Below are 113,930 nucleotides of genomic sequence, written 5' to 3'. Positions count from 1 at the left end.
AGGTTGGAAGACCCTGTCAGGAACTCATCGATAGACTTAGCTGCCTGACGGCCTTCGCGAATGGCCCAGACCACGAGGGACTGACCTTTACGAACGTCACCCGCTGCGAAGACCTTTTTGATGGAGGTCTTGTAGTCCTCGGTGTTCGCCTTCACGTTGGTGCGTGGGTCCAGCTCCAGTTCGTCGCCAGCTTCCTTGATGTAGGTCTCCATGTTTGGACCGGAGAAGCCGATGGCTGCCAGCACGAGGTCTGCTTTCAGGATGAACTCGGTGCCTTCAATCGGAACACGCTTTTCATCCACGCGAGCACACTTAACACCGGTTACAACGCCGTCTTCATCGCCAACCACAGCCAGAGTAGCTGCGGAGAACTCACGCTCTGCGCCTTCTGCCTGAGAGGTCGACGTGCGGAACTTGGTTGGCCAGTACGGCCAGAACTGGTTCTTGTCTTCCTTCAGCGGAGGCATTGGACGGATGTCCATCTGGGTTACAGAGAGTGCGCCCTGACGGAAGGAGGTGCCCACACAGTCAGATGCGGTGTCACCGCCGCCAACAACAACAACGTGTTTGCCGCCAGCCCAGTATGGATCTTCCTCGGAGATGTCTTCCCCGCCTACGCGGCGGTTCTGCTGCACGAGGAACGGCATTGCGTACATGGCGCCTTTGAGGTCCATGCCCGGGATGCCCGGATCACGCGGACGCTCAGCACCAGTGCACAGAAGTGTTGCATCGTGACGGGTGTAGATTTCCTCGAACTCTACATCCTTGCCGATTTCACAGCCGTAGTGGAAGGTGACGCCTTCTGCTTCCAGCTGCTCGACGCGGCGGTCGATGTAGTGCTTTTCCATCTTGAAGTCAGGAATACCGTAGCGCAGCAGACCGCCAGCTCGTGGTTCACGCTCATAGACGTGTACGGTGTGGCCAGCGCGGGCCAGCTGCTGGGCAGCAGCCATACCAGCAGGGCCGGAGCCGATAACGGCAACGGTTTTACCGGTCTTGGTTGTTGCAGGCTCAGGCTTGATCCAGCCTTCTTTGAAGGCGCGGTCTACAATGGCCTGCTCAACGGTTTTGATCGCAACCGGAATGTCTTCCAGATTGAGCGTACATGCTTCCTCACATGGCGCAGGACAGATGCGTCCTGTGAAATCCGGGAAGTTGTTTGTTGAATGCAGGTTGCGGGATGCCTCTTCCCAGTCGCCGGCAAACACCAGGTCATTCCAATCCGGAATCTGGTTGTTGACCGGACAGCCGGCTGGACCGTGACAGAAAGGAACGCCACAATCCATACAACGCGCTGCCTGACGCTCTACGTCAACTTGTGAGAGCGGAACCGTGAATTCACGGAAGTGGCGAATGCGATCTGATGCTGGCTGGTACTTCTGTTCCTGCCGGTCGATCTCCAAAAAGCCAGTTACCTTACCCATGTCTTCCCCTCTTATTCCGCAGCCGCGAGGCCCATACGCGCAGCTTTCATTTCCTGAAGCGCGCGACGGTATTCAACCGGCATAACTTTCACAAATTTCGGACGCCATTCTTCCCAGTTGGCAAGAATGTCTGCTGCCTTCGTGGACCCAGTATACTTCACGTGGTTTTCAAGAATGAGACGCAGACGTTCGTCGTCGTGGCGTGTCATGTCAGCTGACAGGTCCACACGTCCTTTGTGCTCGATGTCGCCGCCATGGTGGTGCAGCTTTTCAAGCAGATCGTCTTCTTCTTCCACTGGCTGGATTTCAACCATCGCCAGGTTACAGCGAGAGTTGAAGGATCCGTCTTCGTCCAGAACGTAGGCAACACCACCGGACATGCCTGCTGCGAAGTTACGGCCCGTCTGACCGATAACAACAACAACACCGCCGGTCATGTACTCACAGCCGTGATCGCCAACACCTTCGACAACCGCGGTTGCACCGGAGTTGCGAACTGCAAAGCGTTCACCTGCCACACCGCGGAAGTACACTTCACCGCTGGTTGCACCGTAAAGAACGGTGTTGCCGACGATGATGGAGTTTTCAGGCACGATGCGGGTGTTTGCTGGTGGGCGTACGATGATGCGACCACCTGCGAGGCCTTTACCGACGTAGTCGTTCGCGTCGCCTTCCAGATCGATGGTCACACCTTTGGCAACAAATGCGCCGAATGCCTGACCCGCAGTACCGGTCATGGCGATGTGAACGGTGTCGTCCTTGAGGCCTTTTGCGCCATAGCGTTTTGCAATCTCACCGGAGAGCATTGCGCCAACGGAGCGGTCAACAGACTTGATTTGCGCAGGGAAGGAGACCTTCTCTTTGCTTTCAAGTGCTGGTGCTGCATTCCTGATGAGCTCACGGTCAAGGATGTCATTGATCGGATGCTCTTGTAGCATGGACCAGCGGCTCTCTTCCGGAGTTGCATCTGGACGGTAGAAGATCTTGGAGAAATCAAGACCCTGAGACTTCCAGTGGTTGATCGCGGACTCTTTGTCGAGCATGTCGGAGCGACCGATGATGTCGTCCAGCTTTTTGACGCCGAGCTCAGCCAGCAGGCCACGCAGCTCTTCTGCAACGTAGAAGAAGTAGTTGATGACGTGCTCAGGAGTGCCTTTGAAACGCTTGCGCAGGACAGGATCCTGAGTTGCGATACCAACCGGGCAGGTGTTCAGGTGACACTTACGCATCATCAAGCAACCTGCTGCGATCAGCGGTGCAGTTGAGAAGCCGTATTCGTCAGCACCCAGCAGAGCTCCGATGAGAACGTCACGGCCTGTACGCAGACCACCGTCTACCTGCAGCGCAACACGGGAACGCAGACCGTTGAGAACGAGGGTTTGCTGAGTTTCAGCAAGGCCCATTTCCCAAGGAGAACCAGCGTGCTTCAGAGAGGTGAGCGGAGATGCACCAGTACCACCGTCAAAGCCGGAGACAGTGATGTGGTCTGCACGTGCTTTTGCAACACCTGCTGCAACTGTACCAACGCCCACTTCTGACACCAGCTTAACGGAGATGTCTGCAACTGGGTTCACGTTCTTCAGATCGTAGATCAGCTGTGCCAAATCTTCGATGGAGTAGATGTCGTGGTGTGGTGGCGGTGAAATCAGGCCAACACCCGGGGTGGAGTGACGGGTTTTCGCGATCACTGCATCTACTTTGTGGCCTGGCAGCTGTCCGCCTTCACCCGGCTTCGCGCCCTGTGCCACTTTAATCTGGATCATGTCGGAGTTGACCAGATACTCGGTGGTTACACCAAAGCGACCAGAAGCAACCTGCTTGATTGCGGAACGCATCGGGTTTGGAGATCCATCCGGCAGCGGGTTGAAGCGCTCTGCTTCTTCACCACCTTCACCGGTGTTGGACTTGCCGCCGATTTTGTTCATGGCAATCGCAAGTGATGTGTGTGCTTCGCGAGAGATGGAACCGAAGGACATCGCGCCGGTTGAGAAGCGCTTGACGATGTCTTCTGCGGATTCCACTTCGTCGATGTTGATCGGGCGACGACCCAGCTCTTCTGCGGATTTCACGCGGAACATGCCACGGATGGTGAAGCGACCAGAGGTCTCGTTCACTTCCTTCGCAAATTCCAGATACTTTTCTGGCAGGTTGTTGCGAACTGCATGCTGCAGAGTTGCGATGCTGTCTGGAGTCCACATGTGGCTTTCACCACGGGAGCGGTAAGCGTATTCACCGCCAACATCCAGAGAGCGGCGCAGGATTGGGATGTCCTCAAACGCGTCATGATGGCGAACAACAGTTTCAGCAGCGACTTCACCAAGGCCGATGCCTTCGATGGTGGTTGCTGTGCCGAAGAAGTATTTTTCAACGAACTGGGAGTTCAGGCCAACCGCATCAAAGATCTGCGCACCACAGTAGGACTGGTAGGTGGAGATGCCCATCTTGGACATGACTTTGAGCATGCCTTTGTTGATGGCTTTGATGTAACGGGAAACAACTTCGTGCTCATCCACTTCCTCAGGGAAGTATCCCTCAGAGTGCATAGAGCGGATTGTTTCGAACGCGAGGTATGGGTTGATTGCCTCTGCGCCGTAGCCCGCCAGAACGCAGAAGTGATGAACTTCGCGTGCTTCACCGGTTTCGACCACGAGACCAACAGAGGTGCGAAGACCTTTGCGGATCAGGTAGTTGTGGACTGCTGCGGTTGCCAGCAGTGCCGGAATTGCGATGCGGGCCCGTGAGATCACGCGGTCAGACAGGATGATGATGTTGTAACCACCATGCACTGCTTTCTCAGCACGTTCACACAGACGCGCCAGCGCATCTTCCATACCTTCCGGGCCTTTTTCGGCGGAGTAGGTAATGTCGAGGGTCTTGGTCTGGAACTGATTGTCAGCGATATCACCGATTGCGCGGATCTTTTCCAGATCAGCGTTGGTGAGGATCGGCTGACGCACTTCCAGACGCTTCGAGGTTGAAAGACCTTTCAGGTCAAACAGGTTCGGGCGTGGGCCGATGAAGGACACCAGGCTCATCACCAGCTCTTCACGGATCGGGTCGATCGGTGGGTTGGTCACCTGCGCGAAGTTCTGCTTGAAGTAGGTGTACAGCAGCTTGGACTTGTCAGAGAGAACAGACACAGGTGTGTCGGTGCCCATGGAGCCCAGTGCTTCCTGACCAACTGTTGCCATTGGCTGCATGAGAAGCTTGATGTCTTCCTGCGTGTAGCCAAATGCCTGCTGACGATCGAGAAGGGTTTCACCAGCAACCGGTGCACGTTCACGCACAGGTGGGAGCTCTTCCAGAACCATTTGAGTGCGGTGCAGCCAGTCTTTGTATGGGTGCGCAGTAGAAAGCTGACGCTTGATTTCCTCGTCGGAAATGATGCGGCCTTCTTCCAGATCGATCAGCAGCATCTTGCCTGGCTGCAGACGCCATTTCTGGACGATCTTCTCTTCCGGAATGTCCAGAACGCCAACTTCAGAGGACATGATGACGAAATCGTCGTCTGTCACAATGTAGCGGGCAGGGCGCAGGCCGTTACGGTCAAGCGTTGCGCCGATCTGGCGGCCATCTGTGAACGCAACCGCTGCTGGCCCATCCCATGGCTCCATGAGAGCTGCATGGTACTGGTAGAAGGAGCGACGGTTTTCGTCCATCAATGGGTTACCGGCCCATGCTTCTGGAATCAGCATCATTGCTGCATGCGCGAGGGAATAGCCACCAGTGGTGAGGAATTCCAATGCGTTGTCGAAACATGCAGTGTCTGACTGGCCTTCGTAGGAGATTGGCCAGAGTTTGTTGATGTCATCGCCAAATGCCGGAGAAGACACAGATGCCTGACGGGCTGCCATCCAGTTTACGTTGCCGCGCAGGGTGTTGATTTCACCGTTGTGCGCAACCATGCGGTATGGGTGAGCCAAATCCCAGGATGGGAAGGTGTTGGTTGAGAAACGCTGGTGAACCAATGCCAGAGCAGAGACATAGCGCTCATCACGCAGGTCATCGTAGTAGGCGCCAAGCTGGTAGGCGAGGAACATGCCTTTGTAAACGATGGTGCGGCTGGAGAAGGAGACGATGTAGAAGCCTTTATCTACTGCATCACACTTCTCGCGCACAACGTTGGAAATGACTTTGCGCAGGATAAAGAGACGACGCTCCAGAACATCACCATCAGTATTGTCTGGTAGTGTTACAAACAACTGACGGGAGACTGGTTCAGTCGCAGCAATATCCGGTGCTTTCGACAAAGAAGAATTGTCGACTGGAACATCACGCCAGCCAAGAATCTTAAGTCCTTCTTCAGATACACATTCCGCAACGATGCTTTCGCACTGCTCGCGGAGCTTTTTATCTTGTGGAAGAAAGAGGAATGCTACGCCGTATTCGCCTGCTTCTGGCAGTTCGAAGCCGATCTTCGCGCATTCTTCTTTAAATAACTCGTGTGGGACCTGGGTCAGCATACCTGCACCGTCACCCATCAGAGGGTCAGCGCCCACGGCGCCGCGGTGTGTCAGGTTTTCAACGATCTGAAGGCCGCTTTGTACCACATGGTGAGATTTTGCGCCTTTGAGGTTAGCTATAAAGCCGACACCACAGGCGTCGTGCTCCTTGGCTGGATTGTAAAGCCCCTCAGTGGCAGCAGTGCGGAGTTTTTCCGTAACGGTGCCAGTGGTGGTAGCACGGGTTTTCATAGTTTCCCCCCCACTCATATGCATCGTGTTTCCTCCTTTTTCTGCCATTTTTGGCCTCACTTTCGCTCATCTCAATGTGACCGGTTAAGGTCACTTCCTCGTTCGGGTCGCGGGGATGTCTTCCTCGCGGCTCGTTCGAAGCCCCGGCACGGCTTGCCCCGGATCTGTCGAATGAAGCACGGCCTCTTTATATGTAGGGCCGCCCATTCGGAGTTTCCTCCGATCTATCTTACCCCTTTGGCGAGTGCATTGCGATATGTCCGCAGGGCACACATTTGGGGGAGAATGTCGCGGCGTTGGGAACGCGCCTACATTCTTCTCTTTAGCGTTGTGTGGATCTCTTAGGCGGATCGCTTGGAAGGTGTCTTCCAGATTGTCATCAACGCATGCGGGATAATAAGGACAGTACTCCTGTCCTTTTCCGCGTCGCGAACATGCCAGATTTCAGAGGGTAGAGCAAGAGTGTTTCAGAAAGACTTTATTTCTATTCTTTTAATTTTATTAGGCCGATTGTCGCATTGGCACCTAAAACTCAAGTTAGATGCAATAATATTTCAACTATTCACGAACCCGTGAGGAGGATGATCTCATTTTATTGGTTTAATCGCGCGAAAATAACATGTGTTTGATTTCCCATTGATCGAGTTTTTTGCAAGAACTGTCTTCAGAGGCGAACCAAACCTGTTGAACACATCGCCGAATTTCAATTGAGGAGTTTTGAAATGTCCAAAAAAACGTTGTCCGCTGCTGTACTCGCAACCGCTGTTACTGCTGCTGTAGCTGGTGCGAACATTACTGTTGCTGAAGCTGCTTCCAAAGAAAAATGTTACGGCGTTTCTCTTGCTGGTGAGAACGACTGTAAAGCTGGCGCAGGCACCACTTGTGCGGGTACTTCCACTGTAGACTATCAGGGCAATGCTTGGACACTCGTACCAGCTGGCACCTGTGAATCCATCGAAGTTCCAGGTGACCGCAAAGGTTCACTGACTGAACTTTCCCGCGACCTGCCAAAATAATCGCTTTAAATTACAATATACTGCATGGCACCGGGGCGGGTTCTACCCCTCCGGTGTTTCTTTAAGAAGAAGTCATAATAGAGGACGAGGTGCGATATGAGTGCGCAAAGGGTCAATGCAAAACTGCCTGCACGAGGTGGCGTCGGCTTAAAGGCTGATCACTACCGCACCATTCTCAATGAAAAACCTGATATGGGCTTCTTCGAAATCCACGCGGAAAACTACATGGGTGCCGGTGGACCCCCACATGGTTATCTTGAGGCGATCCGCCGGGATTACCCTCTTTCCGTTCATGGTGTTGGCCTTTCCATTGGTGGTGCTGACCCTTTGAACAAAGATCACCTTGCTCGTGTGAAAGACGTTGTTGACCGCTATGATCCAGGCCTCTTCAGTGAACATCTGGCATGGTCAACGCATGACACTGAGTATTTCAATGACCTTCTGCCGCTGCCATACACAGAAGTGACTTTGCAGCAGGTGGTTGATCATATTGATGAGGTGCAGACTTTCCTTGGTCGTCAGATGCTGCTTGAAAACCCAAGCGCGTATGTGATCTTCAAAGAAAGCACCTACGAAGAAACTGATTTTCTTCGTGAAATTGTGAAGCGGACCGGCTGCGGATTGCTGCTGGACGTGAACAATGTGTTTGTTTCTGCAACCAACTCCGGTGGTTCACCTGAAGACTATGTGGACCAGTTCCCGGTTGAACATGTTCAGGAAATCCATCTGGGTGGGCATGCGCCAGAAACAGACGAGCTGGGTTATCCTCTTCTTATCGATGCACACGACCGCAAGGTCGCTGATCCGGTCTGGGCTCTGTATGCTCGCACAATTGATCGGACTGGCCCTCAGCCGACATTGATCGAGTGGGATGCAAACATTCCGACCTGGGAAATTCTGGCTTACGAAGCCGAGCAGGCTGATGTGATGATCCAATCCCACATTGAAGCACACGCAAAAGCTTCTGAAGAGCGGAGTGACCATGTCTCAGGCGCCTGATAACACGAAGGAAAAGATTGCCTTGAAAGGATTTGGCGTTCCTTTGCAAGACTTGCAGACGAACATGCAAGGCTTTGACATGTTTTCTGACGGGTTGATGAATCCAGCTGTTCCAGTTCCCGATGGGGTTGTTGGGCGTGATGGTAATCCATCTGAGAAGCGTTATGGCGTTTACCGCAATAACGTGATGGCGAGCCTGATTGATGCAATGGCTGCCAACTTTCCCGCAGTACATGAACTGGTTGGGCGTGATTATTTTCGGGCCCTTGCTGCAGAGTTTATTCGCAAAAGTCCGCCTGAGCAGCCTGTGCTCAGCGAGTTTGGTGGCAAGTTCTCCGAGTTCATTGGCGCGTTTCCTCCGTTGGCGGACTATCCGTACCTGAAGGATGTGGCGGAGATGGAATGGGCTTGGCTGCGTGTGTACCACGGTGCAGATGCGAGCCCTCTGGCGCCGGATGCATTGACCAAGATTGATCCAGCAAAGCTAGGGGATGCGGTGTTTACGCCGATCCCTGCACACAAACTGATTTACTCCCGTTTTCCGCTGAGCGAGATCTGGAAGCAGAACCGTTCAGAGAACGTGGAGGGTGTTACTCCAGAAGCTGATCAAGCGATTTTGATTTGCCGTCCAGACATGGACGTGACACTGACCGGATTGGCTCAGGACGTAGCGGCATTCGCTGATTTGCTGTTCTTTGGCAAGACATTGGGAGAAGCCGCTGACGTGGTTTCGTCCTCTTTTAAACTCTTTGATCTGTCGCAGGCATTGGGCTGTCTGCTGAGCGCACGCGTGTTCGCGAGCGTCCATATCAAAGCTTAGTAATGATTACGCGGGGCCGGGCGGTATGGCCCCCGAGTGGTGGGAAGCACCTGAGGAGGAATCCGATGAGAATGCTTGTAAATTTATATCAGGGCGTATTTGGTTGGCTGGAACGCGTTACTGAAGGTTGGTTCCTTGGTTTGTCTGCGCGGTTTCTGTTCGCTGGCGTCCTGTTCATGTACTTCTGGAACTCAGCGCTGACCAAGTTGGGTGATGGTTTCTTCGGATTCTTGTCGCCATCAACGGGTGCATATGCGCAGATTCTGCCGCATATCACCGAAGCGGCTGGCTATGACATCTCCCAGATCGCGTTCTTTCCGTATGGCTTGATCGTTCTGCTGGGAACATGGGGTGAAATCATCATCCCAGTGCTAATCGTCGTGGGTTTGTTTACCCGCGCTGCGAGTATCGGCTTCATTGGTTTTGTGGTTGTTATGTCCATCGTGGATGTGGTTGGTCACGGTGTAGACCTGCCGACTATTGGTGCGCTGTTCGACCGTCATCCATCTGCACTGATCTTCGACCAGCGTGCTCTCTGGATCTTCCTGGCAACCGTGCTGGTGATCCGTGGTCCAGGCGTCTTCTCTCTGGACTGGGTGTTGGGCAAGTGGTTCGGTATTCACCATGAGACTGGTTTGTCTGATACCAAGAGCCACGCATAAGGTTCTGATTTACAGCCTTCCTCTCTTGTAGGCTTGAGCACAGATTATGGGCGCATCACTGTTCAGTTGATGCGCCCTTTTTTGTTTGCGTATAAGACTTGAGCTTGCACGACAAAAACAAGGGAGGTGGCGTTGCAGATCATGTCTTTGAATGGTTGGGGTGGAACGCTTTACTCCGACTTGCTGCCTTATCTCTCGCAAGCCCTGCCTGATGTGCTGTGTTTGCAGGAGGTGGTGCATACGCCCGAAAGTGATAAGGACTGGCTGACTTATCGCGACGGTAATCATGTTTTGCCTCAACGTGCTAACCTCTTTCGGGATGTCTGCGAAGCTCTTCCTGAACATGTTGCTGTCTTTTGTCCTGCTGCTCAGGGCGTTCTGTGGGATGATGATAAATCAGTCCCTTCTCAATGGGGGCTGGCAACTTTTGTGCATCGTTCGTTTCCCATCATTGGGCAGGTCCAAGGGTTTGTGCATAAGGGCTATTCAGCGGATGGGTACGGGGAACATCCGCGATCCCGAAGTGCGCATGGGGTTCGCGTGTATGACTATGCCAGTGATCGCGTGGTGAGCATCACTCAGATGCATGGGCTGCGTGACTTAAAGGGTAAGATGGATACGCCAGATCGTCTTGCGCAAGCTAAGAGGCTTCTCAATATCTCACAGGCTGTTTCTGAACCAGATGACCTGCGGGTGGTTTGCGGTGATTTTAATGTGGAGCCTGACAGCGTAACAATAAGACTGCTTGAAGGAGATGGTTTGGTTGAGTTGGTCAAGCACTATGGTGTAGAGACGACCCGAAACTCCTACTACAAGAAGCCGGGAAAGTTTGCTGATTACATGCTGATTGATCAAGTCGATCAGATTTCAAACTTTCAGGTGCTGCAAAAGCCTGAAGTCTCTGACCATTGCCCTCTTGTTTTGACGTTGAAGTCCGGTGTGACTGAGGCTGAACAACAATGTGCTCATTCTAAGATTGAAGCGACTTAAGCTGCTTCTGGTGGAGAGCTTTGCCGTTTAGGTCAATAAATGGCTTGAGTTCCCTCGGTTTGTTGTTATTCAAATCCTATGATTTTTGCGAGTGACAACTGGGCAGGTGCGACGAGTGCAGTAATGACGGCACTCTCGAACCACACAAGCGGCTTTGCCACCGCTTATGGGGTTGATCCATTGAGCCGTTCTATTGAGCAGCAGTTCAATGATCTCTTTGAAAAAGAAGTGGCTGTGTTTCTGGTTTCAACCGGCACGGCAGCCAACTCACTGGCGCTTGCGACGTATGCGAAGCCGGGTGGAGCAGTGTTCTGCCATGAGGATGCGCACATCAACGTGGATGAGTGTCATGCGCCGGAGTTCTTTACCGCTGGCAACAAGCTGATTGGTATTGGCGGTGAGCACGGCAAACTGACGCCAGACGTATTGCGGACTGCGATGGACAAAGTGCCGGATAACAATCCGATGCACGGGCGTCCGGCAGCGGTTTCCATCTCACAAGTGACAGAGTTTGGAACTCTTTATCAGCTGGATGAGATTCAGGCACTGGCGGACGTAGCTCATTCCCGCAATGTTCCTTTGCATATGGATGGCGCACGGTTTGCGAATGCGTTGGTCTCTCTGGATGTTTCGCCAGCGGAGATGACATGGAAAGCCGGTGTGGATGTGCTGTCCTTTGGTGGAACCAAGAACGGCTGCTGGTGTGCGGAAGCTGTGGTCTTCTTCAATCCAGAAGATGCTGAAGGCTTTGAGTATCTGCGTAAACGTGCGGCTCAGGTCTTCTCCAAGGCCCGCTTCATCTCAGCGCAGTTTGAAGGCTATCTGAAAGACGACAGCTGGTTGGCGACTGCTCGTCATGCCAATGCGATGTGTACTCGTCTTGCTGATGGTATGCGTGACATTGAAGGTGTGCGTCTGCCAATCAAGCCTGAGGCAAATGAGCTGTTCCCGGTGTTCACCAAAGAACAAGCTGCTCGTTTGGAAGCTGCTGGCGCGAAGTTCTACGACATCCCGGCGGATTTCACTTCCGAAGACGAAGTGTTCCTCCGCCTGGTCACCTGCTTCGCCACAACGCCTGAAATGGTCGATGAGTTCCTAGCTCATCTGCGCGGCTAACAGTGGCAAAATTTATCATCTTAGGGGAGATCGGAATGCGGCCCCCTAAGGTGCCTGTCTGCGCTTATATGCTTTGCGCAAGAAAAACGCATTAGTGAGTGTTTACGTGCTTTTCGAGCTGTTTTGATTGTGGGCTCCATGCATGTTTATAGGTCGCTAATCGGAGATAATCTTTTGAGATATATAGTGATTGCTGCAGCAGCTTTGCTCACACTGGGCTTAGCTGGATACATGCTGTTTTGGAACGGTGGACCGACTGCAGAGGATGTGATTGCCGCGATACGTGCGGAGCAAAATGAGCCTGATCTTGATATCACACTGCGTGGATGTCAGTTAACTGTCGAGCTGGAGAAGAAGACCAAGGGCTTTAATGACTCTGAGAACTATACCAGCACATATCTCACTGCAGATTTGAGAGGTTTTCAATTCAGAAGAGTTGAGATTTTTCCTCTCCAGCCAAAGGGTGCCTTGCTAAAAGCAGGGTGGGACCAGTTGGCAAGTAAACCGGTTTCGCTTGCTGCCTCTCTCATAAAGTTTTCTGAACTATCGCATAAACGTTTGAAGGGTGGAACGTTAACGCTTCAAAGTGCCTCTGGTCAAACGACCGAGCAGAAGCGTTTTACCAGTGATGAGGCAAGTGCTGTTGATCATAAAGCGCTTTATAAGATATTTGCTCAACCAAACGGTACGTTGACCTTCAATCTCACGAGTGTCTTTAAGTCTGATGAAAATGGTGGTCTAGGGACACCTCAGATTCATGAGGATGCTCCCTTGTTTTACCAGTTTGCTCAAAAGGCAAAGAGACTCGAAAAACCTCGAGCTTTGGTTGTTAACTTGATGTATCTGGGGGATGCCCCGAAAGAAGATCAGTTGCTAACGGGAGCAGTGCAAATTCCCCGGTACCTTCAGTTCAGAGTTGCATCAGTGAAAAAAGCCGAGGAGCTAACTGAACTATTCTACAATTACAAACAACAGAACTGTCAGATGTAAAACCGACGGCAATATGCTTGCCTCGCGGTTGCATCTTGTAGTTGCGGTGTGGGCGGTTGAGACGTAGAATGCTGGCCTGCGGAGGGATATAAGTCCGCAGACCAGCGGGGCACCTGCAAGGGTATAGCAAGGGTGTTAGAGGCTAACCCTCGCGGTGTCGGTCCAGTGGGTTCAAGGCACTGCCTTAAGCTTTGCACTCTACATATGTTTTTTTGCGTGTAACTTACCACTCAGATTTTCTTAAGTAGCTGAGTGAGCATAGGAAACGCGGTTATTCCTGAAAATGATGCTGAGTTTGCGTGTGAAAGCGCAGAAGTATGCAGTGGTGGGCGCATAAAAGAACGCCCCGCTGGGGCAAGCGGGGCGTTAATTGTGTCTGGCCCTTTGGGGGGGAGAGGCAGCCAGACAGATCCGCATGGGAAATGTGCGGAGGAGGAACCTGTTGATTTGAATGAGATTGGCTGACTGGAGGCGGGCCAGCCAATCTTAGAGAGACTGCGTGTTTCTAAATTCGGTTTCGGCTTGAGAAACACGCCTTGGGTTATTCAGAATGTTACCAGGGTGGCCACTCGCGAGGGTGGGAGTTTGGGAGGAAGGTTCCTCGCGAGGGCTTTGCGGTTTTGGGCTGCTTTAGTGAGCTACTGTTTCGCCTTCAATCTGTTTGTGTTCTTTCTTGTCACCAGATGTGATGTTGATTTTGCGCGGTTTCATTGCCTCAGGGATTTCTCTGATGAGGTCAATGTGGAGCAATCCGTGCTCCAGACTTGCGCCAATCACTTTCACATACTCAGCGATCTGGAAGCGGCGTTCAAAAGCGCGGGAGGCGATTCCGCGGTAGAGAACTTCTTTTTCATCGCTTTCAGGCTTTTTCTCGCCGGAAACAGTCAAGACATGTTCTTTAGCTTCAATGGTCAGTTCATCTTCCTTAAAACCGGCGACTGCCATGGAGATGCGGTAGGCGCTCTCTCCTGTGCGCTCAATGTTGTAAGGAGGATATGCTGATCCCTGCTGCTCCGTTCCTGAATCCAGCATGGAGAAAAGACGGTCGAAACCAACTGTGGAACGGTAGAGGGGAGTAAGATCGAAATGACGCATTTTTAGTGTCCTCTTTTATGTGGCTAATCAGCCATCTGAGCAACGTTCACCACTCGCCGCAAAGCGCGCGGACGATGAAATTTTCCTTTTGCTTACAGTGCCTTCCCATCATTGGCGAAGGTTCTAAGCGGTGTCAGACCCACTCTGTGGCGCCTGTGATTTTGAGATGGGAACGGGCTGAATAAGTTTCAAGAGCTTTTTTTCAAAATAGGTGTTTTTGCTCGTTTGGAGCCTGGATTTTGCAGATTAACAGAACCTGAACGAGGGCTTCTGATCCCGTACATCTGGTGCTTGCTAGTGTCTTCTTGTGTTGAGGCAATCCCTACTGCCAACAAGGAGAAAACAGATGAATGCTTTGAAGAAAAAAGTTACCGGACTGGCCGCTGCAGCTGTTGTGGCTTTAGGAGTTTCTGGTGCGGCGGCTCCAGCAAATGCTGCAACCAAGTTTAGTTTTGATGGGCCAAATGTAAGCATTCAGGTGACGCAGGCTCATTATAAGAAGCAGCGTCACTGGGGGCATGGACAGCATCATGCGTTGAACAAGAAGCAGATCAAACGTCGGCTGCGTTCCTGGGGCTATCGTAACTTCAAGAAAGTGAAGCGTAAGGGCGATGTTTACATTGTGAAAGCCAACTGGCAGGGCCATTATCCGGCACGTTTGGTTGTTGACGCTTACAGCGGCTGGATCCTGAAGTACCGCTACCTGGGCTACTAAACGCGACTGCCGACCTTCTTAATCTGTTTATCCGTCTGACCTGCCTTTTTGCGATCAAGGCAGGTCTTTCGGTGTTTGGGCTTAGTAAGCTGTTTCTTTCAGACGAGCTGGGTAAGCTTTGTCGTAGGCTGCACCATCAAACTCAACTTTTGAAAGGGATTGTGCCATTTGGCCGGCAGATGGGATCGATTTGCGATCAACCTTTGCTTCTTCTGTCCAAAGGCCTGAACGGTAGATGGCCTTCTGACATTGGAAGTAGATGGTGTCGACGGTCACCGTGATGATGGACTTGGGTAGTTTGCCTTCCATCATATGTGCTTCCAGACGAGCTGGATCCGTGGAGATGCTGGCTTTACCGTTAATTCGCACAGTTTCACCAATACCCGGAATCATGAAGAGCAAAGAGACGCGTGGATCTCTTACGATGTTGCGCAGGCTGTCGATGCGGTTGTTACCGCGGCGGTCCGCAAACTCGATGGTTTTTTCGTCGATGACCTTTACAAAACCAGCTGGGTCACCACGTGGAGAACAGTCTGTTCCCTCTTCTGCGACAGTCGACAGTGCGAAGAAGGGTGACGCTTCGATAAATGTTTTATAATGCTCTGAAATGTAGCCAACCTCTTTGTCGATAGAGATTTGCTTGGGGCTGCCATAGAGCTCTTCGAGTTGCTCCAGACTGGTAATTTCGTGGGAAACAGATTTCAGGTCTGCGTCTTGCATGAAAAATATCCTTAAGTCCGCGCAATGGAACTGAGAAAACTTCCAGAAATTGCGGTTGCGGCGGGTTACCCGGAGAGGCTATCAAATTGAGTGTGAGAGAACTAGAGGTTACGTGCTGATGCTGCTGGTTGATACGGATTTCAATCGTGTTCCTGAAGGAACCGAGTCTGGCTTTGTGCAGACGGAAGACAATGTGAAAATCCGTTGGGCACGCTGGGCTCCGACAGGGTCTCCCCTGAAGGGAACGGTGACCATTGTTCAGGGGCGGACCGAGTTTATTGAGAAATACTTCGAGGTCGTTGAGGAGCTACGCGCACGTGGCTTTTATGTGGTGGCCTTTGATCTGCGCGGGCAGGGTGGTTCAGAGCGGTTGCTGAAGAATGAGCGACGTGGCCACGTTGAAAGCTTTGATGAATTTGCGCTGGATCTGCACGCTGTTCTCGACAATGTGTCTCTCTCTGATTGTCCCGGTCCACACTTCCTGCTTGGGCACTCGACAGGTGGCGCTGTGGTGATGCATGCGAACCGGCGTCTCAAAACAAAGATTGATCGTGCTGTTTTGACTGCTCCGCTGGTGGGCCTTGCAATGAGCGGGCGGATTCGCAAGTTTGCAGGAGCTTTGGCGAAAAGCCTGGTCTGGGTCGGAATGGGGAATGCGTTTGTTCCCGGTGGCAACGACAAGATCCTCGTTGACTATGATGGCAACACTCTCACTTCTGATCCTGATCGCTTCAAGCGCATGAACGATATTCTTGAAGCTGCACCACAGTTGGGGCTTGGTTCGCCGACCGTGAGCTGGTTCCGTGCGATGGGCATGGCGACTGAGCGCTTTAAAGAGCCGGAGTTTCAGATTGAGTTTGGCGTCCCGTCCTTGGTGATTGGTGCCGGACGGGATGAAATTGTTTCGACGGATGATGCCGAAGAGCTGTGCCGCTCGTGTCCTGGCATGAGCTTTCTTGAAATTCGAGGATCTCGCCACGAGATTTTAATGGAGCGAGATCCTTATCGTGAGCAGTTCTGGGCTGCGTTTGACGCGTTTATTCCCGGAAGCGCTGATTAAACTGCAACGCTTGCCAGTTTGGCGAGGAGTTCATCGTGCAGACGCTTGTCGCCTGTTGCGAGAACCTGACCACCTTCTGCTGCGTTACCGCCTGTCCAGTTGGTGACGAAACCACCAGCGCCTTCGATGATCGGGATAAGAGCCAGAATGTCGTAGGTGTTCATGCCTGTTTCGATGACCGCGTCAAAGCCAGCTGCTGCTACCATGGCGTAGCCGTAGCAATCCGTGCTGTAGCGAGTAAGGCGGGCTTCTGCGCAGATTGCATCCCAAACAGGGCGTTCGGTCTCTGTGAAGAGTGATGGTTCTGTTGTTGTGATGATTGCTTCTGACAGAGAGGCACAGCTGCGTGTTTTCAGCGCTCGCTCGCCCAGAGGGCCGGTCATGAAGGCTTCTTCGCAATTGCCCCAGAAACGTTCGCTGTTGTACGGCTGGCTCATGATGCCTTGAGTAGCCTTGCCGTTGGTTCTGAGGCCGATCAGTGTGCCCCAGAGCGGCGTGCCGCAGATGAAAGAGCGGGTGCCGTCGACAGGATCAAGAACCCAGACGTTTTCTGCGTCGTCACGGGTTCTGCCGTATTCCTCACCGATGATGCCATGGTCTGGTCGTTCAGCTTCCAGAACGGCGCGGATTGCTTCTTCTGCTGAGCGGTCCGCGATGGTGACCGGATCAAAACCTGCGTCCAGCTTGTTGTCGACTTCATAGCCGCTGCGGAAATGCTGCATGGTTTTTGCGTCTGCAGCGTCAGCAAGTTTGTGAAGAAAAGCGTAATCAGGATTGGAAGAGGTCATATCAATTCATCCGGTAGGAGCAGTCAATCGCCTGCGCACCATAGTCAGGATTTTCAAAAGTGCAAATGCGCAGGGACAATAGACCCATTTTTAACGTGCCGGGAGCGTCTACGACTTAGTGCTAGTGCGCTGCATGAAACTCATACCAACGTCCATGATCCCTGAAAAATCAGGGTGTTGTCGCAAGGATACAAACTGGCCAATTCGTCTAGGAAAGGCGCGATTCCGGTGTTGAGTGCTTGACGTTTTTGCGATGCGATGCAAGCCTTGTTGCAGCGCGACATTTGGAGTCTGCGCCGCCCTTCGCGAAAGGGTGTTTCCTCCCTAGACTAGAGGCCGCCTCCCGGATGAGCGCGGCCTTTTTTTTGTTAAGTTGTTAATGCTCCCCATCGTAGGAAGGTTGCAAGGCAGGGGAGGAAAAGGTGCCAAATTATTTTGAGAGCCCGTTTAAGGGTATTCCGCTTCGGGAACAGGTGACCAATCCCAACATCATCGTTGGAAAGCATTCTTATTATTCCGGTTTTTATCACGGCCACAGTTTTGATGAGTGTGCCCGATATCTGAGCGCTGAGGAAGATGAGCAAGACAAGCTCGTCATCGGATCATATTGCTCGATTGGGTCTGGCGCTGTGTTCATGATGACTGGGAACCAAGGCCATCGGGCAGAGTGGGCTTCGACATTCCCGTTCCATTATTTTGATGAGCCTGCGTTTGAAGGGGCGTCGGATGGCTTTAAGCCTTCAGGCTCAACGCGCATCGGCAATGATGTCTGGATAGGATCTGAGGCGATGATCATGCCGGGTGTGCAGATCGGAAATGGGGCCTTGATTGGCAGCCGTGCAGTGGTGACGAAGGATGTTCCTGCTTATGCGGTTGTTGCAGACAATCCAGCCAAGGTTATCCGTTCCCGCTTTTCAGAGGAGCAGGTGCAGATGCTTCAAGAGATGAAGTGGTGGGATTGGAATGATGATACTTTGAAAGGGGCTATGCCGCTGTTGTGCTCTTCAGACATCGAGCGGCTTTACGACTATTGGCTTGGCTTTTAAGGGATGGGCTGCAGTTATTCTGCAGCCAATGTTTCTCTGGTGAAGGTTTCTGTCACCATTTCCACCAGTGCGGTCAGAAACTCCATCAAGTCCTTACGCAGGTCATGGAAACCTGAGTGAGGTTGATGGGCGTGCTCATCCATATAGAGTGCGCGATTGATTTCGACTTGTAGGGCGTGAATGCCACGCTCAGGTCTGCCGTAGTTCTCAGTAATGTAGCCGCCAGCGTAAGGGCGGTTGAGCGCTACGTTGTAGCCCATGTTCTGCAACAGGCCGACTGCGCAGGAGGAGAGCCACGCGGAGCAACTGGTTCCAAAGCGATCTCCAATGACGAAATCGGCTTTGGGGTCGTGGTTCTTGTTGGAGTTGGCCGACGGCATGGAGTGGCAATCCACCAGGACCGCAAGGCCGAACTTGTCCTGTACGTTGTTCAGGAGCCCGCGCAGGGTGTTGTGATAGGGCTTATAGACCCTCTCAATACGATCCAGACCTTCTTCTGCTGGAATGCGGGTGCGGTAGATCTCCCGGCGCTCACCAACGATACGTGCAATGGTGCCGAGGCCGCCTGCAACGCGCAGAGAGCGCGAGTTGATGTGCTTTGGGAGTTTGCCTTCGAACATCTTTGGATCGAGCTCATAGGCTTCTCTGTTCACGTCAATATACGCACGCGGGAAGTTTGCCTTGAGTACCGGAGCACCGAGGTGCTCAACATCTTTGATCAGAAGATCAACAAAGGCGTCTTCACTCTGGCGGATCTGTGTGGTGTCCAAACGAGAGGATTGCAGGAATGACGAAAGGTACGCCCGCCCGGAGTGGGGGCTGTTAAAGACAAAGGGGACAGAATGTTCATCTGGGGAGAGGACCTCAAAAGCGGGGACCTGATCTCCGGTGCCAAGCGTACTGCTGTAGTTCGCAATGGCTTTAATCTGATGATCTTCCAAAACTGTCACAGAGCTTACATTCCTTAATCGCCGCAATCCCGCCCAGTATAGAGGGAGATCGCTCCATGGGCCAGACATTACAAAGTCTGCTTATGAAATAGGCAAGAGATCTCAGAGATTTTACGCAGTTTGCGGGGGCGGTGTGGCTCTGGACCCTCAGTTAACGCAGAAGTCTCTTCAGAAGTGAACCTGTTTCATTTGTCCCTATTGTTTTGACAGGTATTCCCGAGTAGTTTCCTGAACCTAACAGCGTACGTTATTCGGAATCTGTCGGATTGCGAGGGGTGAGTGCGTCTGACATATTCTAATAATTTACGGGGCGGCTCTGAGAGGGGAACCTCGTCGCTGCACCTGGAGTTTTAAGGTTGTCGAACATGTCTCGAATTCTGCTCGCGGAAGACGATAATGACATGCGCCAGTTCTTGTCCAAGGCACTTGAGAAGGCTGGGCACACTGTTGTTTCCTTTGATAACGGAAAGAGCGCATACGAACGCATCTGTGAAGAGCCTTTTGCGCTTTTGCTGACAGACATTGTGATGCCCGAAATGGACGGGATTGAACTGGCTCGCAAAGCTACTCAGCTTGATCCGGATCTGAAGGTCATGTTCATCACTGGATTTGCTGCTGTTGCGCTTAATCCTGATTCCAAAGCACCGCAGGATGCAAAGGTTCTTTCCAAGCCTTTTCACCTAAAGGATCTGGTGCGCGAAGTGGAAAAAATGCTCGTTTAGTCAGTTTTTAGGGGCGAATGTGGAAAGAGACAGCAAATTTCCAATTTTGGACTTGCACGTTCTCCAGATTCCTCTTATACGCCTCTCCACCGCAGCGTTGAAGCGCTGACGGACGAGCTTCTTTGAAAGTTTCGGGCGTGTAGCTCAGCGGGAGAGCACTACGTTGACATCGTAGGGGTCACAAGTTCGATCCTTGTCACGCCCACCATTTTTCGTCGGTTAACATCTTGGATGTATATCCGGCGGAGCGGGTCCTGATCTCAGGTCCAGCGCCGCTTCTTTAAGAACGCAGCGCGGCGAGATCAGAGGCTGTACACTGGAGGCGCTTAGCGCCTCTTTTCACTGGCGGATCGTGGTACTTCAGGATCCCTAAGTATTGTCCCTAACCGGGGGTAGGATAATGAAGATTAAGAACTCTCTTAAGGCACTCATGGGCCGCCATCGTGATAACCGCATGGTACGCCGCAAGGGTCGCGTTTACATCATCAACAAAAAGAACCCACGCTTTAAAGCACGTCAGGGTTAAGTTTGTTGCGCTGATTTGAAATAAAACAGCGCGAAAAACCCTTGGTTCTAAGAGTTGCAAGCCGCGTAGCAAAAGTGAGATGCTTTTGCTATGCGGTTTTTTTCGTTTGAACGCCCAAACAGCTCCGCTTCAGGAGCACTCAGGTTTCTGTTCAATAGACTTTCCGGAGTTTCTGGAAGGGCCTCTTTCTCTCGACATTCTGACTGGTTAAGACGCTCTGCTGCGGCAGCATTGGCATGTCTGATGGTCGCCGGTAGTTCTGTAGCCTCTGAGCGTGGTGGCTCTACAGGGCTCGCTGATCTGCAAGTGGTGCGCGGATTGCCAGATGGGCATCCAAAGCTGAACATGGGGCCAGATGCGGTTCTTGATGGACCTGCTGGTGGGCCTGCTCAGATTGGGCGGTCTGCACCTGGTCACGGGCACTCTGCGCATTATACGCGTCAGCAGTTGCTGGATGCGCTCTTTCTGGAGCTCAGGGATGCTGACACGCTGGGAGACGCTCAGGCGATCTCACGCCGCATCCATAGCCTTTTCATGCAGTCTGGAAGTCACACGCTGGACTTGCTCATGATGCGCTCTGCGAGGGCGATTGAAGGCAAGGAATACGGTCTGGCGTTAGATCTGCTGGATGCGGTGGTTCGTCTTGATCCCGGATATGTTGAGGGATGGAACCGACGAGCGACGGTGCATTTCCTGAAGGAAGATCTGGGACGTTCTCTTGCGGATATTGAACAGGTGCTGCGGATTGAGCCACGGCATTATCCGGCGCTCTCTGGCTTTGCCATGATCCTTAGAAAGACAGGTGAGAATGAAAAGGCGCTGGAGGTGTTCCAGCATGTGCTGAGCATCTATCCGTTGTTGGAGAATGCTCAGGACGCCGTTAAAAGCCTGCGTGAGGAACTGTGGGGGCAGTATCACTAGCAGGTGGGGTTTTAGCCCAGAATGCGATCAGCGGCTCTTGTGATGCCGTCTTTATATTCCGCGTAGCTTGAGACTGTGAGAGACAGCCCTTTGGCGAGGGTGAAGAGGATGAAAGCATCATCTTCCGCTTGATCTTTGGTGCGGTCGTCATAACTCTCAACAATGACATCTGCGATTTTGAGCATGACCTGGGGCATCAGGCCTTTGCCGACGGATGACATGACCTGCTCACCCATCTGAACCAGCTCTGCGCCATGCACAGAGTTCCGCATCAGGTCTACGTGCTGACCAATGATGGTGTCTAATGCGCTCAGGATGCGGGACTTGGTGTCATCTGACTTTTCTTCAAGGATTTCCAGTGCTTGAAGGCCGATCTCTTCAGAGTATTCCTCGATTATGGTCTGGAACAGCTCTTCTTTACTTCCAAACTTTTTATAGAGCGATTGGCGTGAGAGGCCGACCGCGTTTGCAACGTCACCGACTGAAGTCTTCCGAAAGCCGTATTGGGCGAAAACACCCAGTGCCTTCTTTTTGTCAAAGTTTGTTTTCATGTTTACCTAGTTGACAATTATAGTTCATGTTGTCAACTTTGTTATGCAGCAGAGTGAGTGCTGCGTATTGGAGAATGAAATGAGCACAGCGAACAAGAGCAGCGCAGTTTCCGATTGGACTGCGGACCAACTGCCTTCTCTTGAGGGTAAGACTTATATCATAACAGGCGGTAACTCCGGAATTGGGTTTGAGGCAGCTAAAATGCTCGCGGGTGCGGGCGGTGATGTGGTCATTGCCTGCCGGAATGCTGAAAAAGGTTCAGCTGCCCAGCATGCGCTGCAAACTCAAGCGAAAGGAAAAGTTGATCTGGTTCAGTTGGATCTGAGTGATCTGGCGTCCGTTCGCTCTGCAGCAGAAATTGTTGCTACAAGATACACTAAGATCGATGGGCTCATCAATAACGCTGGTATTATGCAAACGCCTGAGTTGAAGAGTGTTGATGGCTACGAGTTGCAGTTCGCGACCAATCATCTTGGCCATTTTCTCTGGTCCGGCTTGCTGAAGCCTAATGTCGAAGCTGCTCAGGGGCGGTTTGTTGTCGTTGCAAGCCTTGTTCACAAGATGGGCAAGATCAACTTTAACGATCTGATGATGCGTGAAACCTATGCGCCGATGAAAGCCTACTCACAAAGCAAACTGGCGAATGTGATGTTTGGTCTGGAGCTTCAGCGGCGTCTGTCAGATACGGGGAGTACGTCTTTTGTCACGATGGGCCATCCGGGTTGGTCTGCTACCAATCTGCAGAGCACGGGGCCGACAGGTCTGATGAGCAAGACCTATAAGTGGATGAACAAGCTGTTTGCTCAGTCTGCTGAACGAGGTGCGCTGCCGACTGTATTGGCAGCAGCTGGCGTGGAAGCTGAGCCGAATGGGTATTACGGCCCTACGAAGCGGATGGAGAGTGTTGGTCCTGTTGGCGTTGCGCGCATCGCCAGCCATGCGTTGAACCCTGAAGTTGCGCGGCGACTATGGGATGAAAGTGAATGGCTCACTGATTTTAAGTGGGCGTTTTACTAATGGAAGTTGGCTAAGCCCTCTTTAGGCTATCAGCGGTTTAATCGATTGAAAGAAAAAAGCCCGTGATACTGGATCACGGGCTTTTTCAGTAGTGTTGGATGTGTTGGTTGACGGCTTATGCGTCTTCGGAACCAACGAACGCGACGCGCAGCATGTTTGTGGAACCTGGGGTGCCGAATGGAACACCAGCAGAAACCAGAACGCGCTGACCTGGCTTTGCAAAACCTTCGTTGTTTGCAAGGCAGCATGCGCGGTTGATGAGGTCTTCCTCAGTTGCTGCATCCTGGTTAGCCACACAGTGCAGGCCCCAACCGATGGTCAGGCGGCGAACTGTAGACATTTCAGGAGAGAACGCGATGATTGGAGTTGCAGGACGCTCGCGGGAAGCGCGCAGTGCAGTTCCACCAGATGCGGTGTAGGTCACGATCGCAGCCAGATCCAGAGTTTCAGCGACCTGGTGAGCTGCTGCAGTGATTGCGTCAGCGCCGGTTGCTTCTGGTTCTGTACGCTGAGCGTGGATGATGGAACGGTAGTTCTCGTCCTGCTCAACTTCGGTTGCGATTTTGTCCATGGTCGCAACAGCTTCAAATGGGAAGTCGCCAGCAGCAGATTCTGCGGAGAGCATCACTGCGTCTGCACCTTCAAACACTGCGTTTGCCACGTCAGAAACTTCTGCGCGGGTTGGCACTGGGGAGGTGATCATGCTTTCCAGCATCTGTGTTGCAACAACAACTGGCTTACCAGCTTTGCGGCATGCGCGGATCATGCGCTTCTGCAGGCCTGGAACCTTCTCGAGAGGCATTTCAACGCCAAGGTCACCACGAGCAACCATGATTGCGTCGGACAGCTCGATGATCTCGGAGAGACGGTCGATTGCCTGAGGCTTCTCGATTTTAGCCAGAACGCCAACGCGGCCCTGAGTGGTGTTGCGCACTTCGATGAGGTCTTCTGGGCGCTGTACGAAGGACAGTGCAATCCAGTCAACTTTTGCATCGAGAGCTGCCAGCAGGTCTGCGCGGTCTTTTTCGGTCAGAGCGCCAACTGGGATTTCTGTATCTGGAACGGAAACGCCTTTACGGTTGGAGATCTTGCCGCCTACTTCAACAGTGGTCACACAACGCTGCGGAGATGCTTCGGTCACGCGCAGGCAGATCTTGCCATCGTCTACGAGGAGACGGTGACCAACTTCGAGGCTGCCGAGAATTTCCGGGTGTGGGAGGTAAACGCGGGATGCGTCACCTGGGGTTTCGTTTGCGTCTACAACAAAGGTTGCGCCATTTTCGAGAACTGGCTTCGCATCATCTGCAAAAGTGCCAACACGCAGTTTAGGGCCCTGCAGGTCAGCGAGAATGCCGATTGGACGGCCTACTTCTGCTTCAACTTCGCGGATGCGACCAACCAGATTGTTGAGGACTTCGTGGGAGGAGTGGCTCATGTTGATGCGGAAAACGTCCGCACCTGCCTGCCATAGCTTTTTGATTGCTTCTTTTTCGGAAGACGCCGGGCCGAGAGTTGCTAGAATTTTGACCCGTCTGTTACGCTTCATCGTCCACCTGTTCCTTGCTCTACCGGCTCCGTCAGCTGGACCGTCCAGCTGCTTTGCTCGCCTGTATCTATTTCAAAGAAACCTGTTCGCTCATAACCACGAGCGACACAGTCTTCTATACCGCGAATGGTGAACTTTTTTTGACGTACACACATATACGCCTTGCCATCCCATTCACCATTTTGATCCGTTTGTACTGCGTACAAGTAATAGTAACGTGACGCCAAATCGCCGGACACCAACGTGTCACAGGCGTTTTTGTCGATGGTCCACCATCCTTCGGTGATCCAATCGGCGCCATCACGGTAGCCTATTGCGATGTTGACTGTGCTTTCGGTCTTATTACATGCGCGAAAGTCGGCTTTTGCAGAGGGGATCTGCTGAAAGCTCAGAACTCCAAAAGCAACACAGGCAAGAGCCAGTGAATTTTTCCGAAAACGGTTTATTACAGCAGATGCGAAGTCGTTTCTGGATGTTCTCATAACAGTCATATGTACAGCTACAAACGGCAGTTTAATGCGTTCAGTTGATGCCCTTGTCAACGTGGTTCGGCCCATGGCCGATGCGTTTCAGAGCACGACTAAAGGGTAATACAGGTTGTTCTGAGTAAAGAACGTTGCCCCAGCTCACCATTGGCCACACAAAAACGGCAGGATGATGAAATGATGAAAACCCGACATGTCATGCTTTGGTTGCCCCGCCCTGACTCTGGATGAGTGTGGACGACCCCCGTCAACACTTGAAATATGATCCAAAAGTCGGATCTTACCTCTAGGAATCTAAGTATCTTTATTGGCCTGAGTTCTGCATGGAATCAAGAGGAAAGCCTGAAAAGCTTATCTCCTCCCACAGTTCCTCTTGCTTATTGCGAATATATTTAGAAAGAGAAGACAAAGAGATAAACACCGTTTCGGACAAATGTCCGGTTTTTACAGTTGGGTTTGAAGCATCTGTTCGGCCGCCTACATGAAAATCCTTAGTGCTGCGGCAAGTTATTTCTTTGTAATGCGACACTTTGTCAGGAAAAGTTTCGTAGCGTTGTTCCATTGAATGGAAATGAAAAAGTTGTCATCTTAAATTTTCAAATGAACACTTCCGTTTAGAGATGGAGTGCTCTGATATATTTAGGGTGTGAATTTGTCGCGCAGATTTATCTTTGGACAATTGTGAGTATGTTTTGATCTATGCAGCAGTGCGTACGTAACGGCACCTATCTTTGCGGCAGGTGGAAGCCATTGAATGGATTGGGACTATCGGATCGGGAGTGTGCGTTGCAACGCTAAGATGAATTTTGTGCCGAGTGTTGCCAGTTGATTGTGCGCCAATTGAGGCGAGTGTTTTATATTCCCATTGAAACTTAGTTCTTCCCCCAGATCCTGTGAAGGTTGCTGAAAACACAACGTGAACGGTTGACCCGTCTGCTCAGTTCTGGCAGCAAGACAACAAGGTTAATGGTGTTTCGCACGAACGTAAGGTGGATTTCATATGTCAGATGCCGGTGGTGTAGCAGCAGATCAGCTGCGCGCATTTATTGAGCGTATTGAACGTCTTGAAGAAGAGAAAAAAGTTATCGCGGACGACATCAAGGATGTTTATGCGGAAGCTAAGGGCAACGGCTTTGACGTGAAGGTTATGCGCAAGATCGTTTCCTTGCGTAAACGTAAGCCGCATGAGCGTGAAGAAGAAGAGGCGATCCTCGACCTTTACCTGCATGCGCTTGGCATGGCTGGCCCTGTTGAGGTTGACGCGTAAGCGCTCATCCAGCAAATTGAGAATACTGAAAGAGGCTCCTTACCGCGGTGAGGGGCCTTTTTTGTTGGTAAATGTGAACTAACGCTCTGGAGGGAATGAGCTGCGACTGGCTGTCTTTGAAGCTAGTATAGAAAACAGTTATCGCGAGGCTGAGTGCTCTCGCGTTGAAGGGCTAGGTTCTCAACTGGAAACGGGGGATGCTTACCGGGAAGAGACCTTGACTGAACCTGTGTAGATGGAATCGAGCCATGCGATCGCTGAGCCGCGGTTGATGTTTTTGCGGATCGGGCGGTATGGCGTTTGGGTCAGAGCATCTTTCAGGACAGATGTGACCGGTGACATCAGAACTGCAAGTTGGTTCTGGTCAGGATGTTCCATCGTGATGGTGCGGCGGTTTCTTGCGGTCCAGGTTGGGTCCAGCATCAGCACTGCGTTTGCTTTTGGTGCAGAGTGGAAGCCTGTCAGCGGTGCTTTTTGGACTGCTTTGGAGATGACAGTCTGCTGCGCCGGTTGTGGTTTGGGCGGCAAGAGGTTTGGCAAGCGCTGCTCAGCAAATGGTGCCTGAGCGGAGAGTGCGGACTTCTTGCTGAACTTGTTCTTAGCCTGCTCGTTTCCAGATGCCGGGGAGGCGTACGCGAGCTGTGAGTTCACGAGCGGGCGAAGGCTATCCGGTGTTTTTTCGCCAGTTGCTGCGATAATTGCCGCGATGCCGTCTTTTGGTGTTTCCACTTTTTGCGGAATAACTGGCGCGCGCTGAGGTGCAGCAGGGGTGGCCGCCGGCAAAGCGGCGACCTGAATGATTTGCTGTGGCTTGATGCGAGGACGAGCGGAAGCGAGCAGATTGAGGTTCTGCTCAGATGCTTCAGGTGCTGCTTCGGTTTCAGCCTTCGGCTTGGCGTAAGGCGTGATAGACGCCAGCGCGAGTGGTGATGCCGCTCCCGGAACCGGGCTTGCTGCTGGCTGTGTTGCCAGCAGTGCCACTTTTGGCTGCGGAATAGCGTTGAACTCGTTTTCTACACGACGGCTTGGATCAGGCTCACGCTCACGTGGTGCCTTGGTTGCCGGTGTAGGAGCTGGTTTGCTTGCTTCATTGCTGTCAGAGTTGCTGAACAGGCGAGAGAAGAAGCCGCCACCGCTGTTGGATGACGTTGCTCTTGCGCTTGCTTTGGATGAAGAGCTGGAGCGGCTTGCAACACTTGTTGAGCGGCCTGAGTCTCTGCGCTTCACTTCAGCAAGGGTCTGCTTGTAGCGTGCCAAAGGCTTGCCATCAGACGGCACGTGAATGGTATCGCCTTTTGGGAACACCTTGACCAGCTGAGAGCGTGTCATACGCGGCCAGTGACGCACGGAGCCCGTGTCCATGTGAACGAACGGTGTGTTTGAGCGTGGGTAGTAGCCGACGCCACCAACATGCTGACGCAAACCAAGAGCGCGCAGCTTTGCTGTGCTTACACCTGGAATGAAGAAATCCATCGCGCGGCCTCTGGTGTGTTGGCTGTTTTTAGCCACACCGCTGGAGCGCTTGCGGAGCATATTGTTGGTTTTGGGAGAGCGGTATGCTGAGACAACATGGATGTACTTGCTTGTCCCGGCCTTCTGGTACACTTCCCAGATCAGGTCAAACAGTTCAGGATCCATTTTGGTTGGCTCATTCTGACGCCAATCCCGCAGGAAGTTGTTGAGCTTGCGAAGGCCTTCTTTGTCATAGCGACCATTGCGCTTGAAGGTAATTTCCGCCCGCTCTTTTGTGTGGGTGAAGTACAGCTTTAGCGTGCGTGTACTCGCACTAGCCGAAGCAATTGAGGTGAGGAAGAACGCACAAAGAACAGCTGCGACCAGCATTGAAATGCCAGGCAGACGTTTACCAAAGTCCGAGCGCCCGAATGCAATCATGTCACGCAATTGAATCTCGCTTTCGCGTTATCGGCTAAAACCTTACCCCAGAGCCCCACCTCTTTCGTTCTAGTGCGGACAAGGTTAATGAGCCTTTACTTTAGTTACAATTAACGCGAACTAGTGACTTACCGGCAACAATCCAAGTTTTTTGCCAAAAACCGCTATTTACATGCGACAAATGCGCGCGAATCCGCACGCATAAGTCGTCATATCACTGTGGATACATGTGGATTGTGACAATTTTAAAGATTTAGAGCGTCGATCACAGCCTGATTGTGTCCGTAAATATCCGGACGTCTTTGTAGCTTTCCGGCCTCATCCACAAATGCAGTGAAGTAAGAGATGTGGACAGGGATATCTTTTTGCAGATTCACCTGCGTCTGCTTCTTACCTACGAGCGAGCGAATGTAGTTGCCGGTGATGGTGTTTTGTGTCGCCATCAGTGCATCTGAGAATTCGAACGGGTTCTGCACGCGAACACAGCCGTGAGAGAATGCACGTTCGGAGCGGTTGAACAGCGACTTGGATGGTGTGTCGTGCAGGTATACGTTGTGCTTGTTCGGGAACATGAACTTGATTTTGCCAAGTGCATTGCCACGGCCCGGACGCTGACGAATACGGATCTGCTTGAAGGTTACTGCATCCCAGTTCACACGGCGTGGATCAACGATCTTGCCGCCATACACGATCTCATAGTTGCCTTTTTGCAGGTAGCTTTGCGGGTTGCTTGCGCGCAGTTCCGGCAGAAGCTCCTTGGATGCGATGGAATATGGGACGTTCCAGTATGGGTTCACGACCACATGCTGCATCTTGTCTGAGAATACCGGTGTCTTGTTGGAGCGTTTGCCAACGACAACGCGGGTCTCATACAGAACGAAGCCTTCCATGTTCAGGCGAACCATAAACTCTGGGATGTTGACGCGCAGGTGGGTTTCACCCAGATCCCGCGGCATCCAGCGCCAGCGTTCCATGTTTGCAATGACGTCCTTGATCGGGTCGCCACTCACGCGGCCATTGAGGGCCAGCAGAGTGCGCGGGCCAACAGCGCCGTCCGGATGCAAACCGTTTGCAGCCTGGAATGCCTCAACAGCGTAAGCCAGATCCTGCGTGTAGACATTCATCTGGGATTCAACGGTTGGAACACTCAGGCGCTCACGCAGCAGGGCAACGCGGGAGCTTTTGCTGCCAACTTTCAGGAGCTTACCGGCTGGAATAACGACCTGTTTTTCCAGGTCGCCATTGTCGGTCTGCTCGCGCAGTTCAGCGAGTTGTTTTTTCAGGGCTTTGTATTCAGCATGCGGTGGGTTGAATGCTGCCAAAACCTGTGCCGGAGCTGCCGAGCGCGCGACGGAGGTCAGCGCTTCAATCGGGTCCGGGCGTTCTGGGCGAAGGGTGATGTCCTCGGAAATCGCATAGGGGCTGACGCGGCCAGCCTGTGCGTCCTCTGCGTATTTGAGGATGGAATGGGTCAGTTCCAGTTCGGCTGCAGCGATCTGGTCAGGTGTTGCTTTGCCATCTGCATTGAAGTCAGCTGCCGGAACCGGGTAGTCAGCGGTGTGCAGGCCTTCTTCATCAGCGGATTGCAGAGTTTCGATGGCGGACAGAGCGCCGGATGAGAGCTTGCCTTTGAGGATCCAGGCTGGTTGGAAGCTTCTGTTTTCGTAGAAGAGTTTTGCAGCAGCTGCCTCACGCTTTGCATGGAAGTTCTGACGGCGATGCTTTTTGCTGAACGCCTTTTGAATTTCCTGCGCAACTGGATTTGACAGAGCAAGGTTTACTTGCTCGAGCTGCGCGTCAAAATTGTCAGGAATTGCGGCTTGCGCAGAGTACACAGTTGATGAAAGCGCAAAAACTGCCCCTGCGAGCAATACTGATGTGCTCGTTCTACCAAACATTTATGACTACCCACCTGATAACTCTTTGATATTTCAAAGCAGAAGACGAATACCTTGAAATCTAAGAGTGTTGTTTTGCCCAAACTTATATTTATTACGCATATACACTAATGCGTTTTGAGATAGCACGTGTGCGTGATGTTTTAAATTCAAGGTTCAGTGATATGAACTTAAACCCACGGTTTTTTGCCACATATTGTGCTAGAAAATGCCTCAAAGTACGCTCAATCAAAATTGATAAGCGAACTTCGTTCTCCTGGCTTGCGCCACGCTTGCGACTTGCGCTTTAGTGCGCTGCTTTGTTTTCTGGAGTTTCTTCCAGACCGTATTCTTTCAGCTTGCGATAAAGCGTTGAGCGCCCGATGCCCAAACGCTTGGCAACCTCGGTCATGCGGCCTCCGTAATGGGATATGGCTGTCCGGATCATCTCTTCTTCGACGCCGGTCAGGGTGCGTACGTGGCCTTCGCCATCGAGTGAACGCATATATCCAAAGGGAGGTTGCTCCGCATCGAAGGCTGATACGGCTTCGACATGAAGAAATTGTTCGTCCTGCTGTTCCTCCCATTTACTCGCTACACTTAGGGATGAAGAATAGACGTCAGCTTGCGGCTCTTTTTTTCCAACAGACGGCGCTGCCGCGTAACTCATTGGCGTATCTGTCGCTTGAGCTATTTGCGGGAAGTCATCGCATGTCAGGCTTGGACCATCGCACAGGACAACGGCGCGGAATACTGCGTTTTCAAGCTGGCGAATGTTGCCAGGCCAGTCATAACTCTTAAGCATATTGACCGTGTCAGAAGTGATGCCCGTAACTTGAGGCTTGCTTTCTTCTGCAGCAAAACGCGCGAGGAAATGGCGTGTGAGCTCGGGAATATCCTCACTACGATCTCGTAGGGGAGGGATCCAGATTGGGAAGACGTTGAGGCGATAATATAGGTCTTCGCGGAATTTACCTTCCTTCACCTGATCGATCAGGCGGCGGTTGGTTGCGGAGATCAGGCGGAAATCCACTTTGACAGGCTTGCGGGCGCCAACTGGGTCCACTTCACCTTCCTGAAGAGCGCGAAGAAGTTTGACCTGTACTTCCAGAGGCAGTTCGCCGACCTCATCCAGAAACAGCGTGCCGCCGTTTGCTTCCTGAAATTTACCGATATGCCTGTCGACAGCGCCGGTGAATGCTCCTTTTTCGTGACCGAAGAGGATGGACTCCACCAGATGATCGGGAATGGCACCGCAGTTTACTGTAACAAATGGCTTGGACCTGCGTTCGCTGGAGCCCTGAATGGCACGTGCAATCAGCTCCTTACCGACACCGGACTCGCCTTCAATCAGGATCGGGATGTTAGAGGATGCTGCCCGTTCGCCCAGTCGCAGTACACGGTCCATTGGCTCTGACCGCGTGACGATGTTGTCAAAGGTAAGCGTGCCTTCTGAATGCTTGCGGATGCGGGTGAGTTCGCCTTCTAGCGTAGCGACTTTCAGCAGGTTGGTGATGGAAACCTGAAGACGTTCTGGACGGCTTGGTTTGACGACAAAATCCTGAGCGCCTGCACGCATGGCCTCAATGACGGTTTCAATGCTGCCATTGGCGGTTTGCACGATAACAGGAACAGCGTTTTTAGCTTCCCGGGTTTCTTTAAGAACCTGAAATCCATCAACTTCCGGCATCATCAGATCCAGAATGACCAGGTCGATTTCGGATTGGGCACTTCCTGTCAGGATTTCCAGCGCTTCACGGCCATCAACACAGCTTTTTGAGCGGTATCCGAACCGCTTTACTGCTTCTTCTAGCAGGCGGCGTTGGACCGGATCGTCATCTACGATCAAAATGCGCTGTGCCATGGGAAATCCCTTCAAATCGATTGGGCAGTAATGCATAGTGTGCCAATTCAGGTCATCCTGCACTCAATTTGGTAAACAAATTGCCCACTTCATTTTGGGGATCTTGTGAAAACACGCCATTGCATGTGCACGGATTGGACGCATATTTAAACAGTGTGCTACGGAACTTGTTCTGCGCACCTCAGATTTCTTTTTTGGTTACATGCCAACCCACAATCGGACGCTCAAATGACACTTAAGCACGCCACTCCTTTCCCTATCGCTTATCAAAGTGCTGAGGCTGCAATGACAGCCGGAAGCCTTGGTGACTTACCGGAGTGGGATCTTTCTGTATTTTACAGCTCTATCGAAGATCCTACGATTGATCAGGATATGGAGCGTGCGAAAGAACTGGCAGAGCAGTTCGAGGCAGATTGCAAAGGCAAACTTGCTGAGATCGCTGGTCGTTCCGGTGATGAGATGGCCGAGATCGTTCGCCGTTATGAAGAACTAGAAGACCTGATGGGTCGCATCGGTTCCTATGCTGGTCTCTCTTACGCCGGTGACACGACTGATCCGGCACGCCAGAAGTTTTACGGCGATGTTCAGGAAAAGCTGACGACCGCCAGTCTTCACATGCTGTTCTTCTCTCTGGAGATGAACAAGATTGATGAAGCGGTTCTGGAAGAGGCTCTGAAGTCAGAGAAACTGGCTTACTATCGCCCTTGGCTGGAAGACCTTCGCAAAGAGCGCCCTCATGAACGTAGTGAGGAAATTGAGCAGCTCTTCCATGAAAAGCATGTGACAGGTGCTGCTGCGTGGAACCGTCTGTTTGATGAAACCATTTCTGGTTCCCGTTATGAGATTGATGGTGAAGAGCTCTCCATCGAACAGACGCTGAACCTGCTGCAGGGTGCTGATGCAGAGCTGCGTAAGAAGGCGGCTGGTGCGCTTTCCAAAACCTTTGCCAAGAACCTGAGCATCTTTACTCTGATCACCAATACGCTGGCGAAAGACAAAGACACTTACGATCGCTGGCATAACTTTGAAGACATTGCTGACAGTCGTCACCTTTCCAACCGTGTTGAGCGGGAAGTGGTTGATGCGCTGGTAGATTCTGTTCGTGCTGCTTACCCGCGCCTGTCTCACCGCTACTATGCGATGAAAGCCAAGTGGCTTGGTGTTGAGAAGATGCACTTCTGGGATCGCAATGCGCCTCTGCCGCAGGCGGATACGCGTGACATTCCGTGGGATGAGGCAAAGACCACTGTTCTGGATGCCTATTCCAAGTTCTCACCAGAGCTTTCAAGCATTGCAGAAGAGTTCTTTGACAAGAACTGGATTGATGGGGCGGCTCGTCCGGGCAAGTCTCCGGGTGCGTTTTCTCACCCAACTGTCCCAAGTGCGCATCCGTTTGTGTTGATCAACTATCAGGGCAAAATCCGCGATGTGATGACACTTGCGCATGAGCTAGGCCATGGTGTGCACCAGGTGCTGGCGGCTCCTAATGGCGCGCTGATGGCACCAACACCGCTGACATTGGCTGAGACTGCTTCTGTGTTTGGCGAGATGCTGACTTTCAAGGATCTGCTTGCAAAAGCGGAAACACCTGAGAAGCGTCAGATCATGCTGGCGGGCAAAGTGGAAGACATGCTGAATACAGTGGTTCGCCAGATTGCGTTTTACACGTTTGAGCGTCAGGTGCATGAGCTGCGCAAAGAAGGTGAGCTGACCTCTGAACAGATCTCAGCGATCTGGATGAGCGTTCAGGAAGAGAGCCTCGGTGAGGCGATTGACCTTGAGGGCGGCTATGAGAACTACTGGACCTACATCCCGCACTTTATCCATTCACCATTCTACGTTTACGCCTATGCCTTTGGCGACTGCCTCGTGAACTCGCTTTATGCGGTTTATGAAGAAGCTGAGGAAGGCTTCCAGCAGAAGTACTTCGACCTGCTGAAAGCAGGCGGCACCAAACACCACAGCGAACTTCTCGCCCCATTCGGCCTCGACGCCACCGACCCAGCCTTCTGGCAAAAAGGCCTGGCTGTAATCGAGCGGTTCATTGATGAGCTGGAAGAGATGGATAAGGCGTAAGCCAAACCGAGTTGGATTTCTTCAGAAGGCGAGGGCAACTGCTCTCGCCTTTTTTGCGTATACCCCTACAACTTTTCCCACGCTTACTTAAGTTTTCAGTTAGATCTGAAGGGCGCTGGTCCTCGAGGTTTGGTTCTAGACTGATGCTCTAAATCGTATGAGCGGAGCGGGATCATGCGCAATCTTCTGGCGATGTTGGCTATGGCATTTACGATCAGTGCATGTGGGTCGTACAAGCCCACCAGCAATCAATCGCATTTAGCCACGTTTCCGATAGACAAGACTAAAAATTACCTGATTTGGCGCTATGGAAGCGTTCAGCCAGATCTATCTTCGATTTTCTGCAAGGTGAATGCTTCGGGTGCAATTGAAGATTGTAAAGACGAAGAAGAAAGCAATAAAAACAAGCTTACCTTCAAAGTGTTTGACGGGCTTTTTGGATCATATCGAGTGACTTTCAAGCACGATGATGACTACTTCCTGATGTCTTATTCGGAGCCTGCGCGGTCTGGTAAATATGCATTTGTTTCTGGAAAATCCGGGCAAGGAAGGCACACTTTCAAGATCGGTGATGCAACATTTGTAAGTGACTTCAAACCGGGAACGGTGACAGTTATTCCCTATGGATGGGAGCACCGGCGCAGTGAAGCGGATCTAAAACGTACCGTTGAAGCAAGTCTGAAACAGGCGTTCGGAGATCGGGCGAACGTACTTACTGTGCGGGTTGCCCGCAAAGTTCCGATCGACTGCACCAAAGAAAGTCATGGTTTCTTGAAGGGGACAGAGACCAAGTGCAAGCTGAGATGAAATCTTCCAGTAGATAAATCGTTGCGATAGGAGCTCTCATGAGTGTCAAAAACAAACTGTTGCTTTTATCGATGGCTGTTCTTCTCGGCGCGTGTGGAGGTGGCCTTCAAACGACTAATGTGCCTTCAGAAGCGGACCTCCAGACTTGGGAGGTATTTGAAAAAGCCTGTATTTCGTCAAGCACAAAAGTGCGAGATAGATATCTAAAATCGGCAGGCTGGAAAGTGGTTTCTTCTGCAAGTCATGACCTCCCATTGGTTTCGATCGCAGAGAGCCGAAATTTTGATAGAAAGACGACCAAGGCTTATCGCGCCCCAAACAATGATAGCGTGATTGTTCTGGGTGAGTACAAGTCACCGGATGCGACAGAAGCATCACCTGCATGCTACTTGGCAACTAGCATGAAGTATGGATCTATCAGGTTCTTCGATGACAAAGTGAAAAGCTATGTCTTTGATGACTATACAAAAGATGTGGGTTCTTTCTCAAAGAATGTAAGGATTTCCGGAGGTGTGAATCGCACGAGTTGGATTAACGAAGTAGAGACTGACACTGGGAGTAAACGCTCGGTTGATGTGGCTGGGGTGAGCTTCATTTCTGGAGAGCACAGCAGATCAACACCTTCGCTAGTTCTACGAGTAAATAAGTAACTCAGCACTTTTGAAAGCTGCCGGCGAGAGATGTTTTCTCTCGCCTTTTACGCCTACTGCTGAATGTCTGCTCTGCCGCGGACGGCCATCATGGTGCCGGAGAGGGTGGCGACTTTTTTCTCTACACCCTCTTTGATGGCGTAGGCTGCGGCGTTGACGAAGGTGATGGTGCGGCCGGGTTTTTCTACTTTTGCCCGGAACACGAAGTGCTCGCCTGCGGCAGGGTTCATCAGGTTGGTTTTCAGCTCGATGGTTAGTACCGCAGCGTCTTCATCCATAAGGGAGAAAGCGGCGTACCCGGCAGCGCTGTCCAAGGCAGTGGTGATGATACCAGCGTGAAGGAAGCCGTGTTGCTGGGTGAAGTCCTTGTTGTACGGCATGGTCAGCTCGACGATGCCTGGTTCCACTTTGGCGATCTCGATGCCCAGTGAAGCCATTGCCGGTTGGCGGGCGAAGCTGTCTCTTACTTTTTTCTCATAACCTGCAAAGCGCGGCGTGAATTCTGTCATGCTGTCTGCGAGCATTCTTAATGTCCTATGGGTTTAATCTATCACTATGCCTAGTCTTAATGCCGGGCTTTCCTGATGGTCTTGAAGAAAACGGACAGAGTTGCTTTCTGACCAGACTTCTCTGAACTGTGCAGGGGAATGGCCGGTTTTCTCTCTGAAATCACGGCTCATATGCGCCTGATCTGCGAAGGCATGTTCGTAGGCGATGTCACTAAGTGGTGAGTTGCTCTGCGAAATGTCTGATAGCGCGCTCTGAAATCGGTTGAGTGCTGCAAAAGGTTTGGGCGAGATGCCCATACGCGACTTGAACTGCCGACGGTGTGTGCGTGCTGATTGTGCAGTTGTCAGTTGGTGTGAGGTCTCATCGCCCGGTGCGAGAGACATCAGGGTTGTGCAGGTTTCAGTGAGAGCCTGACGGATGGCTTCCAGCTCTCCCGAGTTTTGCTCACAGTGTGTGTGGATCGAATTGATCTGATCAATTGCTGCCATGGGCGGCTGTTGGATCGCCAATGGTGGCAGCTCTTTGAACTTTACGCCCCAGATCACACCGAATATCTGGCGGGTCTTGGGAGATATTGTCGGCTTGGGCGGAACGTACCTGAGCTTTGGCGGACCTTCTGCACGGTCGTTGGAGTACTCAAATCGCAAGGAGGCGTAAGGAGAGGCGAAGTTTCCTTTGCTTTGTGCTGAGAGAGTGCCATTGTCGCGGAGGTAGAATGTGCTTTCAATGAAATGAGCTTGCCAATCCGGAGCTTCAAACTCCAGATAGCAGGACTTGGTATCGGCAAATTCAACTGAAGACACAGTCACTCACGCACCTCATTGGATTTATGAGGGGAGTGTAGAGGGATTTGAGAGGCTTACTAAAGCTCAACGTTTGTCGTAGCTGGCTGATGAGCTTTCTCTTCGGCTATCTATGCTGATCAATCAGAATTGGGTTTCCGTCGGGATCAACCACAGTGAAGCTTGCTGGCCCTGACGTGGTTTCGTCGGCTTCCGTTCCATGGATTTCGATGCCATCTGCTTTCAGGCGTTTCTGAAGCTCTCTCACATCCATGAACTCATCCAGCGCCTGAGCTTCCTGATCCCAACCGGGATTGAAGGTGAGCATGTTCTTTTCAAACATACCCTGAAACAGCCCGATGACAGTCTCACCATTCTTCATGATCGCCCACCCGTTCGAGCCATCGCAACTGGGATCGCAGGCAAAGCCGAGCTTCTTGTAGAACGCGATTGATGCGTTGATATCTTTAACTGTGAGACTGATTGAGAACGCGCCCAGTTGCATGTGATATCCCCCTTCCAAGAACCAGTATGAAATGTTCAGGTGAGGTAGCATAGAGGAAGTTCTGTCGGGCTCAAACTGGGTAGATTTTGCGATGTCCTTGTGGTGTGTTTGATTGAGAAAAATTTGATCAAAAACTGCAGGTTCTTTTTTCATGGAATGAAGAAATCTTCAGCTGCACGTAGCAACGCAAAATTCTCCAAAAAAACGCGTTTTTTCGGTCTTCCTGCTGCTTTCTGGCATTGTTCTAGGGAGCCTGTGCTGCTACATCCTGCGACAGAATTGTAACGCATACGAGGACTGGCATGATCCCGCGCTATTCGCGTCCTGACATGGTCGCTATTTGGTCTCCTGAAACAAAGTTCCGCATCTGGTTTGAGATTGAAGCTCATGCTTGTGATGCTTTGGCAGAGCTGGGTGTGATCCCAAAAGAATCTGCTGCGAAGATCTGGGAGAAGGGTGGTCCGGCTACCTTCGACATTGCGCGGATTGATGAGATCGAGCGTGAAACCAAGCACGACGTGATTGCGTTCCTGACGCATCTTGCTGAGATCGTTGGTCCGGATGCGCGCTTCGTGCATCAGGGCATGACCTCTTCTGACGTTCTAGACACGTGCTTCAACGTTCAGCTGGTTCGCGCGGCGGATATTCTTCTGGCCGATATGGACAAGCTGCTGGCAGCTCTGAAGCGCCGCGCGTATGAGCACAAAGACACCGTAACTATCGGTCGTTCCCACGGTATTCATGCTGAGCCAGTGACCTTCGGTCTGAAGATGGCGCAGGCTTATGCTGAGTTTGATCGCTGTAAGAAGCGTTTGGAACTGGCCCGTGAAGAGATTGCGACCTGTGCGATTTCTGGCGCGGTTGGTACTTTCGCAAACATCGATCCTCGCGTTGAAGAACACGTTGCTGAAAAGCTGGGTCTGGGTGCTGAGCCTGTTTCTACTCAGGTGATCCCGCGTGATCGTCATGCGATGTTCTTCGCGGTTCTGGGCGTGATTGCATCTTCCATCGAGCGTCTGGCGACTGAAGTTCGTCACCTGCAGCGCACCGAAGTTCTGGAAGCTGAGGAGTTTTTCTCCAAAGGCCAGAAGGGTTCTTCCGCGATGCCGCACAAGCGTAACCCAGTGCTGACCGAGAACCTGACCGGTCTGGCGCGCATGGTTCGCTCTTATGCAATGCCTGCAATGGAAAACGTTGCGCTGTGGCACGAGCGTGACATCTCTCACTCTTCTGTTGAGCGTATGATTGGTCCTGATGCGACTGTGACTCTGGATTTTGCGCTGGCTCGTCTGACCAACGTGATGGAAAATCTGGTGGTTTACCCAGAGCGCATGATGGGTAACATGGACCGTCTTGGTGGTCTGGTACACTCTCAGCGTATTCTGCTTGCTCTGACACAGGCTGGAGCTTCCCGCGAGGACAGCTACCGTCTGGTACAGCGCAACGCGATGAAGGTTTGGGACAGCTATCAGGTTTCCGGTAGTGCAGATGTGGACTTCCTGAGCGAGCTGCTGAACGATGAAGATGTTCGCAAGCACCTGTCTGAAGAGCAGATCCGCGAACGCTTTGACCTTGGCTACCACACCAAGAACGTTGACGTGATCTTTAAGCGGGTGTTTGGCGAAGCCTAAATTGCCCCGTTGATAGCAGTGGAGGGGAAGATGAAGCTTTATGGTCTGCGGATTTTCGTGAATGATATCGGAAAGGCCAAGGAGTTTTATGCGGAAACGCTGGGTCTTCCTCTCAGCTGGGATATGCCTGAGCTTGGCGCGTTTGGTGCCAAGCTCGACAACGCTGAGCTTATTATTGAGCAGGCGCATAACGAAGAAGACCGCGAATACATTGGTCGCTTTCTTGGTGCTTCTTTGCAGGTGGACGATATCGTCGATACCTATGAACGCCTTTCAGAAAAAGGCGTTGCTTTTTCCAGCCCACCTGAAAAGCAGGTATGGGGCGGAGTTCTTGCACATTTTCATGATCCGTTTGGCAATGTTTTGACACTGCTGGGCGAACCTCGCTGACAACTTGGCCTGTTTAAGGTTTTAATCACGCCAGTGCTGGCAAAGCTTGCTGCCTGATGCAGTGGCTTTGCCAACTGTTTTGCCAATGTTGTTGTGCGTATTCTTTTTTCGCAAATGAGTTGCTCGTCAGGAATACGCTTTTGGAGTTTTTGCTATGAGATTTGCGGTTATCTCCGACATTCACGGTAACCTGCCTGCTCTGGAAGCTGTTCATCGTGACATCAAACGGAAGTCGCCGGATCTGGTTTTCAATCTGGGCGATTGTGTTTCCGGGCCGTTATGGCCGGAAGAGACCGCTCAGTATCTCATTGCTGAAAACTGGCTCACGGTGCGAGGCAATCATGACCGGCATCTGGTGGACCATGCCCAGTCCAATATGGGGCCAAGCGATGCGCATGCCTATTCTCTGCTTTCTGATGAATCAAAGGCCTGGCTGAAGCAGTTGCCGACGCAAATGGAGCACGTGGAGAACGTGTTTTTGTGTCATGGCACCCCATCTGCGGATAATGTTTATCTGACTGAAGAGCTCAGTGGTGACCGTACCAAGCTTGCGTCCCCTGAGTATGTGCTTGAGCACATTGGCAATGTGACGTCACCGCTGATCGTGTGTGGGCACACCCATATTCCGCGGGTGATCTGGCTGGAGACAACGGGGCAAATCATTATGAATGCAGGCAGTGTGGGGCTTCCGGCGTATGATGATGACAAGCCGCATTCGCACGTAATGGAAGTTGGAAGCCCGCATGCGCGGTATATGATTGTGACTCGTGTTGGCACGCGTTGGTCCTTTGAAGAGCGCATGGTGAACTATGATTGGGACCATGCGAGCAGAAAAGCTGCGCGTAATCAGCGTGGAGATTGGGCTGGAGCTTTGAAAACCGGCTATTTTCGTCCTATTAAGCTGCCAGACTTTTTAGCACGACCACGTATTGAGGAACCCTATGAAGATTTCTGAGGCGGACATTCTGATTGTCCCCGGCCTGCATGGCTCCGACGCAAATCACTGGCAAAGCCGCTGGCAGGCTAAGTTCTCCACTGGTCGGCGCATTGAGCAGAAAGACTGGAGCAAGCCAGATCTTGAGGAGTGGGTGAACAATGTTGTGAAGGCGGTTGAGGAAGCGACACGTCCGGTGGTGCTTGTTGCGCACTCTGCTGGTGTTGCAACCGTTGTACATGCAGCCCCTCGCATCAAGAACTGGGTGAAAGGCGCTTATCTGGTTGCCCCAGCAGATGTTGATGACAGCTCCTGTGTGCCAGCTGAACTGCATGGCTTTGGTCCGTTCCCAACGTCCCCGCTGCCATTCCACGCCAAGGTTGTTGCCAGCCGCAATGATCCTTACTGCACCTACGAGCGTGCGGAGCAGCTTGCGAAGTTGTGGAACGCGCGTTTGCAGGATGCTGGTGAGAGTGGTCACATTAACTCTGAAAGCGGACAGGGACCGTGGCCAGAAGGCATCATCTCTTTTGCGCACTTCATGAAAGAGCTCGGGTAATCCGTCTAGGTTGCTGAATGCCCTCCTTCCGGTGCATGGTTTGCATGGGGAGGGCGTTTAATGTCGCGATTTGCTCATACACCTTATGATGGCTCCAAGAAGCCGTTTACCGTTGGGCTTGAACCTCTTGATTTGAAAGAGTGGATTGAGCCCGATGAGTTTTTGATTGCGCATTTGGATGAGAAAGAGCGGCTCATAGCTGACCCAAACGCGTTTGTGTTTACTGCTGAAGCAGATACAGAAGCAGCTCAGCGTGAGGTGGCTGAGTTGATCTCATCGCACCTGCTAGCCCAGTTTTCGGAGCTTTATGCGTGTGACGCTTATGGGGCTCTGGCTTTGCAGGGAACTGATAAAAGCATTAAGCTTTCTGCTGGTGCTGAAGCTCCGCTTCTGTCGATCTCCCGATTGGTGCAGGAAGATCTGGTGCTGATGCGCAAAGGAGAGGACGGGTATCGGCTTGTGGCGGCGAGCCTGTGCTTTCCCTCCAGTTGGTCTTTGGCAGAGAAGTTCGGTGGTTCAATGACTGCCATCCATGAGGGAGTGCCGGATTTCAATGGTCACCGCATGGGGCAGATGGTTCAGCGGATCTTTGAGCGGCTGGAAGCTGACAAGCCCGTCTGGCGCCTGAACTGGTCGCTCTATACGGATGGTGATCTGCATCATCCTGTTTCCCGTTTGCGGCATGAGGTCTTTTCTCAGCCAGAACAGGCTCTTGAGCAGCTTTATGTGCGTGTTGAGAAGCAAACACTGCGACGATTGCCAGAGAGCGGAGACATCCTCTTCACAATCCGCGTGCATCACGATCCCATCCGAAACCTATTGGAACACCCTGATGGTAATCAGTTGGCGCAAGACCTGAAAACCCAAGTTCTCGGGCTGACTGAGGATCAACTGGTTTACAAAGGTATCAGAGCGCATGCACACGTAATCGGGCAAGCGCTTGATGCTGTTGTGAAAGAAACGGCTTAGGCCGGTTCGGCTTCTGGCAGGTAATGGCTCGGTGTGTGGCCTGTTAGTTTTTTGAAAGCTCTGCTGAAATGGGCGTGGTCGAAGTAGCCGAGGGAATGTGCCAAGTCGGTCAGGCTTAGGTTCTGGCCCTGATTAATTGCGTCAACCGCAGCCAGCATACGGTATCGTTCAATCACCCACTTGGGATTTACGCCAACGTGGCTTTGGAACAGGCGCTGGATTGTTCTTGGTCGGGTGCCAGAGATCTTGGAGAGGTCTGTCAGGTTGTTGATCTCATCTGATTGAGCAATAAGCTCGACTAGTGCACGGGCATTTCGTGCTTTTGACGTGAGCGGTTGTTGGTGCTTGAGCAAGCGCTCATCCATCTGCTCGGCGAAAGCCTTGGGGAGAGTTGCTTCTCTGAGATCAGAGATAAGCTGTTGCTCTGAAATGTTGAGGAACGGCTCAATGCTCTCGTGGGTGTTGAGGAGCTGTGAAGGATTGTAGCGGAAGAAGTCTGCGAAGGCTCCAGGGCGAAACTTGACGCCAAAGACGCGGCCCGTCTGCTGCAGCGTATAATGAAAGACACCCGTGTTAATGCCAAAAACACCTGTCGTTTGGGTGGTGTCTATGACGATGTGTTGGGATGGGTGCGGAAGATTGGCTTGCTCGTAAGGTGGCTTATCTCGCAGATCCCATGTGATCAGCCAGTAAAACTCAATCGCTTCCTGTAACGGTTCGGCAGGCTCGAGCCAGTCCAGATTGAAATGCTGGAGGCTGCATTGCTGGTTTAGTAGGCCGCTGATCTGGTTTGAGGTGGCATCCTGATTTGGCATGAGCATAAAAGATAGCAGCTGTCGCGCTTTTACAAGCCCTTCTCTTGGGAGCGCATTAGATCTTCAGTTCGTTCAATCGAGGAGTTGAAGATGGCAAAACTCAAGTGCACCTACAAAGTTGAAGAATGGCAAGAAGAGACTTCCGAGACACTTTCCAGTACGAGTAAGATTGCAGCTGTTCGTGCTTTTGGTCCCGTTGGAGGGGATATTGTTGGGCAGGTCAACACGTTTTATCAGTTGGCGTATGTGACTGAAAAGCTGGGCAATTATAACGGCTACACGCAGGTGTCCGGTCGGTGTGGGCCGCGTGAAGGCACGTTTCTCGTTGAGGAGACAGGTGTTTTTGATGCTGAGGGTGTTCGGTCGGAAATGACTGTGGTGCCAGGTTCTGGGACGGGGGATTTTGAAGGTGTCTCCGGTGCCGGCAAGTTTGTGACGTCTCATGGCAATGCGGTTGAGAGTGAGTTTGAGCTGGAGTTTGTAGAGAGGGTTGAGCAAGCCTGAACAAAGATGTGATTAGGTAAATCTTAAAAGTGCCCTTGGGTTCTCTGCGTTTTCTGCTAGGTTTTGCAGTGCACTATACATTGCATTAAGAGTGTGAGACGCAGGAACCCCATATGCCTTCATCTCGAGATCGCGAAGCAAACCGAATGACTGCCCGCATTGGTCGCTATGCCAAGGTTGGCGGAAATATGAGCGGCATTGCAGCCAAGCTTGCTGCTGGCAGGTTGTTCGGCTGGGATCAAGATCCCGCAAAGAATGCCGCTGCTATTGCAGAATCTCTTGGTGAGCTGAAAGGGCCGCTGATGAAAGTGGCGCAGCTGCTTTCGACGATCCCGGACGCGGTGCCGCCAGAGTATGCAGCAGAGCTGGCCAGCTTGCAGGCGAATGCTCCGCCGATGGGATGGGCATTCGTTAAGCGACGTATGCGCGCTGAGCTTGGGCCGGGGTGGCAAGGCAAGTTCGATAAGTTTGAGAAGGAGCCAGCCGCTGCGGCTTCTCTTGGTCAGGTGCACCGCGCGTTTAATCAAGACGGATCGATGCTGGCGTGCAAGCTGCAATATCCTGATATGGATAGTGCGGTAGAGGCCGATTTGAACCAGTTTGATATGCTGCTGGCGTTGCACCGGCGGTTTCGGCCAGCGATCGAGACATCCGAGATTGCGAAGGAAGTCGGCGCCCGTCTGCGCGAAGAGCTGGATTATCGACGTGAGGCGAGACACTCGAAGCTTTATGCCAATGTGTTTGCAGAGGATGCAGAGATCCAGATTCCTGAGGTGGTTGAAGATCTTTCAACGCGACGTTTGCTTTCCATGAGCTGGTTGGAAGGGCGTCCGCTGCTTGCGTATAGGCAGGAGAAGCTGGAGGCCCGCAATAAGATCGCGCAGGTTATGTTCAAAGCCTGGTGGCACCCTTTTGCTCATTACGGAGTGATCCATGGAGATCCTCATCTTGGCAACTACACGATCTTTGAGGATGGCAAAGAGCCTGCGGGTGTGAATCTGCTGGATTATGGATGTGTGCGGATCTTTCCGCCCGACTTTGTTCAGGGGGTTGTTGATCTGTACCACGGGCTGCTTGAGGATGATCAGGCGCGGGTGGTTTCAGCCTATGAGACCTGGGGTTTTGAAGGGCTGACGAAGGAGCTCATCGAGACGCTGAATATATGGGCGAACTTCATTTTTGGTCCGTTGCTTAGCGACAGGACGCGTTCCATTGCGGATGGCGTGTCTCCAGCGACCTATGGCCGGAAAGAAGCGTTCCGGGTGCATCAGTCTTTGAAAGAGTTGGGACCGGTAAAGATCCCTCGCTATTTCGTTTTCATGGACCGTGCAGCCATTGGGCTTGGGTCTGTGTTCCTGCATTTGCGGGCTGAGTTGAACTTTCACCAGTTGTTCAACGAGCAGATTGATGGGTTTGAACGAGATGTGCTGACTGCCCATCAAAAGCAGCAACTGGACTTATGTGGTTTGACTGCTGCTGATTGAAGCTCATACTTTGCCAGCTGGAATTATCCCCGACACCTCGGTTATTTCCTGAGCGGTTCTTAACGGAAGTTGCGTCACATGACATTGTGATGTTAAAGACTCGTATCAGGAAAACTACTTGTTTCGAGGGGGAATCATGGCTGACGGGAGCGCGTCTGTTATGGATTATGAGGAACACGAGAAGACCTACAAGAACTTCATCAACTTCTCAAAAGTTGGCGTTCTTGCAGTTCTTACGTTCGTATTGGTGATTGCAATGGTTGGATTTGGTGGTACTGCCGGGACGGTATGGGCAAGTATCATCACAGTCGCCAATGTGATTGCAGCAGGTGTTGGTATGGCATCTGGCGACAGAGCCCACGTTGTGCCGGGAATCGTCTTCCTGATTGCATGTGCGGTGACGGTTGCATTGACAATCTAGGAAACCCTCAGGTTCCAAACGGTTTTGAGGATCGCAGGAGCTGTGTGCTTCTGCGATTTTTCGTTTCAACCCCGAGATTCAGCGGAGGCGCTGCCCTTTTCTGATCATTATTGAAGGATAGGGCCTTAGTAATAGTTGTTCTGAGTTCGGGTATCTTATGTCTACTGCGCAAACTGTTCGCGTACTTCTGCGCTGTTCTTTATTGCTTGCCATCTTCATTGTGGTCGCGATTGCTTCATCGCCGTCTCACTCTGCCTCTTCAGATTTGGGTTTCTCTCAGATCCTGAAGGAAGAGGGAGTTGCCGTGCGTGGCAGCAATTATGAGATTTTACCGCCCGTCCTTCGGAATGGGACGCTGCTTCAATACAGCCTTCGGGTTCAGGGCAAGACCTACAAAGTGCGCGGTACTGCGACGCTGAAAAAGCGGATTAATGAGCTCCAAGCTCTGCGCGGTATTGAGCAGATGGATACGGTTTCGCAGGCGGGTGAGGGCGTTGTAAGTGCTGTTGCCAAGCCACTGACTTTCTTAGGAAGCCTTGTCACTGATCCAAAAGAAACGCTCAGCTCCACGGCTGATGGGGTTGGGCTGCTGCTGAACGGGACAGTCAACACAATTACTGGCAACTCTGGTGCGACTGCGCCTTCCAAAGGTGGTGCCAAGAAAACCTCTGCTGTTGAGAGTGTTGCTGCTGCTGTGGTCGGGCGAGATAAAGCACGCCGTTACATTGCTGTGGCTGCGAATGTAGATCCCTATACAACCTTTCCTCCGCTATCAGATGAACTTGATAAAGCCGCCTGGGCTTATGCCACTTCTAACCGCCTGACCAATCTAGCGACTGTGTTTATTCCGGGTGGTGCGGGCACCGCTGTGAGTGGTGTGCTGGCAACGACGAACTTTAGTGAAGCGTTGAAGGCAAGCCCAACGGTTGCGGATGAGAAGATGCGTGAGATGCTGGGTGAGATGGCTGTTCCGCAGCGGACCACGCAGTCCTTCCTCAGTGCTACATCCATGACACGCGGCGAAAAGATTGTGTTTGTTGCGAGCCTGAATGCGTTGAAAGGTGTTCGTGGCAAAGCTGCGTTAATTGATCAGGCGAGCCGTCGAGGCTTGTCTCAGGAAGCCGGTTATTATTATCTGATTGGCCTGATGATGATTGCTGACTACCACATTGATACGGAGCGCCTTGCTTCTGTGGAATTGGTTGAGGGCGTTGCAATCGGGACCACGCGTACAGGGCGGAAAGTTGCGTTTGTAGCAGGTGATCGAATTGGGTGGAGTGTTGATCAGTCCACCACCACGCTCAACATTGCCAGCCGTGTAAATCAGAGTAGCTCTGGGACTGGCGCAAGTGAGCTTCGCATGTTTGGACTGGTTCATCCGACGCTGAAAACAGAGCTCGGTGCGTTGAACTGAGTTATCCGCGAAAAAGCGCCGGTTGCGACCTTCAAGGAAATCGACGTAACCAGCTGATTGAAAAAGTGTTTGGGGTGAGCTCTGAAAGTGTCACCCCAAAACCCAAGGAGCAACATCTAAAATATCGGTGCTTATGCTGAGAGCGCGCTGGCTGGTGATTTGGCTGCGCATCACACCCTTTCATGATCGAGGTGGTCCATGAAAATTGCCGATATTCTTGAACAGGCTTCCATGCCGATTGCTTCTCCTGCTTATCCCAAGGGGCCTTACAGGTTTATCGACCGCGAGTTCTTTGTGGTCTCTTACGAGAGTGATCCCGACGCTATTCGCGAAGCCTTACCAGAACCGCTGGAGCCAGATGGCTCCAACAAGGTGATGTTTGAGGTGATCCGAATGCCAGATTCTGCTGGCTTTGGAGACTACACTGAATCCGGCATCGTGATCCCTGCCAAATTTGGCGACCATCCAGTCAACTTCACTCAGCAGATGTTTCTTGATGATACACCGCCGATCTTTGGCGGGCGTGAGATTTGGGGATTCCCTAAGAAACTGGGACATCCGGAGTTGAGCGTAACAGGGGCAACGCTAACCGGGCACCTGGAGTTTGATGGGGTGACGATCGCGATCGCGACGATGGGCTATAAGTACCAGCACCTTCTTTACGATGTGGAGCATGGCACGCAGTGTCATCCGGATGCGATCCTGAAGAAACTGCAGAAAACGCAAGTGAATCTGAAGCTTATTCCTGATGTTGATGGCTCATTGGCGATTGCTCAGCTGGTTGCTTATGAAGTCGCCGATGTGACCGTGAAGGGGGCCTGGTCTGGCCCTGCGAGCTTACAGCTGTTTCATCATGCCAATGCGCCGGTTGCAGACCTGCCAATGCTCAAGTCGCTGGGGGGAGTTCACTTTATCACCGATCTCACATTGCCGTATGGCCGGGTTATACATGATTACTTGAAACCATAGGAAGGCTGCTGGCCATGCGTGGGCTCCTGCAAAGCTGCTTCAGGATGATCGTCGGTCTGATGATGGTGGGGTTATCGCTCTCTCAGGCTGCTGGCTTTGAGCTGAAACCCTATAAGGATGAACTCTTTGCTTATCCGCTTGTGTTGGAGCAGGGGCAGGGCGGTGCGTTTTTGAGGCTCGATTACCAGATACAACGTGATTTACGGGACCGGGATGAAGTTCCTGAGCGACGCGTTGACGGGCAGTATGTTTCCAGCAGACCGTCCTGGTATGTGCGGGAGCGCTCGGCAGTTTTAGCAGGCAGCAAGCGAAAGCACATTCGTGTTGGCTCTCCTGATGCCAACACGAAACTGTTGGTGCTCTATCTGCACGGTAAAGGCGGTAATCGGAAGCAGGGCAATGCGGATTGGACGTTCGGAGGGAACTTCAATCGTCTCAAGAACCTGATGGTGCGAAATGACGGGGTCTATCTGTCGCCGGATGTGAAGCTTGAAAGCCCGAGAGGCACGCAGGAAATTCGGGAGCTGATTGCGCAGTATCGAGAACTCGCCCCAAATGCTGCTGTGATTGTTGCCTGTGGTTCCATGGGGTCTCAGGTTTGTTATGGCTTGGCTAGTAACGCTGGTGTGGCAGGCCATCTGTCTGGTTTGTTTTTCCTTGGAGGTGCTACAGATCGGCGGCTTCTTGTGAGTGATGCCTATAAGTCAGGTGTGCCTATCGTGTTTGGTCATGGGAGCGCAGATCGCGTGTACAGCTGGGAAAAGCAGTACGCTTTGTTTCAGGCGCTTGCATCCAAGACAAAGGGATATCCGGTGCGGTTTAGGCTGTTTGAGACCGGCTCTCACGGGACGCCAATTCGCATGATTAACTGGCGGGATGAGATCAACTGGATGTTGAAGCAAAGCCCAAAGACCAGGCAATAAAAAAGGCCGGAAACCCGGCCTTTGGAAACTTTATGTATGAAGCGCTTAGGCTTGCGGTACGCCAGAGGACACCGCCAGACGCTTTGCGCCTTCTTTCGCGATCTGGTTTGTCGAGGAAAGCTGCAATGCTCTGGTATAGGATTGACGTGCCTCGGTGATCTGACCTAAAGCTTCTTCAGCGCGTCCGCGGTTTGCCCATGCTGAAGCGGATTTTCCGTTCAGCGCGATTGCAGCGTTGAAGTCTTTCAAAGCGGACTTTGCATCGCCGAGTGAAAGATAGGTTACACCGCGTGCGATCAGTGGTGAGTAAGCACGGGAGTTCAGGCCAACTGCGGACGAGAAGTCATTCAGCGCTGCTTCCTGCAGACCTTGTGCCTGATAGATGAGGCCGCGGTTGTGGTAGGCCTGTGCGTCACCTGCGTTCAGACGGATAACTTCGTTGTAGTCCCGCAGGGCTGACGTGTTCTGGCCGATGGAACGGTACGTGTTGCCGCGTCCGTTGAGAGCCTTTACGTAGTCTGGCTTGATGGACAGAGCTGCGCTGTAATCCTGAATGGCTTGTGAGGTGTTGCCTTTGCGGCGTTCCACCAGCGCGCGGTTTGCATAAGCCTGATAAGAGTTAGGACGCAATTGCAGGGACTTGTTGAAGTCCTCAGTTGCCTGATCAAGGCGTCCTGCTTTTGCATATGCGATGCCGCGCTTGTTGTAAGCGTCTGCATCGGTTGGGTTCGCGTCAACAACAGCGCTCAGACTATCGATGTTAGAGGAAGAGCCAACAGCTTTGTCGATAGGTACATTCTGATAAACAAGGCCGGAAGAGTTGGATTGGCACGCTACAACGCCAAGCGCGAGCAGACACGCGCAGATGCCTTTAGCCAGTTTATTGTTCACGAGAATGTGCCCCATTCTTAAAGAGTCCTTGCAATGACACGGTAGCCTACACTTTAGTGTGGCAAAAAAAGGTCGAATGAACCAGCAGAAACAACAAACGGACCAACCGGCTTACCGGTTAGTCCGTTCTGAATTCAAGCTCCGAGGAGGTCGCAGGCTGTGTCAAACATTGTTGAACCTTAGCTGTGCGATGCCCCGGATATCGCCGAATTAACGACGGCCTTTGCCGAGCAGCAGGCCTTCACGCTGTGCGCGCTTACGTGCCAGCTTGCGGGTGCGGCGGATAGCTTCAGCCTTTTCGCGAGCCTTCTTTTCAGATGGCTTTTCGTAGTGGCCACGAAGCTTCATTTCGCGGAAGATGCCTTCACGCTGCATCTTTTTCTTAAGCGCTTTCAGCGCCTGATCGACGTTATTATCGCGAACGAGAACCTGCACGCGTTTATCCTTACCTTCGAGCATTCCGGATAAGATATCCAGAACGACATAAATGAAATGATTGATAGCGATGCTTAGCGCATATGCACGGGTCACAAGGACTTCGTCGCCGCTGATGCGTCGCTTCTTGACGGGGTAACTAGCAGACTGAGTGTGGGCTGTCTACCTCCTTACTTGAGAATCTATGTTAATTTATAGATGGGATAAGGGGGAATACCTCTTCCAGAGCAAGGCAATCGCAGCAGCAGTCGCACGTTTTCTTCAAGTTGGCGTATCGGCGGCTTCTTGCTTAAAGTAAAAGATAAGTAAAAATAGCTTTCAAAATCCATTATAACTTCATGGCTGAACTCTGATAAGCATAATGCAACCTTTGATTGTGTATGGTTGAATCTCTCTTTTGATACCGAAAAAAGTCACAGGAGCTTTTCTGAACGGTGGAAATCGAGGTGGAGTTTTGAGTGAAATTTGCTTCAAACGCCGTCCGTCGTATTCGGAGACAGAGGATGAGTCGAGCGGGACATTGCGCTTCTGGCATGCTCACTTTAGATTCTCAGAAGGGTCACTGAGAAAACTCGTTACTCTAGTTATAGGGAAGGGGTTTATACGTGCAGGTGGATCATGCATAATCTGAGGACCTCATTTGGGTAATCGATCAGAAGAAAGAATAAAGTAATGTGCCGCTGGCTTGCGTACCGTGGAGCTCCCATCTTTATGGAAGAGCTGATTTCAATGCCCAACCATTCTCTGATTGCGCAGAGCCTGCATTGTGCGGAAGCCAAGGTGAACACCAATGGTGATGGTTTCGGAATTGGCTGGTATGGCCATAAACCTGAGCCGGGTCTTTATCGTGACACACAGCCAGCGTGGGGTGATGAGAACCTGCTGAGTATTACAAAGCAGCTGAAGTCCTCATTGTTTTTTGCGCATGTGCGCGCGTCTACTGGTACTGCGACCTCCCGATCCAACTGTCATCCGTTTGCCGTTGGCAAGTGGATGTTCATGCATAACGGACAGATCGGGGGATATGATGATATCCGCCGGCAGATCGAAGGCATGATCAACGACGATTTTTATCGTTTTCGTCAAGGTACAACGGACAGTGAAGCTCTGTTTCTTGCGATGATGAGCCATGGTCTGGATGTTGATCCTGTGGGGGCTGTGCAACAGGTGCTGACGAAAACGCTTGAGATTATGCGTTGCAATGATGTCATTGCTCCGTTGCGTGTAGCGATGGCCTTGACTGATGGCGAGCGTCTTTATGCGGTGCGTTGCTCCAGCGATAAGATCGTACCAAGTCTCTATTATCGCTTGCATAACAGTAACTTGAGTGTTGTGTCCGAGCCTTTGGAAAAGGGTGGGCAAGGTTGGTACGAAGTGCCTTGTGGTCACATCATGATCTATGGCGGTGATAATGCGCCTTGCTTTATTCCTCTGGACATTCCCGAAGAGTTTTGCAAAGTAGCGTAATCGACTTTTTCACTAGCGGAATTGCTTAGGCAGGGAAGCGCTGGGAAATTGTTGGTCTGTTTCTATTATAGGAAGTTTCCTCCCAGCGAGGTGATGCGGTCAATTGCGGGTCGCGATCTCGTTTATGTTCTTGAGAGGCTCAAGTTCTGGAGGGGCTCCATGCCCTTTTCTTCAGGAGCTTATGATGACGCGGGTTGAAAGCACCAGCGTTGCCAAACCCACAGCCATGTCTGCATGGTGGGGGGAGTCCAATGCAACGCTTATATTGGGATTGCCGTTGATCGGTGCGCAGTTGGCGCAGATGGCAATCAACGCCACCGATGCATTGATGATCGGTTGGCTTGGCGCAACAGAATTGGCCGCATCCGTGCTGGCCTTGCAGCTGTTCTTTCTGATCTGGCTGGCTGGACTTGGATTTGTTCAAGCCGTTATGCCATTGGCGTCCAGAGCCGAAGGTAAAGGCGACATACGCAATGTGCGTCGTGCCTCTCGCATGGGTCTTTGGATCTCGCTGATCTACACGACCTTTGCGATGGTCGTGCTTTGGAACGGCGAAAGTGTTCTGTTGGCGCTGGGACAGGATCCTGAGGTTTCTGCCATTGCTGCGGATTATCTGCGCATTGTGCAGTGGTCTATGTATCCGTCTCTTTTCGTGGCGGCTCTGCGTAGCTTCCTGACCAGTATTGAACGCTCGCAGATCGTGTTGTGGGCGACAGTGGTGAGTGCAGTCGTCAACGCTCTGCTCGATTATGTGCTGATCTTTGGTTACTTCGGGTTCCCTAAACTGGGTATTCTGGGTGCTGGTATCGCATCCGTTGTGACTGCTTTGGCGTCTTGCGTGATCCTAGTGGCCTATGTGTTTTGGGAAGAGAAGTCCCGCAAGTACGAAGTGTTTGTGCGTTTCTGGCGCGCTGATTGGCCTGCGTTCTTTGAGATCCTTCGCCTCGGCTGGCCGATTTCTCTGATGCTGGTCGCTGAAGTTGGCTTGTTTGCTGCGGCAGCACTGATGATGGGTTGGATTGGTACGCTGGAACTGGCCGCGCACGGTATTGCCGTACAGCTTTCTGGTATCGCCTTCATGATCCCGCTTGGCTTTGCTAATGCTGCTGTTGTGCGTGTTGGAATCGCATCTGGCCGCGGCGATGCGGATGGTATTACACGTGCTGGCTGGGTAGCGTTGATCTGGTCTATCGTGATCGGTCTGCTCGGTGCGGTTTTGTTTGTTGCGATCCCGGATACGCTGATTTCGTTCTATCTGGACAGCAGCAACCCTGATGCAGCTGATGTGATCCGCCTAGGTGTACCGCTGGTGTTTATCGCTGCCGTTTACATGGTGGTTGATGGCATTCAGGTGGTTGCAGGCGGTGTACTGCGTGGTCTTTCCGACACGCGCATACCGATGGTGATTGCGGTGATTGGCTACTGGATTATTGGTGTGCCGCTCTCTTACGTCATGGCTTTTACGTTCAACTGGGGTCCGGAAGGGATCTGGGTTGGATTGGCGAGTGGTCTCTTTATCACCGGTATCCTGTTGCTGATCCGGTTCCAGAAGCGAGATCAGCTTGGTCTGGTGAGGCTGGGATAAGCTTTAAGATAAAAGAAAAGCCCCGAAGACGGATTGGTCTTCGGGGCTTTTTTGTCGGATGTCGTTGCTGACTATGACTTTGGAGAGAGGCGGTTGATGTGGCCCATCTTACGGCCTTCACGTGTCTCTGCTTTGCCGTAAAGTGTCAGACGTGCATTGGGTTCCAGCAATGCGGCTTCCCACGTGTTCACATCATCGCCGATCAGGTTTTCCATGATGACGTTGTGCGCGCGGGTTGGAGTGCCAAGTGGCCAGCCCGCGACAGCGCGTACGTGTTGTTCAAACTGAGAAACCGGGCAAGCGTCTTCGGTCCAATGGCCGGAGTTGTGAACGCGAGGTGCGATCTCGTTGACCTTGAGCTCTGTTTTGTCTCCATCCTTCACCACGAACAATTCCACGCCCATCACGCCGACGTAATTCAGAGCAACTGCAATGCGGGTTGCCATGTCTATGGCTTCCTGTGCAGTTGCTTCGGGAATGTCTGCCGGGACACTGGAGGTCTTCAGGATGTGGTTCTTATGGTAGTTGTCTGCTGGGTCGTAGCATTTCACAGTGCCGTCGACACCGCGGGCGACGATGATGGAAACTTCCTTTTCGAACGGAATGATGCCTTCCAGAATAGCTGGCTGGTTGCCGAGCTTATTCATGGCGCCTTCGATGTCCTGAGGTGTGCGGATCATGATCTGGCCTTTGCCATCATATCCAAACCGACGCGTTTTCAGGACGCCTTGGCCGCCCAGTTCCATGAGGGCTGCTTCCAGCTCTGCCTGATTGTCGACCTTGATGAAAGGGGCGACCTGTGTGGCAGCTTCTTCTGAGAGGAAGGTCTTCTCTTCGAGACGGTCCTGCGAAACTTTCAGTGCGAGTGGGCCTGGGCGGACCGGCACGAACTGTTCCAGAATGCGGGCAGTTTCGCCTGGTACGTTCTCGAACTCATATGTGACGACAGAAACGCTCTTTGCGAACTGTGTAAGTTCCTGTTCGTCTTCGTAGGCTGCAACGGTCTTTTCTGCGGAGACCTCAAAGGCCGGGCTGTTTTCATCCGGGCAATAGATATGGCACTTCAGGCCCATCCTGCTGGCAGCTTGAGCGATCATGCGACCAAGCTGACCTCCACCCAGAATACCAATCGTGTCACCAGGACGTAGTGTGGAACCCATTTCGAAAACTTTCCAGAGTTAGGGGCCAGATGTTAGGGCAGTTAAAACAAATGAGGCGCCTGCAAATGGGCGCCTCTGAAACTCTTACTCTTCCGGATTGACTGGCTTTTCAGCGACAGCCTGGCTTTGCTTTTCGCGCCAGTCATCCAGATTGGCGGCGATCTCCGGATTGTTGAGCGCCAAAACGGCTGCTGCCATGAGTGCAGCGTTGACTGCACCGGCGCGGCCAATGGCCAAAGTACCAACCGGAATGCCTGCTGGCATCTGTACGATAGACAGCAAGCTGTCCTGACCTTTCAGGGCGCGCGACTCAATCGGAACACCGAAGACTGGCAATGGAGTCATGGATGCCGCCATGCCTGGTAGGTGAGCTGCTCCACCAGCGCCAGCGATGACAACCTTGAAGCCATTCTCTTTTGCGGTTTTGGAGAATTCTACCAGACGATCCGGAGTGCGGTGCGCGGAGACGATGCGAGCATCATAGGAAACTCCCAGTGCTTCTAGCGTGTCTGCGGCGTTTTTCATGGTTGGCCAATCGGATTGGCTTCCCATGATGATGGCGACTTCTGGCTGATCTGTGCGGTTCATAAAACGGGCACCCTCTGAGCGGCTGGGAAGAAAGCGCGGATTATAGAAATACCACGGCGTGTTTCAACCCAATTACTACAAGAAATGCCAATAATATACGAAGGTTAGAGCTCTGCCTCTAATTTAGGCAATAATGTCAGGTAAGAGCTGGGTTTCCAGTACCTGAATCTTATCTCTTAGCATGAGTTTTTTCTTTTTCAGGCGTTGCAGCTGTAGGACATCTGATCGTCCTGTTTCGATGAGTGCTTCGATAGAGTGATCCAGATCCCGGTGTTCCTGCCTCAGCTCCGCCAGCTCGGAGCGAATGCTATCCTGATCAAGGTTGTCTTCCGTCATCGTTTTGTCCTCACATGACACGTATCGGTCTGTGTGCAACTCTACCCATCAGTGAATAAAATCTGGTGGGGCGCGTTGTCGCAATTCACCGCTCTGTAACAGTATACCGAATGTGTCGGCGCGATGAACATGAGTCTGACGATTTTTACAGGAAGTCGTGTCGCATGACGAATTTACGTAGCGTATATATAGGGTTGAATACTTAGTGAGCTTCCCTTTTTGCTGGTGGTGGCAATCACTGAAATTTACTGGGTCATTTATAAGTTCCCTAAGTTTTTCATGAATTAACGATCTCGCGTTGTAGAGGCCGAAAAAAAACAGCTAATCATCGTTCGACAACTCATGAAAATGGTGCCATCATCCTCCTGTAACAGAGACAATGTAGGAGGATTAAAACCTATGTCCATCCGTGAGCATTTGACTGAGCTGGAACGCCGCCATGCTACTCTTGAGAAGGAGCTGGAAAGCGCCAAGCATCATCCATCAATGGATGAACTAGAGATTGGCAATCTCAAAAGGCAAAAGTTGAAGCTTAAGGATGAAATCTCGCGATTACGAGTGACGGGTTAGCTTCCTCTTCCAGAATTATCAGAGAATGCGCCGCTTTTAGCGGCGCATTTTTTGTTTGTGCTCAGGCCAGCGTTTTGGCTTGTTCCCGCAAAACGAACTTCTGGATTTTGCCGGTAGACGTTTTTGGTAGATCGGTGAAGACAACTGTCCTTGGCGATTTGAAACTGGCCAGGTGCTCTTTGCAGTAGGTGATGATATCTGTTTCGGTCACGCTGCTGTTCTCTTTCAACTCAACAAACGCACAGGGTGTTTCGCCCCATTTGTCATCGGGCCGAGCAACCACTGCTGCTGCGGAGATCTCCGGGTGTTTGTAAAGCACTTCCTCGATCTCGATGGACGAGATGTTCTCACCTCCTGAGATGATGATGTCTTTGGAGCGATCTTTGAGCTGGACGTATCCATCTTCATGCTGCACGCCGAGGTCTCCTGAATGGAACCAGCCACCTGCAAATGCTTCTTGCGTTGCGGATGGGTTTTTCAAGTATCCCTTCATGACTACGTTGCCTTTGAACATAACCTCACCGATGGTTTCGCCATCAGCTGGGACTGGCTGCATGGTTTTTGGATCCAGCACGGCGAGATCCTGAAGAGCGACGTAGTTGACGCCTTGTCTTGCTTTGAGGGCGGCTTGCTCTGAGGTCGGCAGTTCATCCCAGTGTTCATGCCATTCATTGACGACTGCAGGCCCATAGACTTCGGTCAGACCATACAGGTGCGTGACGTTGAAGCCTTCCTCTGCCATTGCTGCCAGCACGGCCTCTGGCGGTGGTGCTGCTGCGGTAAAGAACTCGACTTCGTGGGTGAGCTTGCGTTTCTGATCTTCTGGCGTGTTGAGTAGTGTGGACATGACGATTGGGGCGCCACACAGGTGGGTCACCTTTTCGTCTGCCAATGCGTTCCAAATTGGGCCTTGCCGAACTTGGCGGAGGCAGACGTGAGTGCCAGCAACAAGAGATAGCGACCATGGAAAGCACCAGCCATTGCAGTGGAACATTGGGAGCGTCCAGAGATAGACTGGCTTCTTGCCCATGGCTGCTGTGATGATGTTTGCCTGGGCCAGCAGATAAGCGCCGCGGTGATGATAAACGACGCCTTTCGGGTTGCCGGTCGTGCCAGAAGTGTAGTTGAGCGTGATGGCATCCCATTCATCTTTTGGGAGTTGCCACTGGAAATCTGTTGACCCGCTCGCGATCAGCTCTTCGTACTCCAGCTCTCCGATCACTGGTGCTGATTGAGGGAACTCTTTGTCGTCATAGAGCACAACGGTTGGCTTGACGGTTGCCAGCTCCAGAGCTTCGCTCATGACCTTTGAGAACTCGCGGTCAACAATAACCAGCTTGCTTTCTGCGTGATCCAGCTGGAATGCGATGATTGCTGCGTCCAGTCTGGTGTTGAGCGCGTGCAGCACTGCTCCGGCCATTGGCACACCGTAATGGGCTTCGAGCATGGGTGGGGTGTTGGTCAGCATTACTGACACGCAATCATTCTTTCCTATGCCGCGTTTTGACAGAGCACTGGCAAGGCGGATGGAGCGTTCGTAAAACTCTTTGTAAGACCGGCGGATACTGCCGTGGATGATTGCGGTGTGAGTTGGGAAAACTTTTGCAGCCCTTTCCAAAAAACTTAGTGGGCTGAGTGGCGTGTAGTTGGCGTCCGTTTTTGGGAGGTCTTTGTCGAAATACGATGTGTTTAATGGATGGTTTTTCATGAAATCCCCCAGGCATTCAAATTCCCGCACAAGGGAACAGGAAGATCCCTTGAAGTGATAATGAACTTTCCCAAGATGGTTACTGGCTCTGGTGAAGAGCTAGGAATTAAGAGTGTTACATATTTTGATATATCTGAGTATAGGCAGAGGGGGTAGCCCAGATGACCTAGATGTTAGTCTGATGGTGTTCTTACCCTTAGACTTTCATCTATAAGTATTTTCTGGGTGTTTTGTGGAATAGTGTCGATATATTCGGTAAATTTGTATGCGCTGGTTGCAATAGTGGCGTTAACTTAACGGAAAAGGTGAAATCTTGTTGCCTTTTTGGGCAAGAAGAAAGCTCGCGACAATTTGCAACACCCCAGAAGTCTTCCCCGTTTGCCTTTCGATTTGTAATGTAGACCTGTCTGATAAAAGAATAAATTGCGACCCGTTTTCGGACGGTGAGCGATGAACAAGCAGGGCTCATATGACCGTAACGACACCAAATCGACAGGGGAAGATCGCCATATTCTTTGGCGTGGTTTTCTGCGCGATTACCGTGGTTCTTACGGGGTACATCTTCATGCTTGGGCCACACAGATCGCAGGATGCACAATGGTTCGTGCTGCTGGTGGCGTTCCCTGTTCTCATTCAGCTGTATCTCAACCGCGCCGTCATTCTCAATCACTTCCGCACCCATTGGTATCTTTGGGCTGTGTCTACAGCGGTGTGTCTGGTGCTTGGGCTTCAACTCAACTTCGCGCAGCTCAACTCGTCGAGTAGCATGGCAGATCAGTTGCGTACCTACTTCTTCTCGTGGGTAGAAGGTCAGCCTCCGAGCTCTGAGTTTGCGGGTGATCCGTCAGACACTTACAACGCAAAGCAGGTTCGGTATCGTATCGTTTCTCCTGCTCGTGGCGATCTGGATCTCACGGATCCTTCCAGCTACTTTCACGAGAGAGTGCCTTGGAAAACCATGCCGGATGCGACCTTTGAGATGGATGGACCGATTGCGGCTATCCGGAGCGTGCTTTACCACGGCCTAGGTGAGCGCGACTAAACCGTCTGCAATCAGCTTCAGCGCTACAATGAAGACACCGAAATAGGTGATCTTATAGAACAGCTGTGGGCTGATAACCTTCGCGATTTTTACTCCTAGATACATGCTTATTGGTGCCAGAGGCAGAAGCACGGCTGAGACCGTGAGGTTGGTGGAGTCGAACTCACCCAATATTGTGTAGGGGATGAGCTTTACTGCGTTGATGACTGCAAAGAAGATGACTGCCGTGCCTGCGAACAAGATTGTTGGTAGCTTGAGGGGCAGGGCATAGATCTGGAATGGTGGACCGCCAGCGTGGGAAACGAAGCTGGTGAAGCCGGCGATCGTACCCCAGAAAATACCCTTTGCCTTGCTTGGTTTTGGGGCCTCTTTCTCCGCTTTGTCACCGATCCAGTACTTCAGAACGAACGCCAGTGCGATGCCTCCGATCAGGAGTCTGATGATTGCCTCGCTGAAGTAAGCTGCTGTTGCCCAGCCGATGGCAACGCCCAGGATGCCTGCGGGAATGGTGAGCTTGAGCACGGTGGTGTCGTAGGATCTGCGATAGGCATAGAGGCCCACAACATCCATTGCTACGAGAAGAGGAAGCAGAATTGCTGCTGCCTGAATAGGTGGGATGATCAGGCTGAGCATTGGTACGCCGAGGATTGCCACACCTCCGCCGAAGCCACCCTTTGAGATGCCCACGATGATGAGGGCGGGGATAGCGACAAGGTAAAACAGCGGATTGATGAGGATATCCTGCAACTGTAATGATCCTTTGTAAGAGGCACCTACAGTCTTTCTAAGAGAAAAGCAGATCTCTCAAAATTGAGAATTCTTTGCGTCACAGACCGCTGGCACCATCCCAGATCAGTTTCAGGGCGATGATGAACAAGCCTGCATAAGTGATTTTGTAAAACAGCTCTTTGTCGATGTGCCTGACGATCTTAATGCCTGCGATTGTTGCCAGAGGTGCTAATGGCAGCAAAATCAGCGAGGTGGAGATGTTCTTGGCATCAAACTGTCCAAGTGCGAAGTAGGGCAGAACCTTTGAAAAATTGACTGTGGCGAAGAAAATGACGGCGGTTCCTGCCATGACGGGCGGAGCCAGTCGCAGAGGCAGGACGTACATCTGAAACGGTGCGCCGCCAGCGTGCGCAATAAAGCTGGTTATGCCGGAGATCGTTCCCCAAATGCCGCCCAGGATGACATTGTGTGGTTTGGGCGCTTTGTTGGCTTTGTTGTTGAACCAGTAGTCCAACACGAAGATGAGTGCGATGACGCCAGTGACCAGCCGGATCAGTGTTTCGGAAATGTATGCTGCAGTGAAGTATCCGATCAGGGTGCCCAGGAGACCTGCCGGGATAAGAATAAGAAGTGTTTTGCGACAATAGATTGCACGGTAGGAGAATAATCCGACAGCATCCATGACCAGCAGGATGGGAAGGAGAATTCCTGCAGCTTGCACAGGTGGAATAGCAAGGGACATCATCGGCACACCCACGAGTGCAAGGCCTCCGCCGAATCCTCCTTTTGCCATGCCAACAATGAAAACAGCAGGTATTGCACAGAGGTAGAAGAAGGGATCGGTAATAGGCAGCATGAGTTACCACCCGCTATGATGCGGGCAAGTCCTTTTTTTATAAGAGGAAACTAAGAAATAGGTGGGTTGAAACTATGGGGTCATCTTTAGTTATAAGCCGATTTTCTAATATAGCAAAACTTGCCTTTGGGTCATTCAAGGCTCAGTCTTAGCCGAACCTGTGGACAGGTACTATGCAGGGGTGCATGGGAGGAGAGCAGCTATGACGAGCCGATACCACGACGTTTACAATGGATGGAAAGAAAACAAAGAAGCCTTCTGGGACGAAGCGGCTAAGGGCATTGATTGGTTCTCGCCCTATACAAAGACTTTTGATGCTTCGCAGGGCACCTATGGACGATGGTTTGTGGGTGGTGAGTGCAACACTTGCTACAACTGCGTTGACCGTCACGTAGAACATGGCCGTCCGGGACAGCCAGCAATCATTTACGACAGTGCAGTTACCGGTGAGAAGCGGACCTACACCTATCTTGAAGTGCAAGAGCAAGTGGGCGCTATGGCGGCTTTGCTGCGTGAGAAGGGTGTTGAGAAAGGCACGATGGTGCTGATCTACATGCCGATGATCCCGCAAGCGATGTTTGCCATGTTGGCGTGCGCACGCCTTGGCGCGATCCACTCCGTAGTGTTTGGCGGCTTTGCTGCGCAGGAGCTGGCGGTTCGTATTGAGGATTGTAAGCCTAAGGCGATCATCAGTGCTTCCTGCGGTATCGAGCCGGGCCGAGTGGTAGAATATAAACCGCTGCTCGACAAGGCAATTGAACTGTCCTCTCACAAACCAGATTTCTGCTTCATTCAGCAACGCGAGCAGCTTATCGCTCCACTGAATGAAGGACGTGATTATGATCTTGGCGTGCTGATGGAAGGCGCGGTGGCTGAAAAGATGACCACCGAGTGTGTTCCGGTTGCTGCGACAGATCCTCTTTATGTGCTTTACACTTCTGGAACCACCGGCCAGCCGAAGGGCGTGGTGCGTGACAACGGTGGTCACATGGTAGCGCTTAAGTGGTCCATGGAGAACCTTTACGGCATTGATCCGGGTGAGGTGTTTTGGGCGGCTTCTGATGTGGGCTGGGTCGTTGGTCACTCCTACATCGTTTATGCGCCGTTGCTTCATGGTGCTGCGACGGTTCTTTATGAAGGTAAGCCTGTTGGAACACCGGATGCTGGTGCATTCTGGCGTGTGATCTCTGAGCACTCTGTGGTGTCTCTGTTCACTGCACCGACTGCGTTCCGTGCGATCAAGAAGGAAGATCCGGAAGGGACTGAGCTTGCCAAGTACAGCATTGCTGGGCTTCGTTCGCTGTTCCTTGCTGGTGAGCGTGCTGATCCAGATACGATTTTGTGGGCTGAGAACCTGCTGGGCGTGCCGGTGATTGACCATTGGTGGCAGACTGAAACCGGTTGGTGTATTGCGGGTAACCCACTTGGCCTCGGCAAGTTGCCAATCAAGTTGGGTAGCTCCACAGTGCCTATGCCGGGTTATGATATGCGTGTACTGGATGATGAAGGCAACGAGCTTGGCGCTGGTGAGCTGGGCAACATTGTCGTCAAACTGCCAATGCCTCCTGGTGCTTTGCCAACGCTATGGAATGCAGATGACCGCTTCAAAGATGCGTATCTCTCTGAGTTCCCGGGTTATTACAAAACAGCAGATGCTGGTCTGATGGATGATGAGGGATATCTCTTCATCATGTCCCGCACAGATGACATCATCAACGTGGCTGGCCACCGTCTGTCTACCGGTGGCATGGAAGAGGTTCTTTCTGAACATCCGGACGTGGCTGAGTGTGCTGTGATTGGTATTTCTGACAATCTCAAAGGTCAGCTGCCTTGCGGGTTTGTGGTGCTGAAGAGTGGCGTTGAGAAGCCAACCGATGTGATCGAAAAAGAGCTTATTGCTCTGGTTCGTGAGAAGGTTGGTCCTGTGGCCGCATTTAAGTTGGCAATCACTGTTGAGCGTTTGCCGAAGACCCGTTCTGGCAAGATCCTTCGTGCAACCATGCGCAAGATTGCCGATGGTGAAGAGTTCAAAATGCCAGCAACCATTGATGATCCTGCAATTCTTGATGAGATTGCAGAAGCTATCTCTGATCGTGGTTTGGCTTCAGTCAGCTAAATTCAGAGGAGCTAAGGAGTTTTACTGGAGAAGTGCATCGACATGGCTGGCCTTAGAGATTAAGGTCGGCGAAATTTCGGCATTGCCAGAGGTATCTTCAAAGTGAAACTAGAGAAGAAAGTTGCGATTGTAACCGGTGGCGCTCAAGGCATCGGTTACGCTATTGCGCAGCGATTTTTGCAAGATGGCGCCAAAGTCATGCTCTCCGACTCGGATGAGCGTGCAGGGGAAGCGGCTCAGGAAGCTCTCTCCGAGTTTGGACACGTGGCGTTCTGCCATTGTGATGTCAGCGTCCGTCTTGATGTGCGCAACATGGTTGCGAACACTCTGGATGAGTTCGGCGACGTTGATGTGCTGGTCAACAATGCTGGCATCACGGCAGGTGGTGATTTTCTGGAACTTTCCGAGGAAGATTTTGATCGCGTGCTGCGTGTCAACCTGAAGGGTGCGTTCCTGTGCTCTCAGGCCGTTGCACGTCATATGGTCGAGAAGGTTGAAGACGGTGGTTCCGCTGGTTCCATCATCAACATCAGCTCCGTCAACAGTGTGCTCGCAATCCCTGATCAGGTGCCTTACACGATCTCTAAAGGTGGCTTGAACCAGCTGACGCACGTTTCTGCTGTTGCGCTGGCAAAGTACGGCATTCGCGTGAATGGCATTGGTCCGGGTTCTATCGAGACCGAGATGCTTAAGAGCGTTGTTCAGGATGCAAGTAAGATGGAAACGGTGCTTTCCCGCACCCCGCTTGGTCGTCTGGGACAGCCAGCGGAAGTGGCAAGCATTGCTGCTTTCCTTGCTTCCGATGATGCGAGCTATGTTTCCGGGCAGACCATCTACGCTGATGGTGCGCGCATGCCGTTGAACTATACGGTAGATGTGAGTGAGCCTGAGTAAGTCTTGCTGATTGCACTAAAGAAGCCGCGCTTTAAGTAGCGCGGCTTCTTTCGTTTTAGCTGGCTTTTTCCTGCGCGTTTAGCGCTTCGGCGCCGATCTCAAACTGCATTCTGGCGAGCTTGGCATACAGGCCGTTTTGAGCAACCAGTGTATCGTGTGTGCCTTCTTCGACGATCTTGCCGCCATCCATCACGACGATGCGATCTGCTTTCAGCACTGTTGCGAGGCGGTGGGCGATGATCAGTGTCGTCCGGCCTTCCATAAGCTTGTCGAGGGCTTTTTGAACGATGGTCTCGCTTTCAGCATCCAATGCGCTGGTGGCTTCGTCGAGAAGCAGGACAGGAGCGTCTTTCAGGATTGCGCGGGCGATGGCAATGCGCTGGCGCTGGCCGCCTGAAAGCGTTACACCACGCTCGCCAATGAGTGTGTCGTACCTGTCTTTCATGGTGGTAATGAAATCATCTGCCAGCGCAAACTTAGCGGCTTCGATGATCTGCTCGCGTGAAGCGCTTTCCTTACCGAATGCGATGTTCTCAGCAATGGAGCTGCCGAAGATTGCCGTGTCCTGAGGGACCAGTGCGATGTGCTCGCGCAGGTCGCGTGGGTCAGCTGCATCCAACTCGGTGCCATCCAGTGTGATTTTGCCTGAGACAGGATCGTAGTAACGCATCAGGAGCTGGAACAAAGTGGATTTGCCTGCGCCGCTTGGGCCAACGATAGCGACTGTCTCGCCCTTCTTGACGGAGAGGTTCAAGCCTTCCAACACACCTGCTTCCTTAGCCGTTGGGTAATGGAAGGCGACGTTGTTGAACTCTAGCTCACCGATTGCAGGAGATGGCAGTGCGACTGGGTTGGCTGGTGCGTTGATATCTGAAGGGACATGCAGCAATCCGGTGATGCGATCTGCTGCACCAGCTGCTTTTGCCAGTTCGCCCCAGACCTGAGAGAGCTCGCTCATGGCGCCTGCTGCGATGATGGAATAGATGAGGAACTGGGTGAGCTGACCACCTGACATGCGACCGTCGATAACGTCCAGCGCTCCGACCCACAGTACTGCGATGATGCTGGAGGAGATAATGAGAATGATGGTTCCGATCAGGAACGCACGTGCACGCGTGGCGACGAGGGCGGCTTCGTAGGTTGTCTCGATATCACCTTCAAAACGATCTGAAACGCTCTTCTCGTTGGTGAAGGCCTGAAGGGTGCGGATGGAGCCAAGTGCCTCTGTGGCGTATGCGATGGCGTTTGCGAGGGTGCTTTGCGCATGGCTGGTTCTGTTGCGTACAGCGCGGCCAAAGCCGAGGAGTGGTAGTACGATCAGCGGGATTGCTAGCAGCACGAATAAGGAGAGGCGCGGGCTGGTGATTACCATCAGAGTGGTGGAACCAGCAAACATCAGCAGGTGTCGCAGAGCAATTGAAGCGCTTGCGCCAAAGGCAGACTGAATGAGTGTAGTATCCGCTGTCAGCCGTGAGATGATCTCACCGGACTTGGTTTTGTCGTAGAATGAGGGGGATAAATAAGTGAGGTGGCGGAACACGTCCGAGCGTAAGTCTGCAACGACTCGCTCGCCAATCATCATCACCATGTAGTAGCGCAGTGAGCTGGTGAGTGCGAGCAGTGCAATGACAAAAATGATGCCAAGGAAGTAATCGTCGATCAGGTTTGGATTGTCGCCGGTGAAGCCATAATCAACCATATAGCGGACAGCAATGGGCAGGACCAAGGTAAGACCAGCAGCAGCCAGCAAAGCAAAGGTTGCCAGAACCAAGCGGGCCTTATGCCTTAAAAGATAAGGGAAAAGTGTTGCGAGTGGACGCAAGGTCTTTTCCCGATTGTTTGAGTCCCGCTGGCTCATGCCACCCCCGGATATCTGCGAAATCATCTAAGTTTATCTTATGATGCAGTAGATGTGTCCCGATAGTTTTAATTGCAAGCGCTTTCTCTGGATTTCTGCGGGCTGTACCCTCTTGTTTCCTCGGTTTGGATGGGGTATAGACCCCTTCACGATTATGCCGTGCTTGTGTGAGCGCGGCTTCTTTCTACCGATGCTTCAGGCCAGCCCAAAGCCCATCTTAGGATTGAGGCGGCCCGGCCGTTGCTGACAGGACAGTTTAGTCATGAAACAGGACATTCATCCAGATTACCACACCATCACTGTAAAGCTCGTTGATGGTTCCGAATTCACCACCCGTTCTACTTACGGTAAAGAAGGTGACACCCTGCAGCTCGACATCGATCCGAGCTCCCACCCAGCATGGACTGGTGGTGACCGTCAGCTCATGGACCGTGGTGGTCGCGTGTCCCGCTTTACCAACAAGTTTGGTGGCTTCCTGGGCAAATAATTGCTCTGAAGTTTGCGAAATTAAAAACCCGAAGCGTTTGCTTCGGGTTTTTTTGTGCGCGTTTGAGGAGTGCGCAGGGTTGCTGGCGGAGTTGGCCAACAAAGACTATTTGAAAGCGGCTGAGATTTGAGAGAGCTGGTCGCCGACCGGATTGGAGCTGTTTGCTGCCTGCTCGCGGAGCATCTCTTCCTTGAGCATGTTGTCGACGTGTTTGATGCGCCTTTGTAGCTTGAATGATGTTTCGATCAAGCCGCGCAGTTGCTCAGGTAGATCGTTCCAAGCGGGGTTCTGCATTTCTTTGGTTGCGTTGTCGACGCGGATCTTGTTCTTTTCGCTCTGGGCTTCAGCCTGAACAATCTCACCATCATTTACGGCGCGCTGCAGGAGGAGCCAGGACGCAAGCTGCATCAGGCGAGTGGTGAGGCGCATGGACTCTGTGGCATAGGCGAGGGAGGTGGCTGGGCCGAGGGCTTTGCTCTGCTTTCTGCCGGGGCCATCCAGGTAAGAGGCTGTCTCTTCAATCAGTCCCATGCCTTCACGAAAAAGCTCCGTGAAGTTTTGAGATGTCATGAGGCGCTGTGCAAAGTTGAAGGTATTCTCCGGTCCTGTTTCAGTTCTGAATTCACCCATCTTAAAACCCCTCAATTAATGCGTTGCGTCTCTCTTGCCATCGTCCTTTGCATTCCCAGTCTGAAACAATTACGGCTCGAAAATTGAAGTGAGCCTTTTGAAAAGAATAAAACTGTCTCGAAATGGAGCAAGAGATCTTACTTCAATCTGAACGGAGCAAAGCCCGTGCCAACTCATGGTTGTGAATTGAGTGGTTAAGCCGGGTTTGGGTGTTGAACCGGCAGAAAAAAAGAGCCGCATCGGTGCGGCTCTGAGGTGTTTTAACAGGGAGGCGTCAAGCAGAGTGAACGTTCACTCTGGATCCAGATCAACTGGAATAACTAAGTTCTAATTTAAAATGGTTAACGATACGTAAATTGTAAGTATCCAATTTATATATTTGCGAATTGTAGCTTGCATTTATATGATTTTAGCCAAGTTGTTTGTTTTAAATGTTGTTTGATTACTTGAAGAAGCTTTCTGCTGATGCGTTTGCGTCTGACTTTGTTTTGATCTCGTTTTCGACGCGCTTGATCTCTTCCTTAAGTTGTTCAAGTCGCTCATTTAATTCGTGGATTGAAAGGTTGCTGAGCGGCTCTCCCACAACAATGCCAGAGGTTGTGGAGCGCGGTGTTTCGTCATCATCAAAAATTCCCATAGCGCTATGAACTCCTTGTGTTGACCCTGAGTGCTGCTCCATTTCCAAAAATGAAGAAAACACCTTTGGTGGGGTAGACGGGATTTTGTTGGGAACTATTCTTCACCTAATTGAGAAAGTGAGCAAGCGGCAGTTTTGGCGAGTGCGGAGATTGGGGCAGCAGATGACAGTAGGGGGACATCCTGAAATGATGAAAGCCGTGGTGATGAACGGTGTTGGGGGCTCGGAAGTCCTTGAAATTGCAGAGGTTGAGGTTCCGAAGCCTGGTGTTGGTGAGGTTCTGATCAAGGTTCATGCTGCTGGCGTCAATCGGCCGGATGTCATTCAGCGCAAAGGGGCATATCCGCCGCCTCCGGGTGCTTCGCCTCTACTCGGCTTGGAAGTCTCCGGCGAAATTGTTGAGCTAGGAGAAGGGGTTGCCTCTCATAAAGTTGGCGAGCGTGTGTGTGCGCTGACGCCGGGAGGGGGATATGCGGAGTATTGTGTGGCGCCTGCTGCGCATGTTCTGCATGTGCCGGCTGGGATGTCCATGGAAGAAGCGGCTGGCGTGCCTGAAGCCTTCTTCACCGTGTGGTCGAATGTGTTTGATAGGCTGGGATTGCAGTCCGGGGAGAAGTTCCTCGTACATGGTGGTTCTTCTGGGATCGGAACGACTGCTATTCAGCTGGCAAAGGCCTTTGGGGCTGAGGTGTTCACCACCGTCGGCTCTGAGGAGAAGGCACAGGCCGTGCGGGAGCTTGGGGCGGACTATGTCATCAACTATCGCACTACCGATTTTGTAAAAGAGATCGGCAACATCACCAGCAAACAAGGTGTTGAGGTGATCCTTGATATGGTTGGCGGTGATTACGTGGAGAAGAACTGGATCGTGGCCGCCATTGAAGGGCGGATCTGCCAGATCGCGACGCTGCATGGGCCTTCGGAAAATGTCAACTTTAGCCGATTAATGATGAAGCGGCTGACACATACCGGTTCTACGCTTCGACCACGGACCAACGAATACAAAGGGCATATTGCCGAGGCTCTGCATGAGAAGGTCTGGCCGCTGCTGGAAAGTGCAAGGGTGAAGGTGGTTATGGATAAGGTCTTTGATATCAGTGATGTAAGGGCTGCCCATGACAGGATGGAAGGGTCCAGCCATATCGGAAAGATCATCCTGAAAGTTGCTTAGAGCATTCTGCCTGCATTCGCAGTCACACGTTATGCTCTAGCATGTATTCGGGGAGCGAGTTCTTATCGTTTGACCCTGTTCAATCAGAGGGAACGCGCTTCAGGGAAAGTGCATAGGTGCCGCTTCAATTCGCACAGGTTTCCTAAAGAAGCTGGCGGCAAGTGTTGATCTGGTTTGCTTTTGGGGAAATGTGGGCGTATAGTGCGCTCAAGTTTCCCCAAAAACTCTTATGGAATTCGGCTTCGCCACCTTTGATTAGGCTGTGGAGCACACAGGAGGGATTTATACAATGTCCAACGCACCGCTTATGCCAAAGGCAACAGCCGTATGGTTGGTAGATAACACCGCTCTGGGCTTCGATCAGATTGCTGCGTTTTGTAAGCTGCATCCGTTGGAAGTAAAGGCGATCGCTGATGGTGAAGCTGCACAGGGCATCAAGGGTATGGACCCTGTTCTGACTGGCCAGCTGACCCGCGAAGAGATTGAAAAAGCTCAGAATAACCCGAGCTACCGCATGCAGGTGCAGGAGTCCAAGGTGCGCGTTCCTGAGAACAAGCGCAAGGGCCCTCGTTACACCCCGGTTTCTCGTCGTCAGGATCGTCCAAATGCAATTCTGTGGCTGGTTCGTTACCATCCTGAGCTGCTGGATGCACAGATCATGCGTCTTGTTGGCACCACTAAGCCAACCATTGAAGCGATCCGCACCAGAACGCACTGGAACTCTGCGAACCTTGAGCCGATGGATCCTGTAACTCTGGGTCTGTGTTCCCAGATTGAGCTGGACATCGAAGTTGAGAAGGCTGCGAAGAACGCTCCGAAGCCTATGGAAGGTGAAGAGCCGCAGACCCTTATGCCTGTTGATGAAACAACAAGCGAAGACGCGATTGCAGCTGCGTTTGCGACCCCAGCACCGAAGACCCGTGAAGAAGAAGAGGAAGTGGATGCAGACGCTGTGTTCGCGAACTTCAAATCCATGGGTGAAGGTGATGAGGACGAAGACGAGCGCTAAAAACTCGCTTTGAAGGGGCATAACTCTCAAAAAGCTGCCCCGATTTTGTAGGATAACCTGAAAAGCCGCTGCCCACCCGGGCGCGGCTTTTTTGCTGTTTGCGTTGCTATGTTCAGCTTTGCGTTATTCTGCGTTTTTTATGTTTTCGCTGCGTTGCTGTGTTTGTTGGATGAGTTAAATTTTTTGACAGGAATCTTTTCCTCGTTACAGCGTGTAGGTGTACTGTAACTCTTAAGGCTTCTTATCGATCAATAAATAGCATTGCTAGGTGGTGCTTTTTTCCTGCTGGTTTTCGGGATGTTTAGAGATGTTCATTCGTGTGTTCTTAGTGCTGGCTTTTGCTGCACTATTAGGTGTTTCTAGAGCTTCAGCCTTTGTGGGAGGAGGAGAGACACTCCTGATGGATTTGCCTGAAGGATATGAGGTTGTGAACATTGAGAACGTCGCGGGGCTCGAGATCACCTATATGTTTTCAGAGGATGAGGATCTCAGTGATTATCACGAGAGTTTAGAGCTGTTTAACTACCCGTTTGGCGGAGCGGAAATGTCAGAGTATGAAGCATTTTACGAGAAGTATGAGCATCCATTCTGTCAAGAAACCACGACCACCTTTGTTCGCAAAGGACGGGAAAACCAAGTCGAGTATGCACTCCTAAAAACCTCTTGTGTCGTTCCCCGGGCTGTGAGTGGGCTGACTGTTCTGACTAAACTTATTTTGGGTAATGCCAGAACATATGTTGTCTCCAAGACTTGGATGTATGAACCTGATAAAGCCGAGATGGAAACATGGGCCAAATATCTAGATGGGGTTCATGTATGTGACACCCGAGTTGATAAGAGAGGGTGTATGTAAAACCAGTATAAGGTTGGTGCTGTGTTAGGATGGTCTCTTAAGCGCAGTGTACGGTTTTCTTTGGCCTACATTTTTCTCAAGTAATATTTTCAAAGGTTTATGATGCGCGTCATCGGTTTGTTTTTATCGTTTTTCTTTCTGATCTTTGGAGAGGTAGTTCAAGCTCAAAGCATCATCGAGCTTTCGGAAAAAGGCGGATTGCACGCGGCCTATGTTGTTCCAACAGATGACTACGACCGGGTAGATGTGCAGTTGATCGTTCTTTCAGGAACGTTTGATGATCCTGAACCATCTGGCACTGCTCATCTGACAGAGCATCTGGCCGCTTTCTCGTCAGACGCCACAATTTTAAGAGAGCCCAGAGAACGTGATATTCATGCCTCGATCACGCCAGTGTCCACGGTTTACACAAATTCTGGTGTGCCTTCTGATGCAGAGCTGCTGTTGCGGTTGTCTCGAGCTGTGCTTGACACACCAAGTGTGCCAGCAGGTTTTGCTGAAAGTGAAATCGAAATTATTCGACGTGAAACATTGCTTCGTGAAAGGCAAATTCCTCGTCGCTGGTTGAGGCGAATTGCTCTTCAAAACCTGTATGGAACTTTGCGTGGACGTGCGAACAACACAGTTGATGATCTACCCAAGCTGAGTGTTGAAAAGGCCTATCAGTTCCATAAGGAGCATTATGCTCCTTCCAATGTAACCCTGATTGTGTCTGGCAAGATTGAGCCGGATACAGCTGCCGAGCTTGTTGCGCGTGTGTTTGGTGACACAGAGCACTCTGCTGTTCCTGACAAACCTTGGCTAGATAAGAAACCCGATCCTGCGCACAGATCTGTCGAATACATTGAATCGAACAAGCTGATGCGCGATGCAGTGCAATTCATTAAGTTCATAGAATTTGAAGGTGAGCAATCCAGCATAGATATGCAGGGTGAATTTTTCATCGCGAGCGACATTCTGATTAGTAGATTAGAAAATGCTCTTTATTTTGAAGACACTAGATTTTTTATAGATGACATAGATATGCATTTTGTAAGAAACGCAGATCTTGAGCTTTCTATAAATGTGCAGCTGATGCCCGACTTCAGCTTGGATGAGGCGCACAGCATTGTGAAAGAGACCATGGCCAGTTTGCTGGATGAGCCGATCAGCAGCCATGAAATTGATCAGGCGCGTAAGAAAGAAGTGACGAATGCTCTGTACGCCAAACACCGACCTGACTTATTTCTATCATTCCTGAATAACGTCGCTGCAGATGGATTCCCGCCTGTTAGCCCGTCAGTGTTCGCGGAGATGTTGGGCAATGTAACTGACCGAAATGTCATTAATTTCGTGAAAACGATTGTGAAACCGTCGGCTACGTCAGTCATTTTAGCCAAAAAAGTAGATTGAAATGCAGATATTTAAGCGCTCACTGATCACCTCTATTCTGGTGGTTCTTTGTCTAATTTCAGCACAGCGGGTACATGCAGAGCTCATTGCATCAAATGACAGGGCGAATTTCTCTTATCTTTCCCCCCTTCGTAACGGACTTTCGGCAATCACCTTAGTTTGGCCAATAGATCCTCCAACACAAAGCCGGGCAACTGCATTGTTGGCCGGACTCTCAAGTGTGATGATAGGAGGGACAACGAGCCGTTCTGCTTATGAAGTTGATACATTTCGGCGGACAAAAGGATTTCAGCATAAGCTCAGTATAGATGGCCGAGATCTACTGCTCACAATATCTGCACCACCACAAGTTTTTCCGGAAGCACTTGAGTATCTGGAGGAGCTTTTACTTAAATCGGAGTACTCGAAAGGCTGGTATGAGAGGGAGTTTGAAAAGTTTAGCCTCAGAAACTCTAGCAAGACTGGAAGACCATCAGACGTCATAAATGAGATCTTTCATTTCCTTAGTTTCGGATCTGACGATGTGGCTAACGATGGAAGCGAGGGAGATATTCGTTTCGGTCAACCTAGTCAGGTCATCTTGAGGGGCGGGGATGAAGATGTTCAACGCCGTGTCGCGCAACTGTTAATGAAGCTTCCTACAAAGAAATGGGGGTTCCGTCTCACAGATTGGGCGTCTGCGCTGACTGGTGCAGAAGAGCAATCCTCTGCCTTGCCATCTGGAACCATTCATTTTGCGGATCCTGACTCCACTGAGATGTTAATCTTGCTTGTTAAAGCAGAAGAGTTTGAAGACGAAGGTGCCCAGATTGGGGCCAACCTGTTGGTGGACTATATTGGAGACAACTCGGGGTCCGAGATGTTTCGTATTATTCGACAGGAAATGCGAGCGGCTTATGAACCACGCTCAAACTTCATTGTTCTGGGAAAAAACAAGGCAATTATTTCTTTGAGTGCGACTGTTGAAGCGAAGAAGTGGCCCGAGATTTATGGCACAATGAAAGCGATTTATGAAAACACGCGTGCTGGAAAAGTAGATTTATCTGGATTGAAAGTACAGCATGATCGATTGAACAACACTTATGTTAGCCAGTTCTTTACGAGCCCTGTCTGGGGAGTGAAGCATTATCTTCACGAGTACCCTGATGGAGCGGAAGGCACGATAAACTTGCCACTTTTTATGGTGCTTGAAAATGCACCTCTCAATAAGATTATTGCGAGTTCTGAAGAGTACCTGCCGCCCTTGGATGATTTTCTTCTTATTCTGATCGGTGGAGGAGACGCTCCATCAGAGAAGCTAAAATCAAAAGGTTACTGCGCGTTGCCGAAGAACACCTCACTTAGTTTCTGCCTTGATGCACTGTCGCAGGTTTCAAACTAAGGGGGCGGCTTAGATAGCTGATTTGAGTATGCCGTTGCTGGAACGGTGGAAGATGCGAAAGCCGGAATAAAAACAAGCGCTTGAGGTTCATGCTCAAGCGCTTGTTTTTGTGTCTGGTTTTATCAGCCTTTACCGCTGTGTCAGCTTTAGCTCGATGCGGCGGTTTTTGGCGTTGGCTTCGTCGGTGGTGCCTTCTTCGAGGGGTTGGAACTCGCCGAAGCCGGCGGCGACTAGGCGGTCGGGTTCCACGCCCTTGGAGATGAGGTATTTGACCACGGAGATAGCGCGGGCGGCTGAGAGTTCCCAGTTGTCGCGCAGGCGGCCTGTGCCGGAAAGGGGACGGGCATCGGTGTGACCATCCACGCGCAGGACCCAGTTGATCTCATCGGGGATCTGGCCTTCCAGCTCCAGAATAGCGCTTGCGAGGATATCCAGCTGGTTTCTGCCTTGCGGGTTGACCTCTTCATCTCCGGAGGAGAACAGCACTTCAGACTGGAACACGAAGCGGTCGCCGACAACTTCAATATCGGAGCGCTGGGCGAGGATTTCGCGCAGGCGGCCAAAGAAGTCTGAGCGGTAGCGGGACAGTTCCTGTACGCGCTGGGCGAGGGCCACGTTGAGCCGTTTGCCAAGATCGGCAATGCGGGTCTGGCTTTCTCTGTCACGCTTTTCTGAGGCGTCCAGTGCGTCTTCCAGCACGGCGATCTGGCGGCGCAGGGCGCTGATCTGCTGGTTTAGCAGTTCCACCTGTGCCAGAGCCTTGGAGCTGATGTTCTGTTCGCCTTCCAGCTTGGCCTGAAGGGCAGCCAGTGCACCTCCTGCTTCGTCAATCTGGCCGGAACGCTCGTTGAGCAGGCCCTGAAGACGATCCCGTTCTCCAGAGGCTTGTTCCAAACCCAGTTGCAGGGAGGAGATGGTAGATTCCAGATCTCCCACATTCGCCTTTTCCAGCGCCAGCAGCTCTGTGAGCTCTGCGATTTGCTGGTTGAGGCGATTGAGCACCTTATCCCGGCCAGACAGCTGCTGGCTCATGAAGAACTGCGCAATCATGAAGATGGAGAGCAGGAAGATGAACACCAGCAGGAGTGCGGACATGGCATCCACGAAACCCGGCCAGTAATCCTCTGAGCTGCTTTGAGACCTGCGTGTGCGTACTCCTGCCATGCTTTATTCCTTCTCCCGCTCTACCTCTGCGGTGAGCGTTTTCAGGAACCGTTCGATACGGCGCTGCTGCATGGACTGGCCTTCGGCCCATTCGCGCATCATCTTCTGCTCGGAGCGTACATGCTGGACGAGGCCCTGAATGCCTTCTGCCAGTTTGCTCATGGCGGCGTTGGAGCCTTCATCTTGTGTGGTGCCTTTGGCTTCCATAGACTTGCGCAGCTTGTCCAGCGTGATGCGCAGGTCTGCGGCCATATCTGCCGTGGTGCCGTTGCCCAGCTCGTCCGGATCGATGTCCGTCAGGGTGGAGAGCCAGTCTTCCAGCTCCTGATAGAAGCGGTTCTGTGCCTGTCCTGCCTGCAGGTCGAGGAAGCCCAGAACGAGGGATCCGGTCAGACCAAGGAGGGAGGAGGAGAACGCGATGCCGAGGCCGGTCATCTGTGCCGTGATACCGGAGACCAGATCTTCAAACAGCACGTTGGCATCGCCGCCTGCTGCGTTCAGCGTGCTGACGGTGGTTGCCACAGCGCCCACAGTTTGCATCAGGCCCCAGAAGGTGCCGACCAGACCGAGGAAGATGAGCAAGCGGGTGAGGTAGCGGGAAATCTCGCGGGATTCATCCAAGCGCATGCCGATGGAATCGAGCATGGAGCGCATAGTGGTTGGTGAGATGGTCATGTCGCCTGCTTTGTTGCCAAGCAGGGTTGCCATGGGTGCCAGAAGGATTGGGGGGCGGCGTACCTCAAGGCGCGGATCGCCGAGGCGGAAGCCGTTGACCCAGGATACTTCCGGGAAAATGCGAAGAACCTGCCTGAATGACAGGAGGATACCCAGTGTCGCGACGCCTACGATCAGGCCGTTCAATGCCGGGTTTGCCATGAAGGCTTCCGTGATTTGTCCAATCAAGACAAAGGCGATGAAGCCTGCCAGGACCAGAAAAATAATCATGCGCCACAGGTAAACCTGCGGGCTCGACAGACTGTAGGGATCGTAGTCGCGTGCCATTATCCTGCGTACATCTAAAGCAAAGCGGCTTCGTTTTGTCTGGTCAGACCAATCAAGCAGAACCCGCCTTAAAGTTAATGATGTCTTTAGATAACGCGATTTCCGGTTAATAGGAAACCGCAAATCGCCGCGATTGGGCAAGAAATGCGTATGTTTTTAAATAAGTCGCATTTTCGCGCCCCTGATGCCGCGATTTGGACGGGATGTGGTCATGGTGAGTTATCCTTCGTACCAGACATCAAGAAGGTTGCGAGTTTCTCATAATTACTAGATGAACGGTCATCTGAAGTACTAAGCGCTTCATTAATCCGCTTCTTCATCTCTTCTATTGGCAAAAGCGTTAACACCGACATTAGAGCGGAAATGTTGTCGCGACGGTTGCTTCTCGGATGGAACTCTTTGCTAATAACTTCGCCAAATCGTCGTAGATCCGCGCTTCTCTTTAACGCATCACCACGTCTGAGAACCTGATCAAACTCAAATAAGACTTGATAGCGATCAGGATCAGATTTTAGTAACTCTCGAACAGCCTTAGATGTTGCTTGTTCTGTTTGTTTGGGTGCTACCGCTTGCCTTCTTCGACTTGTGAGTGAGATTGGTTGCTTACTGGCGTTACCTTTATTAAGGTAGGTAAGTAATCCACTCGTTGAGCCTGAAGCTTCAAGTAATTTCACAGCTTCGGAGATCTCTGTAGCGGTATATTCCTCCAGTAGCTGTGCTAACTGCAAGGCAAGTATACGGCTCTTCTTTTTCATATGATCCCCACGGTTCGAAGAAATTGGTCTGCGACTTGGTTGAGCTCATCTTTAACATACTCACGAGCATAATCAGTTAGAAAAATAGGATCGCTTTGCCGTGAGCCTGCTGGGTATGAGTCCGAATGATGGGCTACGTTATCAAAAACATGCCAATTTTGCTTGTTTGCTAGAGCAGTCACATCTCTAATTGATTGCGTTTGCTCAGGTGGTGTGTTGGATCTCCTAAGTCCATTGAAGATGATGCCTGCCATATCTAGCTGATGATTTTGATGCATCATCTTAAAATCTTCAATCGATCTAGCCAATAGAGGGAGACCAATGGTGGCCAAGAATTCTGGCTTAACGGGTACCGCGACGTATCTGCTTGCTTGGTAAGCTGCTGTTGTTAGGATGGATTCCGTTGGTGGACAATCAATAATAATCAAGTCGTAATTATGAGACACTTGTGATAAAAATCTAGGAAGTAAGTGGGACTTGTCGGTTGGGTTTTTTAGTGTCCATGCAAGCTCTAGTCTTGCCGGTAGGAGATCGAGCAAGCTGTTGTCTTGCCATGCCTTCAGTCTATGAATAACATTATTTGCGTCCAATGGTGCAGCAGAACCATTAGATGCAAATGGTGCCGAAAATTGCTCAAAAATATCTAGTACAGTAGGCCTGCCATTACTTAAATACTTTAAGTAACTCTCCGCTCCCATGAAATACTGACTAAGATTTGATTGCGGGTCTAAATCAACGGCAAGTACCCGCAAATTTGCTGCCCATGCTGCATACCATGCCAGATTAAACGTGAGGGTAGTTTTTCCTACCCCTCCCTTCATGTTTACGAGAGATACCGTTACGGCCATTTGCAACTCCTGATTTTATATATAATTAAAGTATACCTATGGTACATCTATATCGAAACAAGTAGGCAATCTAGCACTCATTGCGCGACAAACTGTAGTTAGGCAATGAGTGTTTTGTTTTTCTCCCGTTACGCACACTTGTTAGAAGTTGCAATTTGACAAGATGCGAGTTTCATTCCACATTCATTTGTGAGGCCTAGAAACCTCTCAACGCGGTACCCGCTCCCGTTAACTAGCGGATTTTTTGTGCCTATTTTATAGTGCGCAAACCCTTTGCTATGAGCGGGAGGGCGGTGAATACAATACCTTCTTCGGGAGGGAATAAACTCGCCTGTCGTTGTCAGGTTTCTAGCCTCCCGCTCGCCAGTGGGGACTAGAAAACCCAATTGTCGTGCGGTCCTTCAACAGCCAACAACGAGGCTTTGAATATGACCGACTCCGCATGCGCGTGTAGCGCCACAAATACTCTTCAGAACGATATTGACGAAGTTATCATTGCTGTCTCGGACTTGCAGAACCTTGCGTATTTTCAGCAGCTTTTGCTGAGCGAGCGGATGCAGGATTCGCGGGAGCGGGATGCTTTGTTCACTTTGCATTACGCCTTTCGTGACCGCCTGGAGGCCTTAGAAAAAGCCTGCGGAACTTTAGAGCGGGTCGCTCATCCGCAGCCGATAAACTTGACAGTGGCTTCCTGATCTCATCACTGTGATCGGCACCTGAAGGGCGGTCTATGCTCGGGCGTATCTTAAACCGAAAACCGGATTGGGCTTTTCGGTGATACACTCCAACACCCTTGTTCAGCCCTCAATGGGTGTCCTGCTGGTCTGCGGTTTTTTCATCCCCGCCGCAGGCCAGTGCTTTGGTGTGTGTGGTGCTTATGTCGGGAAAACTACGTAAATTTTGCGATGCCTGACGTATACAAGAGGTGATTGGGGTTATATGTTAGGTAGTTCTAATTTTAACTAGTTTGAATCGCTATGAGTTCTTTAAAGCGCAAGTTTCAGACCGTTGATTTGATGAATGCGGGTGTTCTGACGCTGGAGAATGGCAGGGTTTCGGGTGTGAATGCGATGGCGGGTCGTCTGCTGGAGCAGGGAGTGTTGCTGGCGCAGGTGGATCAGAGGCTGGCTCTGCTGGATAACAATCACGAGTTTGAGCAGGCGCTTGCACTGGCGCAGGCGAAGAATAAGTCCTGCGAGTTTTATCGGGCTCATGAGGGCAAGCATGGCGGTTTTCTGGTGCAGGTGCATTATGAAGCGCCGCAGCATCCGATGGCGCCGCATCTTCATCTGATCTGTATTTTTCAGCTGGGGCACAGTAATGGTCTGCCGGAGAATGTGTTTTCTTCGTTTTGTGCGTTGTTTGGATTGAGCCCGGCAGAAGGGCGGGTGGTGCGGGCTATTCTGGAAGGGGTGGACGTGACCGAGTATGCGTTGGGAGCTGACATTCAACCGGATACGGCGCGTAAGCAGTTGAAGAGTGCGCAGGGCAAGCTGAAGATGAAGGATCAGAAGCAGTTGTTGCGCTCTTACATGCAGTATGCGGCGGCGCATCAATTTATCGTGCAGATGTAAGGTTTTGCGCTATTTGTGCGTGGGGATGAAGTCGAAGAGTTCCCAGCCGTCTGTGGTGGCAGTGATGTACTGCATTTCGCTGCCTTCCAGAACTGCGCAGGTGAGTTGACCGGAGGCATAGGCCTCGGTGTCTACATCCAGCCGGTTGGTGCGGCGGTCGATGTGTTCCACGGGCGTGTGGCCATGGACGACGAAGAGGCCGAAACTCTTCTCATAATTGAGGAAAGGGCCGCGGATCCACATGAGCTCATCTTCGCTTTGCTCTTCCAGCGCCACTTCGGGCCGAATGCCAGCGTGGACGAACAGGTAGTCACCGCGTTTGTAGTAGAGTTCCAGTGATCTGAAGAAGGTTTCGTGCAGCTTGGAAAAGTTCTCCCTGAAGATGGTCTGCACGCTTTCTGCGCCTGCGGAGCCCATCAGGTCATGGTGGGAGAGGCCGTAGGACAGTAGGGTTTCCATGCCGCCCAGATCTTCCCAATGGTAGAGCGTGCCCGCGTCTTCCAGAAATTCCAGCAAGGATGCTTCGTGATTGCCTTTCAGGCAGATCTGTCGGGGCGTGCGGTGGTGGTTGTCGACGAGGAAATCGATTACGCCCTGACTGTCCGGCCCACGGTCAATGTAATCGCCGAGGAAGACGGTTACGGGATCGGCGATCGGGCGCTTTTTCAGGTCGCTCTCGATGGCTTTGCCCATGGTTTCCAGCAGGTCTAGCCTGCCGTGGATGTCACCAACTGCGTAAATGCGTGTCCCTTCCGGAAGTGTTGGATAGGGTTTTGGCATGGTCGTCCCGTTCCAAATACTGGTCTGTGTCGTGTTCAATGGTGGTGCCAATCTACTTTAAGAAAACAAATGAGGAGCAAACCCACAGCCTCAATTTGTTGGCTTTGCGGCTGTGGGCTGCTGGACGTGCCTTATAGGGGGAGGGAGATCAGGCACAGTCCGGTGAGGTAGAGGCCGAGGCCGAAGGACATGTGGGCGATGAAGCTTCTTATTCTGGCAATCTTCGGGGCAGGCGTTTTAGCGGCAGCGATGCCAAAGCCAAAGGCGGGTTGCATGAGGAAGAAAGGAAAACCCAGGGAGAGGAAGCCGATGACAAGTGGCATCAGGATGGTTGGGTTTTGCAGCCAGTCTGATCCAGTGACCGCCAGCATCAATAGGGCCAGTATAACGCCGATCGCGTAGTGTGCAACCCACCCTGTGGAACGCTCAAACGGCTGGGGCGGGCTCTGAATAATGGTTTGGTGATTGTATTGGCCGCGCGGCATGCTGAGCATCCAGCGGCCTACGAGGCGGTAATCCAAGGCTGCGATGGAGAAGAACCGCAGCCGGACCCAGGCGACCAGATCCATGAAAATTGTTGCGCCAATGCCCAGGAGGAGAGCGTTGACCAGAAGACTTGTTGTGTGCACGTTTTTGCCTTTCCTTCTAGGAATTTAGCTAAAGGTGCCACTTCAAGTCGACTTGAGGTCAAGCGGTATCTGCTGGGTTTTAATGGATAACTTTGCTCAGGCTAACAGGGCCAGAATGCTTTTTGTTTGAGTGTTGAGAAGCTGGCGCAGCTGATCCTCTGACTGGGCGTGGTCCCGGATGCCAAGGGAGGACAACACGAGGTATTCGGCGAGTTGCTGCGGGCTTTGCTGGGTGAATGTGTAGTCAGAGAGCATATCCGTGCAGGCCGTGATTTTGGTTTGCTGGGCTTGCAGGGTGGCTGCCTTGCCTTCTTCATTGAAGCCGCCGATCATGTCTCTGGCTTCCTCGGAGGCGGTGATGACCTTGAAGGAGGCGATGATGGCGTGCTCGTGATAAGCGTGCAGCTTATCTTCCAGAGTTTCCAGCTGTGCCCATTCGCCCTGAATAGCAGTGAGCGACTGCGCTGAGAAATACGAGATGCAGGCGCACAGGATCTCGGTTTTGTTTTTGTAGTTTGAATAGACTGTCTGTCGCGCCACGCCTGCTTCTGAGGCAATGTCGTGCATGCGGGTGCGGCCGATGCCAAAGCGCATGAATGCCTGTATGGCGGCTTCCAGAATCTTCTCTCGCAAATTTTCCATTTTCACATCTTGACAAAAAATGTCATTTTGTCAAGAATTACAAATATACAAAAAATGTCATGTTGTAAATTGAGGTGAAGTTGATCGCGCTGATGAACAGCATGATGACGTGTTGGAAATGAAAGGACTGCGGACATGGAACGACGTGTGGTTTTGCAGGCACTGGCTGCGAGCATGGTGACCGGTATGGTGCCGGGGCCGGTTTTTGCAGCAGCTCAGAAATTGGAGAAGAAGGGAACTGGAATGATTATCGTGACTGTTGAGGTTGAGTTTGAAGACAATCAGATTCAGCAGAAGATTGGTGCTGTACAGGAAATGGATGCAGCGACTGCTGAAGAAACTGGCTGTATCTCCTACAAATCGTCTTTGGATGCGACGAACCCGAATATCCTGAGGATCTATGAGATGTGGGAGAGCATGGATGCGCTTGTGCCGCACTTTAAAACCCCGCATATGGCGAAGTTTCAAAAGGAACTAAGCTCTTTGAAATCAAAGGGAATGACGGCGAAGGTCTATGAGGTCAACAAGGAACTGCCGTTTCCAAATTAATCGGCCTGACCTGCCAGATCAGCTTGTGATGACTATTGATCTACGCAAGCTGGTCTGAGGCTAATGTTCTTCCGTTTGGTTATTATATTTCAACGATTCCATTTTTAGGGAAATAAAATATCAATTTCGTCGTTTGGTTGTGCTCTTCGATACACTTGGGGCTTTGTTGCTTCTCTACGCTCGTGAGGTTCGCTTTTTGCTTCATGCAGTTTTGGGGAGAGCATAATGGGGCGATGTCAGGAGACGGAATTACTGGACCTATTTGAACGGCTTGCCGCACTGTTGCACTTGCCGGATCTGGCACCCAACAGGGCGGGGCAGGTCGCGCTTCACTCAGATGAACACCATCTGACGACGATGATTTCGGCACGCTATCAGGAACGGCGCTACGAAGTGCAGCTTGAGGCTGATGTCTTTCCGGAAAATGGTCTTGAACTGCCACAACTGAAAACCCTTTTGGCACGTGTTGGGCAACTTACGTCTTTTGGCCTTATCCTAGATGCACAGCAGCATTATGCGGTGCGCCAGCAACTCCTCTTACATATGAGCGATCCCGTTGAGCATCTGATGGAAGCTTTGAAGAGCTTTATTGGTGAGGCTTTGCAGCTGCGCCATTCGCTGAGTGATGCCGGAGGAGCAGAAAGCCAGTGGACCTCGGAGCATATATTGGTCTGAGTGGTTTGGGAGGAACGCCACCATGAGGAATACCGGAGTAACATCGCAAGTCAGCATACCCAGCTCTAACGTGACACCGCCTGTCGATCAGTCAGGAGGGCGCACGGCTTCAAGGAGCGGGAGCACCCAATCGGCACGGATGCCCTATCGGTTGTCGGTGGTACCGGTTGCAGAGGGGCAGGAAAGACGGGTTCCTCAGCCACAGCGGGCTGTTTCCATGGCGAGTTTTCATCGGCGGCCTGTTCCGTCCTCTGACCTGTCCGGGCAAGCTGCACAGTCAGAACGGAACGAGCCGCCTCTCTCCTCCATGGAGCGAGCGCTACTGGATGCGCGCCTTAAGCTACAGCCTGTGCAGCGGGATGTTTTGGGCGGGGAGGCCCGGTTTGGTAACAAGACTGCTGGTGTTGGCAGTGAGCATCGGGTGTTTCAGGCGCTGCAGGCATTTGCAAAAGATCCGAGCTTGCTGACGAAAGAGCGCGCGGCGGACCTACAGAAGCAGTTGGTGTCTGTCTCTTTTGCTGAGCCAGAACAAGAAACAGCCAAGACAGCTTTGGTTGAGCATCTGAACGGGGTGGCTGGTGGTTCAGCTGCAGGCCGTGACACGGTTGAGGTGCTTCGGCCTGTGCTGAAGCACCTGGAAGGGCACCTGAAAGAGCGTCAGCCTGCGCTGGATCGGGCGCTGGGCGGAGGCAGGGCGCAGTCGTTGCTGCGGGCGGGGCAGGAAGAGTGGCGTCAAGTCAGCACGGCTCAGCTCACTGAAACTGCCAGTGGAGAAGAGGGGGGCTATCATCCCACCCGCGTGACGGCACGAGGTGCGATTGCGGAAGGTGTGCAGACGGAAGGGCTGGTGCGCAATGGACTGGGTAAGTTTCCGCACAATGTGATGCCGCTGATTAATGCTGCGGTGAATGGGCGGGAAGAGATCTTCCGGACCGAAGTGCCGATCACCGATGGTGTTGCTTATGGTCGCTTTGGGTTCACCAGTTTTTATTATGCGCTGGGCGCGATCCAGAGCCTGATTTCTGCGCGATCTGCTTACACAAGCATGAAGGCAGCGGACAACGCGCTCAATACGTATCGCACTGAAGCCAAGCAGTTTCTTGAGGCACAGAAAGACATTGCCGAGCTGGCAGCTTTGTCGCGCATGGTCAAGGATGTGCAGAAGGGTGATGGTTCTCCGCTGACATTGGTGGACACCTTGGCGCAAGCAGTTCAGGCGGGCAAAATCACGAAGCAGGGCCTCGGTGTTGCGCTGAATGGCTTGTTCCCGAATTTGTCAGCGTCTGCGAAGTCTGCCTTAGATGCGTATGTCAGAGTGGAGAAGGGGGCTGCTGACGAGGTGGAGCGGCTGACGGCTCTGCGTAATCAGGTGGCGCTGACTTATGGAGAGAGTTCTGCCAGTGAGGCTGCGCATCTGGAAGGGGCTTTAAATCATCTGGATGGTGCGCTGAAGCTGCGGATGAAGGATGCGGACAAGGCTCATAAGGCGCTGACAGGTCTTGTTGCGAACTACGGCAAGAACGCCACTTTGGCGAAGGCCATGCGTAGTGACTACAAGACCCAGATGCACGTCAACATTCTGTCGGCTGAGGTTTGGGGGCTTGCGATGGTCTCTGATGGCTTGGCTATCGCTGAAAGGGCGCTCTCTGCCAACGTTGAGGGCATCTCTCTGGTCACTCAAGGGCTCGGCTATGCCGCTGGCACTGTTGGTGCAGGAGTGGGCGTTCTTGCTGTGGGGCTTTCCGCCTATGATGCCAGTGTCACAGCTATCCGTGCCTTTAAACATCACCAGACTGGCAAGAAAGCGCAGGCCTTACATCGGTTGTTTGCCGAGCGGCAAGAGGTTCCTGTTTCTGGCTTGGAAGGATCGCGAAAAGTCTCTCGGGCGCGGGATGCTGAGCTGTCAATGATTACCAAGACGATTGCCGATAATCAGTCCCGTGCGCGGAACACCAAGATTGGGAAGGCGGTGCTTTCTGCCGTTGATGGGCTGGGTTTTGCTGCGCTCACGGTTTCCGGTGTGGCTGGTGTTGTGGCAGCTGCGACAGGCGGTGTGGTTGCTGCTGGTGTCGCTGCTGCGGCGTGGCCTGTTGGGGCGGCCATTGGCGGGGCGTTTGTGCTGGGAACCGTGACTATGGCTGGAGCCCGACTGATCAAGTGGGGCATTCATCACTACAAGAGCAAGCAGTTGCAAAAGGTGATTGCTGGTGATCCGCAGGCTATGCGCAAGTACGCACGCAAGAATGGCATTGAAGTCGGTCAGGGGAACTCAGTGCGGCGGAGCACAGTGGAAGCTGAGATAAAGAAACACGCCATTGACGCTTTAACCAAGCACAGCACAAAATTCGCGCTCAACCGGTTCCATCAGCGGCTGGTGACTGAGATCGCGCAGGTGGATATGGCGCATTGGGATCAATCCCCTGCCATCGCTGTGATGAAATGCTTCTTTGATGATGCCGCACAGATCCAGGCCATCGCAGGGCTGAGCACAGATGCCGCTGTGAAGGTGCTGGCGAAGAAGTTTCAGGTGCGGGCGTAGAGCAATAGCGCAACAAAAAAGGCAGCTTGCCGGAGTGGTCCGGGGCAAGCTGCCTTTTGGAATTCTTGGGCTTAAGCGCCGTCTGTCTTATGACTTGGCTTTTGCCAGCAGTTCACGCAGCTGAAGGTGGGTGAACTCGTTGCCTGCGATGATGGTGCGGGATTCGAACATGTTGTCCTTGCCGTTGGCATCGGACACGAAACCACCAGCTTCACGAACCAGCAGAACGCCTGCTGCCATGTCCCAAGGATGCAGACCGTTTTCCCAGAATGCATCGAGACGACCGGAAGCGACCCATGCCAGATCCAGTGCAGCTGCACCAGCGCGGCGGATGCCTGCGACTTCGCCCATCACGTGGCGGATTTCTTTCAGTGCGCGGCCATGGTCGCCAACACCGATGAATGGAATGCCGGTGCCGATCAGACAGTCGGTCATGTCTTTACGAGCAGCAACGCGGAGGCGGCGGTCGTTACAGAATGCGCCTGAGCCTTTTTCAGCGGTGTACAGCTCGTCCATGATCGGGTTGTAGATCACTGCCGCAACGATCTGACCTGCGCGTTCCAGAGCGATGGAAACACCAAAGATCGGAATACCGTGCAGGAAGTTTGTTGTGCCGTCGAGTGGGTCAATGATCCAGCGGTGCTGGCCATCAGTGCCTTCCACTTCGCCGGATTCTTCCATCAGCAGGCCGTAGGTTGGGCGTGCTTTCTGAAGTTCCTCACGAACGATTTTTTCTGCTCTGTGATCTGCCTGGGAGACAAAGTCACCTGGGCCCTTGCGGGATACTTGCAGGTTTTCAATTTCGCCGAAGTCCCGTGCCAGAGAGCGACCAGCTTTTGTCGCAGCCTGGACCATTACGTTGAGAAGGGCCGTACGTGCCATTTTATATTCACCGTTCCTGAATGGGTAATGAGGCAGCCGTATGCTGCCTCATCTTTATTGCTTTTAGATTATTTCTCTGCGCGACGAACGTATTCAACAGTGTCGGTGTCTACAACGATCTTCTCACCGGAGGTGATGAACGGAGGCACCATACAACGAACGCCGTTTTCCAGAACTGCTGGCTTGTAAGAGGAAGACTGGGTCTGGCCTTTTACAACTGCGTCAGCTTCAACGATTTCCAGAGTGACGTGGGTTGGAAGAGAAATGCCGATTGGCTTTTCTTCGTGCAGTTCAACAGTTACGGTCATGCCGTCCTGCAGGAATGCTGCGCGCTCACCAACGAATTCTTTCTGAAGTTCGAGCTGCTCGTAAGTTTCGTTATCCATGAATACCAGCATGTCGCCTTCTTCATAGAGGAACTGGTAGTCTTTCTGCTCAAGGCGAACACGCTCAACGGACTCAGTTGCGCGGAAGCGTTCGTTCAGCTTGCGACCGTCAAGCAGGTTCTTCATTTCTACCTGAGCAAATGCGCCGCCTTTACCTGGCTTCACGTGCTGAACTTTTACAACAGCCCAAAGTGTGTCCTGGTGCATAAGCACGTTGCCTGGCTTAATTTCGTTGCCATTGAGTTTCATAGAACTACCAATCAGTTTGATAATGTTACAGCCGGACGCGGATTGGCGCTGAGCCTAGGGTCGCAGCCTGTCTGGAGGTCTGTGCAACATAATTTCACGTGATTTTCAAGGAAAAAGAGCGGATGCTCGCCGTGAACCTGCATTCCGGTGCATATCCACAAGGTGAGTGCGGAAAAGCTCAGGGCTTTCTGTCGCTTCTGCGTCTGGTGGTTTGTGCAACAAAAATGACAGCAAGAACGAAAGTTGCCACCTTGCCGAGTGCTGCAACCTGGGTGGGGACGCCTATATCAAGCAGGCCAGTTGCGATCATTTCACCGAATGTCAGAAATGAAATGACACCAATGCCTAAGGCTAAAGCTAAGCGACTGATAAATACACTTATTTGCTTCATGGTATTGCTTTTTCGATTAAAGGACCAGAGTAATTTAATCGACTGACGTTGCGCGAAGCTGAGTGTGTTTAAGTTGATGTGGTGTTGGTCAGAGTTTACCTGATTTTTATACTTTATCTGATGATAATTTTACGCAAAAACTCATCGGTTTATCATCAAAAGAACTATAGTCAGATACTATTGAGCTGACTGGAGTACTGGTGAGGCCCCGATTTTAATCCCGATTTCGGCGGCGCGCTTACTGGCTTGCTCCTGTTGCTCCAGAGAAAGGGAGTTGGAGAGAGCTTCCAGATCGCTGTCGAGGATACCCTGACGACCAGCGTGGAACTGCCATGCGGATGCTTCGATCAGGTCAACTGGACGTCCGCGGCCATTGGCGTAGATGCGGGCGAGACGGTTCATAGCGATCGGATTGCCTTTGCTGGCAGCGCGTTCGAACCAATCTGCGGCTTCTGCCTCGTTTGGCACGACGCCATCGCCTTTAAACAGCAAGGTTGCGTAGTAGATCTGTGCTGGGACCAAGCCACGGCGGGCGGCGCGGCCCATCCAGAAGGCGGCGCGTAGTGGATCGCGGATCTCTTCCGGGCCGTCCTTCAGGTAGATGCCCAGCTCCAGCATTGCGTCTGCGTCACCGGTTTCAGAGGCGCGCTCCAGCAATGATTTGATTTGCTTGGGATCGTTTGGACGGACTTTGCCTTCCTGATGGAGGAGGGCGAGATTGTAGAGGGCTTCGGGGATGTTGGCAGCAGCAGCTTTTTCCAGCTGTTGGGCGGCCTTGTCCTTGTCAGCCTTTGTACCGGCACCGGCCAGATAGAGCAGGCCGAGGCGTAGGGCGGCTTGCGGGTCACCATCGTTGGAGGCGAGCTCATACCAGCTGGCGGCCAATGGCAGGTCCTGCGGGATGCCTCTGCCAGACTCATAAAGAACGCCGAGCAGGGTTTTAGAGCTGGTGATTCCAGCTTCGGCCTGACGGGTCGCCAGAGCCAGTGCTGTCAGGTACCAACCGCGCTGGAACGCACCGTAGGCCGGATCGCCCTGAATGGTTTCTGGCGTTGGGGTGACATGCGGGATGTAAGGGGCTCTTGAAACTGGGGAAGGCAGCAGTGGTGATCCGTTTGGATTGTACGGATCAACCGTTCTTGCGCCTTGAGGTGTGGTTCCACCGCTCGGGGTTGTTTGCGCAACAGCCATGCCCTGCCAGCCAAGCAGGCCGGTCATAGTTGCGACAGTTACGAGTTTGATAGAACCAGACAACTTCAAAAGATCAGTCCTCAACTTCCGCCAGTGTGTGTGTTGAGAGGATAGCGTTTGCCTGCTCAACAGCTGCTTTTGGCCCTTCAGGGTGATTCCAGACAGCTTCACGTACTGCTACGAATTCAGCGCCAGTTTGGGCCACGGTGTCAACTGAGGAAACTGAGGTGCCAGCCAGGACAACACATGGCGTTTCGAACACTTCAGACCACCAGCTGCCGTAGTCCAGAGATTTGCGATGTGGCTCTTCTTCCTGCTTCAGAGAAAGCAGACCGAAGAACATGTAATCAACGCCCATGGATGCGATGACCATGGCGTCGTGACGCGTCTTAACACCTGCATGGCCGATGATGCGGTCTTCCGGGAAGGACTGCATAACGTCTTCCAGGTCTTTGTCAGTACCGGAAACGTGCAGGCCATCTGCGCCAGAGCGGCCCATGATCTGGGTGTTGTTTTCAATCAGAACAGCAACTTCATTTGCCTGCGCCAGAGGAACAAGGCGCTTTGCAGCTGCCTGTAGTTCGCCTTCGTTTGCGTCCGGCATGGAGATCAGCAGGCTCGCAATGTCGCCACCTTCCAAAGCTTGCTTGAGTTGTCCTTCGAACTCGTCGAGGTCAAAGGTAGGTGGTGTGACAAGATACAGACGCGGATGCACTGAGTTTGCTCCTGATAAAATTCCGATAAATAGAGTTCTTGGCGGTAGTGTAGACTACGTCAAGCCTCTGGCCCATTCATTGGGATAAGTTCTAAACAGCGTCTTGCTCTCTTTTTCAAGAGGCTGTGTCAAATTCTAGGCAAAAGCGAGAATAAAACGAAAAGAGGGACCGAAAAGGCCCCTCAATCCAGAAAATTTCATCAATTTTCTTTGTTTTATGCTTCCAGCGCAACAACGCCTGGCAGTTCCTTGCCTTCCAGCCACTCGAGGAACGCGCCGCCAGCAGTGGAGATGTAAGAGAAATCTTCACTTGCTTTTGCGTGGTTCAGAGCTGCAACAGTGTCACCGCCACCAGCAACTGTTTTCAGCTTGCCTTCTTTGGTGCGTGCTGCTGCGTGCTGAGCTGCTGCAACGGTTGCCTTGTCGAATGGCTCGATTTCGAACGCGCCGAGAGGGCCGTTCCAGACGAGGGTTTTGGCTTCGTCGATTTTTGCTTTCACAACATCGATGGAAGCTGCGCCAACGTCGAGCATCATTGCGTCTGCTGGGATAGCGTCGAGAGCAACTGTTTCGTTCTTGGTGTTTGCTGCAAATTCCCATGCAACAACAGCGTCTGCTGGCAGAACGATTTCGCAGTTTGCTTTTTCGGCTGCTGCCATGATGCGGTTTGCTGTGTCAGCCAGATCGTGCTCGCACAGGGACTTACCAACGTTCACGCCTTTTGCCGCGAGGAAGGTGTTTGCCATGCCGCCGCCGATAACCAGGATGTCTACTTTAGACACGAGGTTTTCGAGCAGGTCGATCTTGGAGGACACTTTCGCGCCGCCAACAACTGCCAGAACCGGACGCTCTGGAGTGGAAAGTGCGGAGCCAAGGGCTTCCAGCTCAGCCTGCATGGTGCGGCCTGCGAATGCAGGAAGCAGCTTTGCAATGCCTTCGGTGGAGCCGTGTGCGCGGTGTGCTGCGGAGAATGCGTCGTTTACATACAGGTCGCCGTTTGCAGCCAGTGCTTTTGCGAACTCTGGATCGTTCTTTTCTTCACCAGCGTAGAAGCGGGTGTTTTCCAGAAGCAGAACGTCGCCGTCAGCCATTGCATCGACAGCAGCTTTTGCAACATCACCGGTGCAGTCAGCTGCGAAAGCAACTGGTTTGCCAAGCAGATCTGCAACAGGGCCAGCAACAGGAGCAAGGCTCATCTCTGCAACCACTTTGCCTTTTGGACGGCCGAAGTGTGCGAGAAGGATGACTTTGCCGCCAGCCTCGGAGATTTCGCGGATGGTTGGCAGTACACGCTCGATACGGGTGGTATCGGTTACTTTGCCATCCTTCATCGGGACGTTGAGGTCTACGCGGACCAGAACACGTTTGCCGGAAAGATCGGCATCATTGAGGGTTTTGAAAGACATGAAAATCTCCGGAATTTCTGTCTGTGACCTTATGCTGGTCAAAATTCTTACAGAAAGACTTTGCGGAGTTCGTGATCAAATCTATGGGAGACTTCGCACTGAATGGTGCGGCTCAGGGATTGGATCACTCCGCACTGGTATATGAGAAAAAGGGCCGCTTAAAAGCGGCCCCTTCCAAATTAAATGAGCTTTGCCATCGCAACAGCGGTGTCCGCCATGCGGTTGGAGAAGCCCCACTCGTTGTCGTACCAGGTGAGGATACGAACCATTGTGCCTTCCATGACCTTGGTCTGGTCCATGTGGAAGATGGAGGAGTGTGGGTCGTGGTTGAAGTCGATGGAAACGTTTGGCACGTCAGTGTAACCAAGAACGCCTTTCAGCTCGCCTTCAGCCGCTGCTTTGATTGCTGCGTTGATTTCTTCAACGGAAGTTTCTTTCTTCGCGATGAAAGTCAGGTCAACAACAGAAACGTTTGGAGTAGGTACGCGGATTGCAACGCCGTCCAGTTTACCAGCCAGCTCAGGCAGAACCAGGCCAACAGCCTTAGCAGCACCTGTGGAGGTTGGGATCATGGAAAGAGCTGCTGCGCGGCCGCGGTACAGATCCTTGTGCATTGTGTCGAGAGTTGGCTGATCACCGGTGTAAGAGTGAACGGTGGTCATGAAGCCTTTTTCGATGCCAACCAGTTTGTCCAGAACGTAAGCTACTGGAGACAGACAGTTGGTGGTGCAAGATGCGTTGGAAACAACCAGATCTTCAGAAGTCAGGGTGTCGTGGTTTACGCCGTAAACGATAGTTTTGTCAGCGCCTGCTGCAGGAGCAGAAACCAGAACGCGCTTTGCGCCTGCTTCCAGGTGCAGAGCTGCTTTTTCTTTTGCGGTGAAGATGCCGGTGCATTCCATCGCAATGTCCACACCCATTTCACCCCAAGGCAATTCTTTAGGATCACGGATAGCGGTTACTTTGATTGGACCACGGCCACAATCGATGGTGTCGCCATCAACTGTTACTTTAGCTGGGAACTTGCCGTGTACGGAGTCAAACTGCAGCAGGTGTGCGTTAGTTTCAACTGGGCCGAGGTCGTTGATTGCTACAACTTCAATGTCGGTACGACCGGATTCGATGATTGCACGGAGAACATTACGACCAATGCGACCAAAGCCATTGATGGCTACCTTGACTGCCATTTAAGAACCTCTTTCGGTAGGGCGCTCAATAACGCCCGCGTTTTATATATTCTGCCAGCTCTTGCCGGCCGTCTTCTGAGAGGCTTCTGGCTGAGAGGAGCCAGAAGCTTCACTTGTAGTTAGCTTTAGGCGTTATCGCTATCGCCAAGGCGCTTTTCTGCCTCTTGGACCACTGCTCCCGCGGTGATCCCGAAATGCTCATAGAGCTCCTGGTAAGGGGCGGAGGCACCGAAACCTGACATGCCTACAAATCCACCATCAGAACCGACAAAGCGATCCCAACCCATACGAACGCCCGCTTCCACAGCGATCTTCACCGGACTACCACCAATGATGGCATTCTTGTATGCGTCAGATTGTTGCTCAAAGAGTTCGAAGCTAGGAACGGAGACCACGCGGGTCGCAATATCCTTGCCGTCGAGCTCTTTTTTCGCTTCCACTGCGATCTCAACTTCGGAGCCGGTTGCGAACAGAGTAACGGTCGCTTCTTCTTCACAGTCAGCGATGATGTATGCGCCTTTGGCACACAGGTTTTCGCTTTCGTAGTGAGGACGAAGGGAAGGCAGGTTCTGACGGGTCAGAGCCAAAACACTTGGGTTATCAGTGGCTTTCATTGCCAGCTGCCAGCATTCCAGGGTCTCTGTGATGTCCGCAGGGCGGAAGAACAGCAGATCTGGAATACAACGTAGAGCCGCAAAGTGTTCCACAGGCTGGTGGGTTGGACCATCTTCACCCAGGCCGATGGAGTCGTGGGTCATTACGTGAATGACGCGCTGCTTCATCAGAGCTGCCAGACGCAGAGACGGACGGCAGTAATCGGAGAAGATCAGGAAGCCACCAGAGTAGGGGATAACTCCGCCGTGCAGTGCCATACCGTTCATTGCTGCGGCCATTCCGTGCTCACGGATACCCCAGTGGATGAAACGACCGGAGAAATCGTCCGGTGTGATGGAAGGCGTATGCTCGGTGTTGGTGTTGTTGGAACCGGTCAGGTCAGCAGAGCCGCCGATGGTTTCCGGAACAGCACCGGTAATTACTTTCAGAACAGCCTGGGACGCCTTACGGGTCGCCATCTTTGGCTGGGTGTCTGCAAGTTCTTTCTTGTATGCGTCGATTGCTGCATCGAAGCCGGATGGCAGATCGCCACGGCAACGGCGCTCGAACTCGCCACGCTGCTCAGGGTTTGCTTCGTTGAAGCGCTGTTCCCACTCTTTACGAGCGTTTGCGGAACGCAGACCTGCGATGCGCCATGCATCGAGAACGTCGCTTGGTACTTCAAACGGCTCAGCGGACCAGCCAAGAGCTTCGCGGGTTGCTGCGATTTCTTCAGCGCCCAGAGGAGCACCGTGCACTTTGTTGGTGCCAGCGCGGTTTGGAGAACCGAAGCCGATAGTGGTCTTCGCAGCGATCATTGTTGGCTTGTCGCTGTTCTGAGCTTCTGTCAGAGCTGCTTCAATTGCCTCTGGATCGTGACCATCAATTGCGATGGTGTTCCAGCCGGATGCCTTGAAGCGTGCGATCTGGTCAGTGCTGTCAGCCAGGTCTATGGAACCGTCGATGGTGATGCCGTTGTCGTCCCAGATGAGGATCAGCTTGTTTAGCTTGAGGTGACCTGCCAGAGAGATTGCTTCCTGGGAGATACCTTCCATCAGACAGCCATCACCTGCGAGAACATAGGTGAAGTGGTTGACGAGGTCTTTGCCGAAGCGCTCTTCCTGCAGACGCTCAGCGATTGCCATGCCTACTGCGTTTGCAAGACCCTGGCCGAGAGGACCAGTTGTGGTCTCGATGCCTGCGCCATGACCGTATTCCGGGTGGCCGCATGTGCGTGCGCCAAGCTGGCGGAACTGCTGAAGCTGTTCAATAGAGAAGTCTTCGTATCCCAGCAGATAGAGAGTGGAATACAGGAGCATAGATCCGTGCCCTGCGGAGAGCACGAAACGATCTCGGTCTGCCCATTTTGGGGAGTTAGGGTCAAATTTCAGAAATTTGGAAAACAGGACCGTTGCGATGTCGGCTGCACCCATTGGAAGTCCAGGGTGGCCTGATTTTGCTTTTTCAACGGCGTCCATTGAAAGAAAGCGTATCGCATTCGCCATGCGAGAGTGCTTTTCGAGATCGGTCATCTTATTCCCGCTGTCGACCCGGCCGGGCAGCCGGTTCTTTACCATTAGCTAGTGTAAATTCGACGACAGTTGCCATAGTCTTTGCCCCAGACTAATGCGAATTGGCAGTTGTCTACGAACGAATAACGGAAGGAGACATAGCAGGTCAGAGAGTTGAGTCAATGAAACTGAGCTATTCGGGCGATGTTTATTGCGTAAGTTGAGCGCTTTTGAATTTTGAATAACATTTGTCAACATAAGTTATGTTGCCAAGGGCTCTTAAATGAGTGAATTTGCTTAGCGTAAAATACGCGTGCATTAGATTTTTATAGAGGCGAAGCTTGTATTTTGTTCACTAATGTTGCGCGGAGTAAATTTCCGAGTCGAAGGCGATTGCAAGTTCTGTAATCACTGATAAATGAGATGGTTCTCGCTTATTCCTCAGATATGATGTGAATAAAGCTCGACGATTCCCTCGAGCTAATGGATAATTGTCTTCCGCTTCCCTAGACGGGAAAGGGTCGAGTTGCCATTTCTCGGGTGATCGATGTTTGGTGAGTACGGATACAGGTAGATGTCAGAGGTGAAGATGGATAGTGGGCAAGATCTGGATCAGGCGCTGGATCGTATTTCTGCCTCCATCACGAAGCTAGAAGGCGCGCTTCATCGCAGGACGTCCCGTGACAAGACCCTTGATGCGTTAGAGAACGACCTGCAAAGAATTGGCGAGGATCGCACACAGTTGGCTGCAAAGCTGGATCAGGCCGAAGCGCGTGGTTCGCGGCTTGAAGATGTCAACAAAGATGTTTCCCGTCGCCTTGTTGCTGCCATGGAATCCATACGTACTGTTCTCGAAGGACAGGAGAGCTAAGATCAATGGCGCAAATTACAGTAACAATCAATGATCGCAGCTTTCGCATGGCGTGTGATGACGGTGAGGAAGAGCGTCTGCTCGGTCTTGCTCAGCGTTTTGACGACAGCATCAGTGGCCTGAGAGAGAATTTCGGCGAGATTGGCGACCAGCGTCTGACCGTGATGGCAGGCATTATGGTGACGGACCATCTGGCTGAAGTGGAGCGCAAGCTGAAAGCTGCGGAAGCGCGGATTGAAGAGCTCGGCAAGGCAGAGGCGTCTGTCGAAGAGCGACTGGCTGCGCAGGAGCAGCGCTATCTGAGCCGGATCGAGGCACTTGAAGCGGAACATCGCGAGAAAGAAGCCAAGGTTGTCGCGCGCCTGCTGGAGAGCGCAGACAAGATTGAACAGCTTGGTGCGGATCTGGACAATGAGCTGCGTGAAGAAGAAAGTGCTGCGTAATCCGGGCCGTTGATCGGCAGAGGGTAGATTTCACTTACATAGGTTTGAGATGAGAAAGCAGTTCTTGGAAGCGCCCAGGTAAAGTTGGGTCTGGCTTCCATTGAATGTCTTGCCCATCTCCTTTGCTTCTCGGCACGATATGGAAGTGCAGGTGAAATGCGTCTTGCTGTGCCTCAGCGCCGTTGCTGCTGATGATCTGGACATTGTTTATGCCAAGTTGCTCTTTGTAGACTAGGCATAACTTCCGAATGGCACGGGTCACCTCAACTAAATCATCTTCATTGACATCAAAGATGTTGGTGGAGTGCCGTTTCGGCACCACTAAGGTGTGATAGGGCGCGATAGCCCCCCGATCAAAGAAAGCTATGACGCTTTCATTCTCAAAAACAGTTGCATCTGGCTTTAACCGGCCTTCTGCAATTTCGCAAAACGTATATTGTGTCATGATCTCAAGATAACCAGTGCGTGCATGCTTATCTACTGGTTCTAATTTAGAGCATGGTGTTAGGCTGGGTTTGGGCCTTAAACCTCTGGTCACATCTGGAATAAATGTGAGAGCATGGTTTGAAAGGCTGGTAATTCCAGTCGCTCTGGCCTATATGAGCCCTTGCGTTGCTGCGCGGTTCGTCAGGAGACACATATCCCCGGGGCCTTACGCATTCCTTAGGGAGCTGTTCCTTCCCTCGCTCGTGGGCTTGGGGACACGGCGCCCACCTACATTGTAGGTTCTCCGGGATTGCACATTCTCCAACGGCTGTTGTGGCACGCCCTTCTCTTTTTCCTCTCTACAGCGTGATAGGCTCTTGCTTTGCGATTTTGCGCGGGCTGCACCATAATGCACTCAAGTGGTTGTAAATGAGGTGCGTATTGACTTCCCAAGACATTGAGAATGATGAGCTCAAACTGGCCAAGCGTGCCGTGCGGAAAGCCGGACTTGCAGCGCGTGCTACGCTTTCTCCCATTGAGCGGATTGAGCGGTCGCTGGCGCTTGTCGATTTTGTGGAAGAGCTTGGCGTTGAGCCGGGCTCGGTGATTGCCGGGTTCTGGCCTATTCGGGATGAGGTTGATCCGCGTCCTCTGATGGATGCACTGGCCAAGGCCGGCAGCTCTCTTTGTCTTCCTGTCGTAACTGGTGATGATCTTGTCTTTCGCCGTCTTGAAAAGGGTGGGCCGCTGGAGCCTGCCGGGTTTGGCAGCATGGCGCCGGGGCCAGAGGCGGACGTTGTGCACCCGAATGTGGTGCTGGTTCCGCTGTCTGCCTTTGATCGGAACTGCAACCGGATCGGATATGGCAAAGGTTTTTACGACCGTGCATTGAGTGATTTGGAAAAACTTACCGATCTGACTGCGATTGGGGTTGCATTTGCTGTTCAAGAGGTAGAAGAGGTTCCGATGGAACCGCATGATCGTCAGCTGGATGGTATCCTGACAGATCGTGGGCTTCTTAAAGCAGGAGATTAAAGCAAGTTGCCTGTGGCTTCCGGCGTGTTCTTCTTAGGGCGCGTGTGTAGGCCATCAGATCTGCTTTGGTCCAAAAGATGTGCGCGTATTCTTTCATTACATTACCTTAGGTCGGGAATACGCTTGAAAGGGTGTATAGATGCAGCTGCTGTTTCTTGGGGATCTGGTTGGGCGTGCTGGCCGCAATGCCGTGATTGATGAACTGCCCCAACTCGTGGAAGACAACCAACTGGACTTCGTCGTCGTGAATGGCGAGAACTCCGCAGCAGGCTTTGGTATCACCGAAGAAATTCTCCAGAATGTGCTGGATGCGGGCGCTGATGTTGTGACCACCGGCAACCACATCTGGGATCAGCGCGACACGCTTGTTTACATTGAGCGTCAGAACCAGTTGCTGCGCCCTGCGAACTATCCGGCAGGTACTCCGGGTAAAGGAGCGAACCTTTACCGCGCGAAGAATGGTGCTGATGTGCTGGTGGTGAACGTGATGGGCCGCGTTTACATGGACGCGCTGGACTGTCCGTTTGCTGCGATCGACAAAATTCTGGCTGATTGTCCGCTGGGCGCTGTGGCTGATGCGATCATCATTGATATGCACGCAGAAGCGACCTCCGAAAAGCAGGCGATGGGTCACTTCTGTGATGGTCGTGCTTCTCTGGTTGTTGGCACACACACGCACGTTCCAACTGCAGACCATCAGGTGCTTGTTGGCGGTACAGCGTATATGTCTGACGCTGGTATGTGCGGTGATTATGATTCCGTGCTGGGCATGGATAAGGAAGAGCCGGTCAACCGCTTCCTGCGCAAAATGAACGGTGCTCGCTTTACGCCTGCGCTGGGTGAGGCAACTATTTGTGGTGTGGCGGTTGAGACGGATGACCGGACTGGCCTTGCTGTGAATGTTTCGCCGGTTCGTCTTGGTGGACGTTTGTCGCAGATTATTCCGCCATTCTGGCCGAGTGCTGCAGACAGCTACGCTTAATCTAGCGATGAGCTTATACGGTGAATGATGAGGAAGAGTAAGTACGCGGCAAATCTCGCTGTTTCTTGCTCTGGATTTTGTCGTGTAAGCGGCTTATAAGCTTTCATCAAATTTGCTCGACGTGACACGAATGCCGTGTCGGGGAGAGCGCTGTCCAAGCTATCAGCGGCTTGGTGAGCGCTCCTTTGAGCTAACAGTTTTATTCTAAACACAAGCCGGGAAGACCTATGGCCGGACATTCAAAATTCAAAAACATCATGCACCGCAAGGGACGTCAGGATGCTGTACGTTCCAAGCTTTTCTCTCGCCTTTCTAAAGAGATTACCGTTGCTGCGAAGATGGGTGATCCTGACCCGGACAAGAACCCACGCCTGCGCCTTGCTGTGCAGAACGCGAAGGGTCAGTCCATGCCGAAGGACAACATTGCCCGCGCGATTGCAAAGTCTCAGGGTGGTGAAGGTGCTGATTACACCGAGATCCGTTATGAGGGTTATGGTCCAGGTGGCACCGCGATTATTGTTGAAGTGCTGACTGACAACAAAAACCGCTCTGCTGCAAACGTACGCTCTTACTTCACCAAATACGGTGGTTCCATGGGCGAGACAGGTTCTGTTTCCTTCATGTTCGACCGCGTTGGTGAGCTGGTTTACAAGCCTGAAGCTGGCGATGCGGACACTGTGATGGAAGCTGGTATCGAAGCTGGCGCTGATGACGTTGAGAGCGATGATGAAGCTCACACCATCATTTGCGCATTTGAAGACCTTTCGGAAGTTTCCAAAGCACTGGAAGCTGCGCTGGGCGAAGCTGAGTCTGTGAAGACCATCTGGAAGCCACAGAACCTGGTGGAAGTGAACGAAGAAAAAGCTGGCACCATCATGAAGCTGATGGACGCGCTGGAAGATGACGACGACGTACAGAACGTCTTCTCCAACTTCGATATTCCAGAGGACGTTCTGGCAAAGCTGGGCTAATCCCGCTTTCCAATTGAGTTTTCTAAAGGCGGTACGTTTTGCGTGCCGCCTTTTGTGTATCTGCCTTTCAGTCTGCCCCCGATTTCAGTGGAGTTGGCTTCACTGTGCCACTGTGAAACCCTTTCAGGATCTGGGGTGGACTTGAGGCAGGGTGGTGAGTGAGGAAAGTGATAAGGTTCGTGTGATTGAACACGCCATTGGCTCAGCGTGGCGGTTGCATTTGCTGGCGATTGGGTATGCGGCTCTGCTGGTGATTGGTGCGGTTCTGGAAACGCCATCGGGTGTTTGGGAGGAGCGTGCGCCGTTGGTGGCACGGGTCTATGAGTTCTGCGTTGTCAGCGCGCCTTATGTGCTGGCAGTTGCAGGCGTGCTTACAGCTCTTTATCTTCGACAGGCGGTGAATATCGCGCGGGGAATGAAAGAGCGGTGCCTGATTGCGACGGCGGCTATCTTGACGATGCCGATCAATGGGTTTCACAAGGGGGAATGGTGGGTGTCGCTATGTTCGGTCACGGTGACCGTGTTCCCACCGTTGCTTTACATTTCCCTTGGTTTGCTCGGGCAGCCCCTTTCCATTCTTGGGCTAGGGCTTTGCATAGGGGCTTATGTGTTTTGTCTTGTCCAAAGGCAGATGCTGCTCATCGCTCAAAACAGCAACTTCCTTCAGGACAGAATTTCCGAGCTTGTCAGCATGGCGCAGATCGTGACCGGGTCTGGCAAAAACGAGGATGCGCCCTGACAGATCAATCGTTATCGACGATGGATTCCAGATGTTGCAGTGGCAGTGCACCGTTGGCTTTCAGCGTACGGATCGCGAAGTTGGAGCGAACGTCTTCGACACCATCCAGCGACATCAGGAAGTCTGAGAGGAAGACATCGTAGGCTTCAAGTGTCGGGACAACGATTTCAGCAAGAATATCGGATTGACCGGAGACCAGATGGCAGGAGACGACTTCTGGCTGAGAGGTGACGCGCTCAATGATGGACATGATCTGCGCTTTGCTCTGCTTGCCGACACGCATCTCCACAAACACGGTCATGCCAAGACCAACTGTCTTGCGGTTGACGGAGGCCTGATAGCCGTTGATTACACCGCTGTCCTCAAGGTTTTTGACGCGGCGCAGGCACGGGGAGGGTGACAGAGCAACTTTGCCTGCCAGTTCTACGTTGGTCAGGCGTCCGTCTTCCTGAAGGTTTTTCAGGATTTCGAGGTCAATCTTGTCGAGCGATGATTTTGGCATAAATCTGTATTTTTCGTCTGTTTCTAGGGATATTATTGCGGAAACTACGGCCTTTTGCCAAGTTTCGCAAGCTGTGCTGTTTGTTTGACGCTTCTTGCGGCTCTTTTTCAGTGCATGTGAACTAGTGGGTCATCTGAGAATTCCATCCAAAATAGGCATGCTTGTGATGGCAGCGCCTAAGATGAGTGTGTAAGCGAGCAGGCGATAAGACTTGCCGCTGGATTTGGAGAAACCTTTGGCTCCCAGATAGATGCTCAGGCCATAGGCCGGGCAGATCAGCAATGAGAGAAGCAGAAGCTCCTGTGTGATCAGGCCGTTCCACCAGAAGGCTGCGAAGGAACCGAAGCTGGTGAAAAAGAAATAGGTGATCAGATTGGCGCGTATAACGCTGACGGGCAGGGGACCTGACATCCAGTAGGTGATGACCGGAGGGCCAGCCAGCTGTGTCATGCCGCCAAGAAGGCCGGAGACAGCGCCAACGCCGAAGGAAGTGCGTTTGTTTGGCGCTTTGGTGTAGCGCCAGCCAGATACCAGAACGGCCAGCAGAACAAGGACAACGCAGGACAGCACCCAGCGCAGAACGTAAGGGTCTGCATTGGTGAGCACCCAGGCGCCGATGGAAACAGTGACGACGGCTCCGCCTGCTGCAGGCAGAACGGTTCTCCAATCGCAGATTTTGGTGGCGGAGACGACCATGGGCAGAGAGATGGTAGCATCGACCAGAAGGAGTGAAGCTGCGGCCAGTTTCGGGTCCATAATGGCGGAGGCAATGGGCATGTAGATCATCGCTGCGCCGAAGCCTGCAAAGCCACGTGTCAACCCGGCGAGCGCTATGGTTGCGCACACCATCAAGAAGGCCGGGGATTCGAGTCCTGCGACGTCTGGGAGCATCTATGCCTCTGCTGAGAAGGTCGGTTTAAGGCTTCCTAGTTGTGCGGACTATAAATTACGAACGCACCTTCCTCCAATCAGGACGAATGGCCGAATTGTCGAGAATTTCTCAATTACCTTTGTCTGGAGCCTCTTATTCTCGCTTAAGCCTTGGGAAACTGCGGAAAAATAGTTGAGGCGGTTACAGCTACAGATCGTGGAAGAATGGCAGTGAAACGACTGCTGCGAGGAAGATGATGCCCTTGGCTGCCCATTTGAAATAGGTTGGCGGTGCTTTGTTGAAGGCTTTCGCACCAAACATCAAGCAGCCTAGGTAGATGGGGCCAGTGATGAGCAGGACGGGAATGAGCTCTTTCGTAAACAGGCCGTTGTACGCATAGGAGGCATAGGCAGAGGCATCGGCAATCGCGATAAACACGATCATGTTGGCGCGGATGATGTTCTGCGGATGGGGGCCGGTTGCCCAAAGTGTGTAGATGGGAATGGAGGGCATCTGGCTGAAGCCGCCAAGCAGGCCTGATAGCGCCCCAACGCCGAGGTTTTGATTGCGTGTGGGTTCTTCTGAGTAGGTCCAGTTGGACATGAGCACTGCCAGAAGTGCGAAGACAACAATAGAGATGCCCCAATGCAAGACGATGGGCGGTGCGTTGGCGAGGATCCATGCACCGACGGAGACGGCGAGGATTGCACCGATTGCAGCAGGCAGGACGCTTTTCCATCGGCACAGCTTGGTTGCCGGGAAGATAAGAGGCAGGGCAATGAGGGTATCGAGAATGAGAAGTGTGGCTGCGGCGAGCTTTGGCCCGATGACCAGAGCGGCCAGAGGTATCCAGACCATGCCTGACCCAAAGCCTGCGAACCCGCGCATCAAACCTGCCAAAAGGATGGCCCCTGCGACCAGAGACAACTGTAAGGCTGAGTGTGCGTAGAGGGCTTCAATCATTGCGGGTCCTAAATAAGAACTCACGCAGGAACGCGTGGATTACTCCTGAAATTTTGCGGATTAAGCCTCTGGTTTTCGTTAGCGGCTAGCGTCTTCGGAGATTTTTCGTTACCGGTTTGTTCTATGGATCATTCAATTCGAATCATGGGTGTTGACCCTGGTCTCAGGAACACCGGTTGGGGCATTATTGATGCCAAAGGTAATCGCGTCAGCTTTATTGCCAGCGGCACGATACAATCCAACAACAAGTACTCTCTCGCAGAACGACTCAAGCAGTTGTACACCGGCTTGCAGGAGGTGATTGAACGTTATGATCCGGCAGAAGCTGCTGTTGAGAATACGTTCGTGAACAAGGATGCAGGGGCGACCCTAAAACTGGGACAGGCGAGGGGCATCGCTCTGCTCGTGCCATCTCTGCACAATCTCGTGGTTTCAGAATATGCTCCCAACCTGGTGAAAAAGACCGTGGTTGGAACAGGGCATGCAGAAAAAGAACAAATCCGTATGATGGTGAAGGTGTTGATGCCGAAGGCGACGTTTAATTCGGACGACGCGGCAGATGCACTGGCGATTGCAATCTGCCATAGTCATCACAGGGGTAGTGTAACGGGCCGTCTGGCCGCAGCGGAGGCGCTTTTGAAATGATCGGGAAACTCAAGGGTGTCGTCGATAGTTACGGCGATGATTTCGTGCTGCTGGATGTGCAGGGCGTTTGCTATCAGGTGCATTGCCCTTCTCGCGTGTTGCAGCAGTTGCCGCGTGTGGGCGAAGCTGCTGTGCTGGCCATTGAGACCATGGTGCGTGAAGACATGATCAAGCTGTTTGGCTTTGCCGAGGACAGCGAGCGTGAATGGTTCCGTATTCTCATGACCGTTCAGGGTGTTGGTGCCAAGGTTGCGCTGGGCATTCTGGGCATCATGAAAGCCTCTGAAGTGGCGAACGCGATTGCGCTGGGCGATAAGACTGCGATTACGCGCGCACCGGGTGTTGGCAAGCGTGTGGCTGAGCGTATTGTGACCGAACTGAAAGACAAGGCACCGGCCTTTGCTTCTGTTGAGGATGACACGATCGCGGTTTCCCAGAGTGTTGCAGAGAATGTGGCCTCTCGTCCGGTGGCGGATGCGGTGTCTGCACTCTCCAACCTCGGTTACCAGCCAGCTCAGGCCTCTGCTGCTGTGGCAGCTGCTGTGAAAACTGCGGGTGAGGATGCGAGTGCTGAAAAACTTATTCGCCTTGGCCTTAAGGAACTTGCGTAATGATTGAGGGTGAGGATCGCCTTGTTACTCCGGAAATCCGGGGCGATGAAATTGATAGCGGAATGCGTCCGCAGACGCTGGATGACTTTACGGGTCAGGCGCAGGCGCGTGAGAACCTGAAAGTATTCATTGGTGCTGCTAAGGCTCGCAATGAAGCGCTGGATCATGTGCTGTTTGTTGGGCCTCCAGGTCTTGGTAAGACCACACTGGCGCAGATTATGGCCCGTGAGCTTGGAGTGAACTTCCGTGCGACTTCCGGTCCTGTAATTGCGAAAGCGGGTGACCTTGCTGCTCTGCTGACCAATCTGGAAGATCGTGATGTTCTCTTCATCGATGAGATCCACCGCCTTAACCCAGCGGTTGAAGAAGTGCTGTATCCGGCGATGGAAGACTATCAGCTTGATCTGATCATCGGTGAGGGGCCTGCAGCCCGCTCTGTGAAGATTGATCTGGCGAAGTTTACGCTTGTTGCTGCAACAACTCGTATCGGATTGCTGACGACGCCGCTGCGTGACCGTTTTGGTATTCCGGTGCGGCTGGAGTTTTATACGCCGCAAGAGCTGGAACTTATTGTGAAACGTGGTGCGCGCCTGCTTGGTATTGGCATGAGTGATGATGGTGCGACCGAGATCGCCAAGCGCTCTCGTGGTACACCGCGTATTGCTGGCCGCTTGCTGCGCCGCGTGCGCGACTTTGCGATTGTGGCTGGTGATGCGGATATTGATGCAGGCCTTGCAGATCGCGCATTGCGTCAGCTGGAAGTGGACAGTGCTGGCTTTGACAGTCTGGACCGTCGCTATCTGAAGCAGATTGCCATGAACTTTGGTGGTGGTCCGGTAGGTATCGAGACGATTGCAGCTGCGCTATCTGAGCCGCGGGATGCGATTGAGGAGATTGTGGAGCCGTATCTGATCCAGAATGGTTATCTTCAACGTACGCCGCGAGGTCGAATTTTGACGCCAATCGCGTTCAAGCACCTCGGTTTGGCCGTGCCGGATAACCCGAATGCGCCTCAGATGGCCCTTTTTCAACATGATGAAGACTGATCTGCCGACATGAATGATAAAAAAACTGAGGCAAATTGGCCCGATCTGACAGGCCGTATTGAAGGCAATGAGCATATTTTGCCCGTGCGTGTGTATTACGAGGACACCGACTTTTCAGGGGTCGTCTATCATGCGGCCTATCTGAAATTTATGGAGCGTGGGCGTACTGAGCTGCTGCGCATGCGTGGTGTGCACCATCATGAGCTGGATTCAGGTATGCACGGAGAGCGTCTGGCTTTTGCTGTGCGCCACATGGATATTGATTTTCTCAAGCCTGCACGAATCGATGATGTGCTTGAAGTTCATACGGATATCAGTGAGGTGAAGGGTGTCCGCATGTTTATCAGCCAACGGGTTATGCGTGGTGACGAAGTTTTGATCAAAGCCAGCGTGACTGCTGTGGCTATCTCTGCGGATGGCAAACCACGTAGATTGCCCAAGGATCTGGTTGCCCAGATGAACGGCGAATAAGCGCGACAATCATCGTAAAAAATCACCAATATTCATTCAAAGTAAACGGGACTGGAAACCTTTTAATCCTTCAGTAACCTTAAACAGGTCTTTTCAATAATGCCTTCAATGCTGGCTGTAGTCGAAGTTTCGCCAAATTCGACAGGCAGGAAGGCTGCTAAATGTTTAATAGACTGGTTGTGTTCATGGCAGGGGTTCTACCGTGGGCCGGTCGTTGGGTTATCAGGGCAAGAGGTCCTTACTACATGAACTCTAAGGTGATGAAACTCGTTGTGGCCATGAGCGCAGCGCTGGCAAGCACTATGCCATTGGCGGCAATGGCCCAGGACGTGCAATCTGTTGAGCTGGGTGCTGCTCCGGGTTCTGGCTTGTCCTACATTTCGCTCTTCATGGAAGCGGACATCGTCGTCAAGATTGTAATGATCGGTCTGATCGCTGCTTCTGTCTGGAGCTGGGCGATTATCTTTGACAAGGTTGTTCTGTATGGTCGTTCCCGCCGCCAGATGAACCGTTTTGAGAATGTGTTCTGGTCCGGCCAATCTCTCGAAGAGCTTTATAAGTCTCTGTCCTCCCGCGCGAATAACGGAATGTCTGCGTTGTTTGTGGCTGCTATGCGTGAATGGAAGCGCTCCCATGAAGGGGATAAGCCTGCCATTGCCAGCCTGCAACAGCGTATTGATCGCGTGATGGACCTGACGATTTCCCGCGAAGTTGAGCGCCTTGAAAAGCGCCTGTTGTTCCTTGCGACCATCGGCAGTGCGGCCCCGTTTGTGGGCCTGTTTGGCACGGTCTGGGGCATCATGAATGCGTTTACCTCCATCGCGGCTTCCAAGAACACCAACCTTGCTGTTGTGGCTCCGGGTATTGCGGAAGCGCTGTTTGCGACTGGCCTTGGCCTGATTGCAGCTATTCCGGCTGTTATTGCTTACAACAAGCTGCAGAGTGACAGCGGTAAGCTGGCTGCGCGCATGGAAGGTTTTGCAGACGAGTTTTCAGCCATTCTGTCCCGCCGTATTGATGAGCGAGCATAATCCATGGGTATGAGCACTGGAGCAGCTGGTGGTGGTGGACGCGCTGGCGGCAGACGTGGTCGCCGCAGGCATTCCCATGCACCAATGAGCGAGATTAACGTGACGCCGATGGTGGACGTGATGCTGGTGTTGCTGATCATCTTTATGGTGGCAGCTCCGCTGTTGACCGTTGGTGTGCCGATCGACCTGCCTGAAACGCGGGCGAAGGCGATGGAAGGTGATACTGAGCCGATAGCGATCTCCGTTAAGTCTGACGGATCCGTGTTCATTCAGGACACCGAGATCCCGGTTGATGAGCTGATCGCGAAACTCGGCGCGATTGCCGAGAATGGTTACAACGAGCGCATCTATGTGCGTGGAGATCAGGATGCCGATTACGGTGTCATCATGAAGGTCATGGGCCGTATCAATGCTGCTGGTTACAAGCGCATCGGGCTCGTTACTCTAGAGGAGCAGGGTTAACCGGGAATGCGTGCAGGGCTTATCGCATCGCTAGTTGTTCACGTGGTCGTGCTTGTTGCCGGAGCGGTTTCGCTTAACTTCGGCAAAGAGCTTTCGACTGCCCCGGTGGATTCACTGCCCGTGGATCTTGTGCCTGTGAGCGAGCTGACCAAGCTGCAGCTGGGTACAAAGGAAGCGAAGGAAATCAAAGAGGCTGCGCTGCAGCCGACCAAGAAGCCTGCTGAAAAGCCTGAGCCGGAGAAGAAGACCGGTGAGGCCAAGAAAGAGGTGAAGAAGGTTCAGGAAGCGAAGAGGGAAGTGCAGCAGGCTGAAACACCGCCGCCGCCGGAACCTGCTGAACCAGAGCCAGCTCCAAAGGAGGTGCCAAAAGAGAAGGCGCCTGCGGAGACTGCAGAACTTGGTCCTGAAGTAGAAAAAACAGAAAAGCCGAAGCAGCTTGTAAAAGTCCGTCCACGTTCCAAGCCGAAGCCTCCTGCGCGTCCGAAAGCGCCTAAGAAGGAAAAGCCGAAGAAGAAGGAAGACTTCAACTCCAAGATGGCGGCTTTGCTGAACAAGACGAATGCGAAGTCGAGCGGGACTGTAAAGTCCGCAAAACCGGCTTCTCTTGGATCCGAACTGGGCCAGACCAATGTGAAGATGAGCCAGTCTGAGCTGGACGCACTTCGTGGACAGGTTGCCCGGTGCTGGAACCCTCCTGTGGGTGCAGCTGGTGCTGAAGATCTGAACGTTCGCCTGCAATTCAACCTGAGCCGTACCGGTGAAGTTGAAGGGCAGATGCAGGTTCTGAACTCCAGTAATAACCCAACATTCAGAGCTGCTGCAAGCAGTGCAGAACGCGCGGTCTATCGCTGCGGTCCGTATTCTCTGCCAGCAGCTAAATATGATGCATGGAAAACCGTCATCTTGAATTTTGATCCTCGCGATATGCTTGGATACTAGGTATTGAGATTGAAAGGAGCTTAGGTCTATGTCCTTTGTGATGGGGCTTAACCCAATGCGTACAACAGGAATCAAGCAGCTGTGGCGTCGTGCATGCCGCTTTGTGGCTGCTGCTGTTGCTGTTGTTACCATCTCTCAACCTGCCTACGCCTTGATTGAACTGGATATTACTCAGGGCAACGTTGAACCTATGCCGATTGCAATTTCTCCCTTTGCAGGTTCTGGCTTGCAGGAAGACGTGGCAGGGCAGATTTCTCAAGTTGTTGCCGCTGACTTGCAACGCTCGGGCTTGTTCCGCCCGATTGATCCGGCTGCCCATATTCAGCAGGAAATGAATGTAGGCACCATGCCGCGCTTTGGTGACTGGCGGACCATCGGGTCTCAGGCCTTGGTGACTGGTTCTATCGCGCAGCAGGCAAACGGTCAGATCCGTGCTGAGTTTCGTTTGTGGGATGTGTTTGCAGGTCAGCAGTTGATTGGCCAGCAGTTCTTCACCACACCTGAAAACTGGCGCCGTCTGGCTCACATCATCTCCGATGCGATCTACCAGCGATTGACCGGTGAGAAAGGCTACTTCGATACCCGCGTTGTCTTCATTGATGAAAGCGGTCCGAAGGATGCGCGCCGTAAGCGCTTGGCGATCATGGATCAGGACGGTGCGAATGTGCGCTATCTGACACGCGGTGATGATCTGGTTCTGACACCTCGGTTCTCTCCTGTTTCTCAGGAAGTGACCTACATGTCTTATGTGGGCGGCAATCCGCAGGTTTATCTGTTCAATATCGAGACCGGACAGCGTGAGGTTCTGGGGAATTTCCCAGGCATGACCTTTGCGCCGCGCTTCTCACCTGATGGCCAGAAGGTCATCATGAGCTTGCAGCAGGGCAGCAATGCGAACCTTTATCTGATGGACTTACGCACGCGTCGGACAACTCGTTTGACCAACACTGCAGCGATCGACACCAGCCCGTCCTTCTCTCCAGACGGACGCCAGGTGGTGTTTGAAAGTGACCGTGGCGGTTCTCAGCAGCTGTATGTGATGAACTCCAACGGCAGCGGTGCCGAGCGTATTTCCTTTGGTCCGGGTCAGTACTCTACGCCTGTGTGGTCTCCACGCGGTGATCTGATTGCCTTTACCAAGGTGCATCAGGGTCGCTTTATGATCGGTGTTATTCGTCCGGATGGTAAGGGTGAGCGCATCCTGACAGAGGGCTATCACAACGAAGGTCCGGCATGGTCTCCAAACGGGCGCGTGCTGACATTCTTCCGAGATACTGTGGGCGAGCAGGGCGGTCCTCAGGTCTGGACTGTTGATCTGACTGGTTACAATGAACAGCTGGTTCAGACACCAAACTTTGCATCAGACCCGGCGTGGTCTCCGCTGCTCGACTAATCGTGAAGCTGAGACCCCAATTTCTTGCGGGATTTTGGGGTCATTAGCACTTCATTAACCAATAAATTCAAGTTACCCTTAACCAAGTTGGTCTAGGGCTTTTTTAACCCTCGGGGTTTGAGGGACAGGAGATTCTATAAATGTCAAAGACGCTGTTCGCGCGCGGAGCGCGTTTCGCCGCTGTGGTGGCTGTGTGTCTCGTCGCAGCAGCTTGTTCGCAGACACGCCCTGAATTGACCAGTGGCAATAGTTCTGTTGCTGCTGGCTCTGGTCAGGACTTTGTTGTGAATGTTGGGGATCGTGTATTCTTCCTCAACAACCAGAGCTCCCTTGATGGTGCAGCTCGCGGAGTTCTGGACAAGCAGGCTCAGTGGCTTCAGCACTACAAGAACTACTCTATTACCATTGAAGGTCACGCTGATGAGCGCGGCACCCGTCAGTACAACATTGCACTGGGTGCGCGTCGTGCGGCTGCGGTTCGAGAATACCTTGTTGCAAAAGGCATTAGCCCATCCCGCATCAAGACAATCTCTTACGGTAAAGAGCGTCCGGTTGCGGTTTGTAACGCCGCTTCTTGCTGGAGCCAGAACCGTCGTGCTGTGACTGTTCTGAATGGTCAGTAATTGAGTTTGACCTGCTGAAATCTAAAAAGGGCTTCCCTGATTTGGGGGAGCCTTTTTTGTTGAAACTCCTGCAAACTTGTAGGAGAACGGAAATTGGCCGGGGAGAAGCCGCAAATAGGGGTGAAACACTGAATGCGTGCCCTATTTTCGTCTTTTCCTCTTGCCAAGAGATGAGAAATTCCGACCCGACCCCTGAAGGGTGTCTCAGGAGATAATTGATGGCTCTTTACCGACGTATTGCAACAAGCTTTGTTGTTCTTGCGCTTGCAACCTCTGTTAGTTTACCTGCGAACGCGCAGCTTTTCGGTTCGTCTAAAAATGACGAGACCGCTCAGAACACTGCCCGCCTTGGTCAACTTGAGGAGCAGGTTCGTCTGCTGACGGGTAAAGTTGAAGAGCTCAATCACAAGCTTCGTTTGACTGAAGATGCACTCCGTCGCTCCCAGGAGGATGTTGAGTATCGTCTCCAGCAGTTGGAAAACCCAGGTCAGACACCGCGGGTTGTTCAGCCTCCTGTTGTACAGGCACCAAGCACGACTGCTCCAGCAAACCGCACTCAGCAGCTTTCTACGCTGAACACTCCTGCTCAGGGCACAAACAGTGGTCCGTTGGATCTGTCCCAGATTGCGCGTGGTAACAACGCAGCACCGACAGGTTCTACGACTGCGCCAAGCTCTGGTTCTCTGCAGTTTTCCGGTAGTGTGAATGAGCTGCTGACTGGTGAGCCTCAGTCTGATTACAACGCAATTTACGGCCTGATGGTTGGTGGCAACTATCCGGCTGCGACAGAAGGCTTTGATACGTTTCTTGGTATGTACCCAGACCATGAGCTGACCGCGAATGCACAGCACTGGTTGGGTGAAAGCCTGCTGGCACAGCGCCAGTATGAGAATGCGGCACAAGCCTTCCTAAAAAGCTATACTGATTTTCCTGAGAGCGAACTTGCTCCTGAGAGCTTGCTGAAGTTAGGTACTGCGCTTACAGGTATGGGTAACGCGCCCGCTGCTTGTGAGACCTATGAGCAGCTTCTCGCCAACTTCCAGTTTGCAGCACCAGCTGTTTTGGAGCAGGCCAAGGTTCAACAAAAACGTGACAACTGCCTCTAATCAAGTTGCTCTCTTTTCTACCGAAGAGCTGGATGAGCTTTTCGGAGAGTATAAGTCTTTCCGCCGGATCGCCATTGGTGTGTCCGGCGGTGCTGATTCTATGGCCCTGCTTTATCTTTTGAAGCAGTGGACACAGGAGCTGGGTTTTGCAGCTCCTGAGCTTTATGCCTTCACAGTCAACCATGGTTTGCGCGCGGAAGCGGCAAGTGAAGCCGTTGGTGTTGCGCAGTATTGCACCCGTATTGAGGTGCCGCACGAAACGCTGCTGTGGGAGGGAGATAAGCCATCCTCTAACATCCAGTCAGCAGCACGGGATGTGCGGCACAGGTTGTTACGGCGGGCTTCTGAGGATCATGGATGTGATGCCTTGTTCCTTGCGCACCATCTGGAAGATCAGGCAGAAACGTTCCTGACGCGTCTTGCCCGGGGTAGTGGTGTTTATGGTCTTGCGTGCATTCGCAGAGATCGTGAGATGGATGGCTTTCACATTTGTCGTCCTTTGCTCAACATCAGTAAAGCCCGCCTGAAGGCTGTTTTACACTCAGCGCATGTGCCGTGGTTTGAAGATCCATCCAATGAAGATGAGCAGTTCACCCGGGTGAAGTTTCGGCAGGCTCAAAGTGAGCTGGATGAACTTGGGCTGACTGCGACAAAGCTGTTTGATACGGCACGACGTATGGCGCGTGCTGCGGATGCGATTGATGTCTGGGTTGATGAAGTGGCTGAGAAGTCCTGCACGTTCCACAGTGCTGGTCCAGTGCGGTTTGACAGTTCCTGCCTTGAATACATTCCCGACGAGATTGGCCTGAGATTGGTTGGGCGGCTCGTCCGCTATATCTCAGGAGCGCCATACATGCCCCGGCTTGCTAAGCTTGAAGGGCTTTATGAGACACTGAAATCAGAAGAAGGTGCCAGAGCAGCCACGCTGGGTGGCGTCAGGTTCGCGCTGGCTAAGCCTCATGAAGATGGTATTTGGTTTTGCTTCAGAGAAGCGGGTAGGGCGGGCTTGCCCGAGGTTGAGGTAAAACCGGGAGATGAAGGAATTTGGGATGAGCGATGGCGCTATAAGGCAGTGCATTCCTCAGAAGGCTTCAGAATCACTTATGTTCAAAAAGAGCTTTGTGGAGACTTTGAGCTGGAAATTCCCGCAAACTGGCTGAAAACAGCATTTCTGACAGCTCCGCTTATTGTTTTTGCTGACGGGGTATCCTACATGCCTTGGAAGAAGATTGGTCAAACTGCTGCTGATGCAGAGGTGAGATCAAGGACCTACGGGATTTCGATGGTCCCAGTGAGCAGAACATTTTGAATAAATCTTGGTTTTGCTGGCGTTCTGTTAAATCTATGCATTTATGCTTTAGAGGAATGCAACTAGGACGCCGAGGCTGGTAAAGTCGGAATTAACGGATCTTCAATCCTGAATTATCAGGGGTAACCGGTAAAATTCCGTTGGCCTTAAGAAAACTGAGAAAGAATCTGTGTCATTCTCAGGAAAACATAGAAAGCCTGTTAGGGCTCGCTATGATCTTGATAGAGACACGTGCGAGGATCGCCGCCACCTTGCGGTAAAGGGATCGAAATGAACACCAATTTCCGGAATTTTGCCCTCTGGGTGATTATCGGTCTGTTGCTGATAGCGCTGTTCCAGCTCTTTCAGAATCCGACCTCACGAAGCAACACAAATGAAATTGCCTACTCTCAGTTCATTAATCAGGCTGAGCAGGGTGATATCCGTGAGGTTACGATCCAAGAGCAACAGATCACCGGCAAATACAGCAATGGCGGTACATTCCAGACCTATGCGCCTAGCGATGCCAAATATGTTGAAGTGTTGCAGAACAAAGGCGTTCTGATCAACGCGAAGCCTCCTTCCGAGAATTTCTCTTTGCTGGGTGCCCTCATTTCCTGGCTGCCAATGCTGCTGATCCTCGGTATCTGGATCTTCGTGATGCGTCAGATGCAGGGTTCCGGCGGTAAAGCGATGGGCTTTGGTAAGTCCAAAGCCAAGCTGTTGAACGAAGCTTCTGGCCGTGTGACCTTTGAAGATGTTGCAGGCATCGACGAAGCGAAGGAAGACCTTCAGGAGATTGTTGAGTTCCTGCGTGATCCGCAGAAATTCCAGCGTCTTGGTGGTCGTATTCCTCGTGGTGTGCTCCTCGTTGGCCCTCCAGGTACTGGTAAGACCCTGACCGCGCGTGCGGTGGCAGGCGAAGCAAACGTTCCGTTCTTCACCATTTCCGGTTCTGACTTCGTTGAAATGTTTGTTGGTGTTGGTGCTTCCCGTGTTCGTGACATGTTCGAGCAAGCTAAGAAGAACTCTCCATGCATCATTTTCATCGATGAAATCGACGCTGTTGGCCGTCACCGTGGTGCAGGCCTTGGCGGTGGTAACGATGAACGCGAACAGACCCTCAACCAGCTCCTCGTTGAGATGGATGGCTTTGAAGCCAACGAAGGTGTGATCATCATCGCGGCAACCAACCGTCCTGACGTTCTTGACCCTGCGCTGCTGCGTCCGGGCCGTTTCGACCGTCAGATCGTTGTGCCAAACCCAGATGTGATTGGCCGCGAAAAGATCCTCAAAGTGCACATGCGCAAAGTGCCTCTGGCTCCGGACGTTGATGTGCATACGCTCGCTCGTGGTACTCCGGGCTTCTCCGGTGCTGATCTGATGAACCTTGTGAACGAAGCTGCGCTTCTTGCAGCGCGCCGCTCCAAGCGTCTGGTCACCATGGCTGAGTTTGAAGACGCAAAAGACAAGGTGATGATGGGTGCGGAGCGCCGCACGCTGGTCATGACCGAAGAAGAGAAGAAGCTGACTGCATACCACGAAGCCGGTCACGCGCTGGTCGCGATGCATATGCCTGCTTCTGATCCAGTCCACAAAGCGACGATCATTCCTCGCGGTCGTGCACTGGGTATGGTGATGCGTTTGCCTGAGAAAGATCAGGTTTCTCTGACCCGTGCGAAGTGTAAAGCTGACCTTGCTGTTGCAATGGGTGGCCGTGTGGCTGAAGAAATGATCTTCGGTTATGAGAAGGTGACATCCGGTGCTTCTGGCGACATCCAGATGGCGACCAAGCTTGCAAAGGCTATGGCTACTCAGTTTGGTATGTCCGACAAGCTTGGCCCGCTGCTTTACGGTGAGAACCAGGAAGAGGTCTTCCTTGGTCACTCTGTAGCGAAGAACCAGAGTGTTTCTGATGAAACCCAGAAGTTGGTTGATGCGGAAGTGAAGAGCTTTGTTAATCAGGGCTACGAGACCGCAAACAAGCTGTTGCGTGAGCACGAAGACCAGCTTCACCTGATCGCTCAGGGCTTGCTGGAGTATGAAACTCTGTCCGGTGATGAAATCCGCAAGATGCTCGATGGTGAGCAGCCTGTGCGTGATACCGGTGATGACACTCCATCCACTCCTCGCTCTACCGGTGTTCCAACCGCGGGTGCGAAGAAGCATGGTGGTGGTGAGTCTCCAGACGGACTTAACCCACAGCCTCAGAGCTAATAGTCCGCCTTACTAAAGGTGTTTAATAAAGTTGAAATGCCCGGCTATTAGGTCGGGCATTTGTTATTCAAGCTCAAGTGCTTGGTTTTGAGTGCGGTGATTATTCTGTGTTGCAGCTGCGTCATTTTGCAAGTGAGCCGTAACAATTGGACATATCATTTGACAGGACCGCACAAGGGCAAGCGTGTATCACCGTTTCAACTAATTTTATCGAAAGCGGTGTGCTCCGCGTTGTGAGTTCGAGGAAATATTAAATGTCGCGAAAATACTTTGGCACTGATGGAATGCGCGGTACAGCGAACAAGTGGCCAATGACCGCCGAAGTTGCGCTGAAGGTTGGTATGGCTGCGGGTGAAGTGTTCCGCCGTGGTAAGTACCGCCATCGCGTGGTTATCGGCAAGGATACGCGTCTTTCCGGCTATATGTTTGAGAATGCTCTTGTTGCAGGTTTCACTGCGATGGGAATGGATGTGTTCGTGCTTGGCCCAATGCCAACACCAGCGGTGGCAATGCTGACACGTTCTTTGCGAGCAGATATCGGCGTTATGATTTCTGCCAGCCATAACCCATTTGAAGACAACGGCATCAAGTTCTTTGGTCCAGATGGTTTCAAGCTTTCTGATGAGGTGGAACTGCAGATTGAGCGTCTGATTGACAGCGATATGAGCCGGAACCTGCCAGCGCCAGAAACACTTGGACGTGCCACCCGTATCGACAGCATGAAAGACCGTTACATCGAGTTCGCAAAGCGCACGTTGCCGCGTGACCTCAACCTGAACGGCATGCGTATCGTGATCGATTGTGCAAACGGTGCCGCTTACAAGGTTGCGCCAGAGATTCTCTGGGAGTTGGGTGCTGAAGTGTTCCCTCTGGGTGTTGATCCGGATGGCTTCAATATCAACAAAGACTGCGGTTCAACCGCTCCAGAAGCGCTTGCCAAGAAGGTGCATGAGGTTCGTGCAGATATCGGTATTGCGCTGGATGGTGATGCAGACCGCGTGATCATCGTGGATGAGAACAGTAAGGTTGTCGACGGTGATCAGCTGATGGCTGTCATCGCCGAATCCTGGAAAGCTGCTGGTCGTCTTTCTGCACCAGGCATTGTGGCGACCGTGATGTCCAACCTTGGTCTGGAGCGTTACCTGAAAGGTATTGGCCTTTCTCTGGAACGTACTAAGGTTGGCGACCGTTACGTTGTTGAACGGATGCGTGAAGGCGGCTTCAACGTCGGTGGCGAGCAGTCCGGTCATATCGTCATGTCTGACTTCGGTACCACAGGTGATGGTCTCGTTGCAGCGCTTCAGATTCTTGCCTGCGTGAAGAAGATGAACAAGCCGGTTTCAGAGGTCTGTAACCGATTCGTTCCTGTGCCTCAGATCCTTAAGAATGTGCGCTATGGAAGTGGCAAACCGCTTGAAGACAAGGCAGTGAAAGCAGTTATCAAAGCTGGTGAAGAGAAGCTTGGTAAACAGGGCCGCCTTGTTATCCGTGCTTCCGGTACTGAGCCACTCATCCGTGTGATGGGCGAAGCGGATGATGCTAAGCTGCTGAATGAGGTGGTTGATAGCATTGTCGATGCCGTTAAGAAGGCCGCTGCTAGCTAACTGAAATAATTTGATTTATCGGATTTAGAAGGCGAGTGCTGCGAGGCGCTCGCCTTTTTCGGTTTCATGTTTGCGTTTTGCATAAGTAAATGGAAGTTAACGAATTGAAGTTTGCTTGGTGATGTGATGTTAGTTGTTTGTTAACGATAAATATTAGGGTTAAAAATACTGGTTAATTTATAGGTAATTCTTTCTCTGTAGAAAGTGCTTAGGTTTTATTCAAGGGCTATCGTCTTGCGTGACGGGTGCCGTTTGAGAGGACATAAGCATGAAGTATTTTAGTAATTTGCTGTCTCTGACTGCAGCTGCAATGGTGTCAACTACAGTTGCTTATGCGGCCGATCTTCCAGCACCTGTTTTCGTGGAAGAGCCAGAGCTCCCGCAAGTTGAGATCGGTGGTGGTTGGTATCTGCGCGGCGACATCGGCTACAAGGTTTATCAGGACCCTAAGGCCAAATTCTCCCACATCAAGTTCAAGGATGAAGAGCTTGATCCAACTGGTGTTGTGGGAGTGGGTGTTGGTTACCGCGTAAACGACTACCTTCGTACAGATGTGACACTGGATTACGAATGGGACGCAGACTTCACTGCAAAAGCTGATTGTATCGGCACCTGTGGTTCAGTCAGCGACTCTGATGAGTTTGCGACGCTGGATGTCTGGACTGTTCTTTGGAACGTCTATGCAGATCTAGGCTACTACAATGGCTTCACACCATATGTTGGTGCGGGTATTGGTGCCTCCTATGTGAATGCGAAAAATGTACGCGCAATCAATGCTGATGGCACCCGAGTTAAGTATCCTAAAGGGCACTGGTGGAACTTCTCCTGGGCACTTATGGCCGGTACTTCCTATGAAATCGATGAGAACTGGAAGATCGATGCTGGCTACCGTTACCTGAACATTGGCGCTGTGAAGACTAAATCCTTCGCAAGTAACGGTACTGTTTCTGGCATCAAGTATGACAACCTTGCCGCACACGAAGTGCGTGTTGGTCTGCGTTATGAGTTTGGTGGTGGATCTGACGGTGGTTACGACGAGCCGATTGTTACGAAATACTAGGTCGCAGGCTGGAGCGCCTCCAGCTTGATTGTTGACCGTAGTACTCAGGAGCCTGTCGCATGATAGGCT

General features: G+C 52.2%; 112 protein-coding genes, 1 tRNA gene and 1 other RNA gene (1 of these 114 only partly in view). 69 read left to right on the top strand and 45 right to left on the bottom strand.

The window, feature by feature from the left end:
- Positions 1-1,424: the 5' portion of a glutamate synthase subunit beta gene (locus PSE_RS23250; protein WP_014287020.1), read on the bottom strand. It extends 10 nt beyond the left edge of the window; 1,424 of the gene's 1,434 nt are visible here — the first part of the coding sequence; it begins with the start codon at positions 1,422-1,424; its stop codon lies off the left edge, out of view.
- A gap of 11 nt (positions 1,425-1,435) precedes the next feature.
- Positions 1,436-6,118, bottom strand: coding sequence for a glutamate synthase large subunit (gltB, locus tag PSE_RS23245; RefSeq protein WP_014287019.1), 4,683 nt, complete (start codon positions 6,116-6,118; stop codon positions 1,436-1,438).
- A gap of 722 nt (positions 6,119-6,840) precedes the next feature.
- Between gltB and PSE_RS23240 the strand changes: the two genes are divergently transcribed.
- From PSE_RS23240 to PSE_RS23210, 7 genes are all read left to right on the top strand, one after another.
- Positions 6,841-7,134 (top strand): DUF2282 domain-containing protein, encoded by a 294-nt coding sequence (locus tag PSE_RS23240; RefSeq protein ID WP_008551278.1) that lies wholly within the window; start codon positions 6,841-6,843, stop codon positions 7,132-7,134.
- Positions 7,135-7,230: 96 nt separating this feature from the next.
- On the top strand, positions 7,231-8,133 hold the full coding sequence (locus tag PSE_RS23235; RefSeq protein ID WP_014287018.1) for a DUF692 domain-containing protein: 903 nt from the start codon (positions 7,231-7,233) through the stop codon (positions 8,131-8,133).
- Positions 8,117-8,953, top strand: coding sequence for a DNA-binding domain-containing protein (locus PSE_RS23230; protein ID WP_014287017.1), 837 nt, complete (start codon positions 8,117-8,119; stop codon positions 8,951-8,953). The genes PSE_RS23235 and PSE_RS23230 overlap by 17 nt, the downstream gene beginning before the upstream one ends.
- Positions 8,954-9,024: 71 nt before the next feature.
- A complete protein-coding gene (locus PSE_RS23225; RefSeq protein ID WP_008551366.1) occupies positions 9,025-9,615 on the top strand; it encodes a DoxX family protein in 591 nt (196 codons plus the stop codon).
- Between the two features lie 141 nt (positions 9,616-9,756).
- Positions 9,757-10,605, top strand: coding sequence for an endonuclease/exonuclease/phosphatase family protein (locus tag PSE_RS23220; protein WP_041768777.1), 849 nt, complete (start codon positions 9,757-9,759; stop codon positions 10,603-10,605).
- Between the two features lie 78 nt (positions 10,606-10,683).
- Positions 10,684-11,721: a low specificity L-threonine aldolase gene (locus tag PSE_RS23215; protein WP_014287015.1), complete on the top strand. Its 1,038-nt coding sequence runs from the start codon at positions 10,684-10,686 to the stop codon at positions 11,719-11,721.
- Positions 11,722-11,907: 186 nt separating this feature from the next.
- Positions 11,908-12,711: a hypothetical protein gene (locus PSE_RS23210; protein ID WP_041768776.1), complete on the top strand. Its 804-nt coding sequence runs from the start codon at positions 11,908-11,910 to the stop codon at positions 12,709-12,711.
- Positions 12,712-13,341: 630 nt separating this feature from the next.
- On the opposite strand, the gene PSE_RS23205 is transcribed toward PSE_RS23210, so the two are convergent.
- On the bottom strand, positions 13,342-13,806 hold the full coding sequence (locus tag PSE_RS23205; protein WP_008551438.1) for an Hsp20 family protein: 465 nt from the start codon (positions 13,804-13,806) through the stop codon (positions 13,342-13,344).
- Positions 13,807-14,152: 346 nt separating this feature from the next.
- On the opposite strand from PSE_RS23205, the gene PSE_RS23200 reads away from it, so the two are divergent.
- Positions 14,153-14,521 (top strand): hypothetical protein, encoded by a 369-nt coding sequence (locus PSE_RS23200; RefSeq protein ID WP_014287012.1) that lies wholly within the window; start codon positions 14,153-14,155, stop codon positions 14,519-14,521.
- A gap of 81 nt (positions 14,522-14,602) precedes the next feature.
- Here the strand turns inward: PSE_RS23200 and PSE_RS23195 are convergent, their stop codons facing one another.
- On the bottom strand, positions 14,603-15,241 hold the full coding sequence (locus tag PSE_RS23195; RefSeq protein ID WP_014287011.1) for a pyridoxamine 5'-phosphate oxidase family protein: 639 nt from the start codon (positions 15,239-15,241) through the stop codon (positions 14,603-14,605).
- A 118-nt stretch (positions 15,242-15,359) separates the two neighbouring features.
- On the opposite strand from PSE_RS23195, the gene PSE_RS23190 reads away from it, so the two are divergent.
- Positions 15,360-16,301, top strand: coding sequence for an alpha/beta fold hydrolase (locus PSE_RS23190; RefSeq protein ID WP_041768775.1), 942 nt, complete (start codon positions 15,360-15,362; stop codon positions 16,299-16,301).
- Here PSE_RS23190 and hisN read toward each other — a convergent pair.
- On the bottom strand, positions 16,298-17,089 hold the full coding sequence (gene hisN, locus PSE_RS23185; RefSeq protein ID WP_014287009.1) for a histidinol-phosphatase: 792 nt from the start codon (positions 17,087-17,089) through the stop codon (positions 16,298-16,300). The two genes, PSE_RS23190 and hisN, sit on opposite strands and share 4 nt — an antisense overlap.
- Before the next feature lie 422 nt (positions 17,090-17,511).
- Between hisN and catB the strand changes: the two genes are divergently transcribed.
- Positions 17,512-18,135 (top strand): type B chloramphenicol O-acetyltransferase, encoded by a 624-nt coding sequence (gene catB / locus PSE_RS23180; RefSeq protein WP_014287008.1) that lies wholly within the window; start codon positions 17,512-17,514, stop codon positions 18,133-18,135.
- A 14-nt stretch (positions 18,136-18,149) separates the two neighbouring features.
- Here catB and PSE_RS23175 read toward each other — a convergent pair whose 3' ends face one another.
- On the bottom strand, positions 18,150-19,052 hold the full coding sequence (locus tag PSE_RS23175) for an N-formylglutamate amidohydrolase (RefSeq protein WP_083417428.1): 903 nt from the start codon (positions 19,050-19,052) through the stop codon (positions 18,150-18,152).
- Positions 19,053-19,450: 398 nt separating this feature from the next.
- Between PSE_RS23175 and cpdR the strand changes: the two genes are divergently transcribed.
- The 4 genes from cpdR (at position 19,451) to PSE_RS23155 (ending at position 21,254) form a co-directional block, all read left to right on the top strand.
- Complete coding sequence (gene cpdR, locus PSE_RS23170; RefSeq protein ID WP_008551455.1) at positions 19,451-19,807, top strand: cell cycle two-component system response regulator CpdR; 357 nt, start codon at positions 19,451-19,453, stop codon at positions 19,805-19,807.
- Between the two features lie 133 nt (positions 19,808-19,940).
- A tRNA-Val gene (locus PSE_RS23165) sits at positions 19,941-20,015 on the top strand.
- A gap of 192 nt (positions 20,016-20,207) precedes the next feature.
- Positions 20,208-20,333 carry a type B 50S ribosomal protein L36 gene (ykgO, locus tag PSE_RS23160; RefSeq protein ID WP_008551489.1) on the top strand — a complete coding sequence of 42 codons (126 nt, stop codon included), beginning with the start codon at positions 20,208-20,210 and terminating at the stop codon, positions 20,331-20,333.
- 243 nt (positions 20,334-20,576) lie between these two features.
- Positions 20,577-21,254: a tetratricopeptide repeat protein gene (locus PSE_RS23155; protein ID WP_014287004.1), complete on the top strand. Its 678-nt coding sequence runs from the start codon at positions 20,577-20,579 to the stop codon at positions 21,252-21,254.
- 11 nt (positions 21,255-21,265) lie between these two features.
- Here the strand turns inward: PSE_RS23155 and PSE_RS23150 are convergent, their stop codons facing one another.
- Positions 21,266-21,805, bottom strand: coding sequence for a TetR/AcrR family transcriptional regulator (locus tag PSE_RS23150; protein ID WP_008551317.1), 540 nt, complete (start codon positions 21,803-21,805; stop codon positions 21,266-21,268).
- Between the two features lie 79 nt (positions 21,806-21,884).
- Between PSE_RS23150 and PSE_RS23145 the strand changes: the two genes are divergently transcribed.
- Complete coding sequence (locus PSE_RS23145) at positions 21,885-22,823, top strand: oxidoreductase (RefSeq protein ID WP_208998030.1); 939 nt, start codon at positions 21,885-21,887, stop codon at positions 22,821-22,823.
- 115 nt (positions 22,824-22,938) lie between these two features.
- On the opposite strand, the gene pyk is transcribed toward PSE_RS23145, so the two are convergent.
- Both pyk and PSE_RS23135 read right to left on the bottom strand, forming a co-directional pair.
- A complete protein-coding gene (pyk, locus tag PSE_RS23140) occupies positions 22,939-24,369 on the bottom strand; it encodes a pyruvate kinase (protein WP_008551633.1) in 1,431 nt (476 codons plus the stop codon).
- Positions 24,366-24,851: a DUF1036 domain-containing protein gene (locus tag PSE_RS23135; protein WP_148266282.1), complete on the bottom strand. Its 486-nt coding sequence runs from the start codon at positions 24,849-24,851 to the stop codon at positions 24,366-24,368. Before PSE_RS23135 ends, pyk begins: the two co-directional genes overlap by 4 nt.
- A gap of 1,003 nt (positions 24,852-25,854) precedes the next feature.
- On the opposite strand from PSE_RS23135, the gene PSE_RS23130 reads away from it, so the two are divergent.
- A complete protein-coding gene (locus PSE_RS23130) occupies positions 25,855-26,121 on the top strand; it encodes a DUF2312 domain-containing protein (RefSeq protein WP_008551513.1) in 267 nt (88 codons plus the stop codon).
- A 201-nt stretch (positions 26,122-26,322) separates the two neighbouring features.
- Here PSE_RS23130 and PSE_RS23125 read toward each other — a convergent pair whose 3' ends face one another.
- The 3 genes from PSE_RS23125 to PSE_RS23115 form a co-directional block, all read right to left on the bottom strand.
- Complete coding sequence (locus PSE_RS23125; RefSeq protein ID WP_014286999.1) at positions 26,323-28,014, bottom strand: DUF882 domain-containing protein; 1,692 nt, start codon at positions 28,012-28,014, stop codon at positions 26,323-26,325.
- Positions 28,015-28,259: 245 nt separating this feature from the next.
- Positions 28,260-29,912, bottom strand: coding sequence for a murein L,D-transpeptidase (locus tag PSE_RS23120; RefSeq protein ID WP_083841611.1), 1,653 nt, complete (start codon positions 29,910-29,912; stop codon positions 28,260-28,262).
- A gap of 286 nt (positions 29,913-30,198) precedes the next feature.
- Entirely contained in the window at positions 30,199-31,755 is a 1,557-nt protein-coding gene (locus PSE_RS23115) for a sigma-54 dependent transcriptional regulator (RefSeq protein WP_008551667.1), read from the bottom strand.
- A gap of 228 nt (positions 31,756-31,983) precedes the next feature.
- On the opposite strand from PSE_RS23115, the gene PSE_RS23110 reads away from it, so the two are divergent.
- From PSE_RS23110 to PSE_RS23100, 3 genes are all read left to right on the top strand, one after another.
- Positions 31,984-33,831 (top strand): M3 family oligoendopeptidase, encoded by a 1,848-nt coding sequence (locus PSE_RS23110; RefSeq protein ID WP_014286997.1) that lies wholly within the window; start codon positions 31,984-31,986, stop codon positions 33,829-33,831.
- 174 nt (positions 33,832-34,005) lie between these two features.
- Positions 34,006-34,638 (top strand): hypothetical protein, encoded by a 633-nt coding sequence (locus tag PSE_RS23105; protein WP_083841610.1) that lies wholly within the window; start codon positions 34,006-34,008, stop codon positions 34,636-34,638.
- Positions 34,639-34,676: 38 nt separating this feature from the next.
- Positions 34,677-35,288, top strand: coding sequence for a hypothetical protein (locus PSE_RS23100; protein WP_041768774.1), 612 nt, complete (start codon positions 34,677-34,679; stop codon positions 35,286-35,288).
- Positions 35,289-35,341: 53 nt separating this feature from the next.
- On the opposite strand, the gene PSE_RS23095 is transcribed toward PSE_RS23100, so the two are convergent.
- The 3 genes from PSE_RS23095 to PSE_RS23085 form a co-directional block, all read right to left on the bottom strand.
- A complete protein-coding gene (locus PSE_RS23095) occupies positions 35,342-35,812 on the bottom strand; it encodes a PaaI family thioesterase (protein WP_014286995.1) in 471 nt (156 codons plus the stop codon).
- 18 nt (positions 35,813-35,830) lie between these two features.
- Positions 35,831-36,607, bottom strand: coding sequence for an AraC family transcriptional regulator (locus PSE_RS23090; protein ID WP_014286994.1), 777 nt, complete (start codon positions 36,605-36,607; stop codon positions 35,831-35,833).
- A 100-nt stretch (positions 36,608-36,707) separates the two neighbouring features.
- Positions 36,708-37,085: a VOC family protein gene (locus tag PSE_RS23085; protein ID WP_041769145.1), complete on the bottom strand. Its 378-nt coding sequence runs from the start codon at positions 37,083-37,085 to the stop codon at positions 36,708-36,710.
- A gap of 302 nt (positions 37,086-37,387) precedes the next feature.
- On the opposite strand from PSE_RS23085, the gene purB reads away from it, so the two are divergent.
- The 5 genes from purB (at position 37,388) to PSE_RS23060 (ending at position 41,568) form a co-directional block, all read left to right on the top strand.
- Complete coding sequence (gene purB / locus PSE_RS23080) at positions 37,388-38,716, top strand: adenylosuccinate lyase (protein WP_008551578.1); 1,329 nt, start codon at positions 37,388-37,390, stop codon at positions 38,714-38,716.
- 30 nt (positions 38,717-38,746) lie between these two features.
- On the top strand, positions 38,747-39,106 hold the full coding sequence (locus PSE_RS23075) for a VOC family protein (RefSeq protein ID WP_008551442.1): 360 nt from the start codon (positions 38,747-38,749) through the stop codon (positions 39,104-39,106).
- Between the two features lie 154 nt (positions 39,107-39,260).
- On the top strand, positions 39,261-40,061 hold the full coding sequence (locus PSE_RS23070) for a metallophosphoesterase (protein ID WP_014286991.1): 801 nt from the start codon (positions 39,261-39,263) through the stop codon (positions 40,059-40,061).
- Entirely contained in the window at positions 40,048-40,599 is a 552-nt protein-coding gene (locus PSE_RS23065) for an alpha/beta hydrolase (protein ID WP_014286990.1), read from the top strand. The genes PSE_RS23070 and PSE_RS23065 overlap by 14 nt, the downstream gene beginning before the upstream one ends.
- 60 nt (positions 40,600-40,659) lie before the next feature.
- Positions 40,660-41,568, top strand: coding sequence for a DUF3445 domain-containing protein (locus PSE_RS23060; RefSeq protein ID WP_014286989.1), 909 nt, complete (start codon positions 40,660-40,662; stop codon positions 41,566-41,568).
- Here the strand turns inward: PSE_RS23060 and PSE_RS23055 are convergent.
- Entirely contained in the window at positions 41,565-42,389 is an 825-nt protein-coding gene (locus tag PSE_RS23055; protein ID WP_014286988.1) for an AraC family transcriptional regulator, read from the bottom strand. The genes PSE_RS23060 and PSE_RS23055 overlap by 4 nt on opposite strands.
- Positions 42,390-42,473: 84 nt before the next feature.
- Here PSE_RS23055 and PSE_RS23050 point away from each other — a divergent pair, with 84 nt between their 5' ends.
- The 6 genes from PSE_RS23050 to PSE_RS23025 all read left to right on the top strand — a co-directional run bounded on the left by PSE_RS23050 (position 42,474) and on the right by PSE_RS23025 (position 48,098).
- On the top strand, positions 42,474-42,887 hold the full coding sequence (locus PSE_RS23050) for a DUF3224 domain-containing protein (protein WP_014286987.1): 414 nt from the start codon (positions 42,474-42,476) through the stop codon (positions 42,885-42,887).
- Between the two features lie 113 nt (positions 42,888-43,000).
- Entirely contained in the window at positions 43,001-44,371 is a 1,371-nt protein-coding gene (locus PSE_RS23045; RefSeq protein WP_041768773.1) for an AarF/ABC1/UbiB kinase family protein, read from the top strand.
- A 136-nt stretch (positions 44,372-44,507) separates the two neighbouring features.
- On the top strand, positions 44,508-44,792 hold the full coding sequence (locus tag PSE_RS23040; RefSeq protein WP_208609234.1) for an aa3-type cytochrome c oxidase subunit IV: 285 nt from the start codon (positions 44,508-44,510) through the stop codon (positions 44,790-44,792).
- 157 nt (positions 44,793-44,949) lie between these two features.
- A complete protein-coding gene (locus tag PSE_RS23035; protein WP_014286985.1) occupies positions 44,950-46,206 on the top strand; it encodes a hypothetical protein in 1,257 nt (418 codons plus the stop codon).
- Positions 46,207-46,404: 198 nt separating this feature from the next.
- A complete protein-coding gene (locus tag PSE_RS23030) occupies positions 46,405-47,175 on the top strand; it encodes an acetoacetate decarboxylase (RefSeq protein WP_014286984.1) in 771 nt (256 codons plus the stop codon).
- Between the two features lie 14 nt (positions 47,176-47,189).
- Positions 47,190-48,098 (top strand): phospholipase, encoded by a 909-nt coding sequence (locus PSE_RS23025; RefSeq protein WP_041768772.1) that lies wholly within the window; start codon positions 47,190-47,192, stop codon positions 48,096-48,098.
- Between the two features lie 45 nt (positions 48,099-48,143).
- On the opposite strand, the gene PSE_RS23020 is transcribed toward PSE_RS23025, so the two are convergent.
- Positions 48,144-49,004: a tetratricopeptide repeat protein gene (locus PSE_RS23020; protein WP_014286982.1), complete on the bottom strand. Its 861-nt coding sequence runs from the start codon at positions 49,002-49,004 to the stop codon at positions 48,144-48,146.
- 195 nt (positions 49,005-49,199) lie between these two features.
- The gene (gene rpsU / locus PSE_RS23015; protein WP_235861627.1) at positions 49,200-49,448 is read right to left on the bottom strand and encodes a 30S ribosomal protein S21; all 249 of its coding nucleotides are present in this window, start codon (positions 49,446-49,448) and stop codon (positions 49,200-49,202) included.
- A 705-nt stretch (positions 49,449-50,153) separates the two neighbouring features.
- Here rpsU and PSE_RS23010 point away from each other — a divergent pair.
- Both PSE_RS23010 and PSE_RS23005 read left to right on the top strand, forming a co-directional pair.
- Positions 50,154-50,891, top strand: a complete 738-nt coding sequence (locus PSE_RS23010) for a class II glutamine amidotransferase (protein WP_244421328.1) — start codon at positions 50,154-50,156, stop codon at positions 50,889-50,891.
- Positions 50,892-51,072: 181 nt separating this feature from the next.
- Positions 51,073-52,476 (top strand): MATE family efflux transporter, encoded by a 1,404-nt coding sequence (locus PSE_RS23005; RefSeq protein ID WP_014286981.1) that lies wholly within the window; start codon positions 51,073-51,075, stop codon positions 52,474-52,476.
- A 71-nt stretch (positions 52,477-52,547) separates the two neighbouring features.
- Here PSE_RS23005 and PSE_RS23000 read toward each other — a convergent pair whose 3' ends face one another.
- The 3 genes from PSE_RS23000 to PSE_RS22990 form a co-directional block, all read right to left on the bottom strand.
- On the bottom strand, positions 52,548-53,636 hold the full coding sequence (locus PSE_RS23000; protein ID WP_014286980.1) for a 5-(carboxyamino)imidazole ribonucleotide synthase: 1,089 nt from the start codon (positions 53,634-53,636) through the stop codon (positions 52,548-52,550).
- An 84-nt stretch (positions 53,637-53,720) separates the two neighbouring features.
- Entirely contained in the window at positions 53,721-54,224 is a 504-nt protein-coding gene (gene purE / locus PSE_RS22995; RefSeq protein ID WP_008551529.1) for a 5-(carboxyamino)imidazole ribonucleotide mutase, read from the bottom strand.
- Between the two features lie 123 nt (positions 54,225-54,347).
- A complete protein-coding gene (locus tag PSE_RS22990; protein WP_008551464.1) occupies positions 54,348-54,560 on the bottom strand; it encodes a YdcH family protein in 213 nt (70 codons plus the stop codon).
- Between the two features lie 399 nt (positions 54,561-54,959).
- Between PSE_RS22990 and PSE_RS27090 the strand changes: the two genes are divergently transcribed.
- Positions 54,960-55,130 carry a YdcH family protein gene (locus PSE_RS27090; protein WP_008551400.1) on the top strand — a complete coding sequence of 57 codons (171 nt, stop codon included), beginning with the start codon at positions 54,960-54,962 and terminating at the stop codon, positions 55,128-55,130.
- A gap of 61 nt (positions 55,131-55,191) precedes the next feature.
- Here the strand turns inward: PSE_RS27090 and PSE_RS22985 are convergent, their stop codons facing one another.
- Entirely contained in the window at positions 55,192-56,838 is a 1,647-nt protein-coding gene (locus tag PSE_RS22985; RefSeq protein ID WP_014286979.1) for an acyl-CoA synthetase, read from the bottom strand.
- Between the two features lie 469 nt (positions 56,839-57,307).
- Between PSE_RS22985 and PSE_RS22980 the strand changes: the two genes are divergently transcribed.
- Positions 57,308-57,880 carry a hypothetical protein gene (locus PSE_RS22980; protein ID WP_037037760.1) on the top strand — a complete coding sequence of 191 codons (573 nt, stop codon included), beginning with the start codon at positions 57,308-57,310 and terminating at the stop codon, positions 57,878-57,880.
- Here the strand turns inward: PSE_RS22980 and PSE_RS22975 are convergent.
- Positions 57,863-58,627, bottom strand: a complete 765-nt coding sequence (locus PSE_RS22975; RefSeq protein WP_014286977.1) for a sulfite exporter TauE/SafE family protein — start codon at positions 58,625-58,627, stop codon at positions 57,863-57,865. The two genes, PSE_RS22980 and PSE_RS22975, sit on opposite strands and share 18 nt — an antisense overlap.
- 79 nt (positions 58,628-58,706) lie before the next feature.
- Positions 58,707-59,465: a sulfite exporter TauE/SafE family protein gene (locus PSE_RS22970; protein ID WP_008551587.1), complete on the bottom strand. Its 759-nt coding sequence runs from the start codon at positions 59,463-59,465 to the stop codon at positions 58,707-58,709.
- A 202-nt stretch (positions 59,466-59,667) separates the two neighbouring features.
- Between PSE_RS22970 and PSE_RS22965 the strand changes: the two genes are divergently transcribed.
- The gene (locus PSE_RS22965; protein WP_014286976.1) at positions 59,668-61,581 is read left to right on the top strand and encodes a propionyl-CoA synthetase; all 1,914 of its coding nucleotides are present in this window, start codon (positions 59,668-59,670) and stop codon (positions 61,579-61,581) included.
- A gap of 102 nt (positions 61,582-61,683) precedes the next feature.
- The gene (locus PSE_RS22960; RefSeq protein ID WP_008551498.1) at positions 61,684-62,475 is read left to right on the top strand and encodes an SDR family NAD(P)-dependent oxidoreductase; all 792 of its coding nucleotides are present in this window, start codon (positions 61,684-61,686) and stop codon (positions 62,473-62,475) included.
- A gap of 55 nt (positions 62,476-62,530) precedes the next feature.
- On the opposite strand, the gene PSE_RS22955 is transcribed toward PSE_RS22960, so the two are convergent.
- Positions 62,531-64,333, bottom strand: coding sequence for an ABC transporter transmembrane domain-containing protein (locus tag PSE_RS22955; RefSeq protein WP_208998029.1), 1,803 nt, complete (start codon positions 64,331-64,333; stop codon positions 62,531-62,533).
- Positions 64,334-64,595: 262 nt separating this feature from the next.
- On the opposite strand from PSE_RS22955, the gene rpmE reads away from it, so the two are divergent.
- Positions 64,596-64,820 (top strand): 50S ribosomal protein L31, encoded by a 225-nt coding sequence (rpmE, locus tag PSE_RS22950; RefSeq protein ID WP_008551475.1) that lies wholly within the window; start codon positions 64,596-64,598, stop codon positions 64,818-64,820.
- Between the two features lie 105 nt (positions 64,821-64,925).
- Here rpmE and PSE_RS22945 read toward each other — a convergent pair whose 3' ends face one another.
- Together PSE_RS22945 and PSE_RS22940 are read right to left on the bottom strand one after the other, a co-directional pair.
- Entirely contained in the window at positions 64,926-65,450 is a 525-nt protein-coding gene (locus PSE_RS22945; RefSeq protein ID WP_014286973.1) for a DUF1465 family protein, read from the bottom strand.
- Positions 65,451-65,892: 442 nt separating this feature from the next.
- Positions 65,893-66,087, bottom strand: coding sequence for a DUF1192 domain-containing protein (locus PSE_RS22940; protein WP_014286972.1), 195 nt, complete (start codon positions 66,085-66,087; stop codon positions 65,893-65,895).
- A gap of 163 nt (positions 66,088-66,250) precedes the next feature.
- On the opposite strand from PSE_RS22940, the gene PSE_RS22935 reads away from it, so the two are divergent.
- The 5 genes from PSE_RS22935 to PSE_RS27590 all read left to right on the top strand — a co-directional run bounded on the left by PSE_RS22935 (position 66,251) and on the right by PSE_RS27590 (position 71,893).
- Complete coding sequence (locus tag PSE_RS22935) at positions 66,251-67,258, top strand: NAD(P)H-quinone oxidoreductase (RefSeq protein ID WP_083841639.1); 1,008 nt, start codon at positions 66,251-66,253, stop codon at positions 67,256-67,258.
- A gap of 289 nt (positions 67,259-67,547) precedes the next feature.
- The gene (locus PSE_RS22930; protein ID WP_008551584.1) at positions 67,548-68,267 is read left to right on the top strand and encodes a DUF1013 domain-containing protein; all 720 of its coding nucleotides are present in this window, start codon (positions 67,548-67,550) and stop codon (positions 68,265-68,267) included.
- Positions 68,268-68,574: 307 nt separating this feature from the next.
- Positions 68,575-69,120, top strand: coding sequence for a hypothetical protein (locus PSE_RS22925; protein WP_014286970.1), 546 nt, complete (start codon positions 68,575-68,577; stop codon positions 69,118-69,120).
- 99 nt (positions 69,121-69,219) lie between these two features.
- On the top strand, positions 69,220-70,512 hold the full coding sequence (locus PSE_RS22920) for a pitrilysin family protein (protein WP_014286969.1): 1,293 nt from the start codon (positions 69,220-69,222) through the stop codon (positions 70,510-70,512).
- A gap of 1 nt (position 70,513) precedes the next feature.
- Entirely contained in the window at positions 70,514-71,893 is a 1,380-nt protein-coding gene (locus PSE_RS27590; protein WP_208998028.1) for a hypothetical protein, read from the top strand.
- Between the two features lie 129 nt (positions 71,894-72,022).
- Here PSE_RS27590 and PSE_RS22910 read toward each other — a convergent pair whose 3' ends face one another.
- From PSE_RS22910 to PSE_RS22895, 4 genes are all read right to left on the bottom strand, one after another.
- Entirely contained in the window at positions 72,023-73,057 is a 1,035-nt protein-coding gene (locus PSE_RS22910; RefSeq protein WP_014286967.1) for a peptidoglycan -binding protein, read from the bottom strand.
- A 3-nt stretch (positions 73,058-73,060) separates the two neighbouring features.
- Positions 73,061-74,059 carry a flagellar motor protein MotA gene (locus PSE_RS22905; protein WP_008551440.1) on the bottom strand — a complete coding sequence of 333 codons (999 nt, stop codon included), beginning with the start codon at positions 74,057-74,059 and terminating at the stop codon, positions 73,061-73,063.
- 209 nt (positions 74,060-74,268) lie between these two features.
- Positions 74,269-74,814 (bottom strand): hypothetical protein, encoded by a 546-nt coding sequence (locus tag PSE_RS22900; RefSeq protein ID WP_041768771.1) that lies wholly within the window; start codon positions 74,812-74,814, stop codon positions 74,269-74,271.
- Positions 74,811-75,662 (bottom strand): ParA family protein, encoded by an 852-nt coding sequence (locus PSE_RS22895; protein ID WP_014286965.1) that lies wholly within the window; start codon positions 75,660-75,662, stop codon positions 74,811-74,813. Before PSE_RS22895 ends, PSE_RS22900 begins: the two co-directional genes overlap by 4 nt.
- A 428-nt stretch (positions 75,663-76,090) precedes the next feature.
- Here PSE_RS22895 and PSE_RS22890 point away from each other — a divergent pair, with 428 nt between their 5' ends.
- Positions 76,091-76,357: a hypothetical protein gene (locus PSE_RS22890; RefSeq protein WP_014286964.1), complete on the top strand. Its 267-nt coding sequence runs from the start codon at positions 76,091-76,093 to the stop codon at positions 76,355-76,357.
- A 282-nt stretch (positions 76,358-76,639) separates the two neighbouring features.
- Positions 76,640-77,236 carry a helix-turn-helix transcriptional regulator gene (locus PSE_RS22885; protein WP_014286962.1) on the top strand — a complete coding sequence of 199 codons (597 nt, stop codon included), beginning with the start codon at positions 76,640-76,642 and terminating at the stop codon, positions 77,234-77,236.
- Positions 77,237-77,245: 9 nt separating this feature from the next.
- Here the strand turns inward: PSE_RS22885 and PSE_RS22880 are convergent, their stop codons facing one another.
- From PSE_RS22880 to PSE_RS26790, 3 genes are all read right to left on the bottom strand, one after another.
- Positions 77,246-78,016 (bottom strand): metallophosphoesterase, encoded by a 771-nt coding sequence (locus tag PSE_RS22880; RefSeq protein WP_014286961.1) that lies wholly within the window; start codon positions 78,014-78,016, stop codon positions 77,246-77,248.
- 131 nt (positions 78,017-78,147) lie between these two features.
- Positions 78,148-78,645: a DUF2938 domain-containing protein gene (locus tag PSE_RS22875; RefSeq protein ID WP_014286960.1), complete on the bottom strand. Its 498-nt coding sequence runs from the start codon at positions 78,643-78,645 to the stop codon at positions 78,148-78,150.
- Between the two features lie 96 nt (positions 78,646-78,741).
- On the bottom strand, positions 78,742-79,287 hold the full coding sequence (locus tag PSE_RS26790) for a TetR/AcrR family transcriptional regulator (protein ID WP_051125956.1): 546 nt from the start codon (positions 79,285-79,287) through the stop codon (positions 78,742-78,744).
- 135 nt (positions 79,288-79,422) lie between these two features.
- On the opposite strand from PSE_RS26790, the gene PSE_RS22865 reads away from it, so the two are divergent.
- The 3 genes from PSE_RS22865 (at position 79,423) to PSE_RS22855 (ending at position 83,050) form a co-directional block, all read left to right on the top strand.
- Positions 79,423-79,836, top strand: coding sequence for a putative quinol monooxygenase (locus PSE_RS22865; protein WP_014286958.1), 414 nt, complete (start codon positions 79,423-79,425; stop codon positions 79,834-79,836).
- 225 nt (positions 79,837-80,061) lie between these two features.
- The gene (locus PSE_RS22860; protein ID WP_041768770.1) at positions 80,062-80,511 is read left to right on the top strand and encodes a hypothetical protein; all 450 of its coding nucleotides are present in this window, start codon (positions 80,062-80,064) and stop codon (positions 80,509-80,511) included.
- Between the two features lie 217 nt (positions 80,512-80,728).
- The gene (locus PSE_RS22855; protein ID WP_208998027.1) at positions 80,729-83,050 is read left to right on the top strand and encodes a hypothetical protein; all 2,322 of its coding nucleotides are present in this window, start codon (positions 80,729-80,731) and stop codon (positions 83,048-83,050) included.
- A gap of 87 nt (positions 83,051-83,137) precedes the next feature.
- On the opposite strand, the gene PSE_RS22850 is transcribed toward PSE_RS22855, so the two are convergent.
- Both PSE_RS22850 and efp read right to left on the bottom strand, forming a co-directional pair.
- Positions 83,138-83,932 carry an inositol monophosphatase family protein gene (locus PSE_RS22850; protein WP_008551559.1) on the bottom strand — a complete coding sequence of 265 codons (795 nt, stop codon included), beginning with the start codon at positions 83,930-83,932 and terminating at the stop codon, positions 83,138-83,140.
- Between the two features lie 68 nt (positions 83,933-84,000).
- Entirely contained in the window at positions 84,001-84,567 is a 567-nt protein-coding gene (efp, locus tag PSE_RS22845) for an elongation factor P (RefSeq protein WP_008551541.1), read from the bottom strand.
- A 98-nt stretch (positions 84,568-84,665) separates the two neighbouring features.
- On the opposite strand from efp, the gene PSE_RS27410 reads away from it, so the two are divergent.
- Entirely contained in the window at positions 84,666-85,004 is a 339-nt protein-coding gene (locus PSE_RS27410) for a hypothetical protein (protein ID WP_193384382.1), read from the top strand.
- Between the two features lie 131 nt (positions 85,005-85,135).
- Here PSE_RS27410 and PSE_RS22835 read toward each other — a convergent pair whose 3' ends face one another.
- The 5 genes from PSE_RS22835 to tkt form a co-directional block, all read right to left on the bottom strand.
- Positions 85,136-86,218: a tetratricopeptide repeat protein gene (locus tag PSE_RS22835; RefSeq protein ID WP_041768769.1), complete on the bottom strand. Its 1,083-nt coding sequence runs from the start codon at positions 86,216-86,218 to the stop codon at positions 85,136-85,138.
- Between the two features lie 4 nt (positions 86,219-86,222).
- Positions 86,223-86,864 carry a thiamine phosphate synthase gene (locus tag PSE_RS22830; protein ID WP_014286953.1) on the bottom strand — a complete coding sequence of 214 codons (642 nt, stop codon included), beginning with the start codon at positions 86,862-86,864 and terminating at the stop codon, positions 86,223-86,225.
- A gap of 215 nt (positions 86,865-87,079) precedes the next feature.
- Complete coding sequence (gene pgk / locus PSE_RS22825) at positions 87,080-88,270, bottom strand: phosphoglycerate kinase (protein WP_014286952.1); 1,191 nt, start codon at positions 88,268-88,270, stop codon at positions 87,080-87,082.
- Positions 88,271-88,449: 179 nt separating this feature from the next.
- Positions 88,450-89,457 (bottom strand): type I glyceraldehyde-3-phosphate dehydrogenase, encoded by a 1,008-nt coding sequence (gene gap / locus PSE_RS22820; RefSeq protein ID WP_008551525.1) that lies wholly within the window; start codon positions 89,455-89,457, stop codon positions 88,450-88,452.
- Positions 89,458-89,582: 125 nt separating this feature from the next.
- On the bottom strand, positions 89,583-91,583 hold the full coding sequence (gene tkt, locus PSE_RS22815; protein ID WP_014286951.1) for a transketolase: 2,001 nt from the start codon (positions 91,581-91,583) through the stop codon (positions 89,583-89,585).
- Positions 91,584-92,136: 553 nt separating this feature from the next.
- On the opposite strand from tkt, the gene PSE_RS22810 reads away from it, so the two are divergent.
- Positions 92,137-92,433 carry a DUF4164 domain-containing protein gene (locus PSE_RS22810; RefSeq protein WP_014286950.1) on the top strand — a complete coding sequence of 99 codons (297 nt, stop codon included), beginning with the start codon at positions 92,137-92,139 and terminating at the stop codon, positions 92,431-92,433.
- A gap of 5 nt (positions 92,434-92,438) precedes the next feature.
- Positions 92,439-92,876, top strand: a complete 438-nt coding sequence (gene zapA / locus PSE_RS22805; protein WP_008551373.1) for a cell division protein ZapA — start codon at positions 92,439-92,441, stop codon at positions 92,874-92,876.
- Positions 92,877-92,910: 34 nt separating this feature from the next.
- Here zapA and PSE_RS22800 read toward each other — a convergent pair whose 3' ends face one another.
- Positions 92,911-93,321 carry an HIT family protein gene (locus tag PSE_RS22800; RefSeq protein WP_014286949.1) on the bottom strand — a complete coding sequence of 137 codons (411 nt, stop codon included), beginning with the start codon at positions 93,319-93,321 and terminating at the stop codon, positions 92,911-92,913.
- A gap of 164 nt (positions 93,322-93,485) precedes the next feature.
- On the opposite strand from PSE_RS22800, the gene ssrS reads away from it, so the two are divergent.
- The 5 genes from ssrS to PSE_RS22780 all read left to right on the top strand — a co-directional run bounded on the left by ssrS (position 93,486) and on the right by PSE_RS22780 (position 97,029).
- A non-coding RNA gene (gene ssrS / locus PSE_RS27085) (6S RNA) lies at positions 93,486-93,645 on the top strand.
- A gap of 98 nt (positions 93,646-93,743) precedes the next feature.
- A complete protein-coding gene (locus PSE_RS22795) occupies positions 93,744-94,337 on the top strand; it encodes a 5-formyltetrahydrofolate cyclo-ligase (protein ID WP_014286948.1) in 594 nt (197 codons plus the stop codon).
- A 139-nt stretch (positions 94,338-94,476) separates the two neighbouring features.
- A complete protein-coding gene (locus PSE_RS22790; RefSeq protein ID WP_014286947.1) occupies positions 94,477-95,319 on the top strand; it encodes a TIGR00282 family metallophosphoesterase in 843 nt (280 codons plus the stop codon).
- 227 nt (positions 95,320-95,546) lie between these two features.
- A complete protein-coding gene (locus PSE_RS22785; protein ID WP_008551665.1) occupies positions 95,547-96,290 on the top strand; it encodes a YebC/PmpR family DNA-binding transcriptional regulator in 744 nt (247 codons plus the stop codon).
- A 154-nt stretch (positions 96,291-96,444) separates the two neighbouring features.
- On the top strand, positions 96,445-97,029 hold the full coding sequence (locus tag PSE_RS22780) for a hypothetical protein (RefSeq protein ID WP_008551580.1): 585 nt from the start codon (positions 96,445-96,447) through the stop codon (positions 97,027-97,029).
- A 4-nt stretch (positions 97,030-97,033) separates the two neighbouring features.
- On the opposite strand, the gene PSE_RS22775 is transcribed toward PSE_RS22780, so the two are convergent.
- The 3 genes from PSE_RS22775 to PSE_RS22765 all read right to left on the bottom strand — a co-directional run bounded on the left by PSE_RS22775 (position 97,034) and on the right by PSE_RS22765 (position 99,365).
- Positions 97,034-97,531 (bottom strand): Lrp/AsnC family transcriptional regulator, encoded by a 498-nt coding sequence (locus PSE_RS22775; RefSeq protein WP_008551677.1) that lies wholly within the window; start codon positions 97,529-97,531, stop codon positions 97,034-97,036.
- A 129-nt stretch (positions 97,532-97,660) separates the two neighbouring features.
- The gene (locus PSE_RS22770) at positions 97,661-98,422 is read right to left on the bottom strand and encodes a sulfite exporter TauE/SafE family protein (RefSeq protein ID WP_208982413.1); all 762 of its coding nucleotides are present in this window, start codon (positions 98,420-98,422) and stop codon (positions 97,661-97,663) included.
- 187 nt (positions 98,423-98,609) lie between these two features.
- The gene (locus tag PSE_RS22765) at positions 98,610-99,365 is read right to left on the bottom strand and encodes a sulfite exporter TauE/SafE family protein (RefSeq protein ID WP_014286945.1); all 756 of its coding nucleotides are present in this window, start codon (positions 99,363-99,365) and stop codon (positions 98,610-98,612) included.
- Between the two features lie 144 nt (positions 99,366-99,509).
- Here PSE_RS22765 and ruvC point away from each other — a divergent pair, with 144 nt between their 5' ends.
- The 14 genes from ruvC (at position 99,510) to PSE_RS22695 (ending at position 113,861) form a co-directional block, all read left to right on the top strand.
- Positions 99,510-100,010, top strand: a complete 501-nt coding sequence (gene ruvC, locus PSE_RS22760; protein ID WP_014286944.1) for a crossover junction endodeoxyribonuclease RuvC — start codon at positions 99,510-99,512, stop codon at positions 100,008-100,010.
- The gene (gene ruvA / locus PSE_RS22755; RefSeq protein WP_008551589.1) at positions 100,007-100,621 is read left to right on the top strand and encodes a Holliday junction branch migration protein RuvA; all 615 of its coding nucleotides are present in this window, start codon (positions 100,007-100,009) and stop codon (positions 100,619-100,621) included. The genes ruvC and ruvA overlap by 4 nt, the downstream gene beginning before the upstream one ends.
- Positions 100,621-101,667, top strand: a complete 1,047-nt coding sequence (gene ruvB, locus PSE_RS22750) for a Holliday junction branch migration DNA helicase RuvB (protein WP_008551483.1) — start codon at positions 100,621-100,623, stop codon at positions 101,665-101,667. Before ruvA ends, ruvB begins: the two co-directional genes overlap by 1 nt.
- A gap of 9 nt (positions 101,668-101,676) precedes the next feature.
- Positions 101,677-102,138 (top strand): tol-pal system-associated acyl-CoA thioesterase, encoded by a 462-nt coding sequence (gene ybgC / locus PSE_RS22745; RefSeq protein ID WP_014286943.1) that lies wholly within the window; start codon positions 101,677-101,679, stop codon positions 102,136-102,138.
- Between the two features lie 302 nt (positions 102,139-102,440).
- Positions 102,441-103,169 carry a protein TolQ gene (tolQ, locus tag PSE_RS22740; protein WP_164845287.1) on the top strand — a complete coding sequence of 243 codons (729 nt, stop codon included), beginning with the start codon at positions 102,441-102,443 and terminating at the stop codon, positions 103,167-103,169.
- 3 nt (positions 103,170-103,172) lie between these two features.
- Positions 103,173-103,631, top strand: a complete 459-nt coding sequence (tolR, locus tag PSE_RS22735) for a protein TolR (RefSeq protein ID WP_014286942.1) — start codon at positions 103,173-103,175, stop codon at positions 103,629-103,631.
- Positions 103,632-103,637: 6 nt separating this feature from the next.
- Entirely contained in the window at positions 103,638-104,570 is a 933-nt protein-coding gene (locus PSE_RS22730) for a hypothetical protein (RefSeq protein WP_014286941.1), read from the top strand.
- A gap of 55 nt (positions 104,571-104,625) precedes the next feature.
- Positions 104,626-105,963, top strand: coding sequence for a Tol-Pal system beta propeller repeat protein TolB (tolB, locus tag PSE_RS22725; protein ID WP_371260807.1), 1,338 nt, complete (start codon positions 104,626-104,628; stop codon positions 105,961-105,963).
- 140 nt (positions 105,964-106,103) lie between these two features.
- A complete protein-coding gene (pal, locus tag PSE_RS22720) occupies positions 106,104-106,586 on the top strand; it encodes a peptidoglycan-associated lipoprotein Pal (RefSeq protein WP_008551510.1) in 483 nt (160 codons plus the stop codon).
- 218 nt (positions 106,587-106,804) lie between these two features.
- Complete coding sequence (ybgF, locus tag PSE_RS22715; protein WP_014286939.1) at positions 106,805-107,692, top strand: tol-pal system protein YbgF; 888 nt, start codon at positions 106,805-106,807, stop codon at positions 107,690-107,692.
- Positions 107,676-109,001, top strand: a complete 1,326-nt coding sequence (gene tilS, locus PSE_RS22710) for a tRNA lysidine(34) synthetase TilS (RefSeq protein WP_014286938.1) — start codon at positions 107,676-107,678, stop codon at positions 108,999-109,001. Before ybgF ends, tilS begins: the two co-directional genes overlap by 17 nt.
- A 270-nt stretch (positions 109,002-109,271) precedes the next feature.
- Positions 109,272-111,197, top strand: coding sequence for an ATP-dependent zinc metalloprotease FtsH (ftsH, locus tag PSE_RS22705; protein WP_014286937.1), 1,926 nt, complete (start codon positions 109,272-109,274; stop codon positions 111,195-111,197).
- 254 nt (positions 111,198-111,451) lie between these two features.
- A complete protein-coding gene (glmM, locus tag PSE_RS22700; RefSeq protein WP_008551501.1) occupies positions 111,452-112,801 on the top strand; it encodes a phosphoglucosamine mutase in 1,350 nt (449 codons plus the stop codon).
- A 268-nt stretch (positions 112,802-113,069) separates the two neighbouring features.
- Positions 113,070-113,861, top strand: coding sequence for an outer membrane protein (locus tag PSE_RS22695; RefSeq protein WP_041768768.1), 792 nt, complete (start codon positions 113,070-113,072; stop codon positions 113,859-113,861).
- The last annotated feature ends 69 nt before the right edge of the window (positions 113,862-113,930 follow it).

Origin of the sequence: Pseudovibrio sp. FO-BEG1 (genome assembly GCF_000236645.1) — a bacterium.
In the GTDB taxonomy this organism is placed as follows: domain Bacteria; phylum Pseudomonadota; class Alphaproteobacteria; order Rhizobiales; family Stappiaceae; genus Pseudovibrio.
This window is presented reverse-complemented; position numbering and strand designations above follow the sequence as displayed.

Coding starts and splice junctions, on each gene's coding strand:
- PSE_RS22900 (WP_041768771.1), bottom strand. CDS start 74,814: ATGAAAAAGAAGAGCCGTATACTTGCCTTGCAGTTAGCACAGCTACTG.
- efp (WP_008551541.1), bottom strand. CDS start 84,567: ATGAAACTCAATGGCAACGAAATTAAGCCAGGCAACGTGCTTATGCAC.
- PSE_RS22730 (WP_014286941.1), top strand. CDS start 103,638: ATGCGTGCAGGGCTTATCGCATCGCTAGTTGTTCACGTGGTCGTGCTT.
- PSE_RS22905 (WP_008551440.1), bottom strand. CDS start 74,059: ATGGCACGCGACTACGATCCCTACAGTCTGTCGAGCCCGCAGGTTTAC.
- PSE_RS22790 (WP_014286947.1), top strand. CDS start 94,477: ATGCAGCTGCTGTTTCTTGGGGATCTGGTTGGGCGTGCTGGCCGCAAT.
- PSE_RS22955 (WP_208998029.1), bottom strand. CDS start 64,333: ATGAGCCAGCGGGACTCAAACAATCGGGAAAAGACCTTGCGTCCACTC.
- rpmE (WP_008551475.1), top strand. CDS start 64,596: ATGAAACAGGACATTCATCCAGATTACCACACCATCACTGTAAAGCTC.
- tolR (WP_014286942.1), top strand. CDS start 103,173: ATGGGTATGAGCACTGGAGCAGCTGGTGGTGGTGGACGCGCTGGCGGC.
- PSE_RS23135 (WP_148266282.1), bottom strand. CDS start 24,851: ATGAGAACATCCAGAAACGACTTCGCATCTGCTGTAATAAACCGTTTT.
- pyk (WP_008551633.1), bottom strand. CDS start 24,369: ATGAAGCGTAACAGACGGGTCAAAATTCTAGCAACTCTCGGCCCGGCG.
- PSE_RS22945 (WP_014286973.1), bottom strand. CDS start 65,450: ATGGGTGAATTCAGAACTGAAACAGGACCGGAGAATACCTTCAACTTT.
- PSE_RS23230 (WP_014287017.1), top strand. CDS start 8,117: ATGTCTCAGGCGCCTGATAACACGAAGGAAAAGATTGCCTTGAAAGGA.
- PSE_RS22765 (WP_014286945.1), bottom strand. CDS start 99,365: ATGATTGAAGCCCTCTACGCACACTCAGCCTTACAGTTGTCTCTGGTC.
- PSE_RS23125 (WP_014286999.1), bottom strand. CDS start 28,014: ATGATTGCATTCGGGCGCTCGGACTTTGGTAAACGTCTGCCTGGCATT.
- pgk (WP_014286952.1), bottom strand. CDS start 88,270: ATGTCTTTCAAAACCCTCAATGATGCCGATCTTTCCGGCAAACGTGTT.
- ruvB (WP_008551483.1), top strand. CDS start 100,621: ATGATTGAGGGTGAGGATCGCCTTGTTACTCCGGAAATCCGGGGCGAT.
- PSE_RS23050 (WP_014286987.1), top strand. CDS start 42,474: ATGGCAAAACTCAAGTGCACCTACAAAGTTGAAGAATGGCAAGAAGAG.
- PSE_RS23225 (WP_008551366.1), top strand. CDS start 9,025: ATGCTTGTAAATTTATATCAGGGCGTATTTGGTTGGCTGGAACGCGTT.
- ybgF (WP_014286939.1), top strand. CDS start 106,805: ATGGCTCTTTACCGACGTATTGCAACAAGCTTTGTTGTTCTTGCGCTT.
- ruvC (WP_014286944.1), top strand. CDS start 99,510: ATGGGTGTTGACCCTGGTCTCAGGAACACCGGTTGGGGCATTATTGAT.
- glmM (WP_008551501.1), top strand. CDS start 111,452: ATGTCGCGAAAATACTTTGGCACTGATGGAATGCGCGGTACAGCGAAC.
- PSE_RS23155 (WP_014287004.1), top strand. CDS start 20,577: ATGGTCGCCGGTAGTTCTGTAGCCTCTGAGCGTGGTGGCTCTACAGGG.
- PSE_RS22935 (WP_083841639.1), top strand. CDS start 66,251: ATGACAGTAGGGGGACATCCTGAAATGATGAAAGCCGTGGTGATGAAC.
- PSE_RS22895 (WP_014286965.1), bottom strand. CDS start 75,662: ATGGCCGTAACGGTATCTCTCGTAAACATGAAGGGAGGGGTAGGAAAA.
- PSE_RS22885 (WP_014286962.1), top strand. CDS start 76,640: ATGAGTTCTTTAAAGCGCAAGTTTCAGACCGTTGATTTGATGAATGCG.
- PSE_RS23000 (WP_014286980.1), bottom strand. CDS start 53,636: ATGGGTTCCACACTACGTCCTGGTGACACGATTGGTATTCTGGGTGGA.
- ykgO (WP_008551489.1), top strand. CDS start 20,208: ATGAAGATTAAGAACTCTCTTAAGGCACTCATGGGCCGCCATCGTGAT.
- PSE_RS22775 (WP_008551677.1), bottom strand. CDS start 97,531: ATGCCAAAATCATCGCTCGACAAGATTGACCTCGAAATCCTGAAAAAC.
- PSE_RS22865 (WP_014286958.1), top strand. CDS start 79,423: ATGGAACGACGTGTGGTTTTGCAGGCACTGGCTGCGAGCATGGTGACC.
- zapA (WP_008551373.1), top strand. CDS start 92,439: ATGGCGCAAATTACAGTAACAATCAATGATCGCAGCTTTCGCATGGCG.
- PSE_RS22800 (WP_014286949.1), bottom strand. CDS start 93,321: ATGACACAATATACGTTTTGCGAAATTGCAGAAGGCCGGTTAAAGCCA.
- PSE_RS23045 (WP_041768773.1), top strand. CDS start 43,001: ATGCCTTCATCTCGAGATCGCGAAGCAAACCGAATGACTGCCCGCATT.
- PSE_RS23195 (WP_014287011.1), bottom strand. CDS start 15,241: ATGCAAGACGCAGACCTGAAATCTGTTTCCCACGAAATTACCAGTCTG.
- PSE_RS23100 (WP_041768774.1), top strand. CDS start 34,677: ATGAGTGTCAAAAACAAACTGTTGCTTTTATCGATGGCTGTTCTTCTC.
- PSE_RS27090 (WP_008551400.1), top strand. CDS start 54,960: ATGTCCATCCGTGAGCATTTGACTGAGCTGGAACGCCGCCATGCTACT.
- PSE_RS22785 (WP_008551665.1), top strand. CDS start 95,547: ATGGCCGGACATTCAAAATTCAAAAACATCATGCACCGCAAGGGACGT.
- PSE_RS23020 (WP_014286982.1), bottom strand. CDS start 49,004: ATGGGGCACATTCTCGTGAACAATAAACTGGCTAAAGGCATCTGCGCG.
- PSE_RS23085 (WP_041769145.1), bottom strand. CDS start 37,085: ATGCAACTGGGCGCGTTCTCAATCAGTCTCACAGTTAAAGATATCAAC.
- PSE_RS23095 (WP_014286995.1), bottom strand. CDS start 35,812: ATGCTCGCAGACAGCATGACAGAATTCACGCCGCGCTTTGCAGGTTAT.
- PSE_RS23025 (WP_041768772.1), top strand. CDS start 47,190: ATGCGTGGGCTCCTGCAAAGCTGCTTCAGGATGATCGTCGGTCTGATG.
- PSE_RS22695 (WP_041768768.1), top strand. CDS start 113,070: ATGAAGTATTTTAGTAATTTGCTGTCTCTGACTGCAGCTGCAATGGTG.
- PSE_RS23205 (WP_008551438.1), bottom strand. CDS start 13,806: ATGCGTCATTTCGATCTTACTCCCCTCTACCGTTCCACAGTTGGTTTC.
- PSE_RS23035 (WP_014286985.1), top strand. CDS start 44,950: ATGTCTACTGCGCAAACTGTTCGCGTACTTCTGCGCTGTTCTTTATTG.
- hisN (WP_014287009.1), bottom strand. CDS start 17,089: ATGACCTCTTCCAATCCTGATTACGCTTTTCTTCACAAACTTGCTGAC.
- PSE_RS22920 (WP_014286969.1), top strand. CDS start 69,220: ATGATGCGCGTCATCGGTTTGTTTTTATCGTTTTTCTTTCTGATCTTT.
- PSE_RS23060 (WP_014286989.1), top strand. CDS start 40,660: ATGTCGCGATTTGCTCATACACCTTATGATGGCTCCAAGAAGCCGTTT.
- PSE_RS22925 (WP_014286970.1), top strand. CDS start 68,575: ATGTTCATTCGTGTGTTCTTAGTGCTGGCTTTTGCTGCACTATTAGGT.
- PSE_RS22965 (WP_014286976.1), top strand. CDS start 59,668: ATGACGAGCCGATACCACGACGTTTACAATGGATGGAAAGAAAACAAA.
- PSE_RS23115 (WP_008551667.1), bottom strand. CDS start 31,755: ATGGCACAGCGCATTTTGATCGTAGATGACGATCCGGTCCAACGCCGC.
- PSE_RS23190 (WP_041768775.1), top strand. CDS start 15,360: ATGCTGCTGGTTGATACGGATTTCAATCGTGTTCCTGAAGGAACCGAG.
- PSE_RS22970 (WP_008551587.1), bottom strand. CDS start 59,465: ATGCTGCCTATTACCGATCCCTTCTTCTACCTCTGTGCAATACCTGCT.
- ybgC (WP_014286943.1), top strand. CDS start 101,677: ATGAATGATAAAAAAACTGAGGCAAATTGGCCCGATCTGACAGGCCGT.
- PSE_RS22930 (WP_008551584.1), top strand. CDS start 67,548: ATGTCCAACGCACCGCTTATGCCAAAGGCAACAGCCGTATGGTTGGTA.
- PSE_RS22880 (WP_014286961.1), bottom strand. CDS start 78,016: ATGCCAAAACCCTATCCAACACTTCCGGAAGGGACACGCATTTACGCA.
- PSE_RS23220 (WP_041768777.1), top strand. CDS start 9,757: ATGTCTTTGAATGGTTGGGGTGGAACGCTTTACTCCGACTTGCTGCCT.
- gltB (WP_014287019.1), bottom strand. CDS start 6,118: ATGAAAACCCGTGCTACCACCACTGGCACCGTTACGGAAAAACTCCGC.
- PSE_RS22890 (WP_014286964.1), top strand. CDS start 76,091: ATGACCGACTCCGCATGCGCGTGTAGCGCCACAAATACTCTTCAGAAC.
- PSE_RS23010 (WP_244421328.1), top strand. CDS start 50,154: ATGCCCAACCATTCTCTGATTGCGCAGAGCCTGCATTGTGCGGAAGCC.
- PSE_RS22940 (WP_014286972.1), bottom strand. CDS start 66,087: ATGGGAATTTTTGATGATGACGAAACACCGCGCTCCACAACCTCTGGC.
- PSE_RS23235 (WP_014287018.1), top strand. CDS start 7,231: ATGAGTGCGCAAAGGGTCAATGCAAAACTGCCTGCACGAGGTGGCGTC.
- PSE_RS22850 (WP_008551559.1), bottom strand. CDS start 83,932: ATGGCACGTACGGCCCTTCTCAACGTAATGGTCCAGGCTGCGACAAAA.
- PSE_RS22980 (WP_037037760.1), top strand. CDS start 57,308: ATGACCGTAACGACACCAAATCGACAGGGGAAGATCGCCATATTCTTT.
- PSE_RS23110 (WP_014286997.1), top strand. CDS start 31,984: ATGACACTTAAGCACGCCACTCCTTTCCCTATCGCTTATCAAAGTGCT.
- PSE_RS23130 (WP_008551513.1), top strand. CDS start 25,855: ATGTCAGATGCCGGTGGTGTAGCAGCAGATCAGCTGCGCGCATTTATT.
- PSE_RS23065 (WP_014286990.1), top strand. CDS start 40,048: ATGAAGATTTCTGAGGCGGACATTCTGATTGTCCCCGGCCTGCATGGC.
- PSE_RS22985 (WP_014286979.1), bottom strand. CDS start 56,838: ATGAAAAACCATCCATTAAACACATCGTATTTCGACAAAGACCTCCCA.
- tolQ (WP_164845287.1), top strand. CDS start 102,441: ATGCCATTGGCGGCAATGGCCCAGGACGTGCAATCTGTTGAGCTGGGT.
- tolB (WP_371260807.1), top strand. CDS start 104,626: ATGCGTACAACAGGAATCAAGCAGCTGTGGCGTCGTGCATGCCGCTTT.
- PSE_RS22910 (WP_014286967.1), bottom strand. CDS start 73,057: ATGGCAGGAGTACGCACACGCAGGTCTCAAAGCAGCTCAGAGGATTAC.
- PSE_RS23150 (WP_008551317.1), bottom strand. CDS start 21,805: ATGAAAACAAACTTTGACAAAAAGAAGGCACTGGGTGTTTTCGCCCAA.
- ruvA (WP_008551589.1), top strand. CDS start 100,007: ATGATCGGGAAACTCAAGGGTGTCGTCGATAGTTACGGCGATGATTTC.
- pal (WP_008551510.1), top strand. CDS start 106,104: ATGTCAAAGACGCTGTTCGCGCGCGGAGCGCGTTTCGCCGCTGTGGTG.
- PSE_RS22855 (WP_208998027.1), top strand. CDS start 80,729: ATGGCGAGTTTTCATCGGCGGCCTGTTCCGTCCTCTGACCTGTCCGGG.
- purE (WP_008551529.1), bottom strand. CDS start 54,224: ATGAACCGCACAGATCAGCCAGAAGTCGCCATCATCATGGGAAGCCAA.
- PSE_RS27590 (WP_208998028.1), top strand. CDS start 70,514: ATGCAGATATTTAAGCGCTCACTGATCACCTCTATTCTGGTGGTTCTT.
- PSE_RS22990 (WP_008551464.1), bottom strand. CDS start 54,560: ATGACGGAAGACAACCTTGATCAGGATAGCATTCGCTCCGAGCTGGCG.
- gap (WP_008551525.1), bottom strand. CDS start 89,457: ATGGCAGTCAAGGTAGCCATCAATGGCTTTGGTCGCATTGGTCGTAAT.
- PSE_RS23005 (WP_014286981.1), top strand. CDS start 51,073: ATGATGACGCGGGTTGAAAGCACCAGCGTTGCCAAACCCACAGCCATG.
- PSE_RS23240 (WP_008551278.1), top strand. CDS start 6,841: ATGTCCAAAAAAACGTTGTCCGCTGCTGTACTCGCAACCGCTGTTACT.
- PSE_RS23070 (WP_014286991.1), top strand. CDS start 39,261: ATGAGATTTGCGGTTATCTCCGACATTCACGGTAACCTGCCTGCTCTG.
- PSE_RS23075 (WP_008551442.1), top strand. CDS start 38,747: ATGAAGCTTTATGGTCTGCGGATTTTCGTGAATGATATCGGAAAGGCC.
- tkt (WP_014286951.1), bottom strand. CDS start 91,583: ATGACCGATCTCGAAAAGCACTCTCGCATGGCGAATGCGATACGCTTT.
- cpdR (WP_008551455.1), top strand. CDS start 19,451: ATGTCTCGAATTCTGCTCGCGGAAGACGATAATGACATGCGCCAGTTC.
- PSE_RS23030 (WP_014286984.1), top strand. CDS start 46,405: ATGAAAATTGCCGATATTCTTGAACAGGCTTCCATGCCGATTGCTTCT.
- ftsH (WP_014286937.1), top strand. CDS start 109,272: ATGAACACCAATTTCCGGAATTTTGCCCTCTGGGTGATTATCGGTCTG.
- PSE_RS23040 (WP_208609234.1), top strand. CDS start 44,508: ATGGCTGACGGGAGCGCGTCTGTTATGGATTATGAGGAACACGAGAAG.
- PSE_RS26790 (WP_051125956.1), bottom strand. CDS start 79,287: ATGGAAAATTTGCGAGAGAAGATTCTGGAAGCCGCCATACAGGCATTC.
- rpsU (WP_235861627.1), bottom strand. CDS start 49,448: ATGCTCGAAGGTAAGGATAAACGCGTGCAGGTTCTCGTTCGCGATAAT.
- PSE_RS23215 (WP_014287015.1), top strand. CDS start 10,684: ATGATTTTTGCGAGTGACAACTGGGCAGGTGCGACGAGTGCAGTAATG.
- PSE_RS23105 (WP_083841610.1), top strand. CDS start 34,006: ATGCGCAATCTTCTGGCGATGTTGGCTATGGCATTTACGATCAGTGCA.
- PSE_RS22860 (WP_041768770.1), top strand. CDS start 80,062: ATGGGGCGATGTCAGGAGACGGAATTACTGGACCTATTTGAACGGCTT.
- PSE_RS23120 (WP_083841611.1), bottom strand. CDS start 29,912: ATGTTTGGTAGAACGAGCACATCAGTATTGCTCGCAGGGGCAGTTTTT.
- PSE_RS22770 (WP_208982413.1), bottom strand. CDS start 98,422: ATGCTCCCAGACGTCGCAGGACTCGAATCCCCGGCCTTCTTGATGGTG.
- purB (WP_008551578.1), top strand. CDS start 37,388: ATGATCCCGCGCTATTCGCGTCCTGACATGGTCGCTATTTGGTCTCCT.
- PSE_RS23200 (WP_014287012.1), top strand. CDS start 14,153: ATGAATGCTTTGAAGAAAAAAGTTACCGGACTGGCCGCTGCAGCTGTT.
- PSE_RS23145 (WP_208998030.1), top strand. CDS start 21,885: ATGAGCACAGCGAACAAGAGCAGCGCAGTTTCCGATTGGACTGCGGAC.
- PSE_RS22810 (WP_014286950.1), top strand. CDS start 92,137: ATGTCAGAGGTGAAGATGGATAGTGGGCAAGATCTGGATCAGGCGCTG.
- PSE_RS23055 (WP_014286988.1), bottom strand. CDS start 42,389: ATGCTCATGCCAAATCAGGATGCCACCTCAAACCAGATCAGCGGCCTA.